The sequence below is a fragment of the Fibrobacterota bacterium genome, assembly GCA_019509785.1.
In the GTDB taxonomy this organism is placed as follows: Bacteria; Fibrobacterota; Fibrobacteria; order UBA11236; family UBA11236; genus Chersky-265.
This window is the reverse complement of the sequence record JAEKLQ010000021.1, coordinates 57,672-151,864: the sequence shown is the minus strand read 5'-3', so window position 1 is coordinate 151,864 and position 94,193 is coordinate 57,672. Positions and strand designations below refer to the sequence as shown.

At 62.1% G+C, this 94,193-nt stretch carries 80 protein-coding genes (1 of these 80 only partly in view); 61 read left to right on the top strand and 19 right to left on the bottom strand.

Translation table 11 applies throughout. The features are described 5' to 3' along the window. From JF616_01365 to JF616_01220, 30 genes are all read left to right on the top strand, one after another. On the top strand, nucleotides 1-824 hold an 824-nt coding region (locus JF616_01365), incomplete at its 5' end, for a hypothetical protein (protein MBW8886378.1). 152 nt (nucleotides 825-976) lie between these two features. Further along, a complete protein-coding gene (locus tag JF616_01360) occupies nucleotides 977-2,410 on the top strand; it encodes a hypothetical protein (protein MBW8886377.1) in 1,434 nt (477 codons plus the stop codon). Between the two features lie 29 nt (nucleotides 2,411-2,439). Beyond that, entirely contained in the window at nucleotides 2,440-3,777 is a 1,338-nt protein-coding gene (locus JF616_01355; protein MBW8886376.1) for a hypothetical protein, read from the top strand. Nucleotides 3,778-3,791: 14 nt separating this feature from the next. Beyond that, on the top strand, nucleotides 3,792-5,120 hold the full coding sequence (locus JF616_01350; protein ID MBW8886375.1) for a hypothetical protein: 1,329 nt from the start codon (nucleotides 3,792-3,794) through the stop codon (nucleotides 5,118-5,120). 124 nt (nucleotides 5,121-5,244) lie between these two features. After that, complete coding sequence (ribD, locus tag JF616_01345) at nucleotides 5,245-6,354, top strand: bifunctional diaminohydroxyphosphoribosylaminopyrimidine deaminase/5-amino-6-(5-phosphoribosylamino)uracil reductase RibD (protein ID MBW8886374.1); 1,110 nt, start codon at nucleotides 5,245-5,247, stop codon at nucleotides 6,352-6,354. 44 nt (nucleotides 6,355-6,398) lie between these two features. Next, nucleotides 6,399-7,148, top strand: a complete 750-nt coding sequence (locus JF616_01340) for a riboflavin synthase (GenBank protein ID MBW8886373.1) — start codon at nucleotides 6,399-6,401, stop codon at nucleotides 7,146-7,148. Continuing rightward, nucleotides 7,138-8,340: a 3,4-dihydroxy-2-butanone-4-phosphate synthase gene (gene ribB, locus JF616_01335; protein ID MBW8886372.1), complete on the top strand. Its 1,203-nt coding sequence runs from the start codon at nucleotides 7,138-7,140 to the stop codon at nucleotides 8,338-8,340. Before JF616_01340 ends, ribB begins: the two co-directional genes overlap by 11 nt. A gap of 3 nt (nucleotides 8,341-8,343) precedes the next feature. Continuing rightward, the gene (locus tag JF616_01330; protein MBW8886371.1) at nucleotides 8,344-8,901 is read left to right on the top strand and encodes a 6,7-dimethyl-8-ribityllumazine synthase; all 558 of its coding nucleotides are present in this window, start codon (nucleotides 8,344-8,346) and stop codon (nucleotides 8,899-8,901) included. Further along, complete coding sequence (gene nusB / locus JF616_01325) at nucleotides 8,898-9,311, top strand: transcription antitermination factor NusB (protein MBW8886370.1); 414 nt, start codon at nucleotides 8,898-8,900, stop codon at nucleotides 9,309-9,311. Before JF616_01330 ends, nusB begins: the two co-directional genes overlap by 4 nt. Before the next feature lie 13 nt (nucleotides 9,312-9,324). Continuing rightward, nucleotides 9,325-12,438, top strand: coding sequence for a DUF2723 domain-containing protein (locus JF616_01320; GenBank protein MBW8886369.1), 3,114 nt, complete (start codon nucleotides 9,325-9,327; stop codon nucleotides 12,436-12,438). 14 nt (nucleotides 12,439-12,452) lie between these two features. Then, nucleotides 12,453-13,685 carry a glycosyltransferase gene (locus JF616_01315; GenBank protein ID MBW8886368.1) on the top strand — a complete coding sequence of 411 codons (1,233 nt, stop codon included), beginning with the start codon at nucleotides 12,453-12,455 and terminating at the stop codon, nucleotides 13,683-13,685. After that, a complete protein-coding gene (locus tag JF616_01310) occupies nucleotides 13,682-14,842 on the top strand; it encodes a flippase-like domain-containing protein (protein MBW8886367.1) in 1,161 nt (386 codons plus the stop codon). Before JF616_01315 ends, JF616_01310 begins: the two co-directional genes overlap by 4 nt. Continuing rightward, on the top strand, nucleotides 14,839-15,780 hold the full coding sequence (locus JF616_01305; protein ID MBW8886366.1) for a glycosyltransferase family 2 protein: 942 nt from the start codon (nucleotides 14,839-14,841) through the stop codon (nucleotides 15,778-15,780). The genes JF616_01310 and JF616_01305 overlap by 4 nt, the downstream gene beginning before the upstream one ends. Before the next feature lie 3 nt (nucleotides 15,781-15,783). Then, on the top strand, nucleotides 15,784-16,659 hold the full coding sequence (locus tag JF616_01300) for an SDR family oxidoreductase (protein MBW8886365.1): 876 nt from the start codon (nucleotides 15,784-15,786) through the stop codon (nucleotides 16,657-16,659). 106 nt (nucleotides 16,660-16,765) lie between these two features. Next, nucleotides 16,766-17,476, top strand: a complete 711-nt coding sequence (locus JF616_01295; protein ID MBW8886364.1) for a polyprenol monophosphomannose synthase — start codon at nucleotides 16,766-16,768, stop codon at nucleotides 17,474-17,476. Continuing rightward, nucleotides 17,473-19,179, top strand: coding sequence for a glycosyltransferase (locus JF616_01290; GenBank protein ID MBW8886363.1), 1,707 nt, complete (start codon nucleotides 17,473-17,475; stop codon nucleotides 19,177-19,179). The genes JF616_01295 and JF616_01290 overlap by 4 nt, the downstream gene beginning before the upstream one ends. Nucleotides 19,180-19,209: 30 nt before the next feature. Continuing rightward, complete coding sequence (locus JF616_01285; protein ID MBW8886362.1) at nucleotides 19,210-20,163, top strand: acetyl-CoA carboxylase carboxyltransferase subunit alpha; 954 nt, start codon at nucleotides 19,210-19,212, stop codon at nucleotides 20,161-20,163. A gap of 9 nt (nucleotides 20,164-20,172) precedes the next feature. After that, on the top strand, nucleotides 20,173-20,427 hold the full coding sequence (locus JF616_01280) for a hypothetical protein (GenBank protein MBW8886361.1): 255 nt from the start codon (nucleotides 20,173-20,175) through the stop codon (nucleotides 20,425-20,427). Nucleotides 20,428-20,482: 55 nt separating this feature from the next. Continuing rightward, the gene (locus tag JF616_01275; protein ID MBW8886360.1) at nucleotides 20,483-22,990 is read left to right on the top strand and encodes a tetratricopeptide repeat protein; all 2,508 of its coding nucleotides are present in this window, start codon (nucleotides 20,483-20,485) and stop codon (nucleotides 22,988-22,990) included. Nucleotides 22,991-23,057: 67 nt separating this feature from the next. Further along, entirely contained in the window at nucleotides 23,058-23,552 is a 495-nt protein-coding gene (gene accB / locus JF616_01270; protein ID MBW8886359.1) for an acetyl-CoA carboxylase biotin carboxyl carrier protein, read from the top strand. Between the two features lie 2 nt (nucleotides 23,553-23,554). Beyond that, nucleotides 23,555-24,655 carry a type IV pilus twitching motility protein PilT gene (locus JF616_01265; GenBank protein MBW8886358.1) on the top strand — a complete coding sequence of 367 codons (1,101 nt, stop codon included), beginning with the start codon at nucleotides 23,555-23,557 and terminating at the stop codon, nucleotides 24,653-24,655. Then, nucleotides 24,648-26,012: an acetyl-CoA carboxylase biotin carboxylase subunit gene (gene accC / locus JF616_01260; protein MBW8886357.1), complete on the top strand. Its 1,365-nt coding sequence runs from the start codon at nucleotides 24,648-24,650 to the stop codon at nucleotides 26,010-26,012. The genes JF616_01265 and accC overlap by 8 nt, the downstream gene beginning before the upstream one ends. Continuing rightward, entirely contained in the window at nucleotides 26,005-26,988 is a 984-nt protein-coding gene (dapA, locus tag JF616_01255; GenBank protein ID MBW8886356.1) for a 4-hydroxy-tetrahydrodipicolinate synthase, read from the top strand. The genes accC and dapA overlap by 8 nt, the downstream gene beginning before the upstream one ends. 27 nt (nucleotides 26,989-27,015) lie before the next feature. Further along, nucleotides 27,016-27,348, top strand: coding sequence for a hypothetical protein (locus JF616_01250; GenBank protein MBW8886355.1), 333 nt, complete (start codon nucleotides 27,016-27,018; stop codon nucleotides 27,346-27,348). Nucleotides 27,349-27,402: 54 nt separating this feature from the next. After that, nucleotides 27,403-27,942: an adenine phosphoribosyltransferase gene (locus JF616_01245; GenBank protein MBW8886354.1), complete on the top strand. Its 540-nt coding sequence runs from the start codon at nucleotides 27,403-27,405 to the stop codon at nucleotides 27,940-27,942. 245 nt (nucleotides 27,943-28,187) lie between these two features. Further along, nucleotides 28,188-29,696: a hypothetical protein gene (locus tag JF616_01240; GenBank protein MBW8886353.1), complete on the top strand. Its 1,509-nt coding sequence runs from the start codon at nucleotides 28,188-28,190 to the stop codon at nucleotides 29,694-29,696. Continuing rightward, entirely contained in the window at nucleotides 29,693-30,547 is an 855-nt protein-coding gene (locus JF616_01235; protein MBW8886352.1) for a hypothetical protein, read from the top strand. Before JF616_01240 ends, JF616_01235 begins: the two co-directional genes overlap by 4 nt. A 66-nt stretch (nucleotides 30,548-30,613) precedes the next feature. Beyond that, complete coding sequence (locus JF616_01230) at nucleotides 30,614-31,807, top strand: HD domain-containing protein (GenBank protein MBW8886351.1); 1,194 nt, start codon at nucleotides 30,614-30,616, stop codon at nucleotides 31,805-31,807. Between the two features lie 82 nt (nucleotides 31,808-31,889). After that, nucleotides 31,890-32,786 (top strand): tyrosine-type recombinase/integrase, encoded by an 897-nt coding sequence (locus JF616_01225; protein MBW8886350.1) that lies wholly within the window; start codon nucleotides 31,890-31,892, stop codon nucleotides 32,784-32,786. Between the two features lie 32 nt (nucleotides 32,787-32,818). Next, a complete protein-coding gene (locus tag JF616_01220) occupies nucleotides 32,819-35,065 on the top strand; it encodes a SpoIIE family protein phosphatase (GenBank protein MBW8886349.1) in 2,247 nt (748 codons plus the stop codon). A 45-nt stretch (nucleotides 35,066-35,110) separates the two neighbouring features. On the opposite strand, the gene JF616_01215 is transcribed toward JF616_01220, so the two are convergent. After that, entirely contained in the window at nucleotides 35,111-36,322 is a 1,212-nt protein-coding gene (locus JF616_01215; GenBank protein ID MBW8886348.1) for a histidinol-phosphate transaminase, read from the bottom strand. 76 nt (nucleotides 36,323-36,398) lie between these two features. Here JF616_01215 and JF616_01210 point away from each other — a divergent pair, with 76 nt between their 5' ends. Then, on the top strand, nucleotides 36,399-37,136 hold the full coding sequence (locus JF616_01210; GenBank protein ID MBW8886347.1) for a hypothetical protein: 738 nt from the start codon (nucleotides 36,399-36,401) through the stop codon (nucleotides 37,134-37,136). Nucleotides 37,137-37,139: 3 nt separating this feature from the next. On the opposite strand, the gene JF616_01205 is transcribed toward JF616_01210, so the two are convergent. Beyond that, nucleotides 37,140-37,796, bottom strand: a complete 657-nt coding sequence (locus JF616_01205) for a hypothetical protein (protein MBW8886346.1) — start codon at nucleotides 37,794-37,796, stop codon at nucleotides 37,140-37,142. Between the two features lie 170 nt (nucleotides 37,797-37,966). On the opposite strand from JF616_01205, the gene JF616_01200 reads away from it, so the two are divergent. The 3 genes from JF616_01200 (at nucleotide 37,967) to JF616_01190 (ending at nucleotide 40,869) form a co-directional block, all read left to right on the top strand. Further along, nucleotides 37,967-38,587, top strand: coding sequence for a radical SAM protein (locus tag JF616_01200; GenBank protein ID MBW8886345.1), 621 nt, complete (start codon nucleotides 37,967-37,969; stop codon nucleotides 38,585-38,587). Further along, nucleotides 38,584-39,276 (top strand): 7-cyano-7-deazaguanine synthase QueC, encoded by a 693-nt coding sequence (gene queC / locus JF616_01195; protein MBW8886344.1) that lies wholly within the window; start codon nucleotides 38,584-38,586, stop codon nucleotides 39,274-39,276. Before JF616_01200 ends, queC begins: the two co-directional genes overlap by 4 nt. 114 nt (nucleotides 39,277-39,390) lie before the next feature. Next, on the top strand, nucleotides 39,391-40,869 hold the full coding sequence (locus JF616_01190; protein MBW8886343.1) for an NAD(P)/FAD-dependent oxidoreductase: 1,479 nt from the start codon (nucleotides 39,391-39,393) through the stop codon (nucleotides 40,867-40,869). A gap of 498 nt (nucleotides 40,870-41,367) precedes the next feature. Here JF616_01190 and JF616_01185 read toward each other — a convergent pair whose 3' ends face one another. Continuing rightward, the gene (locus JF616_01185) at nucleotides 41,368-41,970 is read right to left on the bottom strand and encodes a hypothetical protein (protein ID MBW8886342.1); all 603 of its coding nucleotides are present in this window, start codon (nucleotides 41,968-41,970) and stop codon (nucleotides 41,368-41,370) included. A 7-nt stretch (nucleotides 41,971-41,977) separates the two neighbouring features. Further along, nucleotides 41,978-43,159 carry a beta-lactamase family protein gene (locus JF616_01180; GenBank protein ID MBW8886341.1) on the bottom strand — a complete coding sequence of 394 codons (1,182 nt, stop codon included), beginning with the start codon at nucleotides 43,157-43,159 and terminating at the stop codon, nucleotides 41,978-41,980. 142 nt (nucleotides 43,160-43,301) lie between these two features. Between JF616_01180 and fdhD the strand changes: the two genes are divergently transcribed. Together fdhD and JF616_01170 are read left to right on the top strand one after the other, a co-directional pair. Further along, complete coding sequence (gene fdhD / locus JF616_01175) at nucleotides 43,302-44,189, top strand: formate dehydrogenase accessory sulfurtransferase FdhD (protein MBW8886340.1); 888 nt, start codon at nucleotides 43,302-43,304, stop codon at nucleotides 44,187-44,189. Continuing rightward, nucleotides 44,186-46,429 (top strand): FdhF/YdeP family oxidoreductase, encoded by a 2,244-nt coding sequence (locus JF616_01170; GenBank protein MBW8886339.1) that lies wholly within the window; start codon nucleotides 44,186-44,188, stop codon nucleotides 46,427-46,429. Before fdhD ends, JF616_01170 begins: the two co-directional genes overlap by 4 nt. A 69-nt stretch (nucleotides 46,430-46,498) precedes the next feature. Here the strand turns inward: JF616_01170 and JF616_01165 are convergent, their stop codons facing one another. Next, a complete protein-coding gene (locus JF616_01165) occupies nucleotides 46,499-48,466 on the bottom strand; it encodes a hypothetical protein (protein MBW8886338.1) in 1,968 nt (655 codons plus the stop codon). A gap of 221 nt (nucleotides 48,467-48,687) precedes the next feature. Between JF616_01165 and JF616_01160 the strand changes: the two genes are divergently transcribed. The 9 genes from JF616_01160 (at nucleotide 48,688) to JF616_01120 (ending at nucleotide 61,469) form a co-directional block, all read left to right on the top strand. Further along, the gene (locus JF616_01160) at nucleotides 48,688-50,724 is read left to right on the top strand and encodes a hypothetical protein (protein ID MBW8886337.1); all 2,037 of its coding nucleotides are present in this window, start codon (nucleotides 48,688-48,690) and stop codon (nucleotides 50,722-50,724) included. Nucleotides 50,725-50,778: 54 nt separating this feature from the next. After that, nucleotides 50,779-51,438 carry a M15 family metallopeptidase gene (locus JF616_01155; protein ID MBW8886336.1) on the top strand — a complete coding sequence of 220 codons (660 nt, stop codon included), beginning with the start codon at nucleotides 50,779-50,781 and terminating at the stop codon, nucleotides 51,436-51,438. A 13-nt stretch (nucleotides 51,439-51,451) separates the two neighbouring features. Next, nucleotides 51,452-52,855, top strand: a complete 1,404-nt coding sequence (locus tag JF616_01150; GenBank protein ID MBW8886335.1) for a hypothetical protein — start codon at nucleotides 51,452-51,454, stop codon at nucleotides 52,853-52,855. Next, nucleotides 52,852-53,385, top strand: coding sequence for a hypothetical protein (locus JF616_01145; protein ID MBW8886334.1), 534 nt, complete (start codon nucleotides 52,852-52,854; stop codon nucleotides 53,383-53,385). Before JF616_01150 ends, JF616_01145 begins: the two co-directional genes overlap by 4 nt. Nucleotides 53,386-53,556: 171 nt before the next feature. After that, nucleotides 53,557-54,897 (top strand): isocitrate dehydrogenase (NADP(+)), encoded by a 1,341-nt coding sequence (gene icd / locus JF616_01140; protein MBW8886333.1) that lies wholly within the window; start codon nucleotides 53,557-53,559, stop codon nucleotides 54,895-54,897. A gap of 34 nt (nucleotides 54,898-54,931) precedes the next feature. Continuing rightward, nucleotides 54,932-56,095 carry a citrate (Si)-synthase gene (locus JF616_01135; GenBank protein ID MBW8886332.1) on the top strand — a complete coding sequence of 388 codons (1,164 nt, stop codon included), beginning with the start codon at nucleotides 54,932-54,934 and terminating at the stop codon, nucleotides 56,093-56,095. Between the two features lie 799 nt (nucleotides 56,096-56,894). Beyond that, nucleotides 56,895-59,102 carry a VWA domain-containing protein gene (locus JF616_01130; protein ID MBW8886331.1) on the top strand — a complete coding sequence of 736 codons (2,208 nt, stop codon included), beginning with the start codon at nucleotides 56,895-56,897 and terminating at the stop codon, nucleotides 59,100-59,102. Nucleotides 59,103-59,170: 68 nt separating this feature from the next. Continuing rightward, nucleotides 59,171-60,409: an MFS transporter gene (locus JF616_01125; protein MBW8886330.1), complete on the top strand. Its 1,239-nt coding sequence runs from the start codon at nucleotides 59,171-59,173 to the stop codon at nucleotides 60,407-60,409. Nucleotides 60,410-60,446: 37 nt separating this feature from the next. After that, nucleotides 60,447-61,469 (top strand): OmpA family protein, encoded by a 1,023-nt coding sequence (locus JF616_01120; protein MBW8886329.1) that lies wholly within the window; start codon nucleotides 60,447-60,449, stop codon nucleotides 61,467-61,469. A 77-nt stretch (nucleotides 61,470-61,546) separates the two neighbouring features. Here the strand turns inward: JF616_01120 and JF616_01115 are convergent, their stop codons facing one another. Together JF616_01115 and JF616_01110 are read right to left on the bottom strand one after the other, a co-directional pair. Next, entirely contained in the window at nucleotides 61,547-62,089 is a 543-nt protein-coding gene (locus JF616_01115) for a DUF1697 domain-containing protein (GenBank protein MBW8886328.1), read from the bottom strand. 25 nt (nucleotides 62,090-62,114) lie between these two features. Beyond that, nucleotides 62,115-62,534, bottom strand: coding sequence for a hypothetical protein (locus JF616_01110; protein MBW8886327.1), 420 nt, complete (start codon nucleotides 62,532-62,534; stop codon nucleotides 62,115-62,117). 51 nt (nucleotides 62,535-62,585) lie between these two features. Here JF616_01110 and JF616_01105 point away from each other — a divergent pair, with 51 nt between their 5' ends. Beyond that, a complete protein-coding gene (locus JF616_01105) occupies nucleotides 62,586-63,479 on the top strand; it encodes a redoxin domain-containing protein (protein ID MBW8886326.1) in 894 nt (297 codons plus the stop codon). A 55-nt stretch (nucleotides 63,480-63,534) separates the two neighbouring features. Here JF616_01105 and radC read toward each other — a convergent pair whose 3' ends face one another. From radC to JF616_01075, 6 genes are all read right to left on the bottom strand, one after another. After that, a complete protein-coding gene (gene radC, locus JF616_01100) occupies nucleotides 63,535-64,206 on the bottom strand; it encodes a DNA repair protein RadC (GenBank protein ID MBW8886325.1) in 672 nt (223 codons plus the stop codon). 98 nt (nucleotides 64,207-64,304) lie between these two features. After that, nucleotides 64,305-65,195: a hypothetical protein gene (locus JF616_01095; protein MBW8886324.1), complete on the bottom strand. Its 891-nt coding sequence runs from the start codon at nucleotides 65,193-65,195 to the stop codon at nucleotides 64,305-64,307. Beyond that, nucleotides 65,192-66,064: a hypothetical protein gene (locus JF616_01090; protein MBW8886323.1), complete on the bottom strand. Its 873-nt coding sequence runs from the start codon at nucleotides 66,062-66,064 to the stop codon at nucleotides 65,192-65,194. Before JF616_01090 ends, JF616_01095 begins: the two co-directional genes overlap by 4 nt. After that, nucleotides 66,061-68,256: a caspase family protein gene (locus tag JF616_01085; GenBank protein MBW8886322.1), complete on the bottom strand. Its 2,196-nt coding sequence runs from the start codon at nucleotides 68,254-68,256 to the stop codon at nucleotides 66,061-66,063. The genes JF616_01090 and JF616_01085 overlap by 4 nt, the downstream gene beginning before the upstream one ends. Further along, entirely contained in the window at nucleotides 68,253-69,122 is an 870-nt protein-coding gene (locus JF616_01080; GenBank protein ID MBW8886321.1) for a hypothetical protein, read from the bottom strand. Before JF616_01080 ends, JF616_01085 begins: the two co-directional genes overlap by 4 nt. Next, nucleotides 69,119-69,559: a sigma-70 family RNA polymerase sigma factor gene (locus tag JF616_01075; GenBank protein MBW8886320.1), complete on the bottom strand. Its 441-nt coding sequence runs from the start codon at nucleotides 69,557-69,559 to the stop codon at nucleotides 69,119-69,121. Before JF616_01075 ends, JF616_01080 begins: the two co-directional genes overlap by 4 nt. A 460-nt stretch (nucleotides 69,560-70,019) precedes the next feature. Here JF616_01075 and ilvB point away from each other — a divergent pair, with 460 nt between their 5' ends. Together ilvB and ilvN are read left to right on the top strand one after the other, a co-directional pair. Further along, nucleotides 70,020-71,750: a biosynthetic-type acetolactate synthase large subunit gene (ilvB, locus tag JF616_01070; GenBank protein MBW8886319.1), complete on the top strand. Its 1,731-nt coding sequence runs from the start codon at nucleotides 70,020-70,022 to the stop codon at nucleotides 71,748-71,750. 71 nt (nucleotides 71,751-71,821) lie between these two features. Then, complete coding sequence (gene ilvN, locus JF616_01065; protein ID MBW8886318.1) at nucleotides 71,822-72,379, top strand: acetolactate synthase small subunit; 558 nt, start codon at nucleotides 71,822-71,824, stop codon at nucleotides 72,377-72,379. Nucleotides 72,380-72,476: 97 nt separating this feature from the next. Here the strand turns inward: ilvN and JF616_01060 are convergent, their stop codons facing one another. Together JF616_01060 and JF616_01055 are read right to left on the bottom strand one after the other, a co-directional pair. Continuing rightward, nucleotides 72,477-72,851, bottom strand: a complete 375-nt coding sequence (locus JF616_01060; protein MBW8886317.1) for a hypothetical protein — start codon at nucleotides 72,849-72,851, stop codon at nucleotides 72,477-72,479. Between the two features lie 163 nt (nucleotides 72,852-73,014). Further along, on the bottom strand, nucleotides 73,015-73,644 hold the full coding sequence (locus JF616_01055) for a hypothetical protein (protein ID MBW8886316.1): 630 nt from the start codon (nucleotides 73,642-73,644) through the stop codon (nucleotides 73,015-73,017). 213 nt (nucleotides 73,645-73,857) lie between these two features. On the opposite strand from JF616_01055, the gene JF616_01050 reads away from it, so the two are divergent. Continuing rightward, nucleotides 73,858-75,513, top strand: coding sequence for a hypothetical protein (locus JF616_01050; GenBank protein MBW8886315.1), 1,656 nt, complete (start codon nucleotides 73,858-73,860; stop codon nucleotides 75,511-75,513). 65 nt (nucleotides 75,514-75,578) lie between these two features. On the opposite strand, the gene JF616_01045 is transcribed toward JF616_01050, so the two are convergent. From JF616_01045 to JF616_01030, 4 genes are all read right to left on the bottom strand, one after another. Beyond that, on the bottom strand, nucleotides 75,579-76,931 hold the full coding sequence (locus JF616_01045; protein ID MBW8886314.1) for a glycoside hydrolase family 5 protein: 1,353 nt from the start codon (nucleotides 76,929-76,931) through the stop codon (nucleotides 75,579-75,581). Nucleotides 76,932-77,229: 298 nt separating this feature from the next. Further along, complete coding sequence (locus JF616_01040; GenBank protein MBW8886313.1) at nucleotides 77,230-78,375, bottom strand: glycoside hydrolase family 5 protein; 1,146 nt, start codon at nucleotides 78,373-78,375, stop codon at nucleotides 77,230-77,232. Between the two features lie 117 nt (nucleotides 78,376-78,492). Continuing rightward, nucleotides 78,493-80,439 (bottom strand): beta-xylosidase, encoded by a 1,947-nt coding sequence (locus tag JF616_01035; protein MBW8886312.1) that lies wholly within the window; start codon nucleotides 80,437-80,439, stop codon nucleotides 78,493-78,495. Nucleotides 80,440-80,616: 177 nt separating this feature from the next. Then, complete coding sequence (locus JF616_01030; GenBank protein ID MBW8886311.1) at nucleotides 80,617-81,078, bottom strand: hypothetical protein; 462 nt, start codon at nucleotides 81,076-81,078, stop codon at nucleotides 80,617-80,619. A gap of 83 nt (nucleotides 81,079-81,161) precedes the next feature. On the opposite strand from JF616_01030, the gene JF616_01025 reads away from it, so the two are divergent. The 12 genes from JF616_01025 to JF616_00970 all read left to right on the top strand — a co-directional run. Beyond that, nucleotides 81,162-82,943 (top strand): ABC transporter ATP-binding protein, encoded by a 1,782-nt coding sequence (locus JF616_01025; GenBank protein ID MBW8886310.1) that lies wholly within the window; start codon nucleotides 81,162-81,164, stop codon nucleotides 82,941-82,943. 195 nt (nucleotides 82,944-83,138) lie between these two features. Beyond that, the gene (locus JF616_01020) at nucleotides 83,139-85,340 is read left to right on the top strand and encodes a chemotaxis protein CheA (protein ID MBW8886309.1); all 2,202 of its coding nucleotides are present in this window, start codon (nucleotides 83,139-83,141) and stop codon (nucleotides 85,338-85,340) included. A 31-nt stretch (nucleotides 85,341-85,371) separates the two neighbouring features. Further along, entirely contained in the window at nucleotides 85,372-85,899 is a 528-nt protein-coding gene (locus tag JF616_01015) for a purine-binding chemotaxis protein CheW (protein ID MBW8886308.1), read from the top strand. Between the two features lie 38 nt (nucleotides 85,900-85,937). Further along, complete coding sequence (locus tag JF616_01010; GenBank protein MBW8886307.1) at nucleotides 85,938-87,599, top strand: MCP four helix bundle domain-containing protein; 1,662 nt, start codon at nucleotides 85,938-85,940, stop codon at nucleotides 87,597-87,599. 87 nt (nucleotides 87,600-87,686) lie between these two features. Continuing rightward, a complete protein-coding gene (locus tag JF616_01005) occupies nucleotides 87,687-89,216 on the top strand; it encodes a methyl-accepting chemotaxis protein (protein ID MBW8886306.1) in 1,530 nt (509 codons plus the stop codon). After that, the gene (locus JF616_01000; GenBank protein ID MBW8886305.1) at nucleotides 89,217-90,746 is read left to right on the top strand and encodes a hypothetical protein; all 1,530 of its coding nucleotides are present in this window, start codon (nucleotides 89,217-89,219) and stop codon (nucleotides 90,744-90,746) included. Next, nucleotides 90,743-91,561 (top strand): protein-glutamate O-methyltransferase CheR, encoded by an 819-nt coding sequence (locus JF616_00995; protein MBW8886304.1) that lies wholly within the window; start codon nucleotides 90,743-90,745, stop codon nucleotides 91,559-91,561. The genes JF616_01000 and JF616_00995 overlap by 4 nt, the downstream gene beginning before the upstream one ends. Next, nucleotides 91,558-92,034: a chemotaxis protein CheD gene (locus JF616_00990; protein ID MBW8886303.1), complete on the top strand. Its 477-nt coding sequence runs from the start codon at nucleotides 91,558-91,560 to the stop codon at nucleotides 92,032-92,034. Before JF616_00995 ends, JF616_00990 begins: the two co-directional genes overlap by 4 nt. A 3-nt stretch (nucleotides 92,035-92,037) precedes the next feature. After that, nucleotides 92,038-92,424, top strand: a complete 387-nt coding sequence (locus tag JF616_00985; protein ID MBW8886302.1) for a response regulator — start codon at nucleotides 92,038-92,040, stop codon at nucleotides 92,422-92,424. Next, a complete protein-coding gene (locus tag JF616_00980; protein MBW8886301.1) occupies nucleotides 92,417-92,899 on the top strand; it encodes a chemotaxis protein CheX in 483 nt (160 codons plus the stop codon). The genes JF616_00985 and JF616_00980 overlap by 8 nt, the downstream gene beginning before the upstream one ends. Then, complete coding sequence (locus JF616_00975; GenBank protein ID MBW8886300.1) at nucleotides 92,896-93,945, top strand: chemotaxis response regulator protein-glutamate methylesterase; 1,050 nt, start codon at nucleotides 92,896-92,898, stop codon at nucleotides 93,943-93,945. The genes JF616_00980 and JF616_00975 overlap by 4 nt, the downstream gene beginning before the upstream one ends. A gap of 120 nt (nucleotides 93,946-94,065) precedes the next feature. Then, nucleotides 94,066-94,193: the 5' end (the start) of a TIGR02147 family protein gene (locus JF616_00970; protein ID MBW8886299.1), read on the top strand. 697 nt of this gene lie beyond the right edge of the window; 128 of the gene's 825 nt are visible here — the first part of the coding sequence; its start codon is at nucleotides 94,066-94,068; its stop codon lies beyond the right edge, outside the window.

The following is a 94,193-nucleotide window of genomic DNA, read 5'->3' as shown; positions in this document are numbered from 1 at the left end:
CAGGCCTTTTCAATCGTACGCCCATCAATGGGAATTGCTTCCAAACCGTGCTCGATTATATCGGTAGCGCTTCGGTGGGAGGCACCTGGGGCGAAGGTGGCTTTACCAGCCGTGACTACCGTCCTTGGGCTTACAATAGCGAAACCTCGCTTGCCATCCCCGGTAATGGAAATGGCGAGTTGTCCAATTGGACCACCATCACTCAAAAGCTGAAGGCGTCAACGGAGCCGAACCTCCCGTGCGCGACCACGGGATGCGTTCAAGCGGATTACCTAAAGCTTTGGGATGTTGACGGTTGGAATCAGATCAAGATCCAGTTCTACGGCGGATCCGCATCGGGCACCGGTAACTTGCACATGAAATCGTGGTTCAAGAAACCGGCCGATAATATCTGGGTTCCCGTGATCCAAGATACCACCCTGGCCCAGGTCGTTCCGGCTGGTTACATCGGTCTCCAGGTTCACGGAAGCGGCCGTTTCGGGGGTGCCAAGGGTACTTGGTACCGCAACATCAGATGGCGGCCCCTCAGTGACAAAGGTATTCCCTTGCCCGGATACACTGGAGGGACTTCGGGAGTCCAATCGGCTCCGATGCGGGCCCCCAATTTCAAGCTGACCGCCAATTCGGCCGTGATCAGCGGGACGATCGATATGGATTATTCGATCACCGTTAAGGATGCCGCTGGACGCAGCCTGGAGAGCTTCTCCGGTAAGCCAGGCGCCGTCAATCATGCTTTCTCAACCAACGCGCGCGGCGTGTTGTTCCTAAGCATTAAGACCGCGTTCGGTATCCAAACCGCACACGTGGTGCGCGCTTCCATCTGACCTCCTCAAGGCTCCGATCGCGATAGCGATCGGAGCCTTTTCCCTTTCAAGACCGATCAAAATTTCTAGACTTTCGCGAAAGCGTGACGTGACGGATGCGTTCCAGAAGCGGGCGCGTCCCGACTCCTTTCCTTTCCGAGAAGATGGGCCATATGAGATCGAAACTCTTCGCAACCGTAGCGCTTTTTCTTCCACTGGCCATCGCCCGAGGCGAGACGGCATTCCAGGTCCATGGTAAGGCTTGGATGGACTACGGTCGCATCATGAATGCGGAAGACACCATCGTCAATACGCTCTCGCAGAACACCCTGAATTACAACAAGAACACCCTTCAGAGCCTGGGCGCGCAGTTCACGATTGTAGCGGACCTATCGGAAAATTTGGAAGCCGGTCTCGGCTTCGGAGCTTACAGGGCGACCCATGCCATGGCAAGCAGCCAATCCCAGTACATGGCCATTTCCCTTTTCCAGAACTTCATCACCCAATCCCGTCTGACTTGGTTCTCGGGGGAGAAGGCGGATCCCAGGCTCAGCGTGACCGTGGGCGGGTTCTCATACGTGTATAACCCAGACGTCAAGAACCTGGGTCTCTATCTCTTGCGTGGCCCTGTCTATCCTGGCGTCTTGATGGGCGGCTTCCAGGACTTCTCGGACGACTCCACCAAGAGCAACTTACTGGGGATTCGCCTTCATCATTCCGCGGGTATGTTCAGCCAGGACGTCATCCTCAACAACGAACGCGATATCCCTCCCACCTTCGATTGGAGCCTGGCTTACCTCGCGCATTTGGACCTGGGCGCGGTGCAGCTCGGCGCTGGCGTCAATTTCTATCGCCTAATCCCCTACAATTCCAAGTTGGAGACGCCGGGCAAGGATACGTCCTTGGTGAGCGGGCGCGCGCGGCTGAACTATATCGAAATCGATCCCAAGAGCGGGGATACCACCTTTTTCACCCATCAAGGCACGAAGCTGGACGCCACCGTTAGCCTGGACCTTAAGAAGCTTTTCGGAGGGATGGAATTTTTAGGGGCGGATGATCTCAAGCTTTATGGCGAGGCGGCCGTGATCGGCATCAAGAACTACGGCACGGCCTATAGCAAGATTTCCGAGCGCATTCCCGTGATGGCGGGATTCAATATTCCGACATGGAAGCTCTTGAACCATTTGTCGGTCGAAGTCGAATACTACGGCGCCAAATATCGCAACGATTTGGCCCTGGTAGGATACAACGACATCGTGGCTGATTGGACCAAGCAGGAACACCCGATTCCCTCGCCCAAGCCGCCGTCAAACGCCAACTACGGGATCGATAGCCTTAAGTATTTCAAAAAGCTGAACGGCGATTCCGTTTATGTGGGCGGGACGGCCATGGACAAGGACAACGTGACCAAAGACAACTTGAAGTGGTCGGTCTATATGGACAAGATCGTGGCCAACCATATCCAGTTCGTCGGCCAAATCGCGAATGACCATTACCGGCCCAGGCCGGTCGCTTCGGGTCTTATTTCTTCATTGGGCGGTACGGCGGAAGCCTTCGCCAGTCCTAAGGACTGGTACTTCATGGTCCGCGTCGGGTATTTCTTTTGAACCGGGTTCAAGAGGACGGGGTATCGAACATGCGAACGAATCTGATTCTTCCCCTGGCCATGGCCATGGCCGTTGCCCTTCCATCCTTGGCGGAGGAGGGCGGCCTCAAAGTGGATTATCACGCTGCGGGCTGGTTGCAAGGCGGCCGGGTCGAAGCGAGCAATGCCCTGCCCGGCGAGGGAAACGCGTACAAGAAAAACTGGGTTGGCCAATCCGGCGGATTGCTGGCCATTCATACCACCATCGATGAGAATTGGGACGGTTCCTTGGGGCTGGGCGCGGTATTGACCCAACTCGCCCGCGGCGCTCGCGCGCAAGCCAATAAGTGGTATACCTTCTGGGCTCCCTGGGTAGACGAGGCCCGCCTTAGCTATACGCACCCGATGAACGATGACCGTGAGTTCAAGCTGACCCTGGGGTCATTCCATTACGGATACAACTCGGACATCAAGAATTTCGGCCAGTACCTGATGCATGGATACGTTTATCCCGGCACCATCGTCACCTCCCTCACGGGACCGCTGGGCGCGAACCAGAATCTCACTGGCGCGATGGGGAGCATCAAGCTTGGCGCATTCTCCGATGATTTGATCGCGAACATCGAAACTGAGGACAAGCCCCTTTACGACATTTCGTTCGCGGACGTATTGACCTGGAAGTTGGGTCCTTTCGCCGAGATCGGGGCCGGCGTAAACTTCTACCGCGCCCTTGCCGCCAATGCAAAGGCCACCTCCCCAGGCAAAGATTGCAACCAGAATCTCTTGGGACCCTACGCCCAGCATGGTCAGAAGAACGCCTGCTACATTCTGGAGGACAGCATAGCGACGGACGCGCTCGGCAATGTCGTCTATCGCGATACGATCACGGGATCCTTCGCCGGAACGAAGCTGATGGGCCGCTTCCGGGTGGATCCCAAGGCTTTCTTCGGCTACAAGGACGGCATTTTCGGGAAGAATGATTTCGTGATTTATTCCGAGTTCGCGGTGTTGGGGCTCAAGGATTACCCGATATTCTACGACAAGATTTCGCGCCGCATTCCGGTGATGTTCGGCTTGAACCTTCCGGGATTCAAGTACATCGATTGGTCCGTGGAGATGGAATACTATCCTTCGCGGAATTCGGGAGACAACCTGGCGGCCGAAAGCGGGTCCTGGCTGCCGACCATCGATGCCGTCAATACCACGCGGGACGATTGGAAATATTCGCTCAATATCTCGTCCGTCCTGGGCGGACATGCCGTATTGATGGGCCAGCTCGCCAATGACGATCTGCGCTTGGGCGGCAATCATGACGACGCTTCGGGCAAGTTGGCCATGCGGACCCCGACGGATTGGTACTGGACTACCAAAATCGCGTACTTCTTCTAGGACCTGAGGGCACAATGATCTCCATTACGCAGAGAATACCCCGAATCCGGCTCGCCGCCCTGGCCTTGGCTTGCGTTTGCTCTCACGCGAATGCCGAGGACGGCAAGCTCGTATTCAGCGGCGCCGGGTGGATGCAGTACGGCCAGATCGCCAACAGCCTGGATACCGTCTTGAATCGGCAACCGGATAACAAGGGAATGATCGGAACCGGCGCGCAATTCCTCCTTCATTATCAAGCGAATGCCTGGCTGCAAGTGAACGCGGGCCTCGGGGTGGGGGCCGGACATTTCATCGCGGCCCAACGGGAGAACGGCTTCTATGCACCCATGGGCGTTGGCCCCTACGTGGCCGAAGCCAACGCCACCTTCAGCCTCATCGATAATTCCTCTACCAAGCTCTCAATCCGCACGGGTCTGTTCCAGTACGATTACGCTCCCGACGCCCAGAACCTCGGTTTGTACCTGCTGCGCGGGCCCGTGTACCCGGGCCTGCTGACTTCCGGATTCGAAACCAAGTACGTGCTGCCGGTAGCGAATACCTTGGGGTTCCAGTTCCATCATCAAGCCGGCGATTTCGAGCAGGATCTCTTGTTCACCTTCGACAGCGATTGGTTTCCGTATTGGGACATTTCGCCGGCTTACGTGGCCACCTACCATTTCGGAAAGGTCGCCAGCATCGGGGGCGGGGCCCAGCTTTACCACTACCTTCCCATCGATGGCAAGCTGACCACCCAGAAGACGGATTGGGTCAGGTACGTGGATACCTCGGGGGCCCCGGACACCACCTACATTTCCTTCAAGGGCATCAAGGTGATGGGAAATTTCTCCATCGACCCGAAAGCCATCATGGGTTACGACGAGGGTTCCAGCAGCCTGGGTCCTGAAGATCTGAAGATCTACGGCGAGGCGGCCATCCTGGGTCTCGACGGCGATAAGGCCCACAAGGATCTTTATGGCCCCATTTCCAAGCGCATGCCCATGATGGTCGGTTTCAACCTGCCTGCCTTCAAGTTCCTGGACCGCCTGAATGTGGAGATGGAATACTACGGCGCGCCTTGGGTTGATGATCCGTCCATCTACAACCACACCACCGGCAATCAGCCGACCCCCATCCCGAGGCTGAGCGCCTTGGATACCAACAATACCAAGGACAATATTAAATGGTCTATCTATGCCTCCAAGGTGGTGGCCGGCCATGTCAAGATCAGCGCGCAAGCCGCCAGTGATCATTCCCGTCCGGGATTCTTGCAGGGCTACGGCGACAATTCCCCGCCTTCGAACGAAGTCCCCTTCTTTTCCCCCAAAGAGTGGTATTGGACGGGTAAGGTCGCCTACTTCTTCTGAAGCATTGGCCTATGGGGCGACAATCAGCCCCGGTCTTTCTTAATCCGTACCCTCCTTCCTCAATCTCCCCTTAATCCTCCCCCCGCCTGGCCAAATGCCCCGGGGGTTGCGATATTCTCCCGCCATGCCCAAAGCCCGTAAAACCTCCGCGCCTCGCTTCACCCCGTCCGACGCGCGCTTCATGGAGATGGCCTTCGCCGAGGCGCGCAAGGTCAAGGGCAAAACCCTGCCCAATCCCGCCGTAGGCGCAGTGCTGGTCAAAGGCGGGGTGGTGGTGGGGAAGGGCGGGACCCGGCCCGCCGGGCAGGCCCATGCGGAAATCGTCGCCCTGGAGCGGGCGGGGGCCAAGGCCAAGGGGAGTACCTTGTACGTTACCCTGGAGCCGTGCAGCCACCACGGCAAGACGCCGCCCTGCGTCGAAGCCATTATCGCCGCAGGTGTAAAGCGCGTAGTGGCGACCCTACCCGACGCCAACCCTCTGGTTTCCGGGGACGGCTTCCGCGCTTTGGAAAAAGCGGGGATCGATGTGAAAGTGGGCCTCAGGGAAGAGGACGCGCGCGCATTTTACGAAGGGTTTTTCTTTTTCATCCGCCATGGGCGGCCCAAGATCATCCTGAAAGTGGCGCAAAGCTTGGATGGGCGCATCAACGCGCGACCGGACGAGGAAATCTCGGTGACCGGCCCGGAAGCACAAGCTTGGACCCACTCCATGCGCGCCCGCGTCGATGCCATCATGGTAACGGGCCGGACCTTGCGCGCCGATAATCCCGATCTCACCCCGCGTCTGGTGCCGGGCGCGGTCGCGCCGGAAGCCCTGGTCCTCAGCCGTCGGGGGCCGTTCCCGGAAAGCGCCAAGCTGCTCGCGTCGGGACGGTCGGCCAAAACCGTGGTGATCAGCGAATCGGCCGAGGGGCTTCCGGCCCATGTCGATCATGTCCGGTTGGGCGAGTTCTCCAGCAAAACGGGCGTTCTGGATGGGTTGGCTGCGCTCTTCGCGCAGCGCATGTACCATTCGGTACTCGTGGAAGGCGGAAGGGAGCTCTGGTCCTTGTTCCTGAACGCGGGCAAGGCGGACTCGCTCTATATCATGACCGCGCCTCGCTTCTTGCCGCAAGGCGACAGATGGGACGATGGGTTGGGGGCGGACTTTGGAAAATCGCTCAAATTTCGTAATTTAACACGCTTCGGAAACGATTTTATCGCGGAATTCGGGCGGGCCGAAGCCGCGGAGTGAAGATCCGTTCTCCGGGTTTTCAGTAAACGAGAGGCGCGGCGCGAATGTTCACCGGGATCGTGGAAGAGGTCGGCACTATCGGGGAGAGGATCCCCCAAGGCGCCGCCATTCGTTTCCGTATCGTCGCACCCGCCATATCCAAGGGATTGAAAGTGGGCGATAGCGTCGCCTGCGACGGCGTGTGCCTCACCGCGGAAACCGTTTCTCCCGAAGGCTTTACCGCCACCGCCGTGGACGAAACCCTTTCCCGCACCACTCTGTCGGCCGCGCGCGCGGGCGATCGCCTGAACCTGGAAGCGGCCCTCAAAGCCGGCAGCCCCATGGGCGGTCATATCGTGCAAGGGCATGTCGACGGCCGGGCCGAAGTGGTGGCTTGGAAAACCTTGCCGGGATCGGACGGACGGGACTCCGGGAAGGAATTGACGATACGCATTCCCGCCGCCTTCGAACGCTATTGCGTGGAGAAGGGATCTTTCGCGCTGCACGGGGTGAGCCTTACCATCGCCGCCAAGTTGGGCGATACCCTCCGCTTCGCCCTGGTGCCCCACACCTTATCGGCCACCAACCTGGGCGCGAAGGCCCCGGGCGATCGCCTGAATTTCGAAGTGGATATCCTCGGCAAGTACGTGGAATCCCTGCTGGGACGGGCCGCCGCGCCCCACATCGCGGGCTTGTCCGCCGGCGGATTCGCGGGCGCGGAAAAAGAGGGACGTTCCGGTTGGCGCGCGGGTCTTGACCCGGCTTCGGGCCGCATCGATGATGCGTCCCTGGGAAAATGGGGATATGGAGTTTAACACCATCCCCGAGGCGGTCGCCGATCTGAAGAAAGGCCGCCTCATCGTCGTCGTGGACGATAAGGATCGCGAGAACGAAGGGGACGTGGTGTTCGCCGCGGCCAAGTCCACGCCGGCCAAAATCAATTTCCTGGCCAAGTACGCCCGCGGCCTCATCTGCGTGGCGCTTTCGGCGGAGCGGACCGAGGATCTGCGCCTGCCTCCCATGGCGGAGGCCAATCTTTCCCGGCACGATACCGCTTTCACGGTTTCGGTGGAAGTGCGCGAAGGCACCACCACCGGCATCTCGGCGGCCGATCGCAGCGCCACCGCGCGCGCCTTGGCGGACGAGCGCCACGGCCATGAGGATTTCATCAAGCCCGGGCACGTCTTCCCGATCAAGGCCCGCCGCGGCGGCGTGCTAGTGCGGGCCGGCCACACGGAGGCCGCCGTGGACCTGGTCCATATGGCGGACCTGGGGCAGGCCGGGGTCATCTGCGAGATCATGAACGAGGACGGGACCATGGCCCGCCTCCGCGATTGCCAACGCTTCGCGCGTAAGCACAAGCTCAAGATCATTTCGGTGCAGGATCTGATCGGCTACCGCCGCACCCAGGAGAAGCTGGTGCGCCTGGTGGCCTCGCCGGATTTCCCGACCCGGCATGGCATGTTCCGCGCCTTCGTTTACGAGGACGTCATCCATGGAAGGCGGCACCTGGCCTTGGTGAAGGGCGATATCAGCCCCAAGCGCCCGGCCCTGGTGCGCGTGCATTCGGAATGCCTGGTGGGGGACGTTTTCGGATCGACCCGTTGCGATTGCGGCCGCCTCTTGCATACGGGATTGGATCTGATCGCGAAGCAGGGGGGCGTTTTCCTCTACATGCGCCAGGTGGACGCGGAGACGGCTTTCTCCCGCAAAATCGAGTCCTTCGGGCCTGCGGGTCCGGCGACCGGGACGGCGGGATCGGGTCGTGGCGGGGCCGCGCTGGCGAAAGCGAATCCGAAGGGCCGGAAGAATGATCACCATTCCGCCAACATGGACGCCCGTACTTACGGCATCGGCGCGCAGATCCTTTTCGATCTGGGCGTACGCCATTTGCATTTGCTGACCAACCATCCCAAGCCCATCCGCGGGCTGGAGGGATATGGGTTGAAGATCACCCGGCAGTCGCCTTTGGAAGGCGCGGCCAAGAAGGCCGGAAAGCAGGGCTGACGGATGGCGGGCAAGAGCAAGGCCGGCGGCGCGATCCCTTCGGCGAAGGGGCTGGCACCTCTCGTCGGCGATCCGGCGGCGCGGGCGCCCGAGGGGCGCGTGCGCAAGGTGGCCATCGTGACGGCCAAGTTCAACTCCCTGGTGACCGATCAGTTGGAAGCCGGGGCGGTCGCCTGCCTCATAGAGCATGGGGCGAAGGCGGAAAGCATCATGGTGGCTAAGGTCCCGGGCGCAGTGGAACTGCCCTTGGCCGCGAAAACCCTGGCAGCTACGGGCAGGTACGAGGCCGTGGTGGCGCTGGGATGCGTCATACGCGGGGATACGTCCCACTACGACTACGTCTGTTCCATGGCGGCCGACGGATTGCGCGAGGCCGCCCTGGGCACTGGCGTGCCCGTCATCTTCGGGGTGCTCACCACGGAGAACCTGGAGCAAGCCCTGGAACGGGCGGACGCCGGACGCGGGAACAAGGGCAGGGAAGCCGCGCTCGGCGCCCTGGAGATGGCGGATCTGCTGGAAAAGATCAAAGGGAGTACTATGCGGAAGGAAACCCGTAAATGATCTCCCGACGCCGCGGGCGCGAGTTCGCCATGCAATTGCTTTACGCCGTCGAGGTGGGCAAGGAAGCCTTCGCCGAAGCCCTCAAGGGCCTCGCGGAGGATCCGGATTTGCCCCAGGACGCGCGCGAGTACGGTACGCGCCTGGCCCGCAAGGTATTGGAGAGCCAGCAGGATCTCGACGCCCGCATTTCTGCGGCCGCCAGCAATTGGGACCTGGACCGGATAGCGATCGTGGATAAGCTGATCATCCGCTGCGCGGTGGCCGAGCTCATGTACATGCAGGACGTCCCCCTGAAAGTGGCCATCAACGAGGCTGTGGACATCGCCAAGAAATTCTCGACCGGCGATTCCAGCCGGTTCGTCAACGGCGTCCTGGACGCCATCGCCAAGACTTTCCAAAATCCCGATTAAAGGAACCCGCAAGATGCTGGCAGAGAAGCAACTGAAACTGATCCTGGCGCTCGCCATGTTCGCCGTGGCTTTCGCGGTCTACCTGGCCACCATGGCCCCCACCGTCTCTTTCTGGGATTGCGGCGAGTTGGTGGGCGCATCCAACATCCTGGGCAATCCCCATCCGCCGGGGAATCCCTTGTTCACCTTGCTGGCGCGGGTCTTCATCCTGGTCGCCCCTTTCCGGGAGGCCGCCACGCGCGTCAACGTCATCTCGGCGCTGACCAGCGCCCTTACGGTGATGATGTGCTATTTGTTCACGGTCAAACTGCTCGACATCGCCTGCGCCCGTAAGCTCGATCGCTTCGCCACCCATTGCGCCGCCCTCATCGGCGCGGTGCTGGTCATGTTCTCCGATACCTTCTGGTTCAGCGCGGTGGAAGCGGAAGTGTACGGGACCTCCATGCTGTTGGTGCTTCTCATTTCCTGGCTGTCCCTGGATTGGTACGAGCGGCGCGGGACCCCCAAGGCGGATCGCATCCTGGCCCTCATCGCCTATCTGGCCTTCTTAGGGATGGGCGTCCATCCCTTCTCCTTCATCACCATGCCCGCCGTGCTCCTGTTCGTGGTCATCTCGGAAGATCGCCACCGCAAGAATTGGCTCGGGTTCGTCCTCGTGTTCGCCACTTTCGGGATCGCCAGCATGATCCTCGTGAGCGGCGCCAAGGTGGATATGTTCTGGGCCTACGTTTCGGTCCTGGTGGTGGGCGCCATCGTGGCGGTGGGAATGCCGGATCTGGAATTCGACCTCCCCACGGCGCTGGCCGGCTTGGGGCTCATGGCCGTCATCTATGATATCGGCGATTTCATCTTCTACGCCCTGAGCCTGGTGGCCGTGGGCCTGGTCGCCTGGCTGATGGCCAAGAACCTGGAGGGCAAGCGGCGGTGGAAGTTCGCCGTCATCTTAGGGCTAGTCTCCTTGCTGGGTTTCTCCAGCTACGCTTACGTGCCCATCCGGTCCAGCGTCGAACCGAAGATCGATGAGAACGAGCCCCGCACCTGGCCGGTCTTCAAGGAATACCTCGAGCGCAAGCAATACGGCTCGGAATCCATGATCACGCGCGCCTTCCATCGGCGCGGCGTTCTGCTGCATCAATTGCTGGTCTATCCCCACATGGGATACGGCGGCTATATGCTCAGCCAGTATTTCCCTTGGAAGGTGGGGGAGACCCGCGCCGACGAGAATGAGCCGGTGGTCCGGATCCACCCGGTCAAGCATGATTTCAACACCTTGTTCATGAACATCGGGAGCAATGGTCAAGTCCAGATGCTGCTCTTCTTGCTGTTCCAGGCCCCTTTCCTGTACGGCGGCTATCTGCTGTACAAGCGCAACAAGCATTTGGGGACCTATGCGCTTCTGCTCTACGCGATCGGCAGTTACGCCCTCATCTTCTACATGAATTTCGCCGACGGGTCGCAGATGGAAATGCGCGACTACGATTATTGGAAATCGCAGAATTTCAACCCGCAAGCGAAGCCGGAGAACGTGCATATCGAGGTGCGCGATCGCGATTACTTCTTCACGCCCGGCTTCATCTTCATGGGCATCCTGTTCGGGGTGGCTTCGGGATTCCTGATGAACAAGTTGAAGGAGAAGTCGGGCGGCCGCAATGGCATGCCCCGGGGAGTGGGGCTGGCCTTATTGGCCGTATCGGCGGCGGTACCATCGTGGGCGAACTGGCATGAGCATGATCGAACGGGGGATTACATCCCATGGGATTACGCCTACAACCTCTTGCAATCGTGCCGGCCCAACAGCGTGCTCTTCACCAACGGCGATAACGATACCTTTCCGCTCTGGTTCATCCAGGAAGTGGAGCATATCCGCAACGACGTACGCGTGGTGAACCTGTCCCTGGTGAATACCGATTGGTACATCAAGCAGTTGAAGACGCATGATCCGAAGCTCAACATCGGGTTCAGCGACGACGAGATCAAGCAAATGGAGCCCCAACCCTGGCGCTTCAAGAAAACCGTGGAGTTCAAGGTCCCCAACTCCGCCATCGTGAGCGAGCTGGAGCCGCGCCCCTATCTGAAGGTCCAGGACATCATGGTCCTGCACATCGTCCAGAACAACTATCCGGCGCACCCGATCCATTTCGCCGTCACGGTGGGCGACGAGAACATGATGGGCCTGGAGAAATACGTCGTCATGGAGGGGATGGTCTACACCCTTACGGAGGAGAAGAAGAACAAGGATATCGACGCCCCGCTGACGGCCCATCTGGTGGATTCGGTGTACCGTTTCCGCGGCCTGGGCGATCCCAAGCTGAACGTGGATCTGAATACCGAAGGCCTTTTGACCAACTATTCGGCGACGGACTTCCGCTTGGTGATGTGGGCGCAGGAAAAGCTGGTGGAAATCCAGAAGCAATTGGAGGGCTTGAAGAAGTCCGCCGGGGCCGCTCCGTCCGATTCCCTGAAGGCCGCCATCGCGGCCAAAGAAAAGGAACGGGACGACAAGATCGCCTTCGCCGAGAGGTACTTGCAGTTGAACGCCAAGATCCTCCCCCGCGAGTGGCGGAACAATTATTACGGCGCTCAGCTTTACCAGGCCGTCAAGGACTACGCCAAGGCCGAGGCCTACTACCGCAAAGGCATCCACGATGCCCCCAATCCGAGGCTCTTCGGCGCCAACCTCGCGCAGCTCTATATCGAGCAGAGCAAGTTCGACCAAGCCGAGTCGCTCCTGAACGATCTCAAGGGGCAAGCCCCCAACGACTTCGAATTGTGGTACGGTCTGAGCGATCTGTACCAGAAGCGGGGCAATCTCGGGAAGGCGCATGACGTGCTGGCCGAATGGCTGCGCGCAAATCCCAGCCACCAGTACGCGGCCATGGTAAGCCAGCAGATCCAATTCCTGGAAACCCAGATGCGCAACCCCGCGCCGCCCCCCGGGGCCGCGTCGGCAGACAGCGCTAAGGCCCACGCGGCGGATAAGACCGCGGCTAAGCCGGGTGAAGGCGGAATCCCGGGCCTGGCCCCGGTGCAGAACGGGAAGCCCAAGGGCACGGCCCCGGCGCCCGCGGGTAAACAGAAGGACACCGCCATGAAGGGGACCACGTCCCCATCGGGCAAGAAGTCCTGAGAGAATCGGAACCCATGGCGGCGAAGAGCGGGTCCGGCGTAGCGGGCCCCGCGGGGCGCCGCCCCCGGGTCCTTTTGGTCAACTGGCGGGATATCAAGAATCCCGAGGCGGGGGGCGCCGAGGTCCATCTCCACGAGGTGGCCGTGCGCCTGGTAGCGGCGGGCTTCGCCTGCGTGCAATATTCCCACGCCTTCGCCGGGGCTCCCGCCCGCGAGATCATCGACGGGGTCGAGGTCCATCGCATCGGCGGCAAGTTCCTCTTCAACTACACGGTGGGCCTGCGCGCGCGCGGCTGGTGCCGGCGGCACGCCATCGACGTGGTGCTGGACGATTCCAACAAGATCCCTTTCTTCCTGCCCTGGTTCTGCGGCAAGCCGGTGGTGGCGCAAATCCATCATTTGTTCGGGCGCGTCCTGTTCCACGAAACCGCCTGGCCCATGGCCTGCTACGTGCTTGCCTTCGAGGCCCTCATGCCGGCGGCCTATCGCCGGGTGCAAGTGCTGACCGGATCGGAGAGCAGCCGGGTCGAGTTGATCCGCAAAGGCTTCGGCAAGGTGGACATCGCCCCCGAGGGCGCCGATTTATCCATGTACCGCCCGCCCGCCGATCCCGCCAAACGCGGCAACGTCATCCTCTATGTGGGCCGCATCAAGCGGTATAAGGGCCTGGACATGATCCTGGAAGGCGCCGCGGCCCTCAAACCCGGCTTCCCCGATCTCGTCCTCAAGATCGCCGGCTCCGGCGACGACGTTCCCCGTTTGAAGGAAAAGGCCAAGGCATTGGGGTTGGAGGCTTGCACGGAATTCCTGGGCTTCATCAGCGAAGAGCGCAAGGTGGAGCTTTACGGCGAGGCCCGCGTGGTGGTCAACTCCTCTCTCAAGGAAGGCTGGGGGCTCACTTCCATCGAAGCCAATGCCTGCGGGACTCCCGTGGTGGCCACCGACGTGCCGGGCCTGTGCGACAGCGTGCGCCATGGCGAGACCGGTTACTTGGTCCCTTTCGGGGATGCGCAGGCCTTCGCGGCCGCGGTCCGCGGCATCCTGTCGGATCCGGAGGCCGCCGCCGCCATGCGCTTGCGCGGCTTGGACTGGGCCTCCCGGCATACCTGGGAAAAGACCTTCGAGGTCACCCGCGACGCCTTGCTGCGCGCTTGGGAGAGATCCCCAGGCGGGGCCGCCAACCCGGGGGGACGTAACACGGATGATACCCTGGCGGGACCGGCCGCTTCCCAGGGAGGACGGGCGTGAGCGGCGACCGCAGACGGTCGGGCGACCTGGGAAGGTCGGGAGACCGCAGACGGTCGGGCGACCTGGGAAAGTCGGGCGACCGGCGACGGCGCCGGAAGCGGGCCTGGATTTGGCTGCGCCTCATCGCCGCCCTCGCCATCCTGTGGTGGGTGATCAACAAGAACGGACAGGGCCGTATCTTGCAAACCCTTGCCGGCGCGCGGCCGAGCTGGGTACTTCTAAGCGCGGTCCTCTTCTTCATCTCGGTGGCGGCGGGCGCCTACCAATGGTTCCTGCTCTTGCGTTTGCAGGGGATTCCCATGGGGTATCGCGCATGTTTCCGGGCCTACTACTCGGGCATGTTCCTGAACAACTTCCTGCCGGGGACGGTGGGCGGCGATGCCCTGCGGGTATACGAAGCGAAGCAGGGGTCGGACGGCTGGGGCAAGGCCGTGGCGGCCACCTTCCTCGATCGGCTGATCGGGTTTTTCTCGCTTTCGCTGTTGTCCCTGGTGGCGGTGGCCTTCGCGCTCTGGCGGCATACCTTGGACCAAGGCGTCTTCCGCCATCTGCTCTACGCGGTCGGGCTGGTGTTCGGGATCTTCGTCGCGGTCCTGATCCTTTTGCTGTCCCGCCGCATCGCGGCCCTGGTGAACGCGCTCATCCATTGGGCGGGCATGCGCTGGCTGGCCGAGGCCCATGGCCGCATGCAGGGCATCTTGCAAGCCTACCAGGCCCGCTGGCGGGAAATGATGTGGATCATCGCCGTCTCGTGTTTGGTGCAGGTGCTGCGCATCGACGTCCATTGGTTCTCCGGGATCGCGTTGGACGCGCGCATCTCGCCGGTTTTCTTTTTCTGCTTCATCCCCGTGATCGCGCTGGCGGGCGTTATTCCGCTCAACGTGGGGGGCTGGGGCATTCCGCAAAGCATCGGCACCTATCTGTACACCCTGCCGGGCGTGTTGGCGGCGGCGGATGGCAACGCCACCGCTGCGGCATTGGCGTTCCTTCCTTCCGTGGTCGGCCTGGTTGTCATGCTGGGGGGCGGATTCTACTTTGTGCGGGGCCGTTCCGCCGGGATCGCGACCGCGGCCGAAGCGGCTGCGGATGCGGCCGCTGATGAAGCGGCCGGGGGCGCATTGCCCGCGGCCGATGCCTCGCCGCGAGGCGGAGAATGAAGGTCATGAGCCCCACCCTTTCCATCGTCATCCCCGCCTATAACGAGGTCGAGAGCCTGCCCGAGCTGGCGCGGGAAATCCGCGAGGTGTGCGAGCGGGAAAAGATCGATTACGAGGCCATCGTGATCGATGACGGCAGCAAGGACGGCACCTTCGCATGCGTCCAAAGGCTATCCGACCAGGACGGACGCATCCGCGGTGTGCAATTCCGGCGCAACAGCGGCAAAGCCGCCGCCCTTTCCGAAGGCTTCGCCCGAGCCCGGGGCAAATACGTCATTACCATGGATGCCGATCTGCAGGACAACCCCAATGAGATCCCGGCGCTAATCAAGATGTTGGAAGACGGCGCCGATCTGGTTTCCGGCTGGAAGAAGAAGCGCCACGATCCTCTCGGCAAAACCCTGCCTTCGAAAGTCTTCAACGGGATCACCTCGCGGGTTTCCGGCGTGAAGCTTCACGATTTCAACTGCGGCCTCAAGGCCTACCGGAGCGAGGTGGTGAAGAGCCTCGACCTGTACGGCGAATTGCATCGCTATATCCCGGTGCTGGCCCATTGGGACGGGTTCAAGGTCGCCGAGAAGGTCGTGGAGCACCGCGCGCGCAAGTTCGGGGTCTCCAAGTACGGATGGGCGCGCCTCAACAACGGGATGTTCGATCTCATCACCCTGGTGTTCCTGCATCGCTATACCACCCGGCCCCTGCACTTGTTCGGTTTCGTGGGCCTCCTCTGCAGTTTCGTCGGCTTCCTCATCCTCGCCGGCTTCGCCATCCAATGGGCGGTCACCGGCAACGGGCACGTACGGCCCCTGATGCTGGCCGGCGTCGCCTTCATGATCGTAGGCATCCAGTTCGTGTCCATCGGGCTTTTGGGCGAGATGATCAATCATCGCATGGCCAACCGCGATCGCCCGGTCGCCCGCGCCATCGGGGAAGCCTAAGGCGTGGCGAAAATCCTGCTAGTGGGATGCAACGGCCTTTTGGGCCAGAACCTTCTGCGGGCGCGTCCCGCGGGCGGATGGGAAATCCACGGGGTCGGCAAAGAGCCAGAGCCCATCCTCCCCGAATCCCTCGCGAGCTACCGTTCGGCCGATATCGGAAAGCGGGACGAACTCGAAGCCGTGGTGCGCGCCGTCGACCCGGACCGGATCTTCAATGCCGCCGCCGTCACCGACGTGGATCTGTGCGAGCGCGAACCCGCCCTGGCTGGACTCATCAACCGGGATACCGTGGGCTGGATGGCCGCCTTCGGCAAGCCCCTCGTCCACGTCTCCACCGATTACGTTTTCGACGGCGAAGCCGGGCCGTATGCCGAAGACGCGCCTACCCGGCCCTTGAGCGTCTACGGCTCCACCAAGCTGGAGTCCGAAGCCCTGGCCCTGGCCGGCGCTCCCCTCTCGCTGGTGGTCCGCACCATGACCTTATGGGGAAAAGGCCGCGGAATGAAAACGAGCTTCGTCGACTTCGTGCGCAATAGCCTGGCGGCGGGGAAAACCATCCGCATCGTCACCGACCAGTTCGGGAACCCCACCTTGGCGGAAGATTTGGCTTCGGCGATCTGGAAGCTGGTGGCAGGCGGGCGCGGCGGAATCTATCATGTGGCCGGGTCCGAGTGGAACAGTCGTTTCGATTGGGCCAGGGCCATCGCCGCCCATTACGGCCTCGATGCCTCCCTCATCCAGCCCTGCCTCACGGCCGACTTGAAGCAAGCCGCCCGCCGTCCCTTGCGATCGGGATTGCGCATCGACAAATTGATCCGCGACACCGACTTTACGCCCCGGGACGTGTCCGGGCAGCTCGCCCGCGTCGATGCCGGCTGAATTTCCCTGAATTCCCCTGATTTCCGCGGCACGGCACGGTCCGCAGGGGGCCTTTTGTTATATTCGCTCCACCGATGGGGCTTGGTCTAAAGCCTGTTTCGGCATCATGGCTAAAACCTTAGTTATCATCCCCACGTATAATGAGATGGAGAACCTGCCCCGGATGCTGGATCGCATCGACGCGACCGGTCTGGACCTGGATGTCCTGGTGGTGGATGACGGTTCCCCGGACGGGACCGGCAAGTGGGTGAACGAGCAACTGCCCCGACGCAAAAACCTCCATCTGATCCAGCGGGAAGGCAAGCAGGGCCTGGGCAGCGCCTACGTGCGCGGGTTCCGATACGCCATCGATGAGGGGTACGATTTCGTATTCGAGATGGATGCCGACTTTTCCCATGACCCCGAATACCTGGCGACGTTCCTGGTTGCGATCCAGGACAACGATCTGGTGATCGGCAGCCGTTATATCAACGGCGTGAACGTGGTCAACTGGCCCATGAGCCGGCTGCTTTTGAGCTACTTCGCCAACGTCTACGCGCGCTGGGCCACGGGCATGCCCATCCAGGATGCCACCGCCGGCTTCAAGTGCTACCGCGTCTCGGCGCTCAAGACCCTGGACCTCGCGAAGATCCGGTCCACCGGGTATTCCTTCCAGATCGAGCTGAAGTACAAGCTCTGGAAGAAAGGCTACCGCATCAAGGAAATCCCGATCATTTTCAGGGACCGGACCCACGGCGCCTCCAAGATGTCGGGTGGCATCATCAAGGAAGCCCTCTTCCTGCTCATCCGCCTCCGCTTCTTCGGGGGTTCGGCTTGAGCACGTTCTTGCGGAACCTGCCGGGCCACCGGGTCAAGCCGCCGGCGCGGCTGGGCGCGGTTCCGGAACGGGCGCCGCAATCCGAGCTTTCGCCGGAAGGCGCGAAGGGACCGGGCATCTCCATCGTCATCGTCTCGTACAACGTGCGGGAATACCTGGATGCCTGCATCCAGAGCATCTACCACGCGGCGGCGAAGTTCGCCGGGGATATCGAAGTCGTCGTTTTCGACAACGACTCGCGCGATGGCACGCTGACCCTGCTCAAGCCGCGCTTTCCCGAAGTCCTGTGGCTCAAGTCCGATCGGAACCTGGGCTTCGGCACCGGATGCAACCGCGGCGCCGCCGTGGCCTCCCAGGATCTGCTCCTGTTCCTCAATCCGGATACCCTCGTGAGCGAGGATACCTTCCAGGTGATGTGGGACTTCATGCGCGCCCAAGAGCAGGTGGGCGTGGCCGGCTGCAAGATCGTCAACCGCGACGGCAGCCTCCAGTTGGCCTGCAAACGCAGCTTCCCTTCGCCGCAAGTCGCCGCCTACAAGTTCATGGGGCTATCCACCCTTTTCCCCAAGAGCCGCGTCTTCGGCAAATACAATCTCACCTTCCTGGACGAGAACAAGACTCACGAGGTGGACGCCGTTTCGGGATCCTTCATGTGCGTCGGCACCGATCTTTTCCGCTCGATCGGCGGCTTCGACGAGGACTTCTTCATGTACGGGGAGGATCTCGATCTCTGCTTCCGCATCAAGACCCTGGGGAAGCGCAATTTCTACCATCCCCAGACCACGGCCATCCACTTCAAGGGCGAGAGCGCCAAGAGCAAGCCCTTCCGTTCCTTCCTCTATTTCTACGAGTCCATGGTCATCTTCTCGAAGAAGCATTTCGAATTGCGCGCCCTGCCGCTCATCTTCTTCTACCTGGGCGTGACCATCCTGGCGGTGGCCAATTTCGCGTACTCGCGCTTCCAGCGTTGGCAGCGTTGGATCCTCGATCTGGGCCTTGTGAACGGGATCCTGGACGCGGTCACCTTCCTCTATATGGGTTGGTTGGGAATGCTTTCCCCTTACCATACCAATCGGCCCCTGTATTTCTTCTGGCATTGCCTGGTCTCGATCTCCGTGCTGGTGCCCATGGCCTACATCGGGGATTACGGCCGCCTGGTGCCCAAGCTGAAGACCATCTTCGCCACCTTGTGCGTTTCCTTCCTCAGCTTCTTCGCCTTGAGCTTCTTCATCCGCGAGGAAGCCTTCTCGCGCGTGGCCTTCGCCTTCGCCGCCATCGGGAGCATCGCCTGCCTCACGGCCTGGCGCTTCCTTTCCATCCAAGGCGGGCGATTCTTCACCAAGGTTATGGGTTCCACCAAGCGCATCGCCATCTTGGGCAACAACGCCCGGGCCCGCCGCCTGGCCGATCTCATCCAGCAGGAACGCCTGGCCGGATACGAATTCGTGGGCTTCATCAAGTGGGGCGCCGGCCGGGTACCGCAGGAGATCATGCAGAACATGATCGGCGATCTCGGCACCTTGCCCTCCATCGTGCGCAAGGTCGATTTGCAAGGCGTGGTGATCGCCGTGGACGAAGGCGCCTTCCAAACCGCGGTGAAACTGCTCTCGGAGCAGGGGACCAAGGATCTGGAAGTGAAGCTTCTGGTCGGCGAACCGGAGCCCGGCCAGATGAGCCTGATCGATTTGAATTTTCGGAAATGACGCAACCGGATAGCCAAGCAAGGAACCCTTATGCCCATTCCTAAAGGTCCCCATCTCGAGTTCGAGCAACCCGTGGTCGAGTTGTCGATCAAGATCGAGGACCTCCTCAAGACCGGGGAGATCAACCAGTCGGACGTGAAGGATCTGACGGCCAAAAAAGAGTCGATGCAGAAGAAGATCGCGGGCAAGCTCTCCGCGTGGAACCGGGTGGAACTGTCGCGGCGTTCCGGCCGGCCCTATACGCTCGACTACCTCCAGAACATCTTCACCGATTTCATCGAGCTGCACGGGGATCGCTGCTTCGGCGACGATCCGGCCTTGATCTGCGGCCTGGCCCGCTTCGACGGGCGCAGCGTGATGGTGATGGGCCATCAGAAGGGCAAGGACACCAAGGAAAGCATCCGCCGCAATTTCGGCATGGCGCATCCGGAAGGCTACCGCAAGGCGCTGCGCTGCATGAAGCTGGCCGAGAAGTTCAAGCTGCCCATCATCACCCTCATCGATACCATGGGGGCCTATCCCGGCGTGGGCGCCGAGGAGCGCGGGCAGGCCGAAGCCATCGCCCGCAACATCATGGAGATGTCGGTGCTGAAGGTGCCCATCCTCTGCGTGGTCATCGGCGAAGGCGCCAGCGGCGGGGCCATCGGCATCGGGGTAGGCGATCGCTTGCTCATGATGGAGAACGCCTGGTTCGGGGTCATCTCGCCGGAATCATGCAGCGCCATCCTCTGGGGCGACAGCTCCAAGAAGCACGATCTCTCCGAGACGATGAAGATCACCGCCACCGATCTGTTCGAGCTGAAGATCATCGATCGCATCATCCGGGAACCGTTGGGCGGCGCGCATTGGGATCCCGAACAAATGTACCGGCTCCTCAAAGGCGTGCTGTCCGAGGAACTGGAAGCCCTCTACAAGGTGGACATGGAAGTACTGGTCGAGAAACGCCTGGCGAAGATGCAGGCTTACGGCCAATTCGCGGGTTGAAAGGAAGATATGGACAAGGAATTGTTGGATATGCTGTGTTGCCCGGAAACCAAGCAGGACGTTTCCCTCGCGGATTCGTCCGTAATCGCGTCCCTCAACCTCGAAATCGAGGCGGGCCGGCTCAAGAACCGGGGCGGCGAAGCGGTCCGGGAGAAGCTGGATTCGGGCCTGCTGCGGGCGGATCGGAAAATCCTGTATCCCGTCCGGGAAGACATCCCCATCATGCTGATAGATGAGGCAATTCCCCTGGATGGTTTGATATAATGAGGGTTTGAGGGCCCTTTCCCGGGTCCTGGAATCCGTTGGTTTAGGGGGATTCATGAGCATTCGTTACACTGCCGATCAGCTGCAGCGCAAGTTCCCGGGATCGGCCGCGTCCCCAGGTTTCGCCCGCGTCGCGGATGCGTTGCGCGCCGAAGGCCGCTTGGATGAAGCCGTTAGCCTTTGCTTGGAAGGCCTGCGCGCCCGCCCTCACGTCGCGGGATACGTGGTCTTAGGCAAAACGCATTTGGACGCCGGGCGCCTGGAAGAAGCGCGCGAACAGTTCGAAGCGGCGCTCCGCCTGGATCCCCGCTGCCTCTCCGCCATGCGCTCCCTGGCTCTCATCATGGACAGGCTCCAATGGGGCGACGCGGCCGCCGGCTATTACCGCTCCATCCTCGAAGTCGAACCCTGGGACGCGGAGATCCGCGCGCTGCTGGAAGGGTCGGGATCGACGGGGACCGCCCCGGCCGCATCGGCGCCTTCCGAAACCAGCCGCTACGCGCCGCCGACCCCGAGCGGGCGCGATGAGGATACCTTCGCGAAGCCCGACGGCCTGCAAGGCGACGTGATGGAGGTGAATCTCAACGACATGGCCGACGATTTCCTCCCGTCGGGCAGCGATGTCCCCAACCTCGCGTCCCTGGAAGATTCCTTCCCCTCGGCCTCGGGCACGACCCAATTCCCGGCCGGCGACTTCTCGCCCGCTTCCGATTCCGCCGCCGACCCCAGGCCCATGGACATGCTTTCTACCTCGACCGGCCCGGAGACCTTGGGCGAGAACGCGCCCGCCCCGATTTCGGGCAGCGACGTCGAAGACCGTCTCGACAGCATTTTCGGATCGGAAGAGGGCGGGCTGCCGTCCGCCACCGCGACCTGGACCGCCGCCGCGCCCCGGTCCGACATGCCGCCGGAAGCTTCGGCCACCGCGACCGGGGAAATGCGGTCGCTGGAGACCCCGTCCGATTTCCCCATCGAGGCGGAGCCCTTCGATCTGGGCGATCTTCCCGGCGCATCCGATGCTGCGACGCCCGCAAGCGAATCCTTCGAGAACTCCGTCACCGACCTGCCCCGGACGGCGCCTTCGGGAGAAGATCTGGAAGACGGGGATGAACGCGTGCAAGGCGAGGACATCGAACGGCGCCTGGATGAGCTTTTCAATCTGACCGGAGAGGAAGAGACTCCCAAGCCGGCCGCGCTTTCGGCTTCGGATCTGCCGGTGGCCCAAGGACCTAACCTGGGCGAGACGGTCATCATGGGCGATGCGGTCGCTTTCGGCGATCGCGCGGCGGCTGCCCCATCCGAAATAGCCTCCGGCGAAATGGTGACCGGCCAAGACGTGGCCGACAAGTTGGATTCGATGCTCGGCCCCGACCCGAAGGCGAAGGCGAGCGACGAGGCTTCCTTGGCTCCGGTTTCGTCAGCAACGGCTACGACCGCCGCCCCCGCCGCTGTCGGCCCCTTCGCGGACTTGCTCCCGCCTTTTTCCGATGTCCCGACGGAAGACGAGCCCGCGCCCCGGGCCGAACCCGCAACGCAGGTCGAACCTGCGCCGCAAGCCGGGCTCGCGCCGTCCTTCGGGGACGAAACCATCCTCTCCACCGAGACCATGCCGCCTGCCGGCTGGCAAGTCGATGCCCCGCAGGTGACGGGGGCCGACGTGGAAGCCCAGCTCGACAGGCTCTTCAACCTGGAGCCCGATCCGCCGCGGGCGTCCGCGGAGCCCGCCACCGCCCAGGCGGATCGGGAGCCCCCTTTCCAGGGTAACATGAATGATACGGTCGCCGCCGATGCGCGCGATACCCTCATTTTGCCCAGCGAAGACGTGTTCCCCGCTTCCTTTCAAGCCGCGACCCGCAGCGAGGGCGCAACCGCCTTCGATACCTTGGCCCCCGAGGAACTCCCCTCCCTTTCCGAATCCGCTTCCATCGAAATGGTGGACGGCGGAGACGTAGCGGAAAGGCTCGACAAGTTGTTCGCCGATGCCGGCGCCGTTCCCGCCCAGGAAGAACCCCTTTTCGAAACCGATCTCGCCGGGATGCCGGATCCGTTCCCCGAACCCGACGTGACGATGGAAATGCCGATTGTCAAGCTGGATGAATCGGGTCCCGCGGCCGAAGGGGAAGATGAGTCTTCCCTATTTCCCTCTTCCCCTTCCATGACCGGAAAAGGCGCCGCGACGGCGGAAAGCGACCTTGCCGTCGCCGATGCGCGCTGGGACGGGACGCCTTCGGATGCGGCTGGCGCGGGCCCCGTCGCCGCCGCCCCCGAGCTTTCGCCGATGATGGACGAGGAGGACGGATATCCCGCGGAAGAGGAAATGCCGGAGCAGGCCGCGGGCGCCAATGTTGCCACGGTCACCCTGGCGGAAATATATTTCCAGCAAGGACTAAAGGAGCAGGCGTTGCAGATATACCGCCAGCTCCAAGAGCGGGAACCCGAGAACGAATCGGTCCGGAAGCGGATCGCCGAAATCGAAGCCTCCAAGGCGGAGGGCGATCGCGGGCCGGAATCGGATCCCCGTTGGCCCAGGCCGGGGCTGAAGGTACCCAAGCGGAAGAAATAGCTTCCGCGGCAGGTACGGCTCCGGGGCCGCAACGGATCGGGCCCACAGGACATTGGAAAGGAAAAACATGCAACTGAGCGACGTAGCTTCCCTGGTAAAGCTGCTGGATAAGAGCAGCCTCACCGAGATCAGCTTCAGCGACGAAACCTCTAAGATCGTGCTGAAGAAGGAAGTCGCCCACGCAGCCTCCTTACCGCCGATGATGTCCATGCCGATGGCGATTTCCGCTCCGGCGGCGCCCGCTTCGGTTCAAGCGGCTCCCGTCGCGGTTGCCGCCTCCGGCGCCGCGCAGGCATCCGGGCCGTCGGCGAACGCGAGCAAGTTCAAGGACGTCAATTCCCCCATGGTCGGGACCTTCTACGCCAGCAATACGCCGGGCGGCGCGCCGCTGGTCACCGTCGGCACCGCGGTCAAGTCCGGCCAGGTCCTCTGCATCATCGAGGCCATGAAAATCATGAACGAGATCGAATCGGACGTCACGGGCGTCATCGAGGAAGTCTGCGTCCAGAACGAGATGCCGGTCGAATACGGGACGGTTCTGTTCCGGATCAGGCCCGGCTAAGAATGAACGTCGAAGCCTTGCTGAAGGAGATGGTGGCACGCAACGCGTCGGATTTGCATCTGCGCGTGGGCGGGCAGCCTGCCTTCCGCATCAATGGCGAGTTGTACCGCTTGCAGGGCGACCGCACGACTCCGGAGCAGATGGAGCAGTTCATCCTCGACTTGATGGACCGCAACCAGAAGACGCGCTTCGACGAACAACACGAGATCGATTTCGCCATCGGCATCCGCAACATCGGCCGCTTCCGCGTGAACGCCTTCAAGCAGCGCGGCACGGCCGCCCTGGCCATCCGCGCCATCGTGGGCGTGGTCCCTGCTTTCGAGCAGTTGGGCCTTCCCGAAGTCATCCGGGATCTTTCCTTGCGCAAGCGTGGGCTCATCCTCGTCACCGGCACCACCGGCTCGGGCAAATCCACCACCCTAGCCTCGATGATCGACCATATCAACGAGGTCACCTCCTCGAACATCGTCACCATCGAGGATCCGATCGAATTCCTGTACAAGGACAAGAAGAGCATCATCTCCCAGCGCGAGGTCTCTTCGGACACCAACGGGTTCGCCACCGCCTTGCGCTCGGCCTTCCGGCAGGATCCGGACGTGATCCTGGTCGGGGAAATCCGCGATCAGGAGACCATGTCCATCGCCTTGTCGGCGGCGGACACCGGCCATCTGGTTCTTTCGACCTTGCATACCATGAACGCCGTGGAGACGGTGAACCGCATCATCTCCTTCTTCCCGCCGCACCAGCATCAGCAGGTGCGCCTGATGCTTTCCAGTACCTTGGTTTCGGTAATCACCTTGCGCCTGTTGGCGCGCAAGGACGGCCGCGGGCGCGCGCCCGCATGCGAAATCCTGGTCAACAACGCCACCGTCCGTGAACTTCTGAACCAACCCGAGAATACCCACATGATTGACGCCAGCATCCGCGAGGGGTACACCCAATACGGATCGCAATCCTTCGACCAGTCCATCCTCCGCCTTTACCAGGACGACCTGATCAGCTATGAGACCGCCTTGCGCAGCGCCAGCAATCCCGACGATTTCGAACTCAAGGTAAAAGGAGTCGAGGGCACCTCCGACCGGAGCTGGATGCAGGGTGTTTAAGAAAATCCTGATCGCTAACCGGGGCGAAATAGCGCTGCGTGTCATCCGTTCGTGCAAGGAACTCGGCATCAAGACCGTGGCCGTGCATTCCACCGCCGACAACCATTCCCTCCACGTGCATTTCGCCGACGAGGACATCTGCATCGGGCCGCCCAACTCGAAGCAGAGCTACCTCAACATGAAGCAGATCCTGGCCGCGGCGGAATTGACCAATGCCGACGCCATCCATCCGGGCTACGGCTTCCTTTCCGAGAACGCCAAGTTCGCCGAGATGTGCGAAGAGAACCGCATGACCTTCATCGGCCCCTCGCCGGCGGCCATCCGGTCCATGGGCGACAAGTCGCAGGCCAAGGCCACCATGAAGGCGGCCGGCGTGCCCACCATCCCGGGCTCCGAGGGCCTGGTGCATAACCTGAAGGAAGCCATATCGGCCGCGAAGGCGGTGGGCTATCCGGTGATCGTAAAAGCCACTGCGGGCGGAGGCGGGCGCGGGATGCGCGTGGCCCTGAACGAAGAGGAACTGACCAAGCTTTTCCCGGTCGCTTCGGCCGAGGCGCTGGCCTGCTTCGGCAACGGCAGCGTGTACCTCGAACGTTACTTCACCGAGCCGCGGCATATCGAGATCCAGTTGATGGGCGATAAGCACGGGAATATGACCTATCTGGGCGAACGCGATTGCTCCATCCAACGGCGACACCAGAAGCTGATCGAGGAAAGCCCGAGCCCGGCCGTTTCTCCCGAAGTGCGCGAAAAGATGGGCAAGGTGGCGGTGGCCGGGGCCAAGGGCGCGGGCTATTACAACGCCGGCACCATCGAATTCCTTTTCGACAAGGACTCCTCTTTCTATTTCATGGAGATGAATACCCGCATCCAGGTGGAGCATCCGGTAACCGAAGCGGTGACCGGCATCGACCTGGTGCGGGCCCAGATCCTGGTGGCGGCGGGCGAGAAGCTGGAGTTTTCCCAGAAAAGCATCATGCTCGCGGGCCATAGCATCGAGTGCCGTATCAATGCCGAGGACGCCTTCCATGACTTCCGGCCCTCTCCCGGCACCATCACCGACTTCCATTTGCCCGGCGGCATGGGCGTGCGCGTGGATACCCATTGCTATAGCGGCTACGAAGTGCCCCCCAATTACGACAGCATGATCGCCAAGCTCATCGTGCACGCGCCCACGCGCGAGTGGGCCATCGCCCGCATGCTGCGCGCCTTGGACGAATTCGTCATCGTCGGCGTGAAGACCACAATTCCGCTGCACAAACGCATCCTGCAGCACCCCTTGTTTGTCAAAGGTCAATACAGCACCAAGTTCCTTGAGCAACATCCGGAACTACTCGTCGAGAAGGCAAATGGCTGATACCAAGCGCAGAAGCATTTCAACCGGTCGGGAACTCAAGGGCGTTTTCCCGGCCCTGTTCACGCCCCTCAAGGACGATGATCCGGCCCGCCTCCGCAACTCGATCGATTATGCCAAAGCGAAGCACATCATCGATGATCTCATCGCGACCGGCGTGGACGGACTGGTACCGGTGGGTACGACGGGGCAAAGCCCCACGGTGAGCCATCAGCAGCATATCGAATTCGTGAAGTTCACGGTGGACTACGTGGACGGGCGCGTTCCCGTAATCGCCGGCGCGGGGTCGAACAGCACGCGCGAATCGGTGGACATGATCCAAGCGATCCTCAAGGACGCCGGAGCCTTGGCATGCCTTTGCGTCACGGGCTACTATAATAACCCCCCGCAAGAAGGCCTGGTCCGGCACTACGAAACGCTCGCGCGCGAGACCGGCGCGAAGCTGATCATCTATAACGTACCGGGACGTACAGCGAGCTACATCGAGCCGGACACCCTCGTCCACTTGTCCCGGAACGCCAATGTCATTGGTCTAAAGCAGGCCGTGGACTTCAAGGTTCCCGGGAAATATCGAGAGGACACGCAAGCGGTCCTCTCTAAGGTTTCTCCCGAGGAATTTTCCCTAGTAAGCGGCGAAGATGATGCGCTCTACGCGATACTCGAACTGGGCGGAAGCGGAATCATAACCGCGGGCGGTAACATTCCTGAGGTATCCCGGGACTACTTGTCCCTAATCCGGGCGTTCCGTGGCGGAGATCGCAAGCAAGCCGCGGCCATACAAGCCGCGCTTGATCCGATGGTGAAGGCGGTGTTCTGCCGCAAGAATCCGATCCCATTAGCGACCTTCTTCAACTCACCTCTTTATCTACCTTTGGTCCCGGTGCGGGAAACCCAGGGGGGAGAAGAGGCGCATGCCCGGATCATGGGGCTAATCGCCGAATCCGCACCAAGCCTGAAGAAGTATCACATTCGGGGATGACCCGGATAGTGAAGGGGGAATATAAAGATGAAAGCTCTGCGCTCCTTGATCGGATCGGCCACGCGCGCCAAAATCCTGCTGTACCTGAGCGTCTATAAAGAAACGTATCCGCGCGAGCTGACGATCAACCTGAAGCTGCCCCTCTTCGGCGTGCAGACCCAGTTGAAGAATCTGCTACGCGGCGGCGTCATCACGGTGAAGAAGGACGCGAACCGGCAGATGATCCACTTCGATGCGGATTACCCGCTGCGCAAGGAGCTCTTGTCCCTTCTCAAGAAGGCGATGGGGACGCTCACCGCGAAGGATCGCGCGATGTACCTCAAGCCCAAGCTGGCGCCGCGCGTCACCCGCAAGGACTAGATGCTGGCGGCCGGAGGCCCCAGCAAAGCCGCCCGGAGCGGGGCTGGGACGGAGATGGAGCGCATCGAGCGCATCCGCTCCAAGATCCGCGCCATCCCCGATTTCCCCAAGCCCGGCATCGTCTTCCGCGACATCACGACCCTGTGGAACGATGCCGAGGGATTCCGCCTCAGCACGGATGCCTTCGAGGATAAGTACCGCGACCTTCGCGTCGATGCGGTGATCGGGATCGAGAGCCGGGGATTCATCATCGCGTCCGCGGTGGCCGATCGCCTGGGCACGGGATTCATCCCGGTCCGGAAGCAAGGCAAGCTCCCCGCCGAAGTGGAGCGTTACGAATACGAGCTCGAATACGGCCGCGACTGCGTGGAGATCCATAAGGACGCGCTCGTTCGCGGGCAACGCGTGATCGTGATGGACGACCTGATGGCGACCGGCGGCACCATGAAGGCATCCATCGAGCTTTTGCGGCGCATCGGCGCCGTCGTGGCCGCCTGCGGCGTGATCGTGGATTTGCCCGATTTGGGCGGCAGCCGCAAGCTGCGCGACATGGGTCACGAAGTCTTCTCCCTGGTCCAATTCCCGGGCCACTAAATCCCAACGTAAATTCCTACCTAAACTCCACCGGTCCCGTCGTTCTGCCGTCTGTGGCGCGCCATTGGCGCGTCATCCGGCGCTCCAATGGCGCGACCTTCCGCCACCTCGGAAATCTTTTTTTCAGTAGGCTCCCACTTTTTTGGCGCTCCATTGGCGCTCCCTTTGGCGCTACAATGGCGCGCCCATCATTCGTGTGATGCCTCGCTCAACCGCCCCCGAATCGCGGGTTTATTTTCCGCAGCATGCTTACGCGATGGTCCCATTACGGCATTCTGCTCCCGCCCGCGCTGCTCGCTTTTACTTCACTTGCCCCGATCGCCGCCAGCGAGACCCCGGCCCTCATCCTATCCGAAATCCTCGCCGATCCGGCCGCCTGGCTCGATGCCCAAGGTGAATTCCTCGAGCTAGGCCACCCCGGGAACGACAGCACCCGTCTGGACGGCGTCACGATTACCGTGGACGGGCAGAGCTTCCTCCTGGGGCCGCTTTTATTGGGACCTTCCGACTGCTTCCTGATTTGCCGGGATTCTACCGCTTATGCGCGGGCCGGGATCGCGTGCGCCCGCGGGTGGGCCGGCATGACCCTGGTAAACGGCCGCCCCCTCGATGCGGCCGTGTCGTGGGCCGGGGGTAACTTCCACGTGACGGCGCCGGCCTCGCGTCCCGGGACGAGTTGGGAAAACACTTGGGATGCGGCCGCCGGCTATACGGCTTTCCTGCCTTCCCTCGCGGGAAAGGCGGGCGGCGACTCGGCAACGCCTGGCTCGCGCAACAGCCGGAGTACGGCCCCGGCCGGCCGGGATCTCGCCCTCGCGGGGATCGAAGCCGCCGGCAGTAGCGTGCGCGTTACCGTGGAAAGCCGCGGATCGGGGCCCCCTCCGCGGTCATGGGTGGCGTTGCGCCTCGACTCCGATTGGGACGGTATTCCCGAGGCGACGCTTGATTCCGTCTCCCTCGACTCCGCGGGCGAATATCCCGCCACCTTGGAATTCAGGATCCCGGCGGGAACCCGGGGACGGGTGTCGGCCAGCTTAAGCCCGGATGAAAACCCCGGCGACAATGTCATGGCCGTCGCCTGCGAGCCCGGGGGAGGCCCGTTAGCCTTCGGGGCCTTCCAAGCGGTCGGGCAGGGGGGCGCTCCGGAGTGGGTCGAAATCCGGAACGTCACCTCCGTGTCGGGAGGGACGGGCCGTCGCATCGCCTTGTCCCTGGCCACGGTGGATGCCATGGCGCTGGAGACAAAGGCGGGAGTCCTGGATCCGGGCGAGCGCATCATCCTTACTTCGGATACGGCGGCCTTCCGGGCCCGTTTCGGCCCCATTAAGGCTAATGTCGTGCGGCCGGAGCCCTGGCGGGCCTTACGTAACACCGGTGATACCCTGATCCTCCGCCTGGCGGGAATCGCGGTGGATACCCTGTCCTGGGGCCCCATCAAGCCGGGCGCACCGGAGGCTGGGAACGACCTGCCAGCGGGGGCCGGCTGGAACTTGTCCGGGCGCACGGCTTTTCCCGAGGCGCCGTTGGAGGTGGAAGTGCTGGCTCCGGCAGGCGCGGACTACGTCTTACGCGCCTTCAGCCTGGAAGGGGACATCGTAAGGGAGATCGGCCGGGGGGGAGCGGGCAGGCGCGTGCATGCGTGGGACGGCCGCGGCGCCGGCGGCCGCGCGTTGCCGCGCGGAGCCTACGTGCTCTGCCTGACTTTCGGCGACGGACGGACGCGCAAGAGGGCCATCGTAGCGGGGGAAAGATGAAAGCGATACCGGTGGCGGCCGGCTTCTGGCTCGCGGCCATGGCCCAAGCCGCCAATCTCTCGCCCACCGCCGGAGAGTATGGCGCCACCCTGGGTGCGGGCGCGGCGACAGCTGCGGAAAGGTCCGGTTTCGGGCAGAATCCGGCGGCCCTGCGCCCGGGCGCATTCGGGCTCAGGTTGGATTCCCATCGCCCTTACGGCATGGACGACTTGGGCGTCGCGGAGGTCGGCGCGTCCTGGGACGGCAAACGCGCCGGGCTGGCATGCGATTGGAGGGTTACATCGATCACGGGCCTCTATTCCGAGCACGGATTCCGCTTGGCGCCGTCCGTCCGGATCCTGTCGCGGGATGCTTTTCCCGGGACCCTCGATCTCGGCTACGGCATCAGCGCTTGGCGCGCCGCCTTGGCGGGGGCGGCGCCCGCATGGGATCCGTCGCAAGAGGCCGGCATGGCTTGGCGGCCCTGGCCGCGCCTTAAGGTAGGGGCTTTCGCGGCGGGCCTGCCGCTGCATCCGGCCGCCACCTTGCCGGGCCGGGTCATGCAAATCGGGTTGGAGGCGGATAGCCGCGATCCCGATGCGAGCGGGAATCCGGGGACTTTGGCCCAAGTCCTGCGGTTGGATTTCCGCAAGTCCGGGGACGGCGCCTGGAAGGCTTTGGCCTCCCTTTCGATCCGGCCGCATCCGGGAGTGGAAGCCAGCGTGGGCGTAGCGGCGCGCCCGTTCCAGATCGCCGCAGGCATGGGCCTGGCCTGGCAGGGTTTCCGCATCCGGCAAGCCATCCGATATCATCGCTACCTCGGCCGCACTTGGTTGTCGGGCCTCGGCTACGAGCGGGCGACGGGTCCGTGAACTTGTCATCTTGACAACTCGGGGGCGATTCCGGACAATGGGGACGCGCCATGTTTAGACCGAGCCATGATTAAACTGAATTTGGAGGAAATCCGGCCCGGGATGCGGTTGGCGCGCTCGATCGTGAGCGAGTCGGGAGAGCTTTTGCTATCCGCCGGCAACGTCATCAACGAGCGCGTGATCGGGAAGATGAAGGAAATCGAACTCTCGGCGGCGTGGATCGCCGAAGAGGGCACCGAGATCGCCATCCCCGAGGAGACCGTCAACGAGCAGCTTTCCCTGCAATCCCAGTTCGTGGTCAAGGAAAACTCCGACATGCTGCGGCAGGTGGCCCAGATCAAGACGGCCACCCAGGCCAATATCAAGGCCATCCTGGCCGATGCGTCCCGCTTCAAGAACATCATCGCCGTCGAGGAAATCAAGAAGGTCATCAAGCATATCATGGAAGAGCTGCTGGGCAAGGAGCCCGTGGCCGTCAACCTGAATTCCATCCGGACCAAAAGCGGCTACAACTACCAGCATGCGCTGGACGTGGCCGTCACCGCCATCCTCCTGGCCACCAAGCTGAAGTATACCCAACGCGAAATCGAGGAACTGGCTCTCGGATGCCTCCTGATGGATCTCGGGATGGTGGTTTTGCCGGCGTCCCTCCTCAACAAGCAAGGCCAATGGACCGAAGCGGAATCGAACCTGTATCGCGAGCATCCCGCCCTGGGTTATGCCATCCTGCGCCAGAACGATCGCATCGGCATTACCACCGCGCACGTCGCTTACCAGCATCATGAGCGCCAGGACGGAAAAGGTTATCCGCGCGGCCTGAGAGGGGATAATCAGATCCCCATCAAGACCTTGAGCCCGAAGAAGGGCATGATCCACCGCTACGCCGAAATCGCGGCGGTGGCCGATGCCTATATCTCAATGCTCAATCCCCGTCCCGGCACGGTGGCCCCGCAAACCCCGGATGAGGCCATGCGCCTCATCATCAAGGGCGCGGGCACGCATCTCAACCGGGCCGTCGTCGACGCTTTCATCACCATCGTGCCGGCTTACCCGGTGGGATCCCGCGTGGTAATCGTCGAGGATAAGAAATACCGCAAGTACACCGGCTATTCCGGGGTTGTCGCGCGCACCGGCCTGCTCAACCCGGAAAAACCGGTGCTGCTCATCATTTTCGACCGCGAGAAGAAGAAGATCAAGCCTTGGACCCTTGACATGGCCGAAGAGGAGGGCTTTAAGATCCAATTCGCGCGCTTGCAATGAAACGACCGGAAGCGGGCCCGGGCGCCTCGGATTACTACTATTTGGGGAAATAGTAGGAACGGAAAGGATAGGATTGGCCGCCTTGGAGCCTGATTCCTGGACCCTACCGCAAGCCATCGAGGTCTACCTCGCGGACTTGCGCGATGTGCGAGGTTGTTCCCCGCATACCTTGGCCGCCTATGGGCGCGACCTAGGCAAGCTCTTGGCTTGGACCGCCAAGCGGGGCCCGGAACGCGCGGCCGATCTCGACAAGAAATCCCTGCAAGCCTTCCTCTCCGCGCAAGCCCGCCGCTTGGCGGCCGCCAGCCAGGCGCGCCTCTTGGCCTGCCTCAAGGGATTCGGCGGATATATGGCCGAGCGCGGCTTGCCCCGCAATCCCGCCCAAACCATCGCCTTCCCCCGGAAGGACAGCAAGCTGGTCACGGTGGCCGGCGAAGAGTTCCTGAACGGGGTCCTGGAAGATCAAGAGCCGGCCGGCTTCGAAGCCATCCGTACCCGCTTTTGCCTGGAAATGTTTTACGGCTCCGGCCTGCGGCTTTCGGAATTGACCGGGCTCAAGTGGAACCAGATCGCCCGCGACGGATCTTCGGTCCGGGTGTTGGGCAAAGGCGGCCGCTATCGCACCGTGCCCGTCACCGCCTCCGCCCGCGCGTGCCTCGAAGAATACAAGGCCTTGCTTGCGGCCCGGGGGATCCCGGCGGCCGGGGCGGTTCTCATGTCGGCCCACGGGAAGCCCGTAGGCAACCGCATCATACAACGGACGGTAACCGACCGGTTACGGGCGATGGGACGGCGCGGCAAGTCGTCCCCCCACGTGCTGCGGCATTCCTTCGCGACCCACCTGCTCGATCACGGGGCGGATCTGATGGCGGTGAAGGAAATGCTGGGCCACGCCTCGTTGTCCACTACGCAGAAATACACCCACGTATCCATGGCGAAGCTCAAAGAGACCTACGCCAAGGCGCATCCGCGGGCTTGAGGGGTTAGTTAATGTCGGGAGAAAGCACAGGCATGTCCGGCAACGCCGGGAACGAAAACGTAGAGGAGCTCCGGCTGCGCATAGCCGGCCTCGACGCGAGGAATCGCGCCTTGGAGCAGCAACTACGTCCGTTCCTGGTGCTGGCGGACAACGTCCCGGATCTGATTTATTTCAAGGACAAGGAAGGCCGCTTCACCTGGGTGAACCGCAGCATGGCGGCCTTGCGCGACGTAACCGATCCGTCCGTCTTCATCGGCAAGACGGGTTTCGAAACCAATCCCGATCGGGTGAGGGAAGAAGCCGGCCTGGCCGACGACCAGTACGTGCTCACCACGGGTAAGTCCATCCTGGACAAGCTGGAAACCGAACGGTATCCCGACGGCTCCCCCATGCAGGTGCTCACGAACAAGATCCCGATGCGCGACGCCGACGGAAAGGTCGTCGGCATTTGCAGCATCACACGCGACGTGACCGGCCTGAAGCGCGCGGAGGAAGCGCTGGCGCAGGAAAGCAATCTTCTCTACGCCATGCTCCAGAATATCCCGGACGCCGTGTATTTCAAGGATCGGCAGAGCCGTTTCATCCGCGTCAGCCGGGGCATCCACCTGGAAGGCCTGAAGAACCTAGATGATGCCATCGGCAAGACCGACTTCGACTTCTTCTCCAAGGAGCATGCCCAGCAGGCCTACGACGACGAGCAGGAGATCCTCCGCTCGGGCGTCCCGATTATCGATAAGGTGGAACGTGAGACTTTCTCTACGGGCCGCCCGGATGCCTGGGTTTCGACCACCAAGGTGCCCCTCTACGACAAGGACGGGAACATCACCGGGCTGGTGGGGATTTCCCGCGACGTCACCGAGCGGCTGGCCGCGCAGGAGGCCATTCGCAAGGCCAAGGAGGAGCTCGAAGTGCGCGTGCAGGAACGCACCGCCGCTTTGGTACAGGAGATCAAGGAACACTTGCGCACCGAGCGCGCCTTGCGCGATAACGAGCAGATGCTGCAAGAGGCGAACCAGCGCCTGGAAACGCGGGTCAACCAACTTAACTTCCTGAACTCGGCCGCCCACCGCTTGGCGCATTTCAACCATCGCCGCGAGCTCATCCCGGCCATCCTGGACACCTTCGCGCGCAGCTTCCCGGGCATCGAGGCCGCCCTCTGCGAACGCGGCCGGGACGGATATGAATGCGTCTTGGCCACGCCCCGGCTTTCGGACGCGTCCGCCCGAAGGTCTTGCGAGAAGGCCCTGGCGGCCCAGGCCGAGGGTCTTCTGACGGTAACCCTCTTCGCCGCCGATCGCCGCGCCGACGCCTTATTGGGTTCCATCCAATGGTCGGGCATGGATGCCTATCCCGTCTACGTCGCCTTGCCCCTGTTGGTCGAGGAGAAGTCCATCGCGGTGGTCCAGCTCTTCGCGCCGCCCGCCTTCGCGGCCTGGTTCGAACAGGAGAAGATCCTGCTCAACACCCTGGCGGCCCAGGCCGCCGTCTCCTTATCGAACGCCAACAATTTCCAGGAAGTGGAGAAGAAGGCGCGCCTGCAGGGCGAGCTCGAGGTGGCGCAGGATATCCAGCGCCGTTTCACGCCCCAGGAGAAGCCCTCCATCCCGCGTATCAACCTGAAGGGCGTCTATTATCCGGCCTACGAGGTGGGCGGCGACTATCTCGATTACTTCCAAACCGATTCGGGCAATTGGGTGGTTGTCATCGCCGACGTGAGCGGCAAGGGTATCCCGGCGGCTTTGGTGATGACCATGCTGCGGAGCACCTTCCGCGCCGAGGCGCGCTACGAAACCTCGGCCAAGAAGCTGATGTGCGCCGTCAACGAGTTGATGATCGAGGATTTGGACGACAAGAGCTTCGTGACCGCGCTCTGCCTCATCATCGACAAGGACGGAAAATCCATGTCCTACGCGCGCGCGGGGCATCCGCCCCTGCTCATCCAGCACGCCAACAACGGCAACGCGCCCAAGCCGATCAACCCCAAGGGCCTCGCGCTCGGCATGGTCTCCGGCAAGGAATTCTCCGATCGGATGGAGGAGGTCATCCTGGACTTGCTGCATGGCGATCGCTACCTGATCTTCACCGATGGCCTGCTCGAAGCCATGGACTCGGAACGGAAATTCTACGGGATCAAGCGACTGTTGGAGTTGATGTCGCGGGGGAAGGGCCATGAGCCGGAAAAGGTCATCAAGACCATCCTCGACGACGTGGCGGTATTCATCCGCAGCGAGCCGTACCACGACGATCTGACCATGCTGGCGATGGAAGTGACGGGCTAGGTCCGCATCAGTGACCGGGTAAAGCCCGGTTCCCGAGCCTGGCGCTTATGGATGCGGCGCTAGGGCCGCATCCAAGGCTTGCAAGAAGCGTTCGTTCTGATCCGGCGTCCCGATGGTGATGCGGATCCGATCCTCCAGCCCGAAGCTCTTCAAGGCGCGCGCGATCAGGCCTTGCTTCAGCATGTCCTCGCAAACGTCCACGGCGGGGCGGGGCACGCGGAAGCAAATGAAGTTGGCCTGGGTGGGCAAGGGATCCAGTCCCCGCGCCGCCAATTCCTTCTCCAGGAAGGCGCGGCCTTCGAGGTTGTTGGCGATGGACCGCCGCTTGAAATCCCCGTCCGAGAGGGCGGCCAGGGCCGCGGCCTGCACCAGCAGGTTCACGTTGAAAGGGGTCTTGACGCGCCCCGTCTCGCGGATGATCAAGGGATGGGCGAAGGCATAGCCCAGGCGCAAGCCCGCCATTCCGAAAATCTTGCTGAAGGTGCGGCTGATGATGAGGTTGGGATAAGCCGCGAGCAATTCCAAGGAGCGCGGGAAATCCGGCGCGTCCGCGTATTCGCAGTAAGCTTCGTCCACCACCACCAAGGTGCGGGGCGGGGCCGCGCGCAAGAGCGCTTCGAGCTCGGCATGGCTGAAATAGGTGCCGGTGGGATTGTTGGGATTGCAAAGGAAGACGAGCTTCGGCTTGGTGGCCAACTTCTTTTTGAACGCGGCCAGATCATAGCGATGCTTGCGCAAGGGGATCTTCACGATCTTCCCGTCCATCACCCGGCCGGCGAATTCGTATTCGGAAAAGGTGTTCTCGGAAACGAGGACCTTTTCCCCCGGGTTCAGGAAGGCGGCAGCGATCAGCAGCAGGACCTCGTCCGAGCCGTTGCCGACCATGATTTGCCCGGGCTCGACGCCGAAGCATTCGGCGAGGGCCCGGCGCAGGGCGCCGCTGGATCCGTCCGGATATAGGCTGACCTTGGGAAGGGCCGCGCCCAGGGCTTCGATCACCTTGGGGCTGGCTCCGAGGGGATTCTCATTCGAGCCCAACTTGGTGATCATCTTAGGCTGATATCGGGCCTGCACCTCTTCTATGGACTTGCCCGGCACGTAAGGCTTCAGGGCCTGGATGGACTTGCGCGCGATGCGGAGGATGGAGGCATCAGTCCAGCCTGGCCGCGGGGCCGGATCGGAAGGCGCGGCGGCCTTACGGGTGGCCTTGCGCGCGGTCTTACGCGGCGATGGGGATTTCCGTTTGGATTTCGGCATGGGATGGTTCCCAAGATAACATTTTTGCCTTCCGGGACGCTCTCGCTTCGGGACGGGAATAACCTATACTTCGGGCATGAGCATACCCATGCGGAACGTGCGTAACCGGGCGGTTACAGGGGCCTTCGCCGCCTGCCTGGCCCTGCCGGCCATTGCGAGCGCCTTCAACCCCATCCACTATGCCTCTTACGATCTGGAGCCCGCCGGCGTCCGCCCGCAAACCCTGCACTTGTCCGGCGCGGCCATCATCGATTCGCGCAACACCGACATCTGGCAGATCCCCGTGTCCTTGGCGTTCCGGGCCGCGCCGGACGTGGAATTGGGGGCGGGCATCCAGACCGCATGGGGCAGCGGCACGAACGATCACGTGCCTTTCCTGGTCTTCGGGGGCAAATGGCAATCGCGCACACGGACCAGTTATCAGGCGGACTTGCTGGTGCCGGCCAATGGGGACAGGGACTTCGGGCTTTCCTTCGCCGCCGTTTCCCGCTTCCACCATTTCGAAATCCTCGATTCGCGCCTGGCCCTCCGCTTAGGCTTTCTGGACGCCCTGGTCTATAACCGTGCCCTGACGGCCTTCGAAGCCGGATGGTATCCGGTCCTGATGCCGGGCCGTCCCTTGTCCTTCGAGCTCGGGCTCATCGCATCCAGCCAGTCCCGCGATTTCGAAAATCACCTGGCGATGGATATCCAGCCCGCCTTGATCGTCGCCTTCGGGCGTCATTCCCGCCTCATGGCCGGGGCCGCCTTGGGATTGGCCGGCGATGCCAAGGAAGAACTGCGGGCCAAGGCGCAGATCGATCACGGGTTCTAAGCGCTACTCCCAAGCCGGCACGAGGGTAGCCGCCCGCTTGGCCGCCTCCAGCACCAAGCCTAATTTCTCCTGCAAATCCTCATCATCCATCCGCTCTTCCAGGATCAGGCTCACGTAGCTGGTGATCCCGGCCAGGGCGTTGTTGAGGCTATGCAGGGCTTCCGCGCGCAATGCGGGCGAATGGCCCTCGTCCGTCTCGGAGGGGGCTTCGCGGATGCGGACCACTTCTTCCAGCCCGTCCACGGAAGGGACGCGTTCGAAACGGAGGGGCTTGAGGGCGTAGGCGGAGAGAAGGGCCGCATGGTAGGCCAACCACGCCTTTTCCATGAAGGCGTTCAACGTCTTGCGCTGGATGACCAGTTCGTTATCGATGAAGGGGAGCTTGAACGCGCCCAAGGGCGAAGCCTCGATTTCGAATGCGTAGCCTACGACGCGGACGAACTCCAACAAGTCCGACGACAGGCAACCCTGGGCCTTGAGATGCAGGCCTTCCAGCCAACCGCTATCGGTGAGGATGGCCGCGATACGGGCCGGCAGCCCCAAGGGCCCGGTGGAGGCGGCCTCGGAGGAGTCGCTTTCCATCTCGCTATTCAATCCTTCCAGGTAGCCCAGCAATTGGTTCAGGTACCTTTGGGATTTTTCGAAGGAATCGTTCTGCATAGCCTTTCCAAAAGGTACATCGGCGGGAACGGTTCCCGGCGGCCGGGCCGTCGGCCTTTCAGGGCCGGGGCGCGGTTGCTACCTTTAGGGGCGGCGCCGAAGTCCCAAGGGCCCGCGCGGGCCGCCGGGTCCGGTCGTATTAAGGACCCTTAATCCCGGCGCCGACATCAATGCCAAGCCAACCCTTCCTGCGTATCACCGAAATCTTCCATTCCCTCCAGGGGGAAGGATTCCACGCGGGCAAACCCGCCGTCTTCGTGCGCGGGACGGGTTGCAACCTGGCCTGCGATTTCTGCGATACCGACTTCTCGCCCCGCGAGAAGCTGACCCCCGCGCAAATCCTGGAACGCGTGGCAGGCTTCGGGGCTTGCCGGTTCGTGGTCCTGACGGGCGGCGAGCCGACCCTCCAGCCGGGCTTCCGCGTCCTGGTCGAGCTTCTGCATGCGGCCGGGTATTACGTCTCCATGGAAACCAACGGAACTTCCGCCGAAACCCTGGGGGTGGATTGGGTGACGGTAAGCCCCAAATTGTCGCAGAAGGGGAAATGGGTCTTGAAGCGCGGGCAGGAATTGAAGCTGGTCTACGAAGGGCAGGATCTTTCCTTCTTCGAGGACTCGGAGTTCGAGCATTATTTCCTGCAGCCGAAGGAAATCCGGACCGCGCCGTGGGGCGGCGGGGAGCGCGATTCGGCGCGCAGTAGGGCCGAGCGCGATAGGACCATCCAGGCCGTTATGGCCCGGCCGCGTTGGCGATTGTCTTTCCAATTGCATAAGGAACTGGGGCTGCGATGAATCGGGCATTGTCTTCCGAAGCCTGTTTGGTCGTGTTCTCGGGGGGCCAGGATTCCACCACCTGCCTGCATTGGGCCTTGCGGACTTTCGCGCGGGTGGAGGCGGTCTTCTTCGATTATGGGCAACGGCACGCTTCCGAGTTGGAAGCCGCGCGCGCCATCGCGGGACGTCTGGCGGTCCCGTTAAGGGTTTTCCGCCTGGACTTCTTCCGCGAGTTGGGCGGCAACGCGCTCGTGGATCCGGACCTGGCCATCGCGCCCGTACCGGACAGCGGCCTACCGAACACCTTCGTGCCGGGACGCAACCTCATCTTCCTCACCTACGCGGCCAGCTACGCCTTCACTCTAGGAATCCGGCATCTTGTCACGGGCGTATGCCAAACCGATTACAGCGGCTATCCCGATTGCCGGGACGCCACCCTGAAGAGCCTGGAACGCGCCTTGGGTCTCGGCTTGGGCCATGCGGAAGGGGAGTTCCATATCCATACGCCCCTCATGTTCAAAACCAAGGCCGAATCGGTGCTCTGGGCCCGCGAACTGGGGGCGCTGGATTCCCTGGCCTTCAGCCACACTTGCTATGAAGGGCATTACCCGCCTTGCGGCAAATGCCCGGCCTGCCTGCTGCGGGCGAAAGGCTTCGCGGAAGCGGGCATCGAAGATCCGTTGATGGCCCGGGCCCGCGCCGGCTGAAGCGCCCCGCTCCGCGACGGGATCCGCTTGCGGTTCAGTGAAACGGATCGGGCGCGAACTGGAAAAGCGGACTTGGATTAGGTATCCTTGGGGAAAATTCCCGCGGAGTGATTCATGGAACCGGATAAGTACGACATTTGCGTGATCGGATCGGGCCCCGGCGGTTTCGCGGCCGCCATGCGCGGGTTCGATTTCGGCAAGCGCGTGGTGATGTTGGAAGGCGGCAACATCGGCGGCGCCGGCATCATGCACGGGGCCATGACTTCGAAGACCTTATGGGAGCTGTCCAAGGACTACGCCACCGCCGCCGCGGTGGACCGCGGCTACCGCGCCGCCGGCCTGGCGGTCGACTACGAACAGGTGCGCGACACGGTCATCAACGCCGCCAAGGAGAAGCAGTACCAGATCCTTTCCCAGGTGGAAAGCTTTACGGCCCCGCGCTGGAAAGGACCGGGTTCGATCGCCCTGAAGCGGGGATGGGGATCGTTCCTGGATCAACATTCGGTTCTGGTGACCTATCCCGACGGCACGACGGAAACCATCCGGGCGGATTTTTTCGTCCTCGCGACGGGGTCCAAGCCGCGCGAATTCCCCGGCATCGTTTGCGATCATAAACGCGTCCTCACCTCGGACGACGTGCTGAGCCTGAAGAAGTTCCCCAAGCGCTTCCTCATCATCGGCGCGGGCGTGCTCGGCTGCGAATACGCCACCATCTTTTCCAATTTCCACCAGACCAAGGTCCATCTGCTCGATCGCCAGCCGCGCGTTTTGCCCAGCGAAGACGCGGACATCAGCGAATTCGTGAACGCCAACCTTGCCGCCCGCGGGGTGGAAGTGCATCACAACGCCATCCTCCGCAAGATCATCCACCATGACGATTTCCTCGAGGTGGTGGTGGACTACGACGAGGGCCGCTCCATGGTGCTGGAAGTGGACGTGGCCCTGGTATCCGTGGGCCGGACCCCGAACCTGGATCGCCTGAACCTGGACAAGGTGGGCATCAAGATCAATTCCCGCGGCGCCCTGGATACCGACGGCGATTGCCGCGTGAAAGGGAACATCTTCGCCGTGGGCGATGCGACCCAGCATTCGGCCCTGTATAACGTGGCCGAGATGGAAGGCCGCTATGCGGTAAAGGCGATGTACCTCAAGAACAAGTACCCGCTCCGCTATAGCAACATGTCCACCATCATGTTCTTCAATCCCGAAGTGGCGGCCGTGGGCCTTAACGAGATGCAATGCCAGGCGAACCACATCCCATACCAGGTCGCCTATTATTCCAACGCCTTGCTGAACCGCGCCATCGCCATGCGTCGCACGGATGGGTTCGTGAAAATCCTCGTGAGCGATGACGGGCAGGATCGCATCCTGGGGATGCGCGCCGCCGGGCCGCAGGCATCCAACACCATCATGGTGATCGCGCATCTGATGGATCAGGATAAGGGCGTGGCGGATATCATGAAATCGATCCATCCGCATCCTTCCATCACGGAGGGGATACAGGAGTGTTTGCGCCTGCTCGCGAACAAGTCGATTTTCAAGCCGGAGGTTTTTCCGCAGTATATGAAGATCCGTAAGTGGAAGCCGGAGTAGGGACCGGGTCTTTGTAGGGGTGGGTCTGCGGCCTGGACGGGTCGCGGCGCGGCTCAGACGAGGCTCGACGGTACGTTGTAATCGCTGCTTCGCGCGGGAATCGCTTCGCCCGCAAATTTCCCTCTGTAATCCATGGTTGAGGTATGCGGGCTATCGATCCATTGAATCGATCGCGATTGCCGCGCTGCGCCCGCCTCGATTCGCCGCGACTCGACCCGGCCAGGCCGCGGCCCCGCGCGTGACAAGCCCCGGGCCCTACTTCGTGGAACGCGAAGAGAGGGGGTGGGTAGGAATGGGAGAGAGGGGAATGGGGAGAGGGGAGAGAAGGCGGGGCCTGCGGCCCCGGCGGGCCTGGGCGCAAGGCCCGCGGGGGAATGGGGTGGGGTTTGGAGAGCGGGATAGCGGGTGGGCGCATCGGGGCCGCACGGGGAAGCGGCTCTGGAGAATGGGGGACGAGGAACAAACCTCTAGGAGGGGCCCTCGCTCCGTTGGGTTCGGTTAGAAGGACCAGCCGAGATCGAGTTCGAGAAGCGGCGCCAGGGATTCGCTTTTGGAGTTCGTGCCGCCTTCGATTCCGTCCGACTCGTGATTCCAGATATATTGGCAGCCGATCTGCGTCTGGAAGGTCAAACCTACCTTCATCACGTATTTATAGCCTACCCAAGACCCTAACTTGAAGTTGCTGCCCGATATCGGGAGTTGATGGACGAAGGGATTGGCGAAATGTTCGTATACTCCCCGGAATCCCAATTGCATTCCGTGCCGGAAACTTCCTACCGCGTAGTAGTTGGCTTGTATGCCTAAATCATAGATCGAGAGATGCAATTTCACGCCCGGGGATACCTGGGTAATCCTTCCCGCCCCGGCGACAACCCCCAGCCCCAACTTTTCATATTTCCTCATCTCGATGCCGATTTCACCTTCGGGTATCAGGAGGCTGAGAGGCGAAAAGGTAAGGGAGACGTATTGCATAGGATGTTCGTCGGCGCTTTCGCGGGTCGATGGGAATGGCGCTTCTATCGTTTCGCCCGCCAGGACTTCGCGCGAAAGCAATAGCGATGCGAACAACAGGGGGCGAATCAGCTTGGTTTTATTCGCCACGGGATTTTCAGTTCGGAGGTTCGCCATTGAAGCGGGTGATCAAAGCGGCAATCGCATCGTCTTCCGCTTGGCTGGCCCTAAGGCCGGCGCCGTTGCTCAAAACGAGCATGCCGAATCCCTTCTCGGGCGCCAGCCAGATATCCGACAGCCAGAATTTATTGCTTCCTTCATGCTGATAAGCGACGCCCCCGGCCCAGGCCTTATCGATCACTCCCCATCCGCAGGCATAGATCGTACCCGGCACGGGCGTATGTAAAATCCGGAAGGAACTATCGGAAAGGATTCCTGTTTGCCGGCCCATCCCCGATTTCAGGTGGACCTGGTAATACTTCACGAGATCCGCCATGTCCCCGTGGACTGTTCCGGCGGGTCCGATCGCAGGAGGATTGTCCGCGTCGGGGCCCGGGGGAACGGGCGCGAATCCGTCATCGACGATGGAATGCCCCCAGGGTTGATCGACCGGGCCCGTCCCGCGTGGCGGTCCGAAACCCGCGCTTGCCATGGCAAGCGGCGTGAAAAGCAGCTTTTGTATCAGTTCCTCCCAGGATTCGCCGGTGGCTTTTTCCAGCATGGTTCCGGCGATGATGTACCCGGCATTGGAATAGTTATACGTCCCGACGGGGGAATCGGGTTTCATCGATAAATACTCTTTCGCCAATTGAAGCCTTTGCTCCGTAATGGTTTGCGTAGACCCCGATTGGCTATTCCAACTGGGCGCCCTTGTCGCATCGGCGACCATCCCCGAAGAATTCGTGAGCAGATCCTTCAACGTTACCGATCGGTATTCCGGCCTCATGGGCAAATCGGGGAAGGCTTCCGCCAAGGTCGTATACCAATTGATTCGCCCTTGCTCGATAAGGATCGCCGCCACGGTGGCCGTCATCGATTTGGTAAGGGAGCCGATATGCCATAGGTCATCGGGGCCGATGCGCTCATCGTGCCCCAGCGCCCGAACTCCGACGGAAGCGGATTCGAAAATGGTGTCCGGGCCGAAAATAACCGCGGCCAGCGCCGGTAGGCGATGATTCCCGCGGATCAGTTCCAACTGATCCGCCAAGGTGCCATCGCCGATGCGCCCGATCCCATTGGGATGGGCCGACGGCGGCGGCCCCAGGAGCCCTTCCGATGCGCAACCGGCTATGAACGGCAGCGCGACCAGAAAAGTCCGCAGCAACCTTCTTCGTAGCATCGTTGCCATATAACTTTCAGATAGTAGCTAAACCGCCGGGCATTGTTCGTCCATGGCGGGCCCTGCTGCAAGGCGTCCCGTTTCCCCGCTTGGGATGCCGAGCCCCGGTTTTGCTAATTTTTCAATTCCCTTGGGGGTCTCCATGGATATCGTCGCAGCTTCAGGAACCGGAACCGTGCAGGCTTTGCATGCCCAAGAGGGCCGCTTCCGGACCGTCGATGACGCGTTGGCCGAGGAAGCCGCGTTGCAAATCCTCGTCGATGGCGCGGCTTTTTCCATGACCATGCGGACCCCGGGGCAGGATACGGATTTGGCTATCGGGCTTTTGCATGGGGAAGGCGAATTGGTTTCCTGGGATGATGTCGAGACGGCGAAGGAAATCCCGGCCGCCGGCGAAGGATGTTCCGATGCCATCGAGATTATGCGGAAGCCTGCGGCACGCGAGGATCGGAAACCGGCCGAGCGCCGCTTGATCTCCAACGCATCTTGCGGCGTATGCGGTAAGGTGTCGGCAGAGGATCTCGAAGTCCAGGCCCTGCGCGGCGACCGGGCGGAAGCGCGTTTGGATCTTGCCCTGATACCCGTTCTGGAAGGCCGCATGCGCTCGGCCCAGGAATTATTCAGCCGCACCGGCGGCAGCCATGCGGCCGCCCTCTTCGCGGCCGATGGCGGACTGTTGGTCCTGCGCGAGGACGTGGGCCGGCACAACGCGGTGGACAAGGCGATCGGGCATTTGCTGAGGGAACGCGCGCTTAAGCAAGCCGGTCTGCTTTTCATCAGCGGAAGGGTCTCCTACGAGATCGTGTCAAAGGCCGCCAAGGCGAACATCCCTTTCTTGTTGGCGGTCTCCGCGCCCTCTACCTTGGCGGTGAAGTTATGCCGCGAAGCCGGGATTACCTTGCTGGCCTTCTGCCGCGGCGGGAAGGCGACCGTTTACAGCCATCCCGAGCGGGTCTTTTGGGAAGACCGGGGGCATGCGCATGCCCCGGCTATGGATTTGACGGCATCGATCACCCGGGGAGAAGCATGAAAAGCGCCAAGGGTCCGGTGGCGGGCGGCCTGGGCGCCCTCATCGCCAGCGGCAAGGCCATGCTCCGGGAACGGTCCATGGTTTCCGGCACGGCCGCCCTGCTCAGGGTCAACCAACCCGGCGGATTCGATTGTCCCGGCTGCGCCTGGCCCGAAGGGGAGCATTCGCGCCTGGACTTCTGCGAGAACGGCCTCAAGGCGGTGGCCGCGGAAACCACTACGAAACGTGTTGATCCGGAATTCTTCGCGAAGCATACGGTGAAGGAATTGGCCGCGCAATCGGACTTCTGGCTGGAGCAGCAAGGCCGGCTGACCCATCCCATGGAATACGATGCCGCTTCCGATCGCTACCGGCCCATCGCCTGGGAAGACGCTTTCGCCCGTATCGGCAGGATCCTACGGGGCTTGGGCCATCCCGATCGGGCGGCCTTCTATACTTCCGGACGGACCAGCAATGAGGCGGCCTTTCTCTACCAGCTTTTCGCGCGGGAATTCGGGACCAACAATCTGCCCGATTGCTCGAACATGTGCCATGAGAGCAGCGGGGTGGCGCTCAGCGATTCCATCGGCACCGGTAAAGGCACGGTGACCCTGGCCGATTTCGACGCCGCGGATTGCCTCTTCATCATCGGCCAGAACCCGGGCACCAACCATCCCCGCATGATGAGCACCTTGCAACAGGCGCGCCGCCGCGGCGCGCCCATCGTGGCGGTGAATCCCTTGCGCGAGCCCGGATTGCAGCGCTTCATCCATCCCAAGGATGCGATGGCGATGCTGGCCAACACTCCCACCGATCTCGCTACCCATTACCTGACGCCCTTGGTAGGCGGCGATTTGGCCCTGCTCAAGGGCCTTTGCAAGGCCGTGCTCGCGGCCGAAGATGCCCGGTCCGGCCAGGTTCTGGATCATGCCTTCATCCGCGCGCATACCGAGGGATTCGAAACGTTCGCCGCGGACATCCGGGGCGAGGGCTGGGAAGCCATCGAACGGGAAAGCGGCGTGCCCCGCGTGGAAATCGAAGAGGTAGCCGATCTCTATTGCCGTTCCGGGCGGGTGATCGCTTGTTGGGCCATGGGCCTGACCCAGAATAAGAGGGCGGTAGCCACCATCCAGATGCTGGTGAATCTGCTGATGCTGCGCGGCAACCTCGGGAAGGAAGGGGCGGGAGCATGTCCCGTGCGCGGCCATAGCAACGTCCAGGGCGATCGCACCATGGGCATCACCGAAAAACCCTCGGCCCAATTCCTGGACAGCCTGGAGAAAGCCTTCGGATTCGCTCCCCCGCGCGGCCACGGCGCCGACGTGGTCGAGGCCATCATGGGAATGGCCGAAGGCAAGATCAAGGCCTTCATCGCCATGGGGGGCAACTTCGCCGCGGCCACGCCGGACGGGGATCGAACCGAACAGGCTCTGCGCGGCTGCGAGTTGACCGTTCATGTCAGCACCAAGCTCAATCGCAGCCATCTCGTTACCGGCCGCCACGCCTATATCCTGCCTTGCCTGGGGAGATCCGAGATCGATCTGCGCGAAGGACGTAACCAGCAGGTTACGGTGGAGGATTCCATGAGCATGGTGCACGCCTCCACCGGCCGCAAGCGGCCCGCCTCGCCTCATCTGCTTTCGGAAGTTGCCATCGTGGCCGGTCTGGCGCGGGCCGCCTTGCCCGCCTCCAAGGTGCCTTGGGAAAGCCTGGCCGGCGATTATGGGCGCATTCGCGAGCGCATCGCGGAAGTGGTGCCGGGCTTCGAAGAATTCAACGCCAAGATCAAGCAACCGGGCGGATTCTACCTGGGGAACAGCGCCGGCCGGCGGGAATGGGAGAACGCCGGGGGCAAGGCCCGCTTCGTCGCGGCGGCCCTGGATCCGATCGTGCTCCGCGAAGGCGAGTTGCGGCTCATGACCTTGCGCTCCCACGATCAATACAACACCACTCTTTACGGCCTGGATGACCGCTATCGCGGCGTGTTCGGGGAACGGCGGGTGGTCTTCCTGAATGCCGCGGACATGCGCGCGCGCGGCCTGGCGGAAGGGGAGAAGGTGGACCTGGTGGGGACCGATTCCCGCGGGACGGTGCGGATGGCGCCCGGTTTCAAGGCCAAGCCTTACGAGATACCGATAGGCTGCGCGGCCGCCTATTTTCCCGAGACGAACGTGCTGGTGCCTTTGGACAGCGTGGCCGAGCGCAGCAATACGCCGACTTCGAAATTCATTCCGGTGATGGTACGGAAGTCCGGCGCATAGCCGGTTCCGCCCGAACGTTCAACGCGGCTTTACGAATCCGGCGAACCTGCGTTTCCCGCAGGGCCATCTTCAAGGGCTTTCAGCCGGAAGGGGGATCGGGAAGGCTGGGGTCGTCATATGCGCAGGCGCACCTCCGATTTTCAGAATGACCCTCTTGCCGCGGGGATCGACTGCCTGCACGACGCGGGATTCCCCCGGGCCGAAAGGAGAGCGGCCTCTGCTGCCATACCCCTTCCGTCCGGACCCGGAAAGTTTCGTGACGGGAAGATCCGGATCCGGTATGTACCTCAATATTCCGCCGAGGCTTGTCACCGCTAATCCCCAGGCCATTCCCCGGAAATCCAAACCGGAGACCGATGTCGGGTACACTTGGGTAAAGGGGGACCAGGTCTCCCCGCCATCCGTGGTTTTGATGAAGCCGTTGTAACCGCCTGCGAACCCGATCTTGCGGTCCGCGAAGGCGATGTTCGTCGGGTAGGCAGGACCTTTGTACTTGGAGGTCCAGGTCGCGCCTCCATTCACGGTCCCGTGTACCGCCGAGGCTTCTTCGACGGCGAATCCCGTGTCGGCATTGAAGAAATAGAGGTCCGTAATCCGGCCGGATCCGGCCTTCTGGGTAACCCATGAGGCTCCGCCGTTCTTGGTCTTCAGGATGGTGCCGCCCTCGCCCCCGGCATACCCGGTCGACGTATTGAGGAAACGAACGCACTCGATCCGCACCGAAAGAGGCGGGCCTTGGTCTTGCCAGGTCAGGCCGCCATCGTCGGATTTCCGGATCACCCCGTCCACCTCGGCGCTGCGTAAATACCAACCGACCACCCAGCCGGTATCCGCTTGCGGGAAAGCCACGCCTTCCCAATTGAATGCGGGTCCCGGCAAAGACGTCCAATGGTCCCCGTCCCGGGTCCGGAGCAGGGTCCCTTGCCGCCCCACGGCATAGCCCGTATTCTTGTCCAGCATACTGATCGCCTTGAGTCCCGAATCGGTGCCGCTTTCCTGCCTGAGCCAGGTTCGCCCGGAATCGGAACTCTTCACGATGGTACCCTCATCTCCGACGGCGTAGGCGACGCCCGCGGCGGCGATGACGAGATCCCGCAAGCCCGGCAAGGTTTCCGTGCTTTGCCACGTTCGCGGGGATGCGCTTGATGCCGTCAAGATTTGCCCGCGAACGCCCACGATATACCCGTCGCCGGAGCTTCCGAATCCGATTGCTTGCAGAATGGCGTTCCGCGCTCCCGGCAAGGTATCGGTCGACCAATTGACGCCGCCATCCACGGTTTTGTGCACCACCGGGGAATCGGATCTCATCGCATAACCGGTATCCGCTTCCGGGAAATCAATTCCAAGGCACCCCCACGGGCATATCGATGCATCCAAGGTCCAATGGGCGCCGCCATCGGAAGTTTTGAGGTAGCCGTTGAAATCGCCCACGGCATAACCGGATGCGCGGTCGCGGAAATGGATGTCGCGCACGGTAAGCAGGGTATCCTGCAATTGCGCCGCCCACGTGGCTCCGCCATCCGCCGAGTGCAAGATCATCCCCTTCCCGCCTTCGTTGCCGGTGGCCCAAACGTTGGCGGAGTCCAAAGCGAACACCTTCCAAAGGAAGTTGGCGCGTCCCCCGTCCATCATTTTCCAGGATAGGCCCCCGTCGCTGGTCTTGATGATGACCCCGGCATCGCCGGCGGCATATCCCGTCCTGGCATTCGCGAAATGAACCGAGTACAGATGCTCGATCCTATGCGAAAGCAGTGGCGTCCAGTGGCTTCCTCCGTCGGTAGACTTCAGGATCCATCCCGAATCGCCCACGGCGTACCCCGTATCGGGCACGGGAAAGTGCACGTCCCACAAGCTTCCCGGGCCAAGCGAGGGAAGCAGGTTCCAATGCTGACCCTTGTCGGAGGTGATCAACATGGCGCCGCCGCTGCCTACCGCCACGGCCTTGCCGGGAGCGGTCACGAAAACCGAATTGAGATCGTTGCCCTGGGGCCGGGGGAATTGCCATTCCCAGGCATCCTGGCCTCCGAGTACCGGCATGGATGCCAAGAAAAGGGCCGGGAGAATCAGGTGGGCTTTGCGGTTTATTCGCATCCGGGATCGCCTTATTCTTCACTGGCTCCGAGCGTCGTGCGAGGAACCTCGTGCGAACAAGAAAATAGCTCACGATTGCCGGATTGCATCCGATCCTGTGCTTTCTGTTACGCAGGAGAACTATCTTTCGAGGTGCCATGCGCCGGGGAACGGGATTTGCATCCAGGATGGGGCTTGCCGGCCTTTGCTTGGCCACGGCCTTGCGCGCCCAATGGATTTCCATCGATGGGCCGACGGGTGGCGGAAGGCCGATTACGGCCCTCTGCGCCAAGGGCGATACGGTGTTTGCGGGCACCAAGGGGACCGGCCTCTTCCGCTCCTATGACGGAGGCGGCTCTTGGGTGGCGGCCAACAACGGAATGAGTTCCCTGGAGATTTCCAGTATCGGCGTCAAAGGCTCGATTTGGTTCGCCAATAACAGCTACACGATGGCCCATTCGTTCGACAACGGCAATACTTGGAAAGACGCCGGCCAGGGCTTGTTCTCTTACGAAGTCGAGCAGATCCTCGCCTATGGCGACTATGTTTTCGCGGTCACCGGCGGAGCCGGCTTGAATCGTACCGCCAACAACGGCGGATCCTGGGTCCGCGCCGCTGGAATCCCGACCGATATATCCTGCCTGGCGGCCAGTCCGGCCTATGTCTTCGCCGGAACCGAGCACAGCGGCGTTTTCCGCTCATCCGATAGCGGTAATTCCTGGATCCAGTTCAAGACCGGGATTCCCCTCGACACCGATATCATTTCGCTCGCGATCATGGGGAAATACGTGCTTGCCGGGACCTATGGGGGAGTCCTGAGTTCCGAGGACAGCGGAAGCACTTGGAAATGGATCCATAAGGACGATCGGTTGACCGCGTTGTTGGCTCGGGGACCGGACCTTTTCGCATCCGGTTCCTCCGGTATCTTCCGATCGGCGGACACCGGCAAAACCTGGACCCGGACCATCTCGGGATTGACCGACACCGTGGTCCTGGCGATGACGGTGAGCGGATCCAGCCTGTTGGCGGGCACGGCCACGGCCGGGATTTTCCGGAGCGGGGACAATGGCGATTCCTGGGTCCAGTCGAACCGCGGTCTGATAAACGCTTCGGCCCACGCCCTGCTGGTCCGGGGCGACGACTTGTTCGCGGGAACCTACAACGGCGGCGTGTACCGGTATTCCCGGAGCCAGCGGACATGGACGCAGGGCATCCATGGATTGAAACACACTAATATCGGCGCCTTGGGAATACTGGGGCGGCATCTCGTGGCCGGATCCTGGGAAGGCCCCATTTTCCATTCGACCGATGCGGGGGCAAACTGGGATTCGTCCGCCGGACTTACCCCGGGTTCCGAAATCGAAAGCTTCGCCTCCATCGGCAATTACTTCATGGCCGCATCCTCGAACCCCCTTCGCTCGCTCGATTCAGGAGCTTCTTGGTCCAGCCTGGCGTTCTCCGATAAGGATAGCGTCATTTACAACGGCGGCATCGGAGGTTTTGCCCAGTTCAACGGTCAGATGTTCGCAAGCTCCGAATCCGGCATTTTGCGTTCCGCCGATTCGGGCCGCACATGGTCGCTTCGGAGGGACCCCGACGCCGGCCTCGAAAAGCTCTTAGCCCAGGGCGGCGCCTTGTTCGCGGGGCTGAAAGATGAAGTCGTACGCCGTTCCCAGGACGGTGGCTCGACTTGGGAAATCCTCAGGTACGCTTCCAGTGAGACGAGTCTCGATGTATTCGCTTCCAACGGTTCCTCCCTGTTCATGGCAACCAGCACCGGGTTCATTTACCTCTCCGTGGACAACGGGGTTTCTTGGACCGAGGTGGAGTCCAACCTCCCCAAGTCGGAGATCTATTCCCTGGCGGCCTCTGGCGATACGCTCTTCGCAGGGGTCGGGACCAGCGGGGTTTGGCAGCGATCCATTTCCGAAATGCGGGCGACGGTCGCCGTCGGCAAGCCCCGTTCCGTTGGCCACGGCTTGGCCCCGTCCAGTCCCCTGCGATCCGGCGACAAGGTGGAATTCCGCCTCGATCGGCCTTCCCGCGTCCGTCTCGAGTTATCCGACATCCATGGCAGTTTAATCGCGACCTTGTTGGATGCCTTCCTTCCCGCCGGGCCCAACCAGGTGGTCCTGGGAAACCTAGGGGGAAGCGGATTGCGCCTATTGCGGTTGAAAACGGATCGCCTGGTCCAAACCCGGCAGATATTGGTCAGTGGTCGCTGATTCAATGACCGGCCGCGCGCATTTTTTCGACTACGCTTTTCCCTGATCAACCGCATGCGCGCCCTCTTCCCGATTTTTCTGCTCTTGCGCGCGGCCTTCGCCGCCACTCCGGGCGAATCCTTGCGGCAGGTGCAAGCCTCCGCCGAATTCGTGGACATCAGCGCGAACCCGGCGTTGGCCATCGATCTCAAGTACGCTTCCGCGGACAATTTCCTCGCAGCGGATCTGTACGGCGATTTCCGCATCCCTTTCCTGCATCGGATCGCGGCCGCGAAACTGGATTCCGCCGCTCGCTTGCTCGCGGCGGAACGGCCGGGCGCGAAATTGGTCGTCTACGATGCGCTACGGCCCCGCTCGGTCCAATACCGACTCTGGGACAAAGTCAAAGGGACCCCCCGCGAGAAATACGTGGCCAACCCCGCCACGGGATCGATGCACAACTACGGGTTCGCGGTCGATTTGGGCGTGCTCGACGCTTCCGGGAAGGCCATGGACATGGGAAGCCCATTCGATGATTTCTCCGACCTGGCCCAACCGCGCTTGGAATCCGCCTTCCTGAAGTCCGGCGCCCTGACTCCGGTCCAGGTCGCCGACCGCAAGCTCTTGCGGCGCATCATGGAGAAAGCCGGATTCATCCAACTCCCCTTGGAATGGTGGCATTTCGACGCCTTGCCCAAGGCGGCAGTGAAGTCCGGTTACCGCATCGTGGAATGAAAGGGATTCCCGCATGAAAGCCTTCGCAATCGCCCTGGCGCTGGCCGCCGTCGCCGCCAACGCCCGCGATGCATTCCTATCCATGGCCTATACCAACGCCCTGGGGGAGGAACTCCCTTTCTCGATTTTCTCCAAGCATAGCTGGGCGCCCGATCCCAAGGCGCGCTTCGTAAAGCTGCACCTGTACTTCGACCAGCCCATCCCGGTCCAGGGCATATCCATCAATACCTGCGGAGCCAAAATGGATCCGCACATGTCCATTTTCTTCAATTTCGATCAATTGCGATTGCAAGTGGACTCCAACCTGTCCGGGGAAGTGCCGGAAGCCATCTATCCCAAGCAACACGGGGACACGCTGACCGTGGGCGGATTCACGGATAGCATCGATGTCCGGTCGCTGACCTTCAATTTCGAATCCAACTCCGGCTTCAGGATATGCGGCATCGATCTCAAGGATCCCCGGGGGGCCAGTTATACCGTCAAGGTCCCGGTCCTGGCGGGCGGGAGCGTGGAGGCTTCCAGCGTTCTGGAGCCGCGTTCGGCCTACGACCCCGTATTCCTCTTCGACTCCCGCTTCGAATACGGATGGGCCACGGACAAACAGTCCCGTGGCGCCCGCCTCACGTTCGCCTTCGATCGGCAGCGTCGCATCGAGAAGCTGCGCATCTGGAACGGGTACCAACGCTCGGCGGAGCATTGCTGGTCCAACTCCAGGCCGCGCCGCGTCCGGTTCACGGGCGATGGGGGCTATTCCGAGGTGGCGGTCCTCAAGGATATCCTGGGATCGCAAGTAGTGGAATTGCCCAAGCCCTTCGAAGGCAAGCGCTTGGAGATGGAGGTCGTGGACGCATACTTGGGGAAATCCTACCAGGACTTGGTCCTCAGCGAAATCCGGTTCTTCGACGGGAAGGACTGGTTCATGCTCGATCCCACGGCGAACCTCAAGGAAGCGATCGCGCGTAATCGGCTCGACTTCGCCGCGGCCAAAGCCGGCCCGCTCCTGAACGATTCCTATCTGGCCGAAGGCGAGGTAAATGACGCATCGGAAGATGTGAAGGCCACCCTGCGGATGCGCGCCGACGGCAGCTTTTACCTTTCGGGGGTACAGGGCGAAGACGACGGTATCCGATATTTCGCCCTTGGCAATTACGAGATCAAGCGCGCCGATGCCGGCGGCCTTAAACTGAGGCTGTTCGGATTGTATTACGAATCCGACGAGTACGGGGATTGCAACGGTTGCGGACGCGACTGCAATCGGAACGACGATGCGGCCTCCGGGGACCGACCCCGCATCCTCCAGGAATTCATCTCGGTAAAACCGGCCCGAGGCGGAAAGTTCGAAGTGGCGATCGATAAGGGCGGGAAGAGGATCCATTTCGGGAAGCTCCTCTTCGCGCGCGAAGGGAAGGCCCGATGATCGCGCTGGCACTAATTCTCGCCGCATCCATAGGCCAATCGGCTCCCGCGCCGCAAGTTACCAAGGCGATCGTGAAGGTGGATCTGCAATGGGAATACCAGGGTTTCCCGGGCCCCATCATCATTTACGAGGTGAAAGGGAGGCCCAAGCTGTGGGAAACCCGTAGCGTCGCCGACGAAAAGGACGCTCCCCTCGGGAAGCCCATACCCGGGGCGGAACTCGTGATGTCGCCGGGGCAACGGAAACGCTTCGCGCTGGTCTTCAGGAACCCTTCCGACAGCGTCCGCTATTTTTTCGCGGCGCCCCATACCGTGCACCCGGCCGCGCATTCGTTGGGCTTCAAGTTCAAATGCCTTTGCATCAACCACGCTTTCAAGTCGGAGCCCAAGGGGCTTTGGTACCGGGTCGTCGAATTCCGCTTGTCGCGCGACTTCGCGGGGACGCAACTGACCCTGACCCATACGATTACCGGCCTCGACAAGGCCCAAGCCGATCCCTTCCTGAAGGGACCGGATCAGAACGACCTCTGAGCGCCCCTTCTGGAGGGCGGGAAACCCCGCCATCCATTGGAGGGCGTAGGCGTGCCAATTCTTCATTCGGATCGCGCCCCCGTCGCCGCCAAATTCGCGCCAGCGCCCGACCACCATACTATATTTCCCTGTTGAAACGACCGTCTTGACTCCCAACCGACCGGAAACCCCATGGCTGACTTCAAACATGTAATCGTGCCCAAAGAGGGCGAAAAAATCCGCATCGACGCCCAGCAGAAGCTCCAGGTCCCCGACCGGCCCATCCTGCCCTTCATCGAAGGCGACGGCACCGGCGCGGACATCTGGAAGGCCTCGCGCCACGTCTTCGACGAGGCCGTGCGCAAGGTCTACGGCGGCAAGCGGAAGATCGCTTGGATGGAAGTCTATGCCGGCGAGAAGTCCACCAAGGTCTACGGCGAAGGCCAGTGGCTTCCGGACGAGACCCTGGCCGCCTTCCAGGAATACCTGGTGGGCATCAAAGGCCCGCTGACCACGCCCGTGGGCAAAGGCATCCGCTCCCTCAACGTGGCCCTCCGCCAGATCCTCGATCTCTACGTCTGCTTGCGCCCGGTGCGCTGGTTCACGGGCGTACCGTCCCCGGTCAAGCATCCCGAGAAGGTCGACATGGTGATCTTCCGCGAGAACACCGAGGACATCTACGCCGGCATCGAGTGGTCGAGCGATTCGCCCGAAGCCAAGAAGGTGCTGGATTTCCTGGCCAAGGAATTCCCCAAGGATTTCGGCAAGGTCCGCTTCGGCACCGAGAAGGCCTCGCAGGAATGGCAGAAGAAGCTGGAGGCCATCGGCGCCCCGGCGCGGCCCGCCCCCGTGCAGGTGGGCGTCGGCATCAAGCAGGTCAGCTACCTGGGCACCGAGCGCCTGGTGCATAGCGCCATCAGCTATGCCATCCAGCATAAGCGCAAGAGCGTGACCCTGGTGCATAAAGGCAACATCATGAAGTTCACGGAAGGCGCCTTCCGCGATTGGGGCTTCCAGGTGGCCAAGGAGATGTTCGGCGCGGTCGAAATCGACGGCGGGCCCTGGGTCAAGATCCCCGAGGGCAAGCCGGGCGCGGGCATCGTCATCAAGGATTCCATCGCGGACATCACCTTGCAGCAGGTGCTGACCCGCCCCGAGGACTTCGACGTGATCGCCACCCTCAATCTGAACGGCGATTACCTGAGCGACGCCTTGGCGGCGCAGGTGGGCGGCATCGGCATCGCCCCCGGCGGCAACATCAATTACATGAGCGGCCACGCCATCTTCGAGGCCACCCACGGGACCGCGCCCAAGTACGCCAACCTGGACAAGGTCAATCCCGGATCGGTAGTGCTCTCCGGCGTCATGATGCTCAACCACTTGGGCTGGAAGGAAGCGGCGGACGCCATCGAACGGGGCCTGGAGAAGACCATCGGCGCCAAGACCGTGACCTACGATTTCGCCCGCCTGATGGAAGGCGCGCGCGAGGTCAAGTGCTTTGAATTCGCCAAACTCGTCGCCGACGCCATTTAAGCGGGAAGACGGGAAAAGCCGGAAGGAATGCGAAATGGCCGATAACGACGTCCTCTTCACCATCACCAAGGAACACCTGGATACGGGCCTGCGCGGCTTCCCCGTGGGCACCTGCCCCAACAGCGACGTCGATCCGTACAAGGGCCTGACCTATGGCGGCTACACCATCGCCGAACTGGCCCTCAAGCAGCCGGAAGAGGTGATCTACCTCCTGCTCAAGCGCGAATTGCCGGACGCCGCCCAGCTCTCCACCTTCAAGATGGAACTCATCGCGAATTCGCGCCTCGACCGCGGCGTGATCGAGCATCTGCGCAGCCTGCCCAAGCAGGGCCATCCCATGAAATGGCTTTTGGCCGCCTTGAACGTCATGGGCATGTATGAGGGCACGGGCGACTATTACAAGGACTACGTGAACGTGGTGGCGCAATTGCCGGAAGCGGTAGCCGCCATCTTCCGCATCCGTTCCGGTTGGGGCGATCCCATCCCCTCCAAGCCCGAGTTGGGTTGGATGGAGAACTTCGTGCACATGCTGGGCGCCCCGGGCGCCTCCAAGGATCTCGAACGCCTGATGAAGGTGTTCGCCATCCTGCATTTCGATCATGGCGGCGGGAACCTGTCCACCTTCGTGGGCAAGGCCATCGCTTCGGGCCTGGAAGACATGTTCGGATCGCTGGTGGGGGCCATGGCCGCCCTGGCGGGCCCGCTGCACGGCATGGCCAACCAGGAATGCCTGCGCTTCCTCAAGTCCATCGCCAAGGACATCAAGGATCCTTCCGACGAGAAGACCGTACATGATTACGTGGAGAACCTGCTGGCCAAGGGCGGGGTGCTCTACGGTTTCGGGCATGCCGTCCTGCGCGTGGAGGATCCGCGCGCGACGGTGCAATACGGCTTGGGCGAACAGATCGCCTCCAAGGATCCCCTCTTCCGCCTGGCCGTCACCCTTCGCAAGGTCGGCAGCGAGATCTTGATGAAGAAGGGGAAGGCGGCCGATCCTTACCCGAATGTGGACGCGGTCTCGGGTTGCCTCCTGTCGGCATGCGGCCTCACGGACGAAAACTACTACACGGTGCTTTTCGGCCTGTCGCGCTGCGTCGGCATCGCCGGACAGATCGTGTACGAGCGCAAGGAAGCCCGCGGGGGCAAGGGCACGCCCATCGTGCGCCCGGGGTATATCTACACCGGCCCCAAGCGCTGACCGCGGGGCCTCGAGGCGGAAGGGGATCCGATGAGAATCGGTTTTTGGTTTCTGCTTTTAGCGGCGCCGGCTTTCGTCCGGGGACGAACGGGGTCCATCGAGATCCCTATGTTCTCGGGTCGTCCGCCCCCCATGGCGATAATCACGGATTCGCTGGATCTTAATGCTTTGGATTCGAGCCTGTCCCGGGTCCAAACGAGAATCGTATCCTGCGCATTGTTTCCGCCCCGACCCTCAGTGCCCGAGTATAACAGGGTGATATTCACATCTTCCCTTTCCCAATCCAGCGTTGCTCCCATTTATACAATAAGCGGGGGTTATATGAGTACGGGTGGCCAATGCTATGCCGATAGCGGGCGACAGCTTGAGCGCTTGGCCTTGGAAATCGCTTTTCACTACGATGATACCGCCGTCTACTGGGACGGTGGTCCGAAACCCATGGGTTATCTTGCCTGTTATATTCCCGATAGCTTGCGCCCCGTTTCAGCCCCGTGCAGTACTTCGCCGCTCGCCCCCGCTCCCCGGCAGTTCCGATACCCGCGTTCGCTCCCCCGGTCGGGCGGCGTGGATGCGGCCGGTAGGGCATGGGACGGCGCCCTGCGGTCCCGAAGGATATTCCGTAAAAGCATTCCGCTTCGATAAGATCCCGGATCCGATCACATACGGACCGCCATGGATTGACCATAAGATCGGTTGCCGGCGGCGATGGGTATGGCGCTCCTTCGGGATACCGTTGATTTACCGCTGATTCCGCTTCCGAACGGTTCCTTGCGTCCCTGGCACGGGAATTGATTCTGCCATGCGTAAACCCCGACCGGGAGCCCGCATGATCCGCCGCGCCGCCATCCGCATGCTCATCCTTATCTTCGTCGTTTCGGCCGCGGTCGGCACGGCCCTGGGCCAGATCCCCCTCGACTCCCTGCATGGTCCCATGGTCGGGATGATCGATCCAGACACCAAGCAACAAGTCGCGGTCTCCCCGTCTTTCACCCGCGTCAACGTGGTCATCACCGACGCCATCGCCCAGGTGGTGGTCACCCAGCGCTTCGTGAATCCTTTCCGGGCCAAGACGGAAACCGTCTACCTGTTCCCGCTTCCCGATCAGGGAGCCGTACACGGGATGAAGTACCAGTACAAGGACTCGGTCTACGTCGCGACCATCATGGAGAAGGGGAAGGCGCAGGGGATTTACGATTCCATCAAGAACCAGGGCGGGCAGGCCGCCTTATTGATACAGGATAAGCCGAACATCTTCCAACAGAGCATCGCCACCTTGGGGCCGAACGACACGGCTTTGGTCGAGATAAAGCTGTCCATGCCCCTGAAATACGTGGATGGGGAATTGGAATTGGCGTTCCCGACCCGCATCGGGCCGCGCTACGGCACGGGGGCGGGAGCCGGGAGCGGGCCCTGGAATCCCCCCGAGGATCGATCGGGGCCGGAGTTCCAGTTCAACGTGCTCGTAGAATCGGGCTTGGACCTCGCCGGCATCTACTCCCCGTCCCATGCCATAACCGTCGGGACCCTGGCCGATACCCGCATGACCTTGCAGGATCGGGGGGTGTTGTCCATTTCGGATAATCCCTCCTTGGCTTATACGCGCTCCGTGATGTTGCAGACGGCTGCCACCTACCCGAACCGGGATTACGTACTGCGCCTCAAGCGCGCCCGGACGGCTTCGGATTTCTCCCTGGCGGTTTCCGCGGATGCGAAAGGCCAGGGGTATTTCATGCTCAACCTGTATCCCGACACCGCCGCCTTCGCGGGCCAAAGAGGACCCATGGAATTGGTCATTCTGGTGGATATCTCCGGCTCGCAGGATGGCTGGCCCTTAGCGCGGGAAAAGGAGATCGTTCTTAACATCCTGTCGCGCCTCACCGCTGACGATAACATCGACTTGCTGGCTTTCAACGACGGCGTGACCTATGCCTTCGGATCGGAGACGCCGGTCCCGGCCACCGCGGCCAACCAGGCGATCGCGGGGAATTTCCTGCGGGGGCTTACCGCGGGCGGCAGCACCCAGCTCCTGGACGCCGTGAATAAGACCCTCGCGGTGCCGACCCATTCCGACAAGCAGCGGTACTATGTCTTCCTCACCGACGGGTTCATCACCAATGAAGAGGCCGTCCTGCAGGCCATTTCCCAGCATCCCTCCAAGCCCACCATATTCACCTTCGGGGCGGGCGACAATCTCAACCGTTATTTCCTGGAGGAATGCGCCAAGGTGGGTAACGGCTTCGCTACCCCCCTGGTCTCGGGCGATTCCGTGGCCCCCCTTGTGGAAGCGGCCTGGAGCCGGTTGGAAGCGCCTCAACTCGACAACCTGACGGTGGATTTCGGGGGCCTGGAGGTTTCCGACGTCCTCTACCCGACCTCCGCGCGCTTATACCGGGGCCTGCCTTACCGCTTGAGCGGCAAATTTTCCGGAACCGGGCCGCATACCATTACGGTAAAGGGCTATAAGCAAGGGCAGCCGGTCTCTTTCGCGCATGCCGTCGATTTCGGCGCGGAGGACGCGATGGCCTGGGCGGTGCCGAAGCTATGGGCCCGCGAGAAGATTGGGCAATTGAGCTTGCAACAGGGGACCGGGAACGCCAATCAGCAAGCGATAACTTCTTTGTCCATCGAGTATGAGGTGCTTAGCCAATACACCGCCTTCCTCGCGGCCCATCCGCAGGCCGCGAGCCAGGACAACGTCATCACCACAAAGCTGTCGCGCATGGCGGAAGAGGAGAATACGAATCCGCGCTTCGATCTCTCCATCCGCGGGGGCTTCCTGTATCTGGATTGGAAGCATCCCGCCCACGTGGGGGTCATCCGCATCTTCGATCTGCAAGGGCGCGTGGTATTCGAATACCGTCCCGGCCGCCTGGCTCGGGAAATGGGGCGATGGACATGGGACGGCCGCGATGCGAACGGCCGGGCCTTGGGCCGCGGTCGCTATCTGATCAGCGTGCAGACGCAAGGCGGCATGCGCAACTCGATCTTCGTCTGGAACCCGCGCTGAGTTAGCTATAATTCGACCGGGTTGGGATAGGCTCCTGCATCGGGGACGCCCGCCTCCGAAGGCGGGCCATGGAACCGGGAAATGGAAGAGCGGACGCGTCGAAGCGACCCCATGTCCCCGAAACGGCCGCGTCGCCGGCCTCCCTGGCCGGCCCTGGCCTCACCATGTTCCTCACCTTCGTCGGCATATCCGCCGGCCAATTCCATGCCTACCTGTTCGAGAACCGCGGGGTCTCCCGTTTCGGGATCGGGCTCCTGCTCATGGCCGGCCAACTCGCCGCCCTCGTCTCGCCGTTCTTCCAGGTCGCCAGCATCCGGCGCTTCCATGGCCCCCGCCTGCCCTTCCTCCTGGTCCTGGCTTGCGCCGGCGCATCCCTGGCGGTGCTTCCGCGCCTGCACGGATTCCCGTCCCTCCTGATCGGGTTCGCCTTCTTCTCCTTCTGCTCCGCCGGGGTTTTCCCGCTCAACGCCGCCTGCGCCTTCGAATCCATGCGGTCCCGCGGCCATGACGCCTTCTTCCGCTTGCGCAGCCTGGGCACAGCGGGCTTCCTGGCGGGGTGCCTCATCAGCATGCGCTTCCCGCGCCTTTCCGATCTCCCGCTCCTTTACGCCGGCTTCGCCGCCGCCTTAGGCGCCACCCTGCTCGTGGCCGCATGGGATTTCCGGCGAACGCCTTCGCCCGTCCACGCCGGCCCATTCCAACCGCGTCCCTCCTTCGCCCATTCCTTGCGCCTGCTGGCGGAGCCGCGCACGGCCCGGCTTCTCATCATGTTGTGCGTCATGAACTTCGCCAATACCATGGCCACCTCCATGCAAGCCAACTACCTGGTCGATCGCTGGCACCAAGGGCAACGGGTCATCAGCCTGGCCTGGGTGGTTTCCACCGCATGCGAAATCCCCTGGATGCTTCTCTGCGCCTGGATGCTGCGCCGCCGGGGCTTGCGCGCCGTGCTGGCCTTCGGGATCGCGGGTACCTTGCTCAAGCTGGGAGGGTTGGCCTTGGCCCATTCCGCCTGGCAATATTGCCTGGCCCTCGTCATGCACGGATGCTTCTTCTCGGGAGCGCTCACCGGCTTCGGGATCTACCTTGATCGCACCCATCAGCCGCAGGATCGTCCTTCCCTGCAAGTGCTCGCGCCGGTCTTTTACGGGACGCTTCCCGGCGCGTTGGCGGGATTCGCCGCCGGCGCCTTATGGCATGCGTTTTCGTTGCGCGCGGTATACCAGGTATCGGGAGCCATCGCCTTGGCCGCAGCCGTCTATGCATGGTTCCTATTGAAGGATGGAACCGATCGAGTGAATAATTAATACTTTTCCGCCGGAATCCTCGCTCGGGAGACTGTCCATGAAACTCACCTACGCGGCCCTTTTGATGGCGTCTGCCTTGCTCGCGAAGCCCTTGCATGCCTTCGACTCCGATGATGACGGCATTCCCAACAAGTACGATTTGTGCCCCCACGATCCCGAAGACAAGGACGGCTTCCAGGATCAGGATGGTTGCCCTGATCCGGACAACGATTCCGACGGGGTATGCGATCCCTGGGTGGTCGAGAAGGGGCAGCAGGCGAAGTACGCCAACGTCTGCCACGGCTCGGACAAATGCGTGGAAGTACCCGAGGATAAGGACGGCTTCCAGGACGACGACGGCTGCCCCGATCCCGACAACGATAAGGACGGCATTCCCGACTCGAAGGACAAATGCCCGAACGATCCCGAGGACATGGACGGCTTCCAGGACAACGATGGCTGCCCGGATCCGGACAACGACGGGGACGGCATCTGCGATCCGTGGGTGGCGGAGAAGGGCCAACAGTCCAAGTACGCCAACGTATGCCACGGCTCGGATAAGTGCGCCAACGAGGCCGAGGATAAGGACGGCTTCGAGGACGAGGACGGTTGCCCGGATCCCGACAATGATAAGGACGGCATCAAGGACGCCGTGGACAAATGCCCTAACGAACCCGAGACCATGAACGGCGTGGAAGACGAGGACGGTTGCCCGGACCATGAATCGCCGGCCCTGCAGCCTCTCCAGAGCTATCCCTTGGTGCGCTTCCGTTCCTCCACCGCCGAGCTAACGGTCGAGGCCGAGCCGGATCTGGACAAGATCGCCAAGCAATTGACCGAGTACAAGGACAAGAAAGTGGAGATCCGCGTCTACACCTGGTACAAGGGCAAGAAGAAGGAAGATTACCTGGCGCTCTTGCAGGCCCGCTCCAAGGCCATCGTGGACTACCTGGTCTCCAAGGGCGTGAAGCCGGAGCAATTGCAGGAAGTCCAATACACCAAGGAGAACTTCGAGTCGCTAAAGGGCAGCGAGCAGGACTTCAACCAGGAGAAGCCCTTCGAGGTGAGGCTCTTGAACTGATGGGCCGCGTCCGGCGCCGGTCCCGAGGCGGGGCCGGGCGGGGCGCATCTAGGATCGGGCCTAAGGTTGGGCCGGGGCTATAACGACTCGGCCATCTCCAGCAGCTTAAGGGTGGTGGGCAGATTGCGGGTGGTAGCGCGCACGCCCAGCACCTTCTCCACGAAGGCGTTGGACAGGTTCGATTCCCCGTAGCTGCCGCGCACCAGCAAGAAGGCTTCGCGGCCGCGGACCTTCACCTCATCTTTCGGATCCTGGATGGCTTCCAGCTTGGCGGCCATCGCCTTGGCGGGGGCCTCCTCCAGGAAGGTGATGAAGAGCCGTTCCCCATCCTTCAGCTTGGCCTTGGCATAAGGGTTGGCCTTCAGCAAAGCGCGCCATTCCTCGAGGCTGCGCACGATGACCGCGGCCTCGTACCCGAATTTCCCGGCGATGGCGGATTCGATGGCCCGCGCGATTTTCATCCCGTCCTTCCCGGGCGCGGTGAAGACGGCGTTCCCGGACTGGATGTAGGTCTTCGCGTTCCCATGGCCGAGCCCGGCGAGCATGTCCCGCAAGGCCGCCATGGGCATGGACTTCCCTCCCACGTTGATGCCGCGGATCAAAACGATATAAGCGGCCATTATTCCTCTCCCGGTTATTCGGGTTTTAATAGACCGGCGGGGGCAGCAGGAATACGATGGCCAAGACCGCGCCCGCCAAGGTGGCGTCGATGGCGGCACCGATGATGAGCCCCGCCAGCAGATGCCCTCGGTTAGGGACTTCGGCGACGAGATCGGAAACGCTGTCCAGCGGTAGGCTTTCCCGGCCATCCGCCGTCTCTATCCGAAGCAGGCGGATGCCGGCGGAATCCGACACGCCGCGGAAGCGGCCTTTCGCAGGCTCCCTCCCCGCCAGGGTTGCGTAGATGACGGTTTTGGAAGAAAGATCGCCGGCCTTGGTCGGCGCCACCTCGCGAGTGCCGATGATTTCCGCATCCCGGTGGGCGCCTATGACCCCGCCGATCACCGTGCACCCGCCAAGCGGAAGCGCGCAAACGCAAACCGTAATCCAATGGCTGATTGTCATGGACCAAAGTTAAATTCGTAGATTGCAAACCTGCTTGGGAAAGGAGCCGCAATGTCGCGTTTGGGCCTCTTCATCGCCTTCCTCGGATGCATTGCCGCGGCGGGTTCCGCCCATAAATCGACCGATCCCGCTTCGGCTCCGGCCTCGGTCGGGGCAACGGTCGTCCCCGACGCGCCCGCTGCATCGCCGACCCAGGCGGCAAAAAAGCCATCCGCCTGGCTCGGCGTGGCCATCGCCGATGTCCCCCAAAACGAGATTCCCGCCGCCTACGCGCCTACCACGGCCGAAGGCGTGGTCAAGGTCCAGCAGGTTTTCCGCGGTACCTCCGCCGATCAAGCCGGCCTCAAGGAAGGGGACTTCATCCTCTCCATCAACGCGACCGACCTGCATGGCCGCAAGACCCTATTGGATACCATCCATTCCAAAGGCGTAGGCGAAATGGTGGAACTGCGCGTGGGCCGCGATGGCAAAGCCTTCAAGCAGAAGATGGCCCTCTCCCCGAAGCCGGAAGACATGCGCGTCATCACCCAGATGCTGGTGGGAGGCCCCGCGCCCGCGCTCGACGGGAAATACTACTCCGGCGACGCCGGCGCGCTGGCGCAGAACAAGGGCAAGGTGGTACTGGTGGACTTCTGGGCCACCTGGTGCGGCCCCTGCCGCATGTCGCTGCCCATCCTGGATGCGGTCTACAAGAAGTACCATGGCAAAGGCCTCGAGATCATCGGCGTGAGTTCGGAAAGCCTTCCGGATCTGAAGGCCTTCCAGTCCACCGCCAAGCTTTCCTATCCGCTCTTCAACGATATCGGCCACATCACGACCAACCAATACCAGGCCCTCGCCTTCCCGACCTTGGCGGTGATCGATAAGCAAGGCGTCATCCAGCGCATGGAGGTGGGGCTGCATCAACAGCGCGACATCGAGAAGTGGATCAAGGAATACCTCTGATGCGCCTCAGCCCGGTCTGAGGCGTCGCCGAACGGCACGATACCTCCCTGAGCGCTCAGCCGAAATAAGCCGGATACTTCTCCCGGATCGACAAGAACCCGCCCTCCGCCACGATGAGGTGATCCAGCACCGGGATCCCCAAGGTCTTCGAGACCTCCACCAATCGCCGCGTCGCGATCAAATCGGCTTCCGAAGGCTCCAGGTTTCCCGAAGGATGGTTGTGCGCCACCAGGATGCTCACGGCCCGGTCCTGGATGGCCGGATAGAAGGTTTCCCGCGGATGGATTTGGCTTTGGTTGGCGAGCCCGCGCGTGATGGTATGCGACTTGATGATCTGGTTGTTGCCGTCCAGGGTGAGCACCACCACGCACTCCTGCGCGGCCGCGCGCAACGCCCCGAGCAAGGGCAGAGCATCCTTGGGCGTGCGCACCTTCAGCTTCTTTCGCGCCGTGAGGAAACGCCGCGAGAACTCGATACTGGCGAGGATCTGGCAGCCCTTGCCCAGGCCGATGCCTTTGATTTCCAGCAAGGTGTCCAGGGTCAACTCGTCTTCCAGGCCGGATAACGTTTCCACCACTTCGCCAGCCAGGGTGAGTACGTCCTTGCCGGGCTGGCCGCGGCCCAATACTACGGCCAACAGTTCGGCATTCGACAGATGTCCGGGGCCCCGCTCCATCAGCTTTTCACGGGGCCAATCGGCGGGGGATAGGTCTTTAAGGGTTTGCATAGGGTCTCCTTTCGGCGCGCTATGGCGACGGATCCCAAAGCTAGGCGGAAGCGTGTCTCCGAAAGGCGATCCGGGGCATCATCCGTGGATGCGGGGCATCACTTCGGATTCGACGCGGGAAGATCGGAATCGATCGCGGCCACAGGCTTGGGCCATTCGAGGCCGGCGGAACGCGCCAGGGCAATCCGCAGGTCCAGGGTATCGGGACGTCCTGGAAGGAAATGGACGATGAAACGACCCGTGAACCCGAGCGAATCCGGGGACCCGGCCGCGGGAAGGAGGAGGGCCGGAGGGTGGGCCGGATCCGTCAACGCCTCAGCCTGGTGGTATTCCCAATTGGTCAGATAGTAGGCATCGATCAATGAATCACCGGCCAGGACGCCCCTTAAGGGGCCGTAATACACACCGGCTTCCCGGAGCAGAAACAAGAAATAACCGTCACGGAGGATAAATCCGCGTAGCGAGCCCGATCTGGGCGCGGCCTTAATTTGGTTCTCCAACCATGTTCCTTGGTAATAACCGAAGCGATCGCTTCCGAGTCGCGGCGAGTTACGCGTATCGCGGAGCGGAACGAAAGCGATGCCGACCCGATTCAGTTCTTCCGGGTAATCTCCCGCCAAGGGGCCCAAGTCGGCTTCGGAGCGGCCAGGCAGGCGGATGGCCGTGCCATGGGGTTCAGCGATGGGATCGGCGCAGTAGACCAATTGCATCGGCCCCGGATAATATGGTTGGGCGATCGCGAACATCGCCTGGTCCGGGCAAACCTGGATCGCGAACTCCAGGGAATCCAGATCCTTTCGATCCAGGTTCTCGAGATAGAGGCGGGTTTCGCCATTCCTGCGCTCGAGACGGACGCGCACGCTATTTCCGTTCACGTCGAATTCCCGGCGGGCCAGGTCTTGCTTGTTCTCCAGCCCCCAGTCCAAACCCGGATTCTCGAGGCAGGCGGAAAATCCTAAAAGGGCCACCGCCGCTAACGCCGCCTTCATGGCCCAACCGCCGGTGGATTGGGAAGCGTGGCGCGGTTCGCTTTAAGGGTTATGTGGGGCCAGCGCTGGGGATCGGACCGGGAAAGCGTTACGCGTAGGTCCAGGAAATTCCCCGGACCCCACAAGCCGCTGAGCACCGCTGCGAATCCAATCGAATCATCCGTGCGCGCATCCAGGGCGACGGCGAGGGTGGTGGCGGCGTACCGCCTGGCATAGTCCACCGCATCGCCGTATTTGATCCCATAAACCGAGTCTCCGCGGATATCCCCATTGAGGGCTCCCCACACATGGCTGCCCGTGCGCAACCAGAAGTGGAATCCGTGATCGGAAACCAACCCCCGCAGGGTCCCCTCGATGGCCGATCCCGTTGAATCCCGGGCCGTGAAGACTCCGGAGTAATATCCGACGTGCCGGTTTACGACCGGATTCGAAATCGAGTCTACCGCCAGGGTAACGAAAATCAGGTCGGCCTCATCCAGATTCCGGGGGAATGCGCCGGTCAAGGGACCGAGATCCGCTTCCATCCCGCTTTGCAGGCCCACCACCCTTCCGTTGAATTCTGCGACCGGGGAGTCGTCGAAAACCGGATTCCCGGCGCCTATGCCGCCGGAATAAAGCAGGGGCCCTTCATCCGAGGCCTGGGCGAAGAAATCCAGGGAATCGATGGGCTGGTCGGTAAGGTTGGCGAGATAAAGTTCGGTACCCGCGGCCGTGCGCTGGAGGCGAAGCCGCACGCGATCCGCCGCTTCCGATACCGTGAAGTCGGCGCTGAGGCGATTGTGCCGATCGGCCAAATCCTTATCCACGCCGGGATTCTCGATGCACCCGCCCAGGACCAGAAGCGCCGCCGCCAAGACGCGCTTTCTCATATCCTCACCCCAACCACGAAACCTGGCCATTTCTCCGCCCGGATTTCGTCGCCCCAACGCTCGCCCTTCCGATCGGGGTTCAGATTGGGGAATCTCGATGCGGGCCACATCTCCAGGTTGGCGGTGAATCCGCCGAAGACGTTGAACCAACGGCTGGGCGCATAACCGCCGATCAAACGGAAGCGGGCGGTGTAACTCTGGTTATCCCAATCCACGTCGTTGAACACCAGGCCGCCTCCCGCATCCAAATCGACGAAGGCATAAGCCAAGGGGATATGCACGCCCACCCCGGCGCTCCCTCCCCACAAGTGGCGTGGATATCGCGCCTTCATGTCGAAAGACAAGTAGTTGTAATTGTACGGTCCCCCCAGCAGAAAGGCCGTCCGCAGCATGGAGCGATCATCGAAGGTCGCCTCCGCATCATGCATCCCGTTCCGGACGACGCTGACGAGGCCCAGGACGAGCCCCTCCCCATGGGTCGCATAATTGAAAAGGCCCGCCTGCAATCCGCGCGAGCTGTCCGCGATGTTCACGAGACCCGCCTGGAGTCCGCGCTGACTCTCCGCCACGTTGAGGCCTCCCAGCTGGATTCCGTCCCCGATCCCGGCGGCATTGATGGCTCCGGCCTGCACGCCTTCGAGACGGCCCGCATGGTTGATGGCCCCGGCTTGCAGGCCCGTGAGGGAGTCGGCGTTGTTGGCGACGAAGCTGAGTTGGAAACCGGTATGGTTGCGCGCTTGCGCATTGGCCAGGACCCCGTACTGAAGACCCGTGGACGGACCCGATGCGAAATTCATTAGCGAAAATTGGACGCCGGCCACCCGCCCTTCGGCCCGGTTCCCACCCAAGGAAAATTGCAGGCCGTTGATGTCCTGCGCCCGGCCCGAAAGCAAATTGACGGAAAGATTATGGGACCACGGCCCTGCGCCGCTTCCCGGGTAGCCTAGCGAAGGAACCACCGCCGCGCGCGCCGGGATCCAGGTCGCGGGAATGGCCGTTGCTTTTTCGCGTGGCTCGGTGGAGGGCGCGGTATCGGGGGCGCCGATGGACGCTGCGGCCGGCCCCGCCTCCCCTCGGTTCCGCGTGCTTTCCCGGGCCACGAGGTTCAAGTCGGCACGGGAGACCGGGGCATGTTCCAAGGTATCCAACTTCACGAGCGCGTGGAAAAGCGAATCGCCTTGGTCCAAATCCAGGTCGTAAATCCCGGGCTCCAAGCCGAGCTCCATCTTGGCCCCGGATTGCTTGTGCAATTCGGCCACCAGATCTCCCGCCGAGGAACGAACGAACAATCGGCCATGTACGGCGGGAGCCAGCACCAACCCCGCCGAGGTCCCGCGCAAATCGGTGAGCACGAGATCGCCCGTTCCCGTCAGCCGCATATCGTAACTCGGGTGTTGCGCCCCCGCCTGGCTGCCTTCGGTCTGCGCCAAGGTCTCCTGGAAAGCGAAGGCATAGGCCTCCCCTAAGGTCACCCGCCCGTCCTGATTGCGATCGGCCGCGCCGCGCAGGCCCGAAACCAGATAGTGGGTGAAATAGGAGGCGCGGATGCGGTCCGATTCCTGCGAGGCCTCGGCGCCCGAGCTGGAAGTGAGGAAGGCATAGCCGCTGAGGTTGGAACTTTGATCCACCGAAAAGGCCGGCAAGCGGCTCCCGCCCTTGATGCGCGTCAAGGCTCCCGAAGCGCAGGCATCCACCACCGCCAAGCGGATGCGCGCCGGAATGGAATCGATGCGCGAGCGGAATTCGGAATAGTCCAGGCGGTCGCGGCCCAGCAACAAGCCGGCTTCGTCGGAATGGCCGGAATAATAGACCAGCAATTCCGCCCGTTGCCCGGCCGCGTTCGCGGCCGCCACCGCGGAGCGCATGGAGGCCAACGCTTCCAGGAATTCGCGACGGCCAGGTTCGCGCAAGACGCGCATGTCGCGCGACGCGACTCCGCCGAAGCGCTCCATCACGGCGGCGAAGTTGGCGGCATCGCTGCCGGCATAGCGTAAGCGAACGCGAGCGGGACCGCCGTCGTTGACGCCAACGGCCAAGGCGAAGCGGCGCAAAGGGGCGGACGCCGGGCCGGCGGGCGCCGAGACGGCGGACTTCGAAGCAAAGGAGGCCGGGGCCACGGAAGCCGGGATCCCGGACAAGGCAGCGATGGCCAAGGCCAATGCGTAGCCGGTTGAGCGGAATGAGATCTTCATTTCGATCCCTCGCCCTTCCCGGGCTTGCGTAAGGTATAAGGATATTGGCGGAAGCCCGCTTCCAGCCCCGACAGGGAATCGAGCGCCTCATGCCGGACCGCGAAGGCGGCCCGGGCCTGTTGCAAGAATCCGTCTACAGAGAAAGGGCGCGGGGCCGTAATCAGGAAAAACCGTTCCAGGCGCGGGGCCCGGTCCAGTCGATAAGCATGCGGCAAAGGCAGAAGGTCGCCCGTTTGCAGCGCCGTCGCCGTTCCGCCTTCTTCGGGAAGATGCAAGGTGACCCCCCCGGCCCCGTCCACGGAGAAAATCGCCCCGAACGCGGGTCCGCGGCTATGGTAGAAGACTTGCAGGGTATCGCCCGGTTTCGCCAGGGAATGCGGGGGCAAGAGCTCGGCGCCTCCCTTGGCTTTACGGAAGATGGCCAATCCGGCATCGGACCCTTTGAGCCGGACCGCGTAGGCCGCGGGGCTTTCCGTAACTTGCGTGTTACTGGGTTCGGGGAGATGGCGCACGGCCAGCACGAGGCCGCAGGCCAATGCCAGCCCCGAGGGCGCGGCCCATAAGGCTTTACGGCCGAAGCCCGGCCGCCGACCGGGACTTCCCGCCCGCGAGGATCGCCGCGCATTCGTTCCCGTTTCCCTTCCCGCATCCTTTTCCGATGCCCTTCTCGAAAGCAGGTCGCGCGCCATCGCCGCGGGCGGGTACGCCGCCAGGATGGCCGCATCGGAACGATCGAGGGCTTCCAGGCGCGCCCGCAGTTCCGGATCGGCCTCGCAGCGGGCGCGCAGATCCGCCATGGCCGCCGGGGGCAATTCGCCCAATCGGTAGCGTTCCAACATCTGTTCCGGCATGGGCCTTGGGCTCATGATTTTCCCTCCCCGTTCCATTTCGCCGCGTGCTCGCGCAGCCGCTGCAATCGCCGCCGCACGCCGGCCGCCGTCAGTTTCACTTCGGCCCCTACTTCCTCGTACGAGAGCCCGTCGACGTAATGCATCACCGCCATTACCCGCGTGCTGGCATGCTGGCGCCCGAAGATCCGGTCCAGCAAGCGCCGCGCGCGGGAATCGCCTTCGATATCCTCCGCCGAAGCGATCTCCTCCAGCCGCGAATCGTCGCTCCGGTGCCGGACGGCGGCGCTGCGGATGCGGTCGATGCAAATGCGGGTCGCCATGGTGTAGAAGAAACTGGATGGATATTCCGGATTTTCCCCGGCACGTTCCAGCCAGCGGGAGAAGACGTCCTGGAGCGCATCCAGGGCGGCGTCTTCATCGCGCAGCAGTTGCCGGCACCGCCTCAGGACCATAGGTCCATAGCGGCGGTATAGATCTTCGGTACTCCGGAGTTCCAGCCGGGTTCCTCCTTTCGGCGAGTCATTAATGCGTGTGTAAGGTTGTGACGAGATGGGAGCGCGAAAGCGACACGGGAAAATTAGCACCCCGGAGACGGGTTTAAGTCGGAATGCGGTCCTTCCTCCTGTTCAAAAAGAGGTTTTGCTGCTTGACTGGCTACTTTTGCCCTCAATAAGGTCTCGGTATTCTCGTATTTGCCTATTAAAATTGAATATTTGACGATAAGTCGCTTGATATCGATTCTATATCGAGGATTTTTGGCAATTTTTGGAGAGAATGTGGGGGAGTTATTTCAAATTTGCGATTTAAATCGAAATTATCCTGATAAAAATCAAAGGAATGGGTTGCTGGTTCCGGGAATGTTGCCTATAATTTCGTACTCAACACCTGATCTGACTTTAGAAGAGGCAAAACATGGCCAATAAGATGTGTACCGGAGCCGAAGCCTTAATCCATTCCATCCACCAGCATGGGGTCGAATACATCTTCGGGCATCCTGGCGGAGCCGCCATCCCGATTTTCGACGCCTTGGTGGATTCCCCCATCAAGTTCATCCTCACCCGCCATGAACAGGGCGCCACGCATATGGCCGACGGCATGGCACGCGCCACCGGCAAGGCCGGCGTGGTGCTGGTGACCTCGGGCCCGGGCGCCACCAATACCATCACCGGGATCATGACCGCCATGATGGATTCCGTCCCGATGATCGTCATCACCGGCCAGACCATCAAGCCCATGCTCGGGCTGGACGCCTTCCAAGAGGCGGACGTGGTGGGCATTTCCTATCCGGCCGTGAAGCATTCTTATCTGGTGCGCGACGTGAACGATATCCCGCGCATCATCAAGGAAGCCTTTTATATAGCCGAGACCGGCCGACCTGGCCCGGTGCTCATCGACATTCCCAAGGACGTGTCGAGCGCGATGTTCGAGCCCAATTACAACGTCGAGATGGATCTGCCCGGCTATTCCATCCCGGGAGCCGGCGATTCCGCCGCCCTGGCGAAATGCGCCGACCTCTTGGCCAAGGCCAAGCGGCCCATCCTGCTCATCGGGCATGGCGCGGTGATCTCCGGCGCGGATCGCGCCCTGAAACTATTGGCCGAAAAGCTCCAGATCCCGGTGACCAACACCTTGCTCGGCAAGGGCGCTTTTCCGGAAAGCCACGACCTGAGCGTGGGCATGCTGGGCATGCACGGCACCGCTTACGCCAACAAGGCCGTCCAGCACTGCGATCTCATCATGTCCATCGGTTCGCGTTGGGACGATCGCATTTGCGGCAAGTACTCGGCGTTCTGCCCGGACGCGGTAAAGATCCACGTGGATATCGACCCCGCCGAGATCAACAAGATGATCCGGCCCGACTGCTCCATCGTGGGCGACGCCCGTCTGGTGGTCGAGGACCTGCTTCCCCTCGCCCGCAAGGGCGACACCGAAGCCTGGCTCAAGCAGATCGCGAAGTGGAAGAAGCAGTTCCCGCTCAAGTACGGCAAGCAGGGCGGCCTCAAGGCCCAATTCGTGCTGGACGAGATCTATCGCCTCACCAAGGGCAAGGCCATCGTCACCACCGACGTGGGCCAGCATCAGATGTGGGCGGCGCAGTTCTATAAGACCGATCAACGTTTCCATTGGATCAGCTCGGGCGGCGCCGGGACCATGGGCTTCGGCATGCCGGCGGCCATCGGCGCGCAATTCGCCAAACCCAATTCCATGGTGATCGCGGTGGTGGGCGACGGCGGCTTCCAGATGACCCTGTCGGAGCTCGCCACGGCGGCCCTGCACAAGCTGCCCATCAAGATCCTCATCATCAACAACAAGTACCTGGGCATGGTCCGCCAATGGCAGAGCCTGTTCTTCGACAATCGTCTTTCCGGCGTGGACCTCGAAGGCAACCCGAACTTCGTCAAACTGGCCGAAGCCTACGGCATGAAGGGCTTCCGCGTCAAGCGCAACGCCGACGTGGGCAAGACCCTGGCGGCCGCGCTGGCCTACAACGACGGGCCCTGCATCATCGAGGCCGAAGTGGAGAAGGAGGACAACGTGTTCCCCATGATCCCCGCCGGCCTGACCTACGCCGATATGGTGCTGGAAGCCCCGAAGAAGAACGGGAACCAGCCCGCCATGGCCAAACCCACGGGAAGCACCTGAGCCAAGGCGAAAAGCAAACGACTAAGCCCGCGACCGGCTTTTCGCCCGGCCCGGAAGGAAGGAACGCGAACATGCTGAACGGAACCAAAACCAGCCTCACCGTGATCGAAGGCCGGGCCGCCAAGACCCCGTCGCCCTACGGCGCGCAACACTCCATTAGCTTGCTGGTGAACAACCGGCCGGGCGTGCTCATCCGCATCGCCCTGGTCTTCAACCGCCGCGGCTACAACATCGAATCCCTGGTCGTCTCGCCGGCGCATAACGGCAAGTTCTCGCGCATGAACATCACCGCCTCGGGCGAGCCGAAGACCTTGGAGCAGATCATCAAGCAGCTGAACAAGCTCATCGACGTGATCCATGCCAAGGACCATACCGGCGAAGTCACGGTGGAGAAGGAGATGGCGCTGATCAAGGTGAATTGCCCGCCCGACAAGCGCACCGAGATCCTCCAGATCGCGGAACACTTCAAAAGCCAGACGGTCGATCTCTCCGAGAACACCCTGATGCTGCAGGCGACGGGCAGCACCGAGAAGCTGGACTCAATGGAACTGATGCTGGACAAGTACGGCATCAAGGAAATGGTGCGCACCGGAAAGATCATCATGGCGCGGGGCGGGCAGGAGACCTGATCCCGGCCGTGCCAGGCTGCTCTCGATCCAAGCCGAAAAAAAGGCCGCGGAAGAACTCCGCGGCCTCGTATTCATTTGCCGATCGGGATCCCGGAGGTTAGCGGACCGCGATAGAGCTGAAGTGCGCGACTTGGGCGGGGACAGCTTCGAGCGGGCAGGAAGTGCTCGAGCTGTACACGTTGACGGGAAGCTTATTGGTGTAAGCCGTCACCGCGAAATTAAGCAAAGTGGTATAAGCGGTGGTGCTCATCGGGAGCCCGCTTACCATATCGCTCCGATACACGTAGTACCAGCCGGATTTAGCGCAAGTGGCTCCGACGTTCGGCTGGGCGGAATACTGGATATATATCGCGAAGGTTTCATTGGAAGCCACCTGGATCCCGGTAATGGACCCCCCGGACAATACCGCGGAAAAGGACTTCCCTGCGAAAACACCCAGTAGGGCCAGAAGAACAATTGCGGTCTTTTTCATTTTTTCCCCTTTTTATCAGATACGGATTTAAGAACACGAAATAGCGGGAGCGAAATCCGCGACCCCAACCGGCCGCGTTATTCCGAATGCTAGAAACGACTCTCGGATTTTCCAAGTCACCATTTTTATTAGTTATCGGCTTTTTTAGCCTCAGCTGCGCCCTTCAGCGCGCCGGAAGGCGGAAAAGCCGGGTGCGGGCCGAAAAGGCGCGCGATCTTCCCAATATGTCATGGTCCGCGGGGGGCAGGCTGGCGTGGGTCCGGGCGCCGAAGGCGAGGATCGGGGTGCCGGCCACGGTCAAGGAGGCCAAAGCCGATTCCATGTCCGCCTGAGCGGTCGTTCCGACGGACGGATCATAGGTCAGGGTTCCGTTTATCTGAAGGGACCCGTTGTACGTATAATAAAGCCTCGTCCGCTGCTTCGCGCCGGTGGTGGTATCGACCTCGTCGTATTCGAGATAGATGAACGACTTCCCGCCCAGGGTTTGGGACCCATTGGATACCGTGATGGTGGGGTCCGCGCCGCTCAAGGACTTGCCGTAGGCATCGAGTTCCTGGGCGGTCATGGGATGATCCGTGGTGTGCAGGATAATCCAACTGGAGGCGGAGATGTCCAAGTTGATGAACGACATCAGGGAGTCCTGCGGACCGAAGGGTAAAAGCGGTTGCCACCCGTCCGGAAAGGTGATTTGGAGGCGACTGGTCGAATAGGTGGTGCTGGCGGCGGCGGGGACGGCAGAGAAAGCGGACAGGGAAAGGATAGCCAAGGCAATCAGGTTCTGATGGGCTCGCATGCGATCCTCCGGGAATAGGATCGCCAAGATAGAGAAATCGGGTCTTTCGGCTAGGGTGATTCCGATCAAAACTTGATGGGCAATTTCGGGAGGCATAGGCGCGCGCAAGCCCTGCCTCAGGCCCGTTCCCTGGAATCCTTTTCGCAAACGCGGTTTTTCCCGCCGGTACGGCGATTGCTTTGCTCCCTCGTAACCGCGAACGGGGGAATTCAGATGCGCTATTCTTTTTGGCTCTTGGCCGCCCTTTGCGCCACCGGCGCCCAGGCTATCGGCTTGCAGCACGCCACCTTCCGAAGCCAATCGACCCAGGGTCCGACCTGGCTCGGTACCGCGGATATCACCAAGGAAAATTACCGCATCACCGTGTATCCGGATTACCTGGACGTGGAATTGGAATGGGAATTCACGGTGGGCGGAACCCGGCCCGAGCAATACGGGGATGCCTTGGAGATAGTGGGCAACCTGAATCTGGCCGAGAACTCCAGCGTGATCGGAATGTTGGTGTGGTACAAAGACAAGATCCTGAAGGCCAAGCTGAAATCCGGAGAGACCGCGCGCAACGAATATGAGCAGGTGGTGGACCGAAATTCGACCGTTCCTCCCCGGCCCCGCGACCCGGTCCTGTTGGAATGGATTCGCCAGGACAACTACGACATTTCCATCTTCCCGGTGGCCTGGGGATCCTCGCGGAAGATACGGTTCCGCTACCTCGTTCCGGTCCAGGGAGGGAAGGTCGTGTATCCCTACGCGTTCTCCTCCCACTCGACGGCGACGCTCCTCGCAGGCCCCGGTACGAAAGGATTCCAAATGACCTTCTCGGATGCCACCAAGCAGGTCGTGGACTCCCGGGCCGACTTTTCCGCTTCCGAATATGATCTTGAAGCGTGGGCTTCCGGAGGGGTCCCCCATCCCGCTTCCATCAGCCCGATCCTAGCGCAAAACGTCTCCTCGTCCTTCTTTATGCTGGGTTCCTTCGCGGGGATCTCCTTCGCGGGGCAGATGGCTCATGCGTATCTCATCCCTCCGCCCGCCATCCAGGATCGCTTGGCCGGAACGTTGAACTCGAACTGGTCGCTTACGGCGGTCGTGCGGAGCGGCCAGGATTCCTGTTCCATCGCCTATCCGGTTTCGGGAGGGAGCATGCCTCCCTTCGCCGACATCCGGGTGTACGGTAAGCAGCCGATCCAGCGCTCGATCGCCTGGCGCTTGTCGAAGCCGGGTGAAGCGGATTTGGACGTCGACGAAACGCCGCTGGTCATCGACGCGGGAGACGGGATGCAGTTCGCCCGCGCCGCCGGAACGGGCCCCTTCTATCCTCTCGCGCCCGCCATGCCGGCTTCCCTGGGGGCGGCGCTGGGGCTGATCGATTCCAAGTACGCTTTGGTGGCGTTGGAGGAAGATGCGGTCAGTGCTTCCCTGATGGACCGTTATTCCCTGCAAGGGGTTCCGACGTTGGATACTTCGGATGTAAAGCTCGCGCCGGGCGAGGATTTCTCGGTGCCCGTCGATCAGTGGATCGCCCAACGCAACCAGACCCGGGCCAGCCTGGCTACCCCGTATTACGTCCAACCCAAGTCCGTCTTCACCTCCCTGAGCCCGCGGAACAGCCTGCCCGAGGGCGTCCGCCTCGACGTGCGGGGCAATCGCCTGATGCTGGAATTGCCACCCGGTATGCTGCGTGATACCCGTAACCTGCGGGTCGCGGTTTGCGACGTGCGGGGGACGATACTGAAGACATGGAGCGGCGCCGAATGCCAAAGCGGGCTATTGTCGTGGAGCCCGTCCGAAGCGGGCCGCGCATCGGGCGTTTACCTTCTGCGCATGTGGACCGCGGGGGGAGCGTATTCCGTTCGCTTCGTCATCCCATGAAGCCGGGTCGGAGAATCGGAAACCGGGAGGCGGCGTCGTCAGGCAACGCCGCCTCCCTGGCTGCGTCAGAAAGTAACGATGTTTTTCGAAACCCGCTTCGAACCCGCCTTCAGTTCCAGCAGATAATGACCAGGCGCGACGCCTTCGCGCGAAAGCTTCACTTCGTGGTTCCCGGCGGCCTGATGGGATTGGGCCAGGTTCGCGACGACCTCGCCCTGTATGTTCAAGAGCCTAAGGGAAACTTGCGACGCTGCCGGAAGCGCGTAATGGACGACGCCGGCCTCCACCTTTAAATCGTTGTTCCAGGAAAACCGGCCTTCGCCGGGGCGGGGGAGGATCCCGATCGGGAATGCGCCCGCTTTGGCGCCGTCCACGATGGCCTGGACGACGTTGGGATAATCCCAGCTGGGCGGATTGGCTTTCCGGTTCAGCAAATGGAAATTGGCGCCGTCATCCCACCATACAGGCAGCATCGCGTGGAGCCGGCACTGCCGGGCGTAGAAGTAGGCGTGCTTAGCCCGCGAATCCTGGTCGTCGCAATTCTCGCTGCCCCATTCGCCGATGATGGCGGTGCCGTGCTTGCCTGCCACCATGTTTTGCTCGGATTTCAGGTTGCTCAGGATGCTGGCGGAATCGGCGGCGGAGCCCCAGGTGTTCGGGCTGCAATTCATGGAGTAAGGGACGGGATCGTAGGTGTGGAGGGAGACTATCGTGTTCGCGTCGACCATGGGGATGGTGGCCACCGAGACCGCGAGCGGGGAGGCGGAAATCCCCTGGAGCACGATCATGCGGGTGGCGTTGTTCCCGCCGGTGGCGCGGATGGCGTTGACCGCCGCGGTCTGGTACGCGGCCAGATTGGTCCGGCTCTGGTCATCGCCGCCGCCGTACATGTTGGGCGCCCCGTCCTGCGGCTCGTTGAAGATCTCGAAGACCATGTAATCGCCATAGTCCTTGAAGGCGTTGGCGATCTGGGTCCAGATGGCCGCGACCTGGCCCGCGATGGCGGTCGCCTGCGAGCCGGATGCGTTCAGCGGGAACCAGCCTCCGGTCGTCCCGTCATGATGGATGTTCACCATCACGTAAATGCTGTCGTTAAAGGCGTAGTTGGCGATGGTCACCACCCGGGAGAGCCAGGCCTGATCGATGGTGTAATTCGGGCCGCCGCCGAAATGGCCTTTCCAGGTGACGGGCAGCCGCATGAACTTGAAGCCCTTGCTGTGCACGGCATCGATCATGGCCTGCGTGGTGGTGGGATTCCCCCAGCCGGTTTCGTTGGGATTCGCGTCCATGGTATTGCCGAGGTTCCATCCGACCAGCATATCGTTGACGTATTGGGCGGGCGTCCAGCCGCGCATAGGGCCGTGCGCCACGCTGGCCGCATGAACCGCAGGGCCGCCCAGAGCGGCCAAAAGGAACATGCCGAGCAACCTGCTCTTAGGAACCGATGAAACTAATGGAACCGATGGAGCCGATTTTCCGATCACTGTCTTGCTTTCGATGAATGATGGGGGAGGATATGGGAACCAATCCGCACCCAGGCCGCGCCCATGAGTTGGTTGCATTCTACTGCCTGGGCGTGCAGGGACGCGGATGATTTGAGAAGTTCAAAACCATAGCACGGGATGGAACATGCCGCAGGGGCGGCCATGGGGCCTAGATGCTACTTGGGGATTTTAAGCCATTAATCGATCGAACAGGGAAACGCGGCCAGGGCGATCAGGGAAGCAGCGGGGCGAAATAGACGCCCGCCGCCCGCCGGAATTCCGGGCCTATGCCATTCGCGGGGGCCAGGGTCAATCGCCCACTCGCGTCGCAACGGGCTTCCAAGGCGGCCAGGCGGGAGGGGTAACCCGCAAGTTTCCTGGTCGGAGGCGCCAGGGAAACGGTGGCAGCGACCGAACGCAGGCGGTTGTATACCCACAACCCGGAAGGGTTCATCTGCGACTGTGTCCAACCCCCGGTCGGGGACGAGCCGACCTTGAGGGCGCCCGAACTCTCCTTCAGATCCGCCAGGGACCAGTTCGTCCAGGCGATCCCGTTCTTGTCCATGAATTCCGCCCAGAGCCGGCCCTGCGCCGTATCGATGGTGCCGTCCCCGCTCGCTTGGCTCAGGCCGCCTTCGGTCACCATCAGGGCGATCCCCTTGCCGAGCGCGGCCTGGGCGGTGTTGCGCAGCGGATCCTTATGATCGGCCGCGTAGAAATGCAGGGTATAGGCGATGTTGGTGGAGGAGGTAATGGGGTTCGCGGCGGCCTCGTCCACGCTCTGGTCCCAATTGCGCGTGCCGCACAGGATGATGTTATCCGAATTGGCGCGGATGACGGGGATGACCGCCTCGTGGTAGGGCTTGATGGCGGTGGCCCAGGCCATGGTATTGTCCGGCTCGTTCCACGTCTCGTAGATGATATTGGGGACCTTGCCGAATTCCTTGCTCAGATCCCCGAAGAATTTCTTGGACGCGTCCAGATGATCGTTGCCGTTCTTGGTCTCGTGGAAATCGACGATGATGTAGATGCCCAGATCGATGGCGGCTTGCACGACGGTGCGGATCTTCGCCATCTCCGCGTCGGGGGCGGTCAGGTAGCCGCCGTCGGTCACGGCCATGGTGGCGCGTACGACGGTGACTTTCCAATCGTCCCTGAGCCATTTGATGCATTGCGCGTTGTAGAAGGCGGGTTTCCATTGGCTCCAGTACAGGGCCATGCCCCGCAAGGTGACCATCTGCCCCTGGGCGTCGACGATCTTATTGCCTTGGACCTTCAAGGCCCCGTGTTGGGCCACGAAGGATTGGGCCCTCGCGGTGCCCGTCGCGAATGCGGCCGCCAGGATTAAAGAAGCGGCGATGCGATTACTTAAGTTCATTGCCCGAAATATACCGCCAAGCGCCCGATCGGGGTCCTCGATTTCGGGGCCCAAAGGGTTCGCGAAATCGGGAGCTTACGTCACCGTCTTGGATTGATGGCGTCGGCCATCCGGATTTCAGTGTACCAGATCGTTCAGTATTTTTTCCCCGCGCGCGGTTGTGACGCGGATGAAGCTCAAGCGGGCGTTGCCGAGGCTTTTCAGGGAATAGGTTTTTGGGCCTGTCCCACGGTATTGCGCGATAAGCCGGCCTTGCGTGTCGAATAGGCTGACGACGTGCGGGCCCGGCTCCGTGATCCGTATCCGCTCCGTTCCATGGCTTCGCAGCAGCATCGCGCCGTCCTGTCCATCGTTTCGCGCTGGGCCCTTTTTCCCGATCCCGGCGACGCTGGGATCCTCGAGAACGAGCAAGGATACGCCGTGACGGGGCAGGTCGAAGGTTTGGGTAACGACGCCGTTCACCGCGGCCACCAGGGCCGGCGCGGCCAGGGTCTCCAGCGTCATCGCGGACTTCAATTGGGAGAGTTGCGAGGCGGTCGGGGATTGCGGGCTGCCCATTTTCAACCAGGCGGTATAGTCGTTGCTGTGGGTGGTGTCCATGCGGTAATGGGTTAGGCGCACCTGGTCGGGGAAACCGGCGGGCAGGGTCACCTTGACGGTCACGTTGGCCGGCGCGACCTGGACGATGTCATCGTGGTAATTCCAGATCAGGGCCATGACCTTGCCCGGGTTCTTCACGGCCATGCCGTCGATGTCGGGATTGCCGCGCACGCCGTTCTTCAGGATCTCGGCGAGTCCCAAGGCACCGGTACTGGCCAAGGGGATGCGATCGCCTTTCAACTTGCCCAGCATCTTGAACACGTTGAGGACCGGCTTATGGATGCCGTTGCTCGACAAGGTGCGGTAGCCCTGGAAATACGGGAAGCCGTTGAACAGCCAAGCCCAGGCCAGGCAAGCCCGCAGGTTCACGCCCAGGCTGTCGGCCAATTGCAGGGAGTGCTTCATCATGGCGGCTTCATAGGCCCCGTAGGCGGCGACATTTCGATAAGCGTCGGCGGGGACCTGGGATTGCGGGCAGGCGGCGCAAGGATCCGGATCGGCTTCCCCGATGACGATGGGCTTGTCCTTGAATTGGGGATAGCCCGCTATGGTCTTGAAGCCCGTCTGATGCAGGCGCAATTGGTTGCCGAGATCCATCTCCACGTGACCGTTCACCATGGCCGTCCCGCCCTTGGCATGAAAGCTGATCTGGTCCAAGCGCGTTCCGGTTTTGCCGGTCGCGGAATTCGTTCCCGTGGCGCAATGCTGGAGGAACGGGCCGATGTTCCCCGCGCCTGCCATTTCCGGGCCGCTCAGCACGGCATTGGGCAGAACCGTGTGCACGGCCTGCTCGGTATAGTCGAAAAGCTTCTGGTATTCCGCCGCGGTGCCGTGCCAATAGGAGATATCGGGTTCGTTCCAGAGTTCCCAGACCCAATTCTTTTCCACGTTCGGATACCGATCGACGCTGTGCTGGACCCAGGCTTTCACGAGCGCGGCCCATTTGTCGTAATCGGTGGGGGGATAGAAGCAGCCTCCGTCGGTGGCGGTGGTGGAACTGTTCTGGTAAGGCGTGGGATGGGAGGAAAGGGCCTGCGGCATGAAGGAGATCTGCGCGTAGGGAAAGGCCTTGTGCCCGGTGATGGCATCCATGATCCCATCCATCAGTTTCCAATCGTATACCGGTTGGCCGTTGGCCTCGGTATAAACGTTGGTGGATCCCCATTTGAGCTGCGCCGAGGATCCATCCCCGGTATTGAGCAGGAAGTGGGTGCGGATGTACACGGGATCGACGCTGTTGGCGACCACGCTATCCAGGAGATCCAACCCGGGTTGGGTGGTGGTATAGTTGGCTTCGTCGTAGCCGTGCCACGACCAGACCTCTTTGAGCGGCGCGCCGGCGGCGGTCGCATCGACCGTGATGGTAACGGTTTGGGCCCGGACGGGACCGGGAAAAAGCGGAAGCAGCGCCGCCCATAGTCGAAGCAAGGCTTTGAAGCGGAAGGCCGACGGGACTTGGCGCATATGGTTCCCCCGGCCAGAATGTAATACCCGGGGGCTGCGGCCGGCTGCGCGACCCGGGGCCGGCGTCAGACTCAGTCGCGATATTCTCCGAATATCGCTCCTTCGTCTTCCTTGGCCGCGGGCCGCTCGCTCGGCCTCGCTACTTCGCCCCCATTAAATTAGGGGCTCGTTAATCGATTAGAGGCGGAATTCGGCGCCGGCGGTCGTGAACAGGATCCAACGCGGGGGTTTTGGTTCCGGCGAGGCCAGGAACTGCACGCACACCGAGACGCCTAGCCCGTATTGCACTTCGCAGGGTGGCTCGATGCTGAAGCTGTTGGCGCGATCGAGGACACGCGCATGATCCCCCGCGAGACGCAGGTTATCGTAGGCCTTGATGAGGTGCGGGCCGTCGTAGACGTGGACGGCGTTGATGGGGGAGCGCGTGGTGTTATGGAAGAAAAGGAAGACCCGCGTGAGCTTGGGACGGCCGCCTTCCAGGAAGTTGGGCACCGAAAGGGGGACATGGAACCAATTGGAGGTGTCCTCCTTCCCCCAGAAGGTGGTACCCCAGCCTTTGCGGGACATTTCATCGATGTTCTCCGGGTATTCCGGATTGACGATATTGCCGTGGACGCAAACGGTATGCTTGGGCTTCATGGCCTTTCCGGCCGAGGTAGTGCTGGCGAGCTTCATATGGATGCTATTTTAACATTTTTCGTCCCTCCGGGGAAAGGTGGACCATGCGGATCTTGCTTCCCTACCTGCGCGCCCATTGGCGCTTAGTGGTGCTGGCCCTTTGCCTGACCACGGTCAACCAGGTCTTTTCCCTGCTGGACCCCCTCATCTTCAGGCATATCATCGACGATTACGCCACGCGCTTCGCCGGCATGACCACCTCCGCCTTCTTCCGGGGCGTGGGGCTTTTGCTCTCGGCCTCCATCGGGGTGGCTTTCGTCTCGCGGGTGGCCAAGAATTTCCAGGACTTCTACGTCAACGTCATCACCCAGAAGGTGGGCGCCCGCATCTACGCCGACGGCCTCGCGCATTCCCTGGAACTGCCCTATGGGGTATTCGAGGACCAGCGCAGCGGGGAGACCCTGGGCAAATTGCAGAAGGCCCGCGCCGATCTGGAAAAGCTGATCAGCGTTTCGGTCAACGTAGTGCTCACCTCCATCATCGGGGTGATTTTCGTGACCGTCTATTCGGTCCACGTCCATTGGGCCGTCGCGCCCGCCTTCTTCGCCACCGTCCCCATCCTGGCCTTCATGAGTTCGGGGATGGGCAAGCGGCTTAAGCGCATCTCCGCCGACATCCTCAAGCAGACCACGGCGTTGGCGGGTTCGACCACGGAATCCTTGCGGAACATCGAGTTGATCAAAAGCCTGGGGTTGGCGGGGCAGGAGATCCGCCGCCTGAACGGGACCACGGCCAAGATCCTGGCCCTAGAGCTCAAGAAGGTGAAGTACATCCGCTCCCTCATGTTCGTACAAGGAACCTTGGTGAACGCCTTGCGGACCTCCATCCTGGGGCTGATGCTGTATCTCATTTTCGCGCGGCAAATCACGGTCGGGCAATTCTTCTCGCTGTGGATCTATTCCTTCTTCATCTTCGGCCCCTTGCAGGAACTGGGCTCGGTGATGAACGCCTACCGGGAATCCCAGGCCTCGTTGAACAACTTCTCGGCAATCCTGGCCACGCCCAAGGAACCGCGGCCCGCGCATCCCGTCAAGCCGGGTCCCATACGCGAATTGGAATTCGCCGGCGTCGGCTTCCGGCACGCCACGGCCACGACCTACGCCTTGGACGACGTGTCGTTCCGGGCTCGGGCGGGGGAGACCGTGGCGTTCGTAGGGCCGTCCGGCGCGGGCAAAACCACCTTGGTCAAGCTTTTGGTGGGCCTTTACCCCCCGGGCCAAGGCCGGATCCTCTACAATGGCCACGATGCCGCCACGGTGGACCTGGACGATTTGCGATCCCGCATCGGCCTGGTCACCCAGGACACGCAATTGTTCTCGGGAACCATCCGGGAGAACCTCCTTTTCGTGAACCCGGACGCGAACGATGCGGAATGCTTGGATGCCTTGAACAAGGCCGCCTGCCAGGGCCTTCTGGCGCGGGCCGACAAGGGGCTGGGCACCGTAATCGGCGAAGGCGGGGTGAAGGTGAGCGGGGGCGAAAGGCAAAGGTTGTCCATCGCCCGGGCGCTGCTCAGGAAACCAAGTTTACTGGTATTTGACGAGGCCACTTCCTCCCTCGATTCCCTGACCGAAGAGGAAATCAGCGCCACCATCCGTGCCGTCTCGCGGGGGCGCGATTTGATCACCATACTTATTGCCCATCGGCTTTCCACCGTGCTGCATGCCGATCGCATCTTCGTGTTGGAGCGGGGCAAGGTCGCCGAAGCCGGCCGGCATGCCGAACTGGTGGAGGCCAAGGGACTTTACTACGCCATGTGGCGGCAGCAAATCGGCGAGGGGAATCAAGTACCCTCCCTTAGGGCAAAGGCGGCGGCGGCGGCCTGAAGCCGGGGGAACCCTCTATATCCGTGAAATTCGTCACGCACGGAACAATATTGACAATAGGAAAATCCGGATTGACAAAAGGGTTGACTAAATCCGGGCCTGCCTCTATGATCGAAACCGACCGATAGCTTCACTAAAAAATCAGATTTCGAACAAGGCAGCGGGGATGTTTCCTATTCCGGCAAGGGATCTCTTTTGAGCGGCGATTGCCGGGACATGGTGGCCGCCTTGGCGGAAGCCCTGGTTCTCGCCGAAATCAGCGATCTCCAGGCGCTGAGCGGTCTCCACGTTCGCTTTAAGGCCATCGGGGATAATACTGATGGCGAGTACTTCCGCGAAGCCGCCTCGGTATGCGGGCTGGCCCAAGCCGCGATCGAGCGCGTCATCATGGCGGAAACCAAGGACGCCGGGGCCGAGATGGATCTCATCGGCCGGAGCGTCGTTTGCCTGCAGGGGTTGCTTTGCGAAGGCCGGGCTCCCGGCGAGCTTCCCATGCCCGCGGATCCCTCCGGAAACGCGACGGCCGCCAAACCGGACGCGGACTCGATGCAGGAGGCCGATCTCTTGGAAGCGGACGCCGGGCTCACCGCCGATTTCGTCCGCGAATCGCTTGAGCATTTGGAGAACGCCGACGTCCTCTTGATGGCCTTGGAATCGGATCCGTCCGATAAGGAGGCCATCAACGGGCTGTTCCGGGCGTTCCATACCATCAAGGGCGTAGCCGGATTCATCGGATTCAAGACCATCCAGACCTTCGCCCATGGAACCGAGAACCTTCTCGACCTGGTCCGTATGGGGACCTTGGCGATGGACACGCGCATTATCGACGTCGCGTTCGCGGCGGTGGACGTGTTGCGCAGGCGCGTGCAATGGGCAGCCGCGCGCGGCGGCCAGGCCGCGCCCCGCGAAATGGAAGTCGAGTTGCGCGCGATGCGGGATCGCGTGGAAGCGGCGGCCGAAGGCCGGCCCGATAGCGCGCCTACGCCGGCATTGCCGCCCGCCGAACCCGGGATGCGGCTGGGAGAGATCCTGGTGGCGGGAGGCGCCGTGCCCCCGGAAGCCCTGGAAGACGCCTTACGGGCGCAAGAAGATGCGAGGCTGCGGCCGCTAGGCGAAACCCTCGTGCGGGAATCCCATATCCCCGCCCAGGAAGTGGGCCTGGCCCTGCGCAGCCAGAAGTTGGCCCGCGATACCCAGGTTTCGCAGGTCGCCGCGGTAAAGGAAACCGTCAAGGTGGAGGCGGAGCGCCTCGACCGCCTGCTCGACGCCATCGGCGAATTGGTGATCGCCGAGACCATGATTTTCCAATCGCGTGAGCTCAAGGACATGGGCAGCCCCTCCCTGGCCAAGCAAATGGTGGCGCTGGACAAGATCACCCGCGAACTGCAGAAGATGGGGACCTCGCTACGGATGGTTCCCATCCGCCCCGTATTCCAGAAGATGGCCAAGCTGGCGCGGGACCTGGCGAAGAAGTCGGGGAAGAACGTGGAGTTCACATGCTTCGGCGACGAGACGGAGTTGGACAAGACCGTGGTCGATAAGATCGGCGACCCCCTGGTGCACATGGTCCGCAATTCGGTCGATCACGGGATCGAGCCAGATGCCGCCGCACGCAAAGCCGCCGGCAAACCCGAACAGGCCAAGGTGATCCTGCGCGCCTTCCAAAAGGGCGGCAGCGTTTGCATCCAGATCCAGGACGACGGCCGGGGCCTCAACCGCGAGGCGATCCTGCGTAAAGCGCGCGAACGGGGGCTCATCGCCGACGAAGGCGCGACGCTCTCCGACCCGGAAGTCTGGGCCTTCATCTTCGAGGCCGGATTCTCCACGGCGGCCCAGGTGACCGAGGTTTCGGGCCGGGGCGTGGGCATGGACGTGGTGCGCCGTAACATCGAGGAATTGCGCGGACGCATCGACATCGACAGCCGGGCGGGGGAAGGCACGATCTTCAGCATCTGGCTGCCCCTCACCATGGCCATCATCGACGGGATGATCGTGAAGGTCCGGGGTCAGCGGCTCATTTTCCCGACCCTGTCCATCCTGCGCATCGTACCGCTCCGGCCGGAAGAAACCCGCGCCTTCCTGGAGCGGGGCGAGATGGTCCTGATGCAAGGCGAGTTGATCCCGATATTCAATCTCGCGGAGTACGTGCCCGGGGGCCATACGGGCGCGGGCGAGCGGGCGCTGGCCGTGATCGTGGAATGCGGCGCGCGCAAGGCGGGCCTTCTGGTGGATGAGCTGCTGGGCCAGCAGCAAGTGGTGGTCAAGGGATTGGGAGAATCCCTGAAACACCTGCCGGGCATTTCGGGAGGCGCCATCCTTTCGGATGGCACCGTGGGAATGATCCTGGACGTGGACGGATTGTTGCAAAGCTTGAAGGCCGCACCCGCCGCGGCATAATGCGCGGGCAAGGAAAGGAAGGATGGATCCGATGAGCGACAAAAACAACGGGGGAACCGCGGCAGCCTCGATAGCCAAGGCGGGGAAATACCTCACCTTCCAGATGGGAAAAGAAGTCTACGGCATCGAGATCCTCAAGGTGCAGGAAATCATCGGCATGATGCCGGTGACGCGGGTCCCCAAGACCCCGGATTTCGTGCGCGGGGTGATCAACCTGCGGGGCAAGGTGATCCCCGTGATCGAATTGCGCCGCAAGTTCGGCATGGAGACCCGCGAGGATACCGACCGGACCTGCATCGTCGTGGTCCAGGTGACCGGAGCGGTCGGCACGGTCACCATGGGCCTTCTGGTGGACGAGGTTTCCGAAGTCCTTAACGTGGGCCAGGAGCAGATCGAAGCCCCGCCCTCTTTCGGGGCCGGCGTGGACACGGACTTCATCTTGGGGATGGGCAAGGTCGGGCAGAAGGTGCTGATGCTGTTGGACGCCGATAAGGTGCTGTCCAGCGAGGAACTGGTGCTTGCCGCGCAGACAAAGAACGCAGAAGGAAAAGGAGCCTGAAGATGTTCAAGGGAATGAGTTTGAGTGCGAAATTGTATTTGGGGTTCTCTGCGGTCCTGGTGATCGCGTCGGCGCTGGGCGCGTTCGCTTATAGTCGCCTGATCAAGATCGGCGGCAACGCCAGCTTCATCACGACGGATTGCATGCCGGGGGTTTTCCTGGCGGAAGAGATACAAAAGAAGGCCCAGACGCTTCTTCTCCTGCCTGCCAAGCATATCCTCGCCCAGGATAAGGCGGACATGGAAGCCATCGAGGAGCAGACCCGGGTACTGAAGGGTGATATCGACAAAATCCTGAAAGATTACGAAGCGACCATCACGACCCAGGAAGACCGCGACCTCTTCGCGAAAATAGCCCCGGCCCGGGAACGCTTCATCAACATCCGGAACCAATCGGTACTTCCGGCGAGCCGACTTGGGAAGAAGGCCGAGGCCCAGGCCGCCTTCAAGAGCCAGCTCGAACCCGCTTTCGTGGAATACGCAAAAGCCTGCCAGGCCGTCGTCGACATGAATAAGCGGAACGCGGACGAAGCCGGCGTTTCGATCATGGGAGCCGTCTCCGCGGCCAAATCGGGCATCCTGTTCGGACTGCTGGCCGCCTTATCCGTAGGCGCGGCCATCGGAATCTTCCTCAGCCGGTCCATTTCCTCGGCCTTGAGCCAGGTCATCACCACGCTCTCCTCGGGCAGCGAACAGGTGGCTTCGGCCTCCAACCAGGTGAGCCAGTCCAGCCAGCAGATGGCCGAAGGCGCCAGCGAACAGGCCTCATCCCTGGAAGAGACCTCCGCATCCCTGGAAGAGATGTCCTCCATGACCAAGCAGAACAGCGAGAACTCCCGCCAGGCCAATGCCATGGCGCTGGAGACCCGTAGCGCGGTGGAGCGCAGCCGCGAAGCCATGACGCGCATGGGAGATGCCATCAACAAGATCAAGGGGTCGTCCGATCAGACGGCGAAGATCATCAAGACCATCGACGAGATCGCCTTCCAGACCAATCTCTTGGCCTTGAACGCGGCGGTGGAAGCGGCGCGGGCCGGCGACGCGGGAAAAGGATTCGCGGTGGTGGCCGAAGAAGTGCGCAACATCGCCCAGCGTAGCGCCGAGGCGGCCAAGAATACCGCCGCCCTCATCGAGGAAAGCCAGCAGAACGCCAATAACGGCGTGGCGGTCTCCAGCGAGGTGGGGGGAATTTTGTCCCAAATCGTGGAAAGCGTGCAGAAACTGGCCCATCTCATCGGCGAGGTGTCGGCGGCGAGCGATGAGCAAAGCAAAGGCATCGAGCAAATCGGCACGGCGGTGACGCAGATGGATAAGCTGACCCAATCGAATGCGGCCAACGCGGAAGAGTCGGCCAGCGCCAGCGAGGAATTGGCCGCCCAGGCCAAGGAGCTGGGGGACATGGTACAGGTATTGGTGGGCATCGTGAAGGGCGCGGGCGCGCAGAACGCTAGCTCGCAAGGCCTGGCTTCCGCCTCTTATGCCGCCTCCAGGCTGCCGCGGGCCGCAGCGCCCATGGCCGCGTCCCACCAAAGCGCGAAGCCCGCACTGAAGCCGCGCGGCGACTGGGCGGCGGTCGGGCACGGTAAGCCCGCCCCCGCGCGGTCCAATGGGAAACCGTCCCATGCGGTCGCAGCCAACGGGCACTCGGTCCGACCGGAGCAGGTCATTCCCATGGATGACGCGGATTTGAAGGACTTCTGAGCGGAAATCTCCCCAGGCCCCACAAGAGAAAGGTGGAACGAAATGGGTTTAAGCGCGAAAATATCGATTTTAGCCGCCTGTTTTCTGTTGATTTTCCTTTCCTTCGGGGCCTTCAGTTACAGCCTGTTCAGTACCACCAAGGTAAATGGTCCTTATTACAAACGTATCGTGCAAGGAAAGGACCTGATCGCCGATATCCTGCCTCCGCCGGAATACCTGGTGGAGGCCTACCTGGTCGCCTTCCAGCTTTCCACCGAGGAGAATCCCGAAGCGGCGCGGGCGCTGATCGAGAGAGGCAAGGGCCTGCGCTCCGATTTCGAGGACAGGCGCGCTTTCTGGAACGGCGATCTGGAGCCGGGCAGCCTGAAAGCGACCCTGGTCGAGAAGTCTTACGGGCTCGGAATGGATTTCCTCCGGATCCGGGACGAACAATTCATCCCCGCGGTCCTAAGGAAAGACCGGGCCGAGGCCGCCCGTCTGCTGCAAGGCCCCCTCAAGGCATCTTATGATGCGCATCGGGCCGCGATCCTGGAAATCGTCGACATGGCCACCGAGCGCAACAAGAGCGACGAAACCCTGGCCGGGGCCAAGATCAGCCGAGGAGCTCTTCTGCTTTCCCTGCTGGGACTGGGGGGCGTGGCCCTTGTGCTTTCGGGTAGCCTCTTCTTGGGCCGTTCCATTACGGCTGCGCTAAACCGGGTCATTTCCGGTTTAACCTCGGGCAGCGATGAGGTTGCTTCGGCGTCCAACCAGGTGAGCCAATCCAGCCAGCAAATGGCCCAAGGCGCCGGCGAACAGGCCTCCTCCCTGGAAGAGACCTCCGCTTCCTTGGTGGAGATGTCCTCCATGACCAAGCAGAACAGCGAGAATTCCCGCCAGGCTAACGCCATGGCCATAGAGGCCCGGAAGTCGGTGGAAAAGAGCCGGGAAGCCATGACGCGCATGGGCGACGCCATCAACAAGATCAAGGGCTCCTCCGATCAGACCGCGAAGATCATCAAGACCATCGACGAGATCGCCTTCCAGACCAATCTATTGGCCTTGAACGCGGCGGTGGAAGCGGCGCGGGCCGGCGACGCGGGCAAGGGCTTCGCGGTGGTGGCCGAAGAAGTCCGTAATCTGGCGCAGCGCAGCGCCGAAGCGGCCAAGAATACCGCCGCCCTAATCGAGGAGAGCCAGCAGAACGCCGACAACGGCGTGGCGGTTTCCAGCGAGGTGGGGAACATGCTCTCCCAGATCGTGGAGAGCGTGCAGAAATTGGCCCAGCTCATCGGCGAAGTCTCGGCGGCGAGCGATGAGCAAAGCAAGGGCATCGAGCAAATCGGCACGGCGGTGACGCAGATGGATAAGCTGACCCAATCGAATGCGGCCAACGCGGAAGAGTCGGCCAGCGCCAGCGAGGAATTGGCCGCCCAGGCCAAGGAACTGGGCGACATGTTACAGGTGTTGATTGGGATCGTGAAAGGCGGGGGCACGCGGGTTGCCGCATCCCCAAATGCCGGGAAAGTCGTTTCCAGGCCCCGCGGCGACTGGGCGCCGGTCGCGCGCGGCAAGGGAAATGCGATGAGGCCGAGACAAGTCATTCCCATGGATTACGCGGATTTAAAGGAGGTCTGAGTGCACGTTTCCGAATCGAAGCAGGGCCGTCAGGTAGGCCGTACAGCGTGGGCGGCCGTCTTCGCCGTCCTGCTCGCCGCTCCGGCCCGGTCCCAGGAGCTTTCGCAAGTGGAAAAGGGTCTCAATGATTTGCAATTCCAGATGGGACAATTCGAAGGGGAAATGGGCAAGCTGCGGAAAGCGGTCGCCCAAGGCGCTCCCGCATCGAAAGCGGCCCGATCCAAGGCCGATTCCCTTCTGCCGGCCTTGACCGCGCGCTACGATTCCTTGAGCGCGAGGATCTCCGCCCTAGAGGCGGCCGAGCGCGCCCGCGCCGCCAAATCATCCCTGCCTCCGGATGGGGGTAACCAGAAGGTTACTGGGGCCCCCGTGGCCGCATCCGCCGGGGTCCCGGCGCATCCCGATGCCGATACGACCGGGCAGGGCGACCTGCGCGCTTTGCGGAAAGAAATGCGGGAGCTGACGGCATTGCTCCAGTCGACGCGCGCTTCCACCCCGCCCGCGTCCCCGTCACCCGCTCCATCCGCTGCCCCGGCTGCTAAGCTTCCGGCCTTGCCCGCCGGGCCGGCTACGGTTCCCGCCTCATCCCCGTTGCCTCCGGCGCTGACCGTCCTCGGCGATGTGCAAATCCAAGGCGAAAGGCGCTTCGCCACCGGCTCCAAGCAAGACAACCTGGATAATTTCTGGGGACGGGTGAACATCGGGACCGAATACAAGAGCCCGGGATTCCAGTCCAAGGTGAACCTGCGCATCTTCCCGGAAGGATTCGGTTACGAACCCCTGACGGGCGCGACTTTCGACACGACCGGCCAAGGCGCCCTCAAGACCCAGACCCAGCCGTCTTCCAAGCTATTGGTGAACCACGCTTGGGTCCGCTTCACGCCCGGCGCCTTCGGAATAAGGTTCGGTCGCTTCGAAACCCAGGAAAGCCAGAGCGCCACTTACGGGAATTACATCGACCTGGGCCCGTCGGGGGCTTTCCTGGCGCGGCCCGCGGTGCATAACGCCACGGAAGGGACTTGGAGCAATAAGGCTTGGTCCTCGTCGGTTCTGTTGGGCGCATCGGATAAGAAGCTGGATCGCGGCTTCCTGCGCGCGCTCCAGAAGTTCACGGCCCCGTCCGGTTTGCAGGCCATGCTGGGATACCGCGCGAACGTATTCGATGGCTGGAAATATCCGGACGCCCCTATCCTCCAGCGCTTCGATGCCGGCGTGCTGAGCCCCTTGGGCGCGGGTTGGCAGGCTTTCGCCGAAGGCGCCGTCCTGCAGGCGGACGGTAAGGCGGATGATACGCCTTTGCTATTGGGCATCCGCCCGCCGATGGGCAAGTATCTCGATGCCTTGTCACTGGAAGCCGAATGGTCGCCGAACCGGAAGGTGGCCGGCAAGGACAAGGAAATCCTGTATAACGCCTATGTCCGCAAAGCGTGGGGAAAGGCGCGCCTGGAAGCCGGCCTCTATTCGGATGCGACCGATCCGGACGCCAACGCTTTTTCCGCCGGGGTCCGTATCACGTCGTCCCTGAAATAAGCATGGATATCGACGCGCGCTCTTTCGAGGCCTTCCGCGATCTGGTCTACGGCCGGAGCGGGATAGTCCTGGGCGAAGGCAAGCAGGCCCTGGTCGGATCCCGCATCGGAAAGCGCATGCGCCAATTGGGCCTGACGCGCTTTCCGGAATATCTCGATTGGGTGAAGGGCAAAGGCGGCGAAGAAGAGATGACCTTGATGCTGGATGCCATCTCCACCAACGTCACCAGCTTCTTCCGCGAACCGGTCCACTTCGAATTCCTGCGGGCGCGTTTGGAAGAGCTGTTGAAGACCGGACGGAACCGCCTGCGTATCTGGTGCGCCGCGGCTTCCACGGGCGAAGAGCCGTATACCCTGGCGATGACGGTGCGCGAATGCCAGCCCGATCCCGCTTGCGATATCAAGATCCTCGCCACCGACATCTCGACCCGCGTCCTCCATGCGGCTAAGGAAGGGAAATACGCCAAGGCCCGCATCGAAGCCCTGCCCCCGGGCTTCGCCCAGCGGTACTTCGATCGCGTCGGCGGCCGCGATGAGCCGCTGTGGTCGGCGCGCCCCGAGCTCCGGGCCCTGCTCCGTTTCGCCCGCCTCAACCTCGCGACGCCCCCGTTCCCCATGCGCGGACCCATGGATTTCATCTTCTGCCGCAACGTGATGATCTACTTCGACAATCCCGTGCGCCAACGGCTATTGGAAGAGTTCCATCGCCTGCTCGCCCCGGGCGCCTTCCTCATCGTCGGGCATTCCGAAAGCCTTACCGGGCTGACGACCGGTTTCCAGAGCGTGCTCCCTTCCGTCTACCGGAGGGTCGCGTGAACCATACCGTCGGCATCGCCGAGATGAAAGTGTCCGCCGATCCCGGGGACGTGCTGGCCACTTACGCCCTCGGCTCCTGCGTGGGCGTTAGCTTGTACGATCCGGTCGGCCGCGTGGGCGGCCTCATCCATTGCATGCTGCCGCTTTCGCGCATCGATCCCGCCAAGGCCGAAAAGAACCCCCTCATGTACGTGGATACGGGCATGTCGGTATTGTTGCAGGCCATGTTCGATCAGGGAGCGCAGCGCAAGAGCCTGGTCGCCAAGGTGGCCGGGGCTTCCCGCATCATGGATGCCGGCGGGGTCTTCAACATCGGCGAACGTAACTACACCGTGGTCCGCAAGGTGCTTTGGAAAAACGAGATCTTGATCGCGGGCGAGGATGTCGGCGGGAGCGTGCCGCGCACGATGTACCTGTACCTGGACTCGGGACGCACCCTCCTGAAAATGGCCGGGGAAGAGAAGGAGCTGTGAAACATGGCGTATAACATCCTGGTGGTGGACGATTCCGAGACCATGCGCGCGGTGATCGCCAAATCGATCGGGCTCGCCGGGGTGGCGCTGGGGAGCCTGTTCCAGGCCGCCAACGGGGCCGAGGGAATCGAAGTCCTCCGCCGCGAATGGGTCGATCTGGTGCTCGCCGACATCAACATGCCCGTGCTGAACGGGGTGGGGATGGTCACGCAGATGAAAGCCGACCCCGGCATGGGGGATATTCCCGTGATCATCGTATCGACCGAGGGCAGCGCTACCCGGCTGCAAGCCCTCAAGGATCAGGGCGTGAAGGGATTTTTGCGCAAGCCTTTTACGCCGGAAGAACTCAAGAAGGCCATGGAATCGGTACTGGGGGCCCATCATGAATGAGGAAACGCGGACCCGCATCGGCAACGTGCTGTTCGACGTCCTGGAGAAACAAGCCTTCCTTTTCGGCGATCCCGGCGAAGCGCCCGACCTCGCCTCCGTCGATGGATACCTGGCGGCCTCGGTGACCTTCGCGGGAGCCGCCGCGGGCCGGGTTTCCCTGGCCGTTCCCGCCTCCATGGCCGCGGAACTGGCCTCCAATATCCTGGGTTGCGAGCCCGACGACCCCGCCGCCGCGGCGGCGGCCGAGGATGCCTGCCGGGAAATCCTCAACATCGTCTGCGGCCACGTCCTAACCGAGCTTTACGGTTCGACCCCCGTATTCGACTTGGGGCTACTGGAATCGGGCCACCTTTCGGCCGACCAGGCTCCCGACTGGACCGCTTCGGAGGGAGGCATGGCCCTCTCCGTCGAAGGCTCGCCCGTGCTCCTGCGCGTGGAGATCCCCGGCGGCATCCCTCCCGGTACGCCGACATGATCGCGCCGCGCCCGATCCGCGTGCTGGTTGTCGATGATTCCGCGGTCGTTCGCGATATCTTCTCGCGCGAGCTGGCGCGCGATCCCGGCATCGAAGTGGTGGGGGCGGTTCCTGATCCTTACGTCGCGCGCGACGAGATCGTCCGCTTGGCGCCGGACGTGGTGACGCTGGACGTGGAAATGCCGCGCATGGACGGGCTCACCTTCCTGCGCAAGCTGATGCGCCACTATCCTTTGCCGGTCATCATCGTTTCCTCCCTTACCACCAAGGGCGGGGCCTTGGCCCTGGAAGCCCTGGACATCGGGGCGGTGGACGTGATGTGCAAGCCCTATGCGGCCTATGCGGTAGGGGATATGTCCGTGCAACTGCGGGAGAAGGTCAAGGCCGCGGCCATGGTGCGCGTGCGGAAACGCGAGGCGCCGGAAAACCCGCTGGGGACATCCCCGCGCCTTTCCCTCGCGCGGACCACACAGGCGGTGATCGCCATCGGCGCTTCCACGGGCGGGACGCAGGCCCTGCAAGCGGTGCTGACGGCCCTGCCCGCCAATACTCCCGGCATCGTCGTGGTCCAGCATATGCCCGAGCATTTCACGAAGTCCTTCGCCGAGCGCCTGAACGGCCTTTGCGCGATGGAGGTCAAGGAAGCGGAAGACGGGGATTCCGTGTCCCCGGGACGTATCCTGATCGCGCCCGGCAACCGCCATTTGCTGCTCAACCGATCGGGGGCCTTGTATCACGCCATCGTGAAGGATGGGCCCCTGGTTTCGCGCCACCGCCCATCGGTGGACGTCCTCTTCAAATCGGTCGCCCGCTACGCCGGCGCGAACGCCGTGGGCGCCATCCTGACCGGGATGGGGGCCGACGGGGCCGCGGGCCTCAAGGAAATGAAGGATAACGGCGCCGAGACCGTGGCGCAGGACGAGGCCTCGTGCGTGGTCTTCGGAATGCCCAAAGAGGCCATCCGCATGGGCGGGGTTTCCCACGTAGTCCCCCTGGACGGCATCGCCGCGAAGTTGTTGGAAATGGCGGCGCGTAAGGCCGCGTAGGTTCGAGGGGCCCGCCGGTTTCTACCGTTTTGTGGACAGTCCAGGTCCAGGAAGAAGGGTAGGGCGGATGACCGCTGAAATTGGCATCATTACCTTATGGTGAAGCCGGATGGGATCGGGATGCCGGATGTCCTCGGGTACCTGGATTACCGGGTCTACCTTAAGGACTGGTACGACGCGCGCAAAAGGCGCGAGAGGGGTTTCTCCTACCGGGTCCTGGCGCGCGAGGTGGGCTACCGCTCGCATGC

What these genes read in the sequence shown, in the direction of transcription:
- queC (MBW8886344.1), top strand. Translation starts at nt 38,584, where the DNA reads ATGAATCGGGCATTGTCTTCCGAAGCCTGTTTGGTCGTGTTCTCGGGG.
- JF616_01200 (MBW8886345.1), top strand. Translation starts at nt 37,967, where the DNA reads ATGCCAAGCCAACCCTTCCTGCGTATCACCGAAATCTTCCATTCCCTC.
- JF616_01285 (MBW8886362.1), top strand. Translation starts at nt 19,210, where the DNA reads ATGCCCATTCCTAAAGGTCCCCATCTCGAGTTCGAGCAACCCGTGGTC.
- JF616_01155 (MBW8886336.1), top strand. Translation starts at nt 50,779, where the DNA reads ATGCGCGCCCTCTTCCCGATTTTTCTGCTCTTGCGCGCGGCCTTCGCC.
- ribD (MBW8886374.1), top strand. Translation starts at nt 5,245, where the DNA reads ATGCCCAAAGCCCGTAAAACCTCCGCGCCTCGCTTCACCCCGTCCGAC.
- nusB (MBW8886370.1), top strand. Translation starts at nt 8,898, where the DNA reads ATGATCTCCCGACGCCGCGGGCGCGAGTTCGCCATGCAATTGCTTTAC.
- JF616_00985 (MBW8886302.1), top strand. Translation starts at nt 92,038, where the DNA reads ATGGCGTATAACATCCTGGTGGTGGACGATTCCGAGACCATGCGCGCG.
- JF616_01210 (MBW8886347.1), top strand. Translation starts at nt 36,399, where the DNA reads ATGAGCATACCCATGCGGAACGTGCGTAACCGGGCGGTTACAGGGGCC.
- JF616_01130 (MBW8886331.1), top strand. Translation starts at nt 56,895, where the DNA reads ATGCGTAAACCCCGACCGGGAGCCCGCATGATCCGCCGCGCCGCCATC.
- JF616_01220 (MBW8886349.1), top strand. Translation starts at nt 32,819, where the DNA reads ATGTCCGGCAACGCCGGGAACGAAAACGTAGAGGAGCTCCGGCTGCGC.
- JF616_01305 (MBW8886366.1), top strand. Translation starts at nt 14,839, where the DNA reads ATGAAGGTCATGAGCCCCACCCTTTCCATCGTCATCCCCGCCTATAAC.
- JF616_01295 (MBW8886364.1), top strand. Translation starts at nt 16,766, where the DNA reads ATGGCTAAAACCTTAGTTATCATCCCCACGTATAATGAGATGGAGAAC.
- JF616_01355 (MBW8886376.1), top strand. Translation starts at nt 2,440, where the DNA reads ATGCGAACGAATCTGATTCTTCCCCTGGCCATGGCCATGGCCGTTGCC.
- JF616_01165 (MBW8886338.1), bottom strand. Translation starts at nt 48,466, where the DNA reads ATGCCGGTACTCGGAGGCCAGGATGCCTGGGAATGGCAATTCCCCCGG.
- JF616_01040 (MBW8886313.1), bottom strand. Translation starts at nt 78,375, where the DNA reads ATGAACTTAAGTAATCGCATCGCCGCTTCTTTAATCCTGGCGGCCGCA.
- JF616_01135 (MBW8886332.1), top strand. Translation starts at nt 54,932, where the DNA reads ATGGCCGATAACGACGTCCTCTTCACCATCACCAAGGAACACCTGGAT.
- JF616_01275 (MBW8886360.1), top strand. Translation starts at nt 20,483, where the DNA reads ATGAGCATTCGTTACACTGCCGATCAGCTGCAGCGCAAGTTCCCGGGA.
- radC (MBW8886325.1), bottom strand. Translation starts at nt 64,206, where the DNA reads ATGCAAACCCTTAAAGACCTATCCCCCGCCGATTGGCCCCGTGAAAAG.
- JF616_01205 (MBW8886346.1), bottom strand. Translation starts at nt 37,796, where the DNA reads ATGCAGAACGATTCCTTCGAAAAATCCCAAAGGTACCTGAACCAATTG.
- JF616_01215 (MBW8886348.1), bottom strand. Translation starts at nt 36,322, where the DNA reads ATGCCGAAATCCAAACGGAAATCCCCATCGCCGCGTAAGACCGCGCGC.
- JF616_01025 (MBW8886310.1), top strand. Translation starts at nt 81,162, where the DNA reads ATGCGGATCTTGCTTCCCTACCTGCGCGCCCATTGGCGCTTAGTGGTG.
- JF616_01240 (MBW8886353.1), top strand. Translation starts at nt 28,188, where the DNA reads ATGCTTACGCGATGGTCCCATTACGGCATTCTGCTCCCGCCCGCGCTG.
- JF616_01180 (MBW8886341.1), bottom strand. Translation starts at nt 43,159, where the DNA reads ATGCTACGAAGAAGGTTGCTGCGGACTTTTCTGGTCGCGCTGCCGTTC.
- JF616_01110 (MBW8886327.1), bottom strand. Translation starts at nt 62,534, where the DNA reads ATGACAATCAGCCATTGGATTACGGTTTGCGTTTGCGCGCTTCCGCTT.
- JF616_01280 (MBW8886361.1), top strand. Translation starts at nt 20,173, where the DNA reads ATGGACAAGGAATTGTTGGATATGCTGTGTTGCCCGGAAACCAAGCAG.
- JF616_01145 (MBW8886334.1), top strand. Translation starts at nt 52,852, where the DNA reads ATGATCGCGCTGGCACTAATTCTCGCCGCATCCATAGGCCAATCGGCT.
- JF616_01265 (MBW8886358.1), top strand. Translation starts at nt 23,555, where the DNA reads ATGAACGTCGAAGCCTTGCTGAAGGAGATGGTGGCACGCAACGCGTCG.
- ilvB (MBW8886319.1), top strand. Translation starts at nt 70,020, where the DNA reads ATGGCCAATAAGATGTGTACCGGAGCCGAAGCCTTAATCCATTCCATC.
- JF616_00980 (MBW8886301.1), top strand. Translation starts at nt 92,417, where the DNA reads ATGAATGAGGAAACGCGGACCCGCATCGGCAACGTGCTGTTCGACGTC.
- JF616_01170 (MBW8886339.1), top strand. Translation starts at nt 44,186, where the DNA reads ATGAAAAGCGCCAAGGGTCCGGTGGCGGGCGGCCTGGGCGCCCTCATC.
- JF616_00975 (MBW8886300.1), top strand. Translation starts at nt 92,896, where the DNA reads ATGATCGCGCCGCGCCCGATCCGCGTGCTGGTTGTCGATGATTCCGCG.
- ribB (MBW8886372.1), top strand. Translation starts at nt 7,138, where the DNA reads ATGGAGTTTAACACCATCCCCGAGGCGGTCGCCGATCTGAAGAAAGGC.
- icd (MBW8886333.1), top strand. Translation starts at nt 53,557, where the DNA reads ATGGCTGACTTCAAACATGTAATCGTGCCCAAAGAGGGCGAAAAAATC.
- JF616_01015 (MBW8886308.1), top strand. Translation starts at nt 85,372, where the DNA reads ATGAGCGACAAAAACAACGGGGGAACCGCGGCAGCCTCGATAGCCAAG.
- JF616_01250 (MBW8886355.1), top strand. Translation starts at nt 27,016, where the DNA reads ATGAAAGCTCTGCGCTCCTTGATCGGATCGGCCACGCGCGCCAAAATC.
- JF616_01115 (MBW8886328.1), bottom strand. Translation starts at nt 62,089, where the DNA reads ATGGCCGCTTATATCGTTTTGATCCGCGGCATCAACGTGGGAGGGAAG.
- ilvN (MBW8886318.1), top strand. Translation starts at nt 71,822, where the DNA reads ATGCTGAACGGAACCAAAACCAGCCTCACCGTGATCGAAGGCCGGGCC.
- JF616_01075 (MBW8886320.1), bottom strand. Translation starts at nt 69,559, where the DNA reads ATGGTCCTGAGGCGGTGCCGGCAACTGCTGCGCGATGAAGACGCCGCC.
- JF616_01320 (MBW8886369.1), top strand. Translation starts at nt 9,325, where the DNA reads ATGCTGGCAGAGAAGCAACTGAAACTGATCCTGGCGCTCGCCATGTTC.
- JF616_01030 (MBW8886311.1), bottom strand. Translation starts at nt 81,078, where the DNA reads ATGAAGCCCAAGCATACCGTTTGCGTCCACGGCAATATCGTCAATCCG.
- JF616_01230 (MBW8886351.1), top strand. Translation starts at nt 30,614, where the DNA reads ATGATTAAACTGAATTTGGAGGAAATCCGGCCCGGGATGCGGTTGGCG.
- JF616_01085 (MBW8886322.1), bottom strand. Translation starts at nt 68,256, where the DNA reads ATGAAGATCTCATTCCGCTCAACCGGCTACGCATTGGCCTTGGCCATC.
- JF616_01150 (MBW8886335.1), top strand. Translation starts at nt 51,452, where the DNA reads ATGAAAGCCTTCGCAATCGCCCTGGCGCTGGCCGCCGTCGCCGCCAAC.
- JF616_01245 (MBW8886354.1), top strand. Translation starts at nt 27,403, where the DNA reads ATGGAGCGCATCGAGCGCATCCGCTCCAAGATCCGCGCCATCCCCGAT.
- JF616_01090 (MBW8886323.1), bottom strand. Translation starts at nt 66,064, where the DNA reads ATGAGAAAGCGCGTCTTGGCGGCGGCGCTTCTGGTCCTGGGCGGGTGC.
- dapA (MBW8886356.1), top strand. Translation starts at nt 26,005, where the DNA reads ATGGCTGATACCAAGCGCAGAAGCATTTCAACCGGTCGGGAACTCAAG.
- JF616_01315 (MBW8886368.1), top strand. Translation starts at nt 12,453, where the DNA reads ATGGCGGCGAAGAGCGGGTCCGGCGTAGCGGGCCCCGCGGGGCGCCGC.
- JF616_01035 (MBW8886312.1), bottom strand. Translation starts at nt 80,439, where the DNA reads ATGCGCCAAGTCCCGTCGGCCTTCCGCTTCAAAGCCTTGCTTCGACTA.
- JF616_01055 (MBW8886316.1), bottom strand. Translation starts at nt 73,644, where the DNA reads ATGCGAGCCCATCAGAACCTGATTGCCTTGGCTATCCTTTCCCTGTCC.
- JF616_01340 (MBW8886373.1), top strand. Translation starts at nt 6,399, where the DNA reads ATGTTCACCGGGATCGTGGAAGAGGTCGGCACTATCGGGGAGAGGATC.
- JF616_01350 (MBW8886375.1), top strand. Translation starts at nt 3,792, where the DNA reads ATGATCTCCATTACGCAGAGAATACCCCGAATCCGGCTCGCCGCCCTG.
- accB (MBW8886359.1), top strand. Translation starts at nt 23,058, where the DNA reads ATGCAACTGAGCGACGTAGCTTCCCTGGTAAAGCTGCTGGATAAGAGC.
- JF616_01045 (MBW8886314.1), bottom strand. Translation starts at nt 76,931, where the DNA reads ATGTTCCTTTTGGCCGCTCTGGGCGGCCCTGCGGTTCATGCGGCCAGC.
- JF616_01360 (MBW8886377.1), top strand. Translation starts at nt 977, where the DNA reads ATGAGATCGAAACTCTTCGCAACCGTAGCGCTTTTTCTTCCACTGGCC.
- JF616_01125 (MBW8886330.1), top strand. Translation starts at nt 59,171, where the DNA reads ATGGAACCGGGAAATGGAAGAGCGGACGCGTCGAAGCGACCCCATGTC.
- JF616_01120 (MBW8886329.1), top strand. Translation starts at nt 60,447, where the DNA reads ATGAAACTCACCTACGCGGCCCTTTTGATGGCGTCTGCCTTGCTCGCG.
- JF616_01060 (MBW8886317.1), bottom strand. Translation starts at nt 72,851, where the DNA reads ATGAAAAAGACCGCAATTGTTCTTCTGGCCCTACTGGGTGTTTTCGCA.
- JF616_01190 (MBW8886343.1), top strand. Translation starts at nt 39,391, where the DNA reads ATGGAACCGGATAAGTACGACATTTGCGTGATCGGATCGGGCCCCGGC.
- JF616_01050 (MBW8886315.1), top strand. Translation starts at nt 73,858, where the DNA reads ATGCGCTATTCTTTTTGGCTCTTGGCCGCCCTTTGCGCCACCGGCGCC.
- JF616_01080 (MBW8886321.1), bottom strand. Translation starts at nt 69,122, where the DNA reads ATGAGCCCAAGGCCCATGCCGGAACAGATGTTGGAACGCTACCGATTG.
- JF616_01160 (MBW8886337.1), top strand. Translation starts at nt 48,688, where the DNA reads ATGGGGCTTGCCGGCCTTTGCTTGGCCACGGCCTTGCGCGCCCAATGG.
- JF616_01330 (MBW8886371.1), top strand. Translation starts at nt 8,344, where the DNA reads ATGGCGGGCAAGAGCAAGGCCGGCGGCGCGATCCCTTCGGCGAAGGGG.
- JF616_01235 (MBW8886352.1), top strand. Translation starts at nt 29,693, where the DNA reads ATGAAAGCGATACCGGTGGCGGCCGGCTTCTGGCTCGCGGCCATGGCC.
- JF616_01095 (MBW8886324.1), bottom strand. Translation starts at nt 65,195, where the DNA reads ATGAAGGCGGCGTTAGCGGCGGTGGCCCTTTTAGGATTTTCCGCCTGC.
- JF616_01105 (MBW8886326.1), top strand. Translation starts at nt 62,586, where the DNA reads ATGTCGCGTTTGGGCCTCTTCATCGCCTTCCTCGGATGCATTGCCGCG.
- fdhD (MBW8886340.1), top strand. Translation starts at nt 43,302, where the DNA reads ATGGATATCGTCGCAGCTTCAGGAACCGGAACCGTGCAGGCTTTGCAT.